The sequence below is a fragment of the Cupriavidus pinatubonensis genome (genome assembly GCF_019602855.1).
Taxonomy (GTDB): Bacteria; Pseudomonadota; Gammaproteobacteria; order Burkholderiales; family Burkholderiaceae; genus Cupriavidus; species Cupriavidus pinatubonensis.
Window position 1 is genome coordinate 2030615 of the sequence record NZ_CP080767.1, and the last position, 115343, is coordinate 2145957.

Here is a 115343-nt window from a genome sequence, read left to right on the forward strand (position 1 = left end):
AATGGTACGCGGCGGCATGTTCGCCACGACTACGTCGGTGTTCAACAGCAGCTTGCGGACCACCGCGCGCCCCTCCTCGCTGTCGAGATCGAGCGTGATCGAGCGCTTGTTCCGGTTGACCTGCAGGAAGAACGCGCCCTCGCCTTCACTGGTCACCGGCGCGACGAAGCGGTCCTCGCTGCCGCCGACGCGATCGATACGGATGACGTCCGCGCCGAAGTCGGCGAGCAGCGCCGCGCAGAACGGGCCGGCGATGAACCTGCCGAAATCCAGGACCCTGATGCCTTCGAGAACTTTCATTTTTCTGCCCGCCTCATGCCTGCGGGCCGGTGCCCGATGCCGCGCGGATCTCGTCGAGCGACGCGGGGTTGTCGAGCGACGAGAGGTCGCCCGGCGGCGTGTTGCAATACACGCTGCGAATCACGCGGCGCATGATTTTGGAACTGCGCGTCTTCGGCAACTGATTCACGACGTGCACCGCGCTCGGCCGGAATGGCCGTCCGAGGCGCTTGTCGACATGGCTGATCACGCGGGACGCGACAGCATCGGCGTCAGCAGCACCGCCAGTTTCGCCGACGACGAACACCACCAGCCGCTGCCCCTTGTCCTTGTCGTCCACGCCAATTGCTGCGGCTTCCGAGACTTCCGGCAGTTCCAGCACGACTTCCTCCACCTCCGCAGGCCCCAGCCGCTTGCCGGCCACCTTCAGCGTGTCGTCGGAACGCCCCATCATGAAGAACGTGCCGTCCCGCCGGCGCAACGCCAGATCGCCATGCACCCAGAGGCCGGGAATGGTGTGCCAGTAGGTATCGAGATAGCGCTCCGCGTCCTGCCAGAACGACTGCGTCATGCCCACGAAAGGCTGGCGAATCACCAGTTCACCCACCGTACCGGTCAATGGCGTGCCACCCGCGTCGACCACGTCCACATCCACCCCCGGCGAGGTCGTGTTGAAACCGCTCGGCGGGATGGGCCGTACGACGACGCTCGACAGCAGCGCGCCCGACACCTCGGTGCCGCCCGTGTAGTTGATCAGCGGCTGCGTGCCGCGCCCGAAGGTCCGCTGGAACCAGCAGAAATGCTCGGGATCGATGCCCTCGCCGGCTGTGATCAACAGGCGAACGGAGGACACGTCGCCTTGCAGCGCCACTTGCTCGTTGCTGGCGAGGCCCCGGATCAGCGTCGGCGCCGAGCCGAAATGGGTGACCTTGTGCCGCTCCACCAGTTGCGACATACGTGCCCAGCTCGGGTAATCGGGCGCGCCGTCGTAGCAGACCAGCGTCGCGCCGCGCAGCAGCGCGCAGCCCAGCACCAGCGTGCCGGCGATCCAGCCCATGTCGGCGGGCCAGCAGAAGACGTCGCCCGGCGCCACATCGAAGTGCACTACCGCATCATGGGCGATCTTGAGCGGGAAACTGCCATGTGTATGGACGACACCCTTTGGCTTGCCGGTCGTGCCCGAGGTGTAGATCACCATGAAGGGATCCTGCGGCCCCAGCGTGACAGGGTCGGCCAGTCTTCCGGCGCCCGACGCCATCACTGCCTGCCAGTCGAGATCCTGCGGTCCGGCCGCCGGCGCCGCGCCAGCCTGCTTCCAGACCACGCGCTTGAGCGCGGGCAGCCGTGCCCACGCTTCGCGCAGCGTCCCCTCCACGTCGATGCGCTTGCTGCGTCGGCTGAAGCCCGTGGAGGCAATCACCGAAGTGGCCTCGGCCGCCGACAGCCGCGCGACGATGGCGTCCACGCCGAAGCCGCTGAACAAAGGCACGACGATCGCCCCGATCGACGCGAGCGCCAGCAGCGATACCGTCGCCTCGATACCGTTCTCCATCAGCAGGCCCACGCGCTCGCCGCGCCCGATGCCGAGCGCCTGCAAGCCGCCCGCGAACTGGCGCACGCGCGTGCCGAGTTCCGCATAGCTGACTGTCTGGACCTCGCCGTCCTCCCGTTCCGCGACGACAGCCGCCTGATCGCGCGTGCGAGAGTCGTCGGTCCACGCCAGCACGGTATTGACCCAGTTCAGTCGCCCGCCCGGGAACCACTGGGGGAATTCGCGCGGCGATGCCGGATCGAGGTAGCTCGTCGGCGGCGTGTCCCACACGATCCCGCAGTGCTGCATGGCCACCTGCCAGTAGCGGTCGGGATGATTGCGCGAGAGATCGAGCAGGTCGTCATATCGCGTCAAGTCGAACGCGCGCATCAGTTGCGCAATGCCGGAGGCCTGCAACTCGCGCGGGCCCGGCTTCCAGGTGTTGGCTTCGGTATCCATCATGTCTCGCTTCAAAATCTCTCGGGGCGATGGCTCAAGATCGCCGCAATGTCGACTTAAGGCCGTGTCACTCAGCCAGGCAGCTTCGCGGACGGGAATTGCGGTGCGCGCTTGTTGCGCACGGCGTCGAGGCCTTCGCGCGCGTCTGCGCCGAGGAAGCCCAGCATCTCCGCGGCCAGCGAGGCGTCGAAGATCGGCCCGGCCATCCGCATCCAGTTGTTGATCGACATCTTGGTGGCGCGAATCGCCGTCTGGCTGCCGCGCGCGAGCGACTGGGCCACGGCCAGCGCGCGGTCCATCAGAGCCTGCTGTGGCACGCAGAACGTCACCAGCCCCAGGCGCTCAGCTTCCTTGCCGTCGATGAAGTCCGCGGTCATCAGGTAGTACTTCGCCTTGGCCACACCACAGAGCAGCGGCCAGATGATGGCGGCATGGTCGCCCGCCGCCACGCCGAGGCGGGCATGGCCATCCGTGAATCGCGCCGATTCGGCAATGATGCTGACGTCCGCCAGCAGCGCGACCGCAAGCCCCGCGCCGACGGCGGTGCCGTTGATCGCCGAAATGATCGGCTTCTCGCAGGCCAGCATGTTGTAGACGATCTCGGCGGCCTCCTTCTTTACGACCGCCACCGCATCGGGGTTACCCACCATCTCCTCGACCCACGCCAGATCGCCGCCCGCCGAGAACGCACGGTCGCCCGCGCCCGTCACCACCACCACCTTGACCGACGGATCTTCATTGACGACCCCCCACAGCTTCGTCAGTTCCCAGTGAAGCCGGGCGTTGGTCGCGTTCATCACCTCGGGCCGGTTCAGGGTGGCGAGCAGGACGCCATCCGGCTGCCGGTCGAACAGGATGAACTGGAAGTCTTCGTAACGCATGGTGGAATGTCCTGAAAATGATGGGGCAACGTGCCCCATTACACGCGGTTGGCTCGATGGCTCCAATAGCAGCCGGACCGATGTTCCGTACTCTGGAAGATCAGGCGCGGACGGGCGGTGCGATAGCAGATGCCCTTTCCTGCGAGGGCATCCCGTTTGGCGCCATGCATCGAAGCGTAGGGGCGCACGCCGCGCGCGCCAACTGGCCTTTTCCGAAGCGCCGGTTCACGCGCCGCGAAGCCGGCACACCGCCGGCTTCATCGCTGACGAATCGCTGTTTCGAGAATGGTCAATTGGTTCGGCACCGGCACGCCACTACCCTTCCGGTGGTCCCGGTCACCGCATCGCCCGCAGTCCATCCGTACCTTGCATTGGCCGGGACTCACAACAAGGACATCCAGGAGACAACGTGCATCAATCAACACTGCCGGCCCGCAGCAGCCTGTTCGTGGTCATATTGTGCTTTCTGACGATCGTGGCCGACGGCTACGACCTCATCGTCTACGGAGCCACTCTCCCGAAGCTGCTGGAAGAGCCGGGCTGGGGCCTGACGCCGGCGACGGCCGGCATGATCGGGAGCTGGACGCTCGCCGGGCTGATGGTCGGCATGGGCGCAGCCGGCCCGCTTTCCGACCGCGTGGGCAGGCGCAACCTCATCATGGCCGGCGTGCTGTGGTTCTCAGTCGGCTCCATCCTCTGCGCGCTCGCCGCTTCGCCGTTTTCACTGGGCGCCGCGCGCTTTTTTACCGGCATCGGACTGGGCGGCGTGGTGCCGTCCGCCGTGGCGCTGACGGTCGAATACGCGCCTGCGAACCGGCGCCAGTTGTACAACGCGCTGACCCTGACAGGCTATTCCGTGGGCGGCGTCATCTGCGCGCTGCTGGCGATGACACTGCTGCAGGAACACGGATGGCGCACGCTCTATGCGCTTGGCGCGCTCTACGCGCTGATCCTGCCCGTGATGTACAGGTGGCTCCCCGAGTCGGTTAGCTTCCTCGTCGAGCGCGGCCGCATGGAAGAGGCGCGCGTCCTGGCCGCCCGCCATTCGCTCGACTTGGAGCAAATGGCGCGGGAGCAACGGGCCCAGGCGGTGCACGCGGCCGCGACCGGTACGCGCGGGTACCGCCTCCTGGCAACCGATGCACTCCGCACCTCGGCGCTGTTGTTCGGGATGGTGAGTTTCTGCGTCCAGCTGATCGTCTATGGCCTGAACGCATGGCTTCCACAACTGATGCGCAAGGCCGGCTATCCGCTGGGGTCGTCGCTGCAGTTCCTGCTGGTGATGCAGTTCGGCGCCGTCGCGGGCATGATCGGCGGTGCGTGGCTGGCGGACCGGTTGGGCTCCAAACGGGTGATCATTCCGTTCTTCGCCATCGGCGGCCTGTCACTGCTCGCGCTGAGCCAGAAGCTGGCCTTCGGCTGGTTGATGCTCGCGGTGTTCGGCGCGGGCATTGGCTCCATCGGCACGACTACACTGATCTACGGCTACATCGCCACGTACTTCCCGGCTTCCTGCCGCGGCTCCGCGCTCGGGGCGTCACAGGCGTTCGGGCGCTTCGGCTCCATTCTCGGTCCGCTGATTGGCGGTTGGATCGTCGGCTCGAACCTCGCGCTGCACTGGAACTTCTACGCATTCGTCGTGCCTGCCGTCGTCGCCATCCTTCTCGTGCCCCTGATCCCGAAGCCGGCACAGGAACCCGACGCCGCGCCAAGCGCGGATTACCGTACTGCGGACTGAGTCCGCAACCCGCTACGCCACAGAGGTGAAATCATGAAAGCCGTCAGCATCAAGCATCAGTACTGGGATATCGCAGCAGACCTCCACTTCCCGCCGGACTTCGACGAGAACAAGAAGTACCCCGCTATCATCAGCGCCCATCCGATCGGCAGTTGCAAGGAGCAGACCTCGGGAAGCGTCTACGGCACCGCGCTCGCCGAAGCCGGCTTCGTCGTCATCGCGTTCGATGCCAGCTTCCAGGGCGCTAGCGGCGGCGAGCCCCGCTATATCGAGGATCCGACACTCCGCGTGGAAGACTTCCGCGTGGTCGCAGACTACCTTGTGACGCTGGCCTATGTGGACGAAGCGCGCATCGGCGTGCTCGGCGTCTGCGGCGGTGGCGGCTACTCGATCAATGCCGCCATGACAGAGCGCCGCATCCGCGCCGTGGGCACCATCACCGGCGTCAACTACGGCCGCCTGATGCGCGAGGGCTTCAGCGGCTACGATCCGATCGGCGCGCTGGAAGCCATGGCACAGCAGCGCACCGCAGAAGCACGCGGTACCGCGCTGCGCGTGGACGACCTGCTGCCGCCGTCGCCTGAGGAAGCCAAACAGCGCGGGCTGACAGAGATCGACCTCTACGAGGCCACGGAGTACTACCGCACGCCGCGCGGGCAGAAGCCACACGGCGCCAACCGCTCGCTCTTCTCCCACCAGGGCGCCGCAGCCGGATGGGATGCCTTCCACCTGGCCGAGGTCCTGCTGACGCAGCCGCTGATGGTGGTGGTCGGCGACAAGGTCGGTGCCTTCGGCGCCTACCGCGACGGCTGCGAGATCGTGGGCCGCGCACGCTCGGAAAAGAAGGAACTCGTCGTACTCGACGGCTGGTCGCACTACGACCTGTACGACAAGCCCGAGCCCGTGCGCAAGGCGCTCGACAAGCTGATCCCGTTCTACAAGGAGCATCTCGGATGCGCGGGATGATCTTCCGGGGCGCCCGCGAGGTCGAGCTGGCGCACTTCGACGATCCCACGCCCGGCCCCGGCGAGGCCGTGATCGAGATGAAGGCGTCGGGCATGTGCGGCACCGATCTGCACTACTACCGGCATGGCATGGCGGCATCGCTGGAGATGCTTGGCCTGAAGGACCGCATTACGTCCGACCGGATCATCGGCGGGCACGAGCCGTGCGGCGTGGTGGCTGCGCTCGGCCCGGGCGTGGACAGTAAAGCGTTCCGCGTGGGCGACCGCGTGATGGTCTTCCACTACGAGGGCTGCCGCCACTGCGACCATTGCCGCACCGGCTGGACGCAGCTCTGCGACCACGGCGCGCGCATCCACGGCGTGCTGGCGCATGGCGGCCATGCCGATTACATGAAGGTGCCGGTGTCATCGCTGGTGCACCTGCCGCAGGAGATGTCGTTCGCGGGCGGCGCCGCCGTGGCATGCGGCACCGGCACCGCGTACGGCGCCTTGCTGCGGCTCGACATCAGCGCCCGCGACACGCTGGCCGTCTACGGCCTTGGCCCGGTCGGCCTGTCGGTGGCCCAGCTTGCCGCCGCGATGGGCGTCGAGGTGTTCGGCGTCGACATCAGCGCAGCGCGCGTGACCCGCGCGAAAGACTTCGGCGTGACACACGCGATCGACGCCACGCAGTCCGACCCGGTCGCAGAGATACTGAAGCTGACCGGGGGCAAGGGCGCGTCGTGCGCGGTGGAGTGTGCCGGCGGCGAGCTGCCGCGCGCTCAGGCCGTGCGCAGCACTAAGGTATGGGGCCGCATCGCGCTGGTGGCCGTGGGCGGCAATCTGGTGCTCGATGCGATGAAGGATCTGATCGGCAAGCAGCGGCAGTTGCTTGGCTCCTTCACGTTCTCCGAAGTCGAGATGAAGGCTTGTGCCAACTTTATCGCCACACGCGGCATCGAGGTGGACCGGCTGTTCACCGACACCTGGCGGCTCGACCAGGCCGCGCAGGCCTATGCGCACTTCGACCAGCAGGCGGGCGGCAAGGGCGTGTTCCTGTTCTGAATCCTGCCCCCCTTTTTCACGGTTGCCGCCGGCCCCGGCGGGCAACGGAGATCCATTCCATGACGAACCGAACTATCGAACTCAAGCACCCGCGCCAGTTGTACATCGACGGCGTATGGGTCGAACCGTCCACCGGCGGCGTCTTCGACGTGCTGGACTGCTCCACCGAGCAGGTCGTGGCGACAGTCGCCCGCGCCGAGTCGGCCGACATGCAGCGCGCCGTCGCCGCCGCCCGCAAGGCATTCGACGACGGCCCCTGGCCGCGCATGACGCCGCTGGAGCGCGCCGGCTTCCTTGAGAAGATCGCCGTGCGGCTGGAAGCGCTGAACGATGAGTTCGCCCGCATCTGGTCGCTCGAAACCGGTATCGTCTACAAGGTCGCGCAGCCACGGATCGGGCTGTTCATCAGCGGCGCCTTCCGACAGTACGCGGCAATGGCATCGACCTTTCCCTTCACTCAGCCGTGCCAGTCTGTCACCGGGAACGACGCGTATCGGGTCTACGAGCCGGTGGGCGTGGTCGCCGAGATCATTCCCTGGAACGGGCCCGCCGGCCTGCTCGCGTACAAGACAGCGCCGGCACTGCTGGCGGGCTGCACGCTGGTCATCAAGTCGCCGCCCGAGGCGCCGTGCTCGGGCTACCTGTTCGCGCAGGTTTGCGAGGAAGTCGGCTTGCCCCCGGGCGTCGTCAACGTCATCCCCGCCGAACGCGACGTGTCCGAGGCACTGGTGCGCAGCCCGGAGGTCGACAAGATCACATTCACCGGCTCGACTGCGGCCGGCCGCCGTATCGCATCCATCGCCGGCGACCGCGTGGCGCGCGTGACGCTGGAACTCGGCGGCAAGTCGCCCGCCGTCATCCTCGACGACTACGACGTCGAAGCCGCTGCGGCAACGCTGGGCAACTCCTACTTCAGCTACAACACCGGGCAGATCTGCCATAGCCTCACCCGCATCATCGTGCCACGCGCAAAGCACGACGCGATGGTCGAGGCACTGTCCGCCATCGCGCGGGAGATCGTGCTAGGCGACCCGCTCGCGGCAACGACCACCTCGGGCCCCCTCGCCAATGCCCGCCAGCGCGATACCGTCGAGCGCTTCGTCGCCATGGGCGTGGCCGAAGGCGCCGTGCTGGCGACAGGCGGCAAGCGGCCGCCGCACCTGGCGCGCGGCTTCTTCTTCGAGCCGACGGTATTCGGCAACGTCGACAACCGCTCGAGCATCGCCCAGCAGGAAATCTTCGGTCCCGTGCTGAGCGTGATCCCTGCCGACGACGAGGCCAGTGCCATCCGCATGGCGAACGACACGCCGTTCGGCCTGAACGCCGCCGTCTTCACCAACGACCGCGACCGCGCGCTCGCCGTAGCGCGGCAAATCCGCGCGGGCACCGTAGGCCACAACGGCCCGCGCACCGATTTCTCCATCGGATTCGGCGGCTTCAAGCAGTCCGGCATCGGCCGCGAGGGCGGCGTCGAAGGACTGACCGCCTTCATGGAGTCAAAGACCATCGTGCTGAGCTGACGATGGCGGCCGTCCGAAGCGGGCGAATGTCCGCCGCCCGCTTCGGGTCGTCCTTCGGGTCTTCCGAATCGCAGCTTCGAAAATGGCAAGTTGGCCGCGCGGCCGGGGCGCTCTACCCTTGCATCAAACTCGTCCGGAAGATGCAAAGGAGACAACCTTGAACACCGAAACCGGCCGCGCCGCGGCGGCCACGCAGGAGCAACACCCCAACCCCGACCGCCCGCTCCAGGGCGTGCGCGTGCTGGCCGTGGAGAACTTCGTCGCCGGCCCGTTCGCGTCCATGTGGCTCGCCGACGCGGGCGCCGAGGTCATCAAGATCGAAGCCCCGGCCGGCGGCGACTTCGCGCGCAGCACCAGCCCCGTCAGGATGGCGAAGGACGGCAGCCCGCACGCGCTGTCGTTCCTGCGCACCAACCGCAACAAGAAGAGCCTGACGCTGGACCTCAAGCAGCCCGAGGGCAAGCGGCTGTTCCTCGAACTGGTCGCCAGCGCCGACATCGTGATCGAAAACTTGCGCCCGGGCGTCATGGACCGCCTCGGCGTCGGCTACGACACTTTGCGCGCGCGCAACCCGCGCCTGATCTACGTTGCCATTTCCGGCTTTGGCCACACCGATGTGAAGCCAAGCCCTTACACCGACCACCCGGCCCTCGACATCGTCGGCCAGGCGCTCAGCGGCCTGATGTACCGGCCCGAACGGCAGGACGACCGGCCGACCTATCTCGGCTTTTCGATGACCGACCTGCAGGGCGGCATCCTCGCTGCGCAAGGCGCGCTGCTGGCCCTGTACCAGCGCGAGCGTACCGGGCGGGGCAAGAAGGTCGACATTTCGCTGTACGACGCCTCGCTGGTCCAGAACGAGATCTCGGTCACCATGTACTCGGCCCTGCACCAGCCGCTGCCGCCGGGCGTACCCGCGGTGACAGCGCCGTTCGGGCCGTTCCGCGCCAGCGACGGCCATATCGTCATCGCGGTGCTCGGCGAGCACATCTGGCGCCGCTTCTGCGAGGTGATCGGCAAGCCGGACCTGGTGGACGATCCGCGCTTCGCCGATGGCATCGAGCGCCGCAAGCACAGTGCCGCGCTCGATCCGCATATCGACGCGTGGCTTGCCACGCGCACGCGCGCGCAAGCCGTGGACCTGCTGCGCGAGGGCGGCGTGCCAGCGTCGGTGGTCAACGATGTGGCCGACCTGTTCGACTGCCCGCATGTCGCCGCGCGCGAGATGCTGATGACGGTCCAGGACCCGGCGTGGGGCCCGGTGCAGGTGGTCGGCAACCCGATCAAGATGTCGGACGTGCCCGAGCCCGAGGCGAGGGTGCCGCCGCGGCTCGGGGAGCATACCGACGCGGTGCTGCGCGACTGGCTACACCTCGATGCGCGGCAGGTCGCCGCGCTGCGCGCCGACGGCATCGTCTGACCGGAAGACAGTGAAAGCACAGCAAGGAACCAGCAATGAAGAATCTTGAAGGCAAGGTGGCGATCGTCACCGGCGGCACCGGCGGGATCGGCCGGGGCGTGGCACTGCAGCTCGCGGCGCGCGGGGCGCTGGTGGTCATCAGCGGCAGGAGCGCGTCAAAGGCGGACGCGGTGCTCGCCGAACTGCGCGAGGCGGGCGGCCAGGGCGATTTCATCCCCGGCGACGTCCGCGTGAAGGCCGACATGGATGCGCTCGCCGCCGAGACCGCGCGCCGCCACGGCGGCATCGATATCGTGGTCGCCAATGCCGGCGGCAACGACGACGAGGCGCGCCGCCCGGAAGTGCGCGGGCCGTTTGGCGATATCGACGTCGCGCGCGTCTGCGCCGTGGTGGCGGAGAACACCGCCGCGAAGCTGCTGCCGGTGCAGTCGGCCCTGCCCTTCCTGCGCGAGCGCGGCGGCGGCGCGGTGGTCTTCGTGACCTCGGAAGGTGGGCGCGTGCCGACGCCGACGCAGACCGCGGTGGCCACCTTTGCCGGCGGCCTGATCAGCGCAAGCAAGGTGCTATCGAAGGAACTCGCGCGCGACCGCATCCGCGTGAATTGTGTATGCGTGACGGTGGTGCGCGACAGTCCCTCCTGGAAGGCCGCGTTCGAGCGCACCGATGGCGTGTCGGACCGGCACCGCAAGCAGTACGAGAAAATCATCGCCAGCAGCCCGCTCGGCGTGGCAAGCCCGGAGGATATCGGCCAGGTGGTGGCTTTCCTCGCCTCCGACGAGTCGCGCTACCTGACTGGGGCGACCATCAGCCCGACCGGCGGGCTGACGATTCACTGACGATCTGCTGAAGACCGGCTGCGCGGCCCGCCGCCTCACACAATGGCGCCGGCCGCGCGCAATGCCGCAATGTCAGGTGCGCTGAAGCCCCAGTCGCCTAGCACCACGTCGGTATGCTCGCCGGGGCGGGCTGGCGAATTCTGGATCGCGCCGGGCGTGCGGCTGAAGCGCGGGGCGGGCGCAGGCTGCACGACACCGTCCCGCTCGACGAACGTCCCGCGCGCCCGCAGATGCGGATGGCCGGGCGCCTCCGCCAGCGACATGACCGGCGCGAAGCAGACCTCCCGTCCTTCGGCCAGCGCACACCATTCGTCGCGCGTACGCGTGCGGAAGATTTCCGCGAATCTCGCCTGCACCTCCGGCCAGCGCGAACGGTCGTGCTGGTCCGGCATCTCCGCCTCGTCCAGCCCGAGCACTTCTAGCGTCTGGCGCCAGAAGCGCGCCTCGCTGGACCCCACGCTGATCCAGCGGCCGTCCTGCGTCTCGTAGACGTGGTCGAGTGCGGCGCTGCGCCGGCCGCGGTTGAGCAGGTTGAAGCGCGGATCGCCGGGCTGCCCGCCATCGTGGCCCGGTGGACGGTCGATGCGGATGATGTCCGCCCCAAGGTCCGCGAGCAGCATGCAGCAGAACGGCACAGGCCCTGTGCCGCCCAGTTCCACAATCCTGACGCCCGCGAGCGGGCCCTGGGTCTTGCGCATCGTATTGGTCTCCCCAAACGTTGAAACCCGGCTCGTCAAGGAGCCGGGTTCCGGTGGTGATGCTGGCGTGTTCTACTTCGCGATCTCCGGGTCAAGCACTGCCTCGCCGCCCGAAGGCTCCGCATCGCGCCAGCAGCGCCGCGATGCCATCAGCCTGTCAAGGTCCGCATTGTCCTGGCCCACGTCGCGCGCCGCCGACAGCGGCCCCGGCCGCTTGCCATTGAATGACAGCGGCAATCCGACCAGCGCGAGATCGTCCCCGGACGGCTTGCCGATGATGCCCAGCGCCCGTGTCTGCTCATGGTTGACCAGTTCGCTGGTGGTCTGCACCGGCGCGCACGGCAGGCCGGCTGCGCCCAGCACCTGCTGCCAGTGCGCACGCGGATGTTCGGCCAGCCGTCCGCCGATCAGGCCATCGATCTGCGCGCGGTGGCGCAACCGCCCGTCATTGGTGGCAAAGCGCGGGTCGGTGGCCCACTCCGGCCGGTCCAGCGCGGCACACAGGCGCGCGAAGAGCCGGTCGTTGGCGCAACTGACCACCAGATGGCCATCGGCCGTGTCGTAGGCGCGGTGCGGCACGATGAAGGCCACGCCCGAGCCATGCCGGCCGCCCGTATCACCGTCCGCGTTGTAGTTGGCAATCCCCACGGTCATCCAGGCAATGGCCGTCTCGAGCAGCGAGCTATGGACTGTTGCGCCCACGTGCTTGCGCTGCCGCCGGCACAGCGCGGCGAGGATGCCGATGACGGCCCACATGCCGGCGCCGAAGTCGACGATCGACACGCCGGCGCGCACTGGCGCCTGTCCGTCCTCACCCGTCACGCTCATGATGCCGGCGAAGGCTTGCATCAGCGGATCGTAGCCTGGCGCCTGGTTCAGCGGACCGGCGTGGCCGAACGCGCCCACCTCGCAGCAGACCAGTTCGGGCTTGGTCACGCGCAGGCTGTCTGGGTCCAGTCCGTATTGCGCGGCCGAGCCCGGACGCAGGTTGTGAAAGAACACGTCGGCATGCTCGGCAATGAGCCGATGCAGCGTGGCGAGGTCGTCCGGGTCCTTGATGTCGAGGCTGATGAAGCGCTTGCCCTGGTTGATCGCATGGAAGGCGGCACCGCTGCCCTTCCACTTGCTCGGTCCCCAGCCGCGCGCCGAATCGCCGGTGGGACGTTCGATCTTCCACACATCGGCGCCCAGCGCCGCAAGGATCTGGCCGGCGAACGGCGCCGAGGCGCTGTCGCTCAGTTCCACGACCACCACGCCATCGAGAGGAAGGTCACGCATGGCTGCTTACTCCGGCTTGTAGTTGAGTTCGGCGAAGAGGCCTTTCCATACCGCGACCTCTTCGTTCAGTTGTTGGGCAAACGCGCCCGGCGACGACGCCACCATGCTGCCGCTCAGGCGCGACTCCACCAGGCTCCTGAACTGCGTGTCCGCCGACAGCGTCCGGAGATCGCGCGCGATCCGGTCCACCAGGGCCGGCGGCGTGGACTTCGGCACGAACATGCCGGCCCACAGCAGCGGCAGGTAGCCCTTGTAACCCACGGCCTCCGACAGCGTCGGCACGTTGGGCAGGTCCGCATACCGCTCGGCGCTGATGGCGGCCATCGGCCGCAGCTTGCCCGCCTCCATCTGCGACTTCATCGAGCTTGGCGTGTTCACGAGGAACTGCGCATCGTCGCGCATCACCGCCATGTTCATCGCCGTCACGCTGTTGAAGTCGAGCGGTGCGTACTTCATGCCGAGCGACTTGTTCAGCAGCGCCATCGTCAGGTTGAAGATCGACGTGCGCCCGGTGCCCGCGAAGAACAGGCCATTCGGATCGCGCCGGCTCAGGTCGACCAGCCCACGCATGGTCTTCGCCTTGCCGGCAGTGCCGTCGTTGGCGGCGACCACAAGCTGGTAGTTGATGACCTTGTACACCGGGACCAGGTCGGTCGTCGGGTCGAACTTCAGGTTCTTGGTAGTGAACTTCGGCAGGATCGAGCTTTGCGTACCCAGCAGCAGCGTATGCCCGTCAGTGGCGTTCACCACGTATTCGGTACCAATCACACCGCCTGCGCCAGGCCGGTTCTCCACGATCACCGGCTGCTTCCACATGCCTTCGAGCCGTTGCGCCAGCAGGCGCGCGAGTAAGTCGCCGCTGGAGCCGGCGGCCAGCGGAATGACGATGCGCACGGGGCGCGTCGGCCACGGTTCGGCCGCCGCCAGTGCCAGCCCGGGCAGCAGCATCGCCGCACAGCCGGCCGCGCAGGCGGCGCCCGCCGTGCGTAGCCAGCGCCGCCGGCGATCCCGTTCACGGGGGTCGGTCATGGGTCTCCTCCTTATGTCTCTTTATACATGTCTTGCCGGATGGCCGGCGAAGCGTCAGGCTGCAGCGAAGACCGGCAGGCGCTGCCCCCCCCGCTCGATTAGCCGCGCCGTCATGCGCGCGCCGATGTGCAGCGTTTCGGGCACTCCCTCGATCTGCGCGAACAGGTGGTAGCCCTCGTCCATCTCCACGAAGCCCACCGTGTACGGGGCAATCGAAGCAAACGCCGGCGTGGGCCCGCGCATCACGGTGCTGAACGAGTACAGCGTGCCGGTGCCTTTTGCTTCCTGCCACACGAGCCCCTCGCCATCGTCCGCCTCGCAATGGGGGCAGAACGAATGTGCGGGCCATACGGCTTCGCCGCAGCTGGTACACCGCTGGTACTTCAACTGCCCCGCCGCGAGCCCTTCCCAGTAGGGTTGGGCGTCGAGCAGCGCGTAAGGCTGTGGCCAGCCGTCTTTGGTCTGGATCATCACGTGCTCCCGTTCAGGTTGTCGATGACAGCAGCACCACGCTGCCGGCCGCCAGCATGCCGCCCGCACCCTGCACGAGCACGGTCTTCGGCCTGCGCTGCGGCGCCGCGCCCAGCGGCTGGCCGCGCAACTGCCGCACGGCTTCGACGAGGCTGTCCATGTTGCAGGAGATGCCCGGCTGGCCGAACGACAGCCAGCCGCCATTGGTGTCGGTCGGCAGGTCGCCGCCGACACCGGTGCGGCCCTCGCGGTACAGGTCGATTCCCCGGCCCTTCTTTGCAAAGCCCAGGTCCTCCATGACGATGGGCCCCATGTGCGCGAAGTTCACGGAGATCTGCGCCATGTCGATATCCGTGCGCGACAGTCCCGACATGCCGAATGCCTGGTTCGCCGCCGCGGCCGTGGCCGTGTGGGTCAGGTTGGGCATGGGTCCGAGTTCGGGGAACCGGCACGCGCGCATGTTCATGCGGTCCGTCAGGTATTCGTGCGTCGTGGCAGACCCGTAGCCGAGCAGGTAGACCGGATCGGCGTGCATCGCCCGCGCCCGTTCCGGCGACGTGACCACCAGCGCACCGCCGGTGCCGCCGCCCCACGTCGAGCACATCCACCGCCGCAGCGGACTGGCGACGTAGGGCGACGCCAGCACCGTCTCGCGGTCCACTTCCCCGAAGCGCGCCTTGGCCGCGTGCGGATGGTGAATGCCCCAGCGCTGGTTCGACACCGCCACGTCGGCCAGATCGGCCTCGGTCAGGCCGTACTCGTGCAGATACCGGCAGGCGGCCTGCCCGTACAGCGCCGGGATGATGGGCCCGTACGGCACTTCGAACTGCGGATCGGCGTCGGCTTCGGCGCCCATGGCGACGGCGTCGACGAACAGCTCCGTCGCATCGCTCTGCAGGCACAGCACGTACTCGGCCTGCCCGGCCGCGATCATCTCCGCGGCCACCGCCAGCGTCGCCGTGAGGCCGGCCCCGTGCATCGTGATCTCGGTGGTGCGCTTCACTGGCATCTGCATGTGCGAGATGAAGATGTTGCTCCACTGCGAGCGCTTGTCGGCCCACGGCGAGCGGCCCGTGTAGACCGCGTCGACCTGCTCCTTGCGGATGCCCGCGTCACGCAGCGCGCGCCGCGTGGCTTCGGCCGCAAGCTGAAGGGGGTCCTTGCGATTCTGCCGGGAGGCGTAGGCGTCCCCCATCCCGACAATCGCGGCGACTGGCTTCGTCGACATCATGCCGCCCTCAGGCCGCCTTCAGTTCGGGCAGCGACGACGCGATCAGCGCGTCGAGGTCCTCGCGCTTGCGCAGCATCAGCAGGCTCCATTCGCCCTGCTGGAGCAGGTCGCCATTCTGGTTGATCGCGCTGATGCGGAACTTGATCACGCCGTACTTCTCGTCCTTCTCCTTCTTGCCGATGACCTCGCATACCGCGTAGATGGTGTCGTTGATGTACACCGGGTTGCGGAAACGCATGTTGTCGATGCCATAGTTGGCCTGGATGCCGAGGCCGAACTGGATCAGGCCGGTGACGATGGAGTACGTCAGCGAGCCCTGCACCAGCCGCTGGCCGAAGCGGGTCTTCGACGCATAGTGCGTGTTGGAGTGGATCTCGATCCAGTTGCCGGTCAGCGCGCAGTAGTTGACCACGTCGGCCTCGGTGACGGTGCGCCCGCCCGAGCGGAACACCTGGCCGATCTCCAGTTCGTCATACGTCTGGTCGATGCGGTTGTTGATGATGCGCTTGCTCGTGTCGCTCATGTCTTTCTCCTTCTATGTCGTCTGGTTCAGCCGATCCGCATCGACTTGGCGATGATGGTCTTCTGGATCTGCGAGGTGCCGCCGCCGATGGTCGACTGCACGCTTTCGCGCAGGTAGCGCTCCATGTCGGCTTCGGGCAGGTTGGCGTAGCCGCCGAGCACCTGCATGCCCGTCAGCGCGCACTGCTTCAGCGTTTCGGAGCCGTACAGCTTGGCCATCGACACCTCGCGGCTGCACGGCACGTCGGCCGCCGCCATCTGCGCAGCGCGGTAGCACAGCAGGCGCGCGGCATCCACTTCGGTCTGGCGGTCCGCCAGCATGTGCTTGAGCACCTGGAAGTCCCACAACTGCTTGCCGAACTGGATGCGCTCGTGGGCGTACTGCGTGGCCTTCGACACTGCCGTCTGCGCGTTGCCGACATAGGCAGCGGCCACCGCGCAGCGCTCCAGTTCAAGGTGCTTGGTAATGATTTCCCAGCCCTGGCCTTCCTCGCCCAGCAGGGCGTCGGCCGGCACGCGGACCTCGTCGAGGAAAATCTCGGTGGTGCCCGTGGCGTGGCGCGACAGCGTCGGCAGCTTGTTGATGACCAGCCCCGGCGTGGAGTTGGGAATCAGCAGCACGGAGAGGCCGCCGTGCTTGTTGTCGGCATCGGTGCGCACCAGCATGGCAATGACCGTGTCCTTCGCCGCCGCGCCGCTGCACCACAGCTTCTGGCCCGAGACGATCCAGTCGCCGTTCTCGTCGCGGCGCGCGCGGGTCTTGGTGTTCGAGGCGTCGGAGCCGGCGTCGGGCTCGGAGATCGACACCGAGAAGCGGATCTTGCCGTCGATAAACGGCTTGATGTACTTGTCCTTCTGCGCGGCGGTGCCGTACTTCCCGATGTTCATCGCCGTGAAGGTCGGCACCAGTACCGCGGCCGCGAAGTCGAAGCCGAACTTGCCAAGGCCCTCGGCCATCAGCGTGTAGTCGAAGATGTCGCCGCCCGCGCCGCCCTCTTCCTCGCTGAACAGCAGGCCCAGCCAGCCCTGCTTCGCGATCTTGTCGTAGGCCTCGTACGGATAGTCGCGGTTCTGGTCGCACTTGCGTACGTATTCGACCGTGACCTCGTTATCCATGAAGCGGTTCACGGTGTCGAGCCACAGGGCCTGGGATTCATTCAGGAAGTTCGGTTGCACTTCGTCTCTCCGTTGTTGGGTTGCGCCGGCCTGCATGTATGCGGCGCGTATTGGAAGAGTAGAGTCGTGCCACCGCGAGGCCAACTGGCCATTTTTGAAGCGGCGTTTCGGTGCGGGCGAAATGAAAAAGGCGGGCACGAATGCCCGCCTTGCTGGCGGTCCGGAAATCCGGGGTATCAGTGTCAGCTCAGTCCTGCGCTGGCGCGGGCGCCTGTTCGCCGGGACGTTCGAGCAGTTGCTTCATCAGCGCGGCGGCGGCCGGACTCAGCAAACGGCCGCGCGGCGTGGCGATATGGACGCTGCGCACGGCCCACGGTTCATCCAGCGGAATGCAGCTCACGTCATCGAACAGTTCATGGCTGACCAGGCACTCCGGCTGCACCGTCACGCCCAGCCCCGCTTGCACGAGACTGATCGCCGTGCCGGCGCTGCGCACGCTGAACAGCGGCTGGAACTCCTTCCCAAGCCGCTTTGCCGCGACGCGAAAAGCGCCGAGCATCGCGTCGACCGGAATCACGCGCTCGGGCAGCAGGTCGGCGAACGTGACGATCTCGCGCGCGCCCAGCGCGTGGGACCGCGGCACCACGGCCACCAGCCGGTCGCGTCGATACGGCGTGACATCCACGCCGCCGAGTTCCAGTTCGTGAGCCATGGCGAACACGCCTATGTCGGCATCGCTGCGGGACACCGCCTCCAGGATCTGGGCGTTCTCCACCTCGCGCACGGCCAGCTCCACCAGCGGAAAATCCCGCGCATAGTCGCCCAGTTCGCGGGCCAGGAACGGCGCAATGATCGAGCGCGCCGACGCGACCACGACCTTGCCGCGCATCCCTTCGGTGAAGGCCGATATCTCGGAGCGCATGTCCTCCACGTTCTCGAAGATGCGGCGTGCGTAGTGCACCAGCACCGCGCCGGCTGGACTGGGCACCACGCCTTTCGGGCCGCGTTCGAGCAGCTTGACGCCCGCGATGTCCTCAAGGTCCTGGATGCGTTTGGTCGCCGTCGAGGCGGCAATGTTTTCCCGCAGCGCAGCACGCTGGATCTGCTGCTCCTCAACGGCGGACAGAAAGAGGCGCAGCGTGAACAGGTCGATCTGCCGGATCAGGTGCAGGCGATTGAATGTGCCCATGGATGTGCCCAAGTGTCGGAGGTCGGGACAGGTGTGATGAGCAGGATATTACGCCTCGCCGCGGCACGGCGTTCATCAGCCCGGAGCGCTGCGCTGCCTGCTGGCGATGCAGGGGCGAAGCGTAGGGCGTGCGGCTCGGCAGGCCAACTGGCCTTTTTTGAAGTGGCCGTTCGGTGTAGTCGAAGCAGTCGCTGTGCGGCCGCACTTATCCAAATATCGTGCTGCTCACCAGCGCCTTCGCCACCAGCGTGCCGGCATCCGGCTCCTCCGCATACACTTCCACGTCGCTGACAACCTGGCGACGCCCCCGACGCACCACGGTCGCCACTGCACGCAGGCTGGTACCGTTGGCCGGGGCAAGGTACTGCACGGTCAGCGAGTTGGTCGCCCCGCCCTTCATGTGCTCCGGGTCCGCGCCGGATGCCGACGCGGCGGCACCCGCGATATCGATCAGCGTGGCGATGACGCCGCCGTGGACCATATTGCCAACGGTGATGTTCTCGTGACGGAAAGGCAACACCAGTTCGACGTGTTCCGGCTTCAGCACATCGAGCTGCACGCCGAGCGCTCGCGCCACGGGGGACCCGATCAGCACCTCTTTCACCATCTGGCGCATGCGCGAATGGGTCACGGCGGGGACAGGAACGGCCTGGGCTAGGGCTTCACGCATGTCTGGCTCCTTGGGTTCGGTGTGGTTGCTGGCAGCGTACCGGGCATGGCGTATCCGCTCAATGACTTCCGAGGTAATTGGCACGATTCGGCCCCTATCTGGCAGCCAATGCTGCCGCTCCGGGCGCATGCAAACCCGGGACGTCCTGGCTGGCCGTTTATAATGCCGGACTGCCAGTTCCTCCCGCTTCTGCATGTCGTCTTTCCCCCATGATTCCGCCCTGCCCGCCGTCCAGTCCGACGCCACGGGACTGGCTGACCGCCCTGACAGCCCCTGCATCGGCATCTGCTCGACGCTGTTCGACGAGATCTGCCAGGGCTGCGGACGCACGGCGGCCGAGGTCAGCAACTGGGTGTTCCTGAGCGAGGATGAAAAGCAGGTGGTCTGGGAACGCATCACCCGCGAGGGTACAGCCCGGCGCTTCCGCCAGGGCTGAGCGCGCAGGGAGCATCAGCCACCGGCCAGGCGCTTCTCCATATCCTCGACTTCATGCCGCGCCACCCGCTGGCGCGCGAGCTTGCGCCAGTTCTCGGCCAAGGGCGGCAATTCCGCCATCTCCGCCAGCGCCGTAAAGTCGAGGCGTTCCACGTACAGCACGCGCAGCAGGCGCGCCAGGCTCCAGTCCGGATACGGCCGGCTGACCAGTGTCAGCGCATCGCCAGCGCGCAGTTCACCCTCTTCGATCACGCGGTAGTACCAGCCCGTCCGCAGGCTCTCCTGCACGGCGCGGGACATGCCCGTGTGGCCAAAACGATGGTTCAGCTTCCAGCACGGCTGGCGCGCCTGTGACAGCTCCACCAATGCCGTGCCCAGACGGAAGCGGTCGCCAATGCAGACGTCCGCCTCAGTCAGCCCGCTGCTGCTCAGATTCTCGCCAAAAGCGCCTGGCGCCCACAGGACCGCGCCGGCCTGCGTCGAGATATCTGCAAGCTCGGCCCGCCACGCCGGATAGTGGTCGAATGCGTAGTGATGCAGCGCTTTTTCCGGGCCGCCGTGATGCTTCGGATCGCCCCGGCCATCGCCAGCGAGGCCTAGCGTAGTCACCGCTACAGCCTCCGTCAGCGGCCGCTTGTCGATGCCGCTCGGGATGCCCTTGGGGCCGAACGGGCGAACCGGGCCGATCAGCACCGTATCAATCGTGACCTGGGGTAGTTCCGCCAAGGTTGTCTGGCTCACAGGCCGGCCTCATCGAGCCAGCGCGCGAACATGCGCTGTCCTGCTGCCGCCACACGCTCGCCAACCTCGGCCGTGCGGGCGCGGATGGTGCGCGGATCGATGCCGGCCTTGGCCAGTTCCACGGTGTGGCCGATCAGCCAGGCTTCGATATCGCGTGGCATCACCTCGGGATGGAACTGCAGCGCCAGCACCTGCTTGCCGATGGCGTAGGCCTGGTTCATGACGGCCGCCGTCGATGCCAGCAGTTCGGCGCCTGCTGGCAGATCGAACGTATCGCCGTGCCAGTGCAGGACCTCCCAGTCGGCAGCCTCGAGTTCCGCCAGCGCGGAATCGCGGCCGCGTGCCGTCGGGACGATCGGCGCCCAGCCAATCTCGCGGGTTCCGGGATAGACGCGGGCGCCGGAGGCGGCGGCAATCAGCTGCGCACCAAGGCAAACCCCGATCACCTTGCCACCGGCTGCAAGGCGCGCGCGAATCAGCGCGATTTCCTGTTCCAGCCAGGGATAGGCAGCAGTCTCGTACACGCCGATCGGGCCGCCGAGCACGAGCAGCAGGTCCGGAGCATTATCTGCAATGGGTTGCAGGTCATCCACGCCCGCCTGGAACACCTGCAGGGCATGGCCGCGCGCGCGCAACGCTTCGGCGATCACGCCGCCGTGCTCGAAAGCGACGTGCTGGATGATGTAAGTGGTACGCGATGGGGTGGACGTTGCCATGCACGGCTCCTGCCGAAAGAATGGCCCGAAATAGTAACGCCATTCCGCTAGCGACGTCCGGCGCGCGGCTATTTGCCGCGTACAGCCCCTTCGCGTACCTTGGCGGGTTCAAGCACCAGCGTATCGAACGGCTCGCGCACCGGCTCCTGCTTTCCTGCCATGGTGATGTATTCAACGGCGGCCCACTTGCCGGTCCAGTCGCGGTAGTTCGGCGACACGGGATTCCCTGATTGCCCGGTCGAATCCATGAAACGCGAGGCATCCAGATCGGACAGGTCATAGAGCGCCCGCAAGCTGGCCGCATGCGTGCTCTCGAACGGCGCCTGCTCGTCGCGCAGGTTGTTGCGGCCGACGTTGACGGTGTACGTATCGCCGCCAGTGGGCACGCGCAGGTTGAAGAAGCCCGACAGGTACGGCTGCTTGCCGAACGGCTTGTGCTCGGAACGCGCTGCATGTGCCTTGCCCCAGCGCCACTTGCCGGCGTTATCGCCATAGCGCTGCGACAGGTCGGCGATGGCGAGCGTCCACGCATCCGCGACGGCAGCGGCGCATGACTCATGCTCGGTCGTACCCAGCTTGTCGCACCAGAAGCTGCCCAGCGATCCCGGACCCGCCGGATTGCGCAGGATATTCAGCATCGGCTGATGCACGTTGCGCTGTTCCCACATGCGCTGGAACAGGGCCTCACCGACCTTGTCCTCGAACAGCCGGCGCGACAGCTCGCGCAGCCACGCGGAAACGACCAGCGGTTCGGCCGATGTGGCATCCATGGTGCCGTCCCACTTTCGCAGGGCATCGAACAACTCGCGCTCGCGCCCGGGCCGCGATTTGTCGCTCGCTACCGGCGAGGCCAGCAGCAACGGCAGAATATCGCGCACGGCAAGCGACACCACATCCTTCTGGATCGCACCGAACGACTCGAAGGTATGGCGCGGCGTGGCATCGAGCAGCGACCGGATGCGCTGGTAGCGATACGGCACGGTCCATTCGCTCGTGATGAAGTACGGATAGTCCGTGCCCACGATGCGCTGGTTCGCCGTCACGATGATGCCGTTGGGCGGGTTGTAGGCACGCGGCAGGTGCTCGAACGGGATAAAGCCGTTCCAGTCATAGCGCTCGTCCCAGCCCGGCGCCGGCGCAAGTCCCTTGAGATCGTTGTCGGCACGGCGCAGCGGAATCCGACCCGGCGCGATAAAGCCGATATTGCCGTCCACATCGGCATAGACCATGTTCTGTTGCGGCGAATGGAAGTCCCGCAGCGCCTGCGTGAAGCTGGCCCAGTCCGTGGCGACATTCAGTTTCAGGCCGGCCTGAAACGTGCGATCGTCAGCGCGCAGTGCGGTCCACTGAAACGCGACGACATAGCGAGCGCCCAGCGGCGACGCGGCATTGGCGACCGGTTCCGACACATCGGAGATGACCGGGCCATGGCGCGTCTCGCGCACCGTCAGCGCAACATCGGCCGCGCCTTTGACATGGATGGTCTCGGCACGCGTCACGAACGCGGCCCAGCCATCCGGCGTCTGGTAGTTATCGGTGCTGCCCGGCTGCAGGCGCTCGAGGTACAGGTCTTGCACGTCCGGCGCGGTATTGGTGAAGCCCCACGCGATGCGCGCATTGTGGCCCAGCACCACCAGCGGCGCACCGGGCAACGTCGCGCCGGCCACGTCCAGCCCCGGCGCCTGCAGATGGGCGAAATACCACAGCGCTGGAGCCTGCAGGCCCAGGTGCGGATCATTGGCGAGCATCGGCTTGCCCGATTGCGTATGCGCACCCGAAACGACCCAGTTGTTCGACCCCATGCCCTCCACATAGCTGGGCGGCGCCATGTCGCCGACGCGGGCCAGTGCCGAGGCGAGCGGCGCCAGATGGCGGTACAGAGTGCCGTAGTCGAGCGTGCGCACGGGCCGCTCACCCGGGTAGGGTGCGAGCAGTTCGCTGATGCGCGCGGTCGGCAAGACTTGCGACAGCGCCATGCGCAGCGTTTCCTGGGTCCAGTTGCCGCCGAGATCCCAGGCCATCATGGTCTGCCAGCCCAGTGTATCGGCAGGCTCCCAGTGTTCGGGGCGCGTCTGCAGCAGAAGGAATTCGGGCGGCAGCGGTCCCTTGCGCTGGTCGATATAGGCATTCACGCCGGCCGCATACGCTTGCAAGGCCGCGCGCGTATCGGGTTCGAGTTGCGCGTAGATGGCATCAGCATTGCGGCGAACGCCGAGCGTGCGCAGGAACTTGTCCGTATCGAGCGCCTTCGGCCCGAGGATTTCAGCGAGCCGCCCGGCCACGATGCGCTTGTTCATCTGCATCTGCCACAACCGGTCCTGCGCGTGCACGAACCCCATCGCGTAGTAAGCGTCGAGGCGCGAGGCCGCGCGGATATGCGGTACGGCATTGCGATCGCGCACGATGGTGACGCGACCCTGCAGCCCCTGCAATGACAAGGTACCTGCAGTCTGCGGTTGCGATGCCTGCCGGTACCAGATATACCCGCCTGCCAGCGCTGCCGCCGAAACCAGCAACAGCACTATCACCAGCCAGGCCAGGCGTCGGAACCAGCGCATCTGTTGTCTCCCTTTGAGGACTCGTCCTTATTGTTTGGCCGCAATTATCGCCACGAATGCATCCAAATAAAAAGCCCCGCATGCTGCCATGCAGGGCTTTTGCACCAGAATGCCGGTCTCGCGATCAGGCCGGCTTCTTGAATTGCAGGGACTTGTACTCGAGGAATTCCTCGAGCCCGTACTTGCCGGCCTCGCGCCCGTTGCCGGACTGCTTGTAGCCGCCGAACGGCGCCGACATATTGAACGGGCCGCCGTTGATATCGACCTGCCCGGTCCGGATGCGGCGCGCCACGCGAATCGCGCGCGCCTCATCGCCCGCCCAGACGCCGCCACCGAGCCCATAGATGCTGTCGTTCGCGATACGCACGGCGTCTTCTTCCGTGTCGTAGCAGATGATCGACAGCACCGGCCCGAAGATCTCTTCCTGCGCCACGGTGGCACGCGGCTCCACATTGCCAAGCACCGTCGGCTTGACGAAGAAGCCCTTCTCCAGGCCAGCCGGTGCATCCGGGCCGCCCGCCACCAGCTCGGCGCCCTCTTCCAGACCGCGACGGATATAGCCCGTCACGCGGTCCTTCTGCACGGCGGAAATCAGCGGTCCAAGCCTGGTGGTTTCCTGCAGCGGATCGCCAACGGTGAAACCCTCGACCACCTTCGCGGCGATCGCCTTGACCTCGTCATAGCGGCTGCGCGGCACCAACATGCGGGTATGTGCAGAGCACGTCTGGCCAGAGTTCAGGAAGCACGCATTGATGGTGCCCTTTACCGCGGCAGGCAGGTCCGCGTCATCCAGGATCACCGAAGCCGACTTGCCACCAAGCTCCAACGCCACGCGCTTGACGGATTGCGAGGCCAGTTCGGACACGCGCTTGCCGGCGCGGGTCGAACCCGTGAACGACACCATGTCCACTTCGGGATGGCTGGCCAGCACTTCGCCAACCACCGGGCCATAGCCGGTCACCAGGTTGAACACACCAGGCGGCAGGCCCGCCTCCGCGATCACCTCTGCCAGCACGAAGGCATTCAGCGGCGCCACTTCCGACGGCTTCAGCACCACCGTGCAGCCGGCCGCCAGTGCTGGGGCCACCTTTAGCGTGATCTGATTGAGCGGGTAGTTCCACGGCGTGATGGCCGCGACCACACCCACCGGCTCTCGCACGACCAGAGAATTGCCGACCTCTTCCTCGAAATCGAAACCTTCGAGCAGTTTCGCTGCCTGGCCCCAGTTGTAGACGGGGCCACCGACCTGGATCGCGCGCGCCAGCTTGATCGGCATGCCGACCTCGCCCGCGATGAGCTGCGCCAGTTCCTCGGTGCGTGCCTTCAGGCCCTCCGCAATCTTGCGGATGTAGCCGACCCGCTCTGCCGGCGGCGTGGCAGCCCAGCCGTCGAACGCCGCGCGGGCCGCCTGGATCGCGTCTTCCGCGTCACGCGCGCTGCCTTCGGGGATGCGGCCCATGACCGCTTCGGTGGTGGAGTGAATGACGTCGATCAGCCCCGTGCCGTGCGGGCTGACCCATTTGCCGTTAATGAAGAGTTTGTCTCGTTGTTGCATGGCCACAGTTGTCAGATTGGTCAATCAGCGGTTGCAATTTTTGTTACTTTTATGGTGCACGCACATTGTAGAGCGGATTGCGCCGGGCGGTTTTTTGCGCCGCGAAGCCACGATACAACAGATGGCGATAATCGGCCGCGCCTCAGGGGAGCTCGCCCGCGCGGCCGATACATAACAAGGAGCGAGACATGGTCAATCCGATTTACCGCAAGACCGAAGCGGGTCTCGACGAGATCAAGACGCGCGCGCGCAAACTCGACCACAAGCTGCGCGCCCTGCTGCTGATCGTCAATGGCGAGCGGCGCGAACAGGAACTGCTGTCGCAGCTCGACGGCATGGGCGTGGGGCCTGAGTCGCTTGGTCAACTCGTGCAGATGTCGCTGGTCGAGCCGGTGACTGAGGCTCTTCCGGTATCGCCTTCTAAGGCACCAGCGCAAGCCTCTGCGCCAGCCACCGAAGACAGCAATCTCTTCTCGCTGTATGCGATGCGGCGCGTCGAAGCGCCCGCGGCCCAGGCACCGGTTGCGGCACTGTCGCCTGCCAGCGAAGACGCCGTGCATTCGCCGGCGGCCATCCAGGCCTACCAGCGGCTCTACCACTTCTATACGGACGTCATCAGCCAGCATCTCGGCCTGCGCGGCTATCTCATGCAGGTCAAGGTGGAAAAGGCTACCGACCTGCCATCGCTGATCGCCTTGCGCGATCCGCTGCATGCGGCGTTGCTCAAGGCCAAGGGCGATATCACCGCGCAAGCCATTACGGGGCAGTTGGACCAGATCGTCGAGGCGATCGAGGCGGACAAGGGGATCTAAGGAAACGCTGGCGCAACAAACGCAAAGGCCGCCCGGAGGCGGCCTTTGCGCTGTCAGGATGCCCGACGATCAGCCGTCGATACCCTGCGACTGCAGGTACTCGTCATACGTGCCGAGGTAATCGGTCAGCGTGCCATCGGTACGCACTTCGATCACGCGCGTGGCCAGGCCGCTCACGAACTCGCGGTCGTGCGAAACGAAGATCAGCGTGCCGGTAAACTTGTCCAGCGCGATCTGCATCGACTCGATCGATTCCATGTCCATGTGGTTAGTCGGCTCGTCCAGCGCCAGCACGTTATGGCGGCCCAGCATCAGCTTGCCCCAGATCATGCGGCCCTTCTCGCCACCGGATAGCACCTTGACGTTCTTCCTGATGTCATCGGCCGAGAACAGCAGGCGGCCCAGCGTGCCGCGCAGCGACGTTTCGTCATCGCCCGCCTGCGTCCACTGGCTCATCCAGTCCATCACGTCGCGGTCTTCGGGGAATTCCTCGTAGGTATCCTGCGGCATGTAGCCGACGTTGGCGTTCTCGGCCCACTTGACCGTGCCACGATCCACCTCGACACCGCGCTGCACGCCGGTCTGTACTGCACCGTTCAGCAGGCTGCGCAGCAGCGTGGTCTTGCCCGCGCCGTTCTCGCCGATGATTGCCACGCGCTCGCCGGCCTGGATCGCCAATGACAGGTTGTTGATGATCTTGCGGTCGTAGGTCTTGGTGACGCCTTCGACTTCCACGGCAAGATTGTGCAGCTTCTTCTCGAACTCGAAGCGGATGAACGGGTTCTGGCGCGACGACGGCTTGATGTCCTCGACCTTGATCTTCTCGATCTGCTTGGCACGCGAGGTCGCCTGGCGGGCCTTCGACTTGTTGGCCGAGAAGCGGCGCACGAAGTCCTGCAGTTCGCTGATGCGTTCCTTGGCGCGCGCGTTGGCGGCCATCTGGCGCTCGCGGGCCTGCATCGACGCTTCCATGTAGTCGTCGTAGTTGCCCGGGTAGACCTTCAACGTGCCGTAGTCCATGTCGGCCATGTGCGTGCACACCGAGTTCAGGAAGTGGCGATCGTGGGAAATGATGATCATGGTGGAGTTGCGCTCGTTGAGCACGGTCTCCAGCCAGCGGATCGTGTTGATGTCCAGGTTGTTGGTCGGTTCGTCGAGCAACAGCACGTCCGGGTTCGAGAACAGTGCCTGCGCCAGCAGCACGCGCAGCTTCCAGCCGGGGGCGACATCGCTCATCGGGCCCTGGTGCTGGCTGGTAGGAATGCCCACGCCCAGCAGCAGTTCACCGGCGCGCGCTTCGGCCGTGTAGCCGTCGTACTCGGCGTACTTGGCCTCGAGCTCCGCGGCCTTCATGTAGTCTTCGTCGGTCGCTTCCGGGTTGGCGTAGATCGCGTCGCGCTCCTGCGCGGCGGCCCACATCTCGGTGTGGCCCATCATGACGACGTCCAGCACGCGCATGTCTTCATACGCGAACTGGTCCTGGCGCAGTTTGCCCAGGCGGATGCCCGGTTCCAGCATGACGTTGCCTGCGGACGATTCGAGATCGCCGCCCAGGATCTTCATGAAGGTGGACTTGCCGCAGCCGTTCGCGCCGATCAGGCCGTAGCGGTTGCCCTCGCCGAACTTGACCGAGATATTCTCGAACAACGGCTTGGGGCCGAACTGCATGGTGATGTTTGCGGTAGAAAGCACGTCTGGAACCTTGTCTGGAAACGGGGTATGGCGCCTGTGCGCCTGGCTTGCCGGAACGGTGCGCCGTCGATGCGCCCCGGTTCATGGGAGAACCCGGCAGGAAATGGGGAAATAACCGATTATTTTACCATCCGCCTGCCTTTCCGGCGACCGGATGGCACGGCGGCACATGCTGTCAGGCCAGCGGCGGAAGCACCGGATAGCCTGACATGACCAGCGTGAAGCCTTCCGCACTTGCAGTGAGCTGCGCGTGCCCACCGACCGGCAGCGTCAGCTTGCGCGCGCAGTGACCGAACGGCAGGCCTGTCAGCACCGGCACGTGCAACTGGTCGCGCAGATAAGCAACGACGGCGTCCATGTCGTAGCCATTGTCGTAATCCGTCACGCGGTAGTTGGAGAAATCTCCAAGGATGATCGCGCGCTGCGTACCAAGCACGCCGGCCTGGAACAATTGCAGCAACATGCGCTCCACGCGGTAAGGCGGCTCGTTGATGTCTTCAAGGAACAAGATGCCGCCTTCCACCCGCGGCATGAACGGCGTGCCGAGCAGGCTGCACAGCATGGCCAGGTTGCTGCCCCACAGCGTGCCCGTGACCGTGCCCGAGAACGGCTGGCCGTCATCTTGCGGTGCCAGCACAGTCACCGTGTAGGCCGGGTCGCGCAGCACGCCCTCGAAGTGCTCCCACATGAACGGATCGACCGTGTCGGCGCCAAAGTCGGCGAGAAGCATCGGGCCGGCAAACGTCACGCCGCCAGTTGCGGCCAGATAGGCGAGCTGGAACGCCGTGAAGTCGCTGTGACCGACGATGGGCGTGGCGGTTGCGCGCGCCTGTTCGGCAATCTGCGCGAAATCCAGCCGGTCCAGCAGTCGCGCAATGCCGTAGCCGCCGCGTACGGCCAGCGTCAGTTCATGCGGCGCACCGGTGCCGATCGCATGCAGGTCCGAAAGCCGTTCCGCATCGGTACCGCCGAAGCGCAGGTAGCGCCGCGCCAGCACATCGGGGTTGGTCGTGTGATACCCGTGCGACTTGAGCCACGCACAGCCGCGCGCCGCAATGGCGACATCGTGCGGGTAGCCGGACGACGCGATCAGGCGAACTTCGGTATGCGGCTTGGGGCTCGGTGTGCTCATGCGGATTCGTGATCGTCCGGGGGATCAGGATTGTTCGGGATCGGACAGCGTCCGGGCAGCGAGTTGCGCCGCCTTCTGCGCGCGGCGCCGGGCACCGAAGAAGTCCTTCAGCATCTGCCCGCACTCGTCCGCGAGCACTCCGCCCGTAATGGTGGTCTGGTGGTTCAGTTGTGCCTGCTCGAACAGGTTCACTACGCTACCGGCGGCGCCGGTCTTCGGGTCCGACGCACCGAACACCACATGGCGCAGGCGCGCATGGAGGATCGCGCCGCTGCACATCGCGCAAGGTTCCAGCGTCACATACAGTTCGCACTCCGGCATGCGGTAGTTGCCGAGCACCTGGGCCGCGGCGCGCAGCGCCTGCATTTCGGCATGGGCTGACGGATCCATCGACTTGATCGGCAGGTTGTGGCCGCGCGCGATGATGGCGTCGTTCCACACCACCACCGCACCGACCGGCACCTCGCCCGCGGCCTCGGCCAGACGGGCCTCGTCCATGGCGGCGCGCAGGTAGCGCTCGTCGCGCGCGATCTCGTCCGCGGTGCGGGTATCCGTCATCGCCGGCTCAGTCCTGCGCCGGCAGCGCGACCGTGGCGGTGACTTCCGCCCAGCAATTCGGCGTTTCGAACAGGACCAGGCGGGTCAGCTGCAGATGATGGCCGAAGCAGTCCTTGAACACGGGCGCCAGCATGTCGAAGGCGATCTGCGCGAGGTTCTCGACGGTCGGAATGGCATCAAGCACCACAGTCTTGTGCCCTTCCATCGATTGCAGAAAGTTCAGCAGCGCGGTGTCGCCGCGATAGATCAGGAACGCATGGTCCCACTTCGACACCAGATGCTCCTGCGCCAGCGACTTGATATCGCCGAAGTCCAGAATCATGCCGTCGTCGGACGCGCCTTCACGGTGCAGCACTTCGCCCGACAGCGTCAGGTCCAGGCGATAGCGGTGGCCGTGGATATTGCGGCATTGGCCGCAGTGGTTCGGGATGCGGTGGCCGGAATCGAATTCCAGCCGGCGGGTAATGGAAACTTGTTTGCTCATGAGTACGGGCGCATGCTAGGCGGCCTGCGTTGAATGGGCTTCGTGCCGGGGTCCGCGGCGCTATTGTCGCCGAGGTGCGACCTGCGCGACAGCAATCAGCGGATGCCGAGCAGCTTGTGGGTCTGCAGCGACAGCCGCCAGCGCGGATGCCGCTGGCAAAACGCCACGGCGGCGGCGGTATTTTCGCGGGCCAGCGGGCCGTCCATGGCCTGCACCAGGAAATACTGGAAATCCAGCTGCTCATATGCGGCAAAGTCCTGGCCGACCTGGGGGATCACCACCTTCAGCTCGTCGCCCTTCCTTACCACCAATTCGGACCCCATCTTCGGGCTCACGCAGACCCAGTCGATGCCCGGCGGCACCTTGATGGTGCCGTTGGTTTCGATCGCGATCTCGAAGCCCTGCGCGTGCAGCGCGTCGATCAGCGGCGCATCGAGTTGCAGCAGCGGCTCGCCACCCGTGCATACCACCAGCGGCTTGCCGCCGGCGCCCTGCGGCCATTCGGAGGCGACTGCCGCAGCCAGCTCCTCAGCGGTACGGTACTTGCCGCCGCCCGTGCCATCGGTGCCCACGAAGTCCGTGTCACAGAACTGGCATACCGCCGTCGCCCGGTCCTCTTCGCGCCCGCTCCACAGGTTGCAGCCGGCAAAACGGCAGAACACCGCGGCACGGCCAGCGTTGGCGCCTTCGCCCTGCAGCGTATAGAAGATTTCCTTGACGGCGTAAGTCATGCTTTGCGCGCGCTCCGGTCAGGAACGCAATGGTTTCAGCGGCCGATGGCGGCCAGTCTTTCATGGGTCGGGAGAGCGAGGCCAGGACTCCGGATCAGAGATGGCATGAGGTAAAACGGCCACCGGCAGTCGATCGGGGCGATGCTCCGCGTAGCCTCTCGCAGGCTGTATCCGGCAGCGGCCAGACATCGCGCAAGTATACCAGACGTGTCAGGGTTTTCGCTGATGGGGCGACTGGCGCGCACGTCGGGCGAAGGCAGATGTCATCACACCCCGGCTTCCGTTGCTCAACGTTTGACCGGCCAGCCCGATCACACATTCTTGAATTCAATTCAAATATCTTCTGTCGATCACCACCTTAATCCGCAAAGATAATGCGGGCACACTGCCGCCATCCACTTTTCGGAGGCAGACATGCCCATTGCCCTGTTAGCGCTGACCATCAGCGCATTCGCTATCGGCACGACGGAATTCGTCATCGTCGGGCTGATTCCCACCATTGCCGCGGACCTGCACATCAGCCTGCCATCGGCGGGCCTGCTGGTCAGCCTGTATGCGCTCGGCGTGGCCGTTGGCGCACCCGTACTGACGGCGCTGACCGGCCGCTTGCCACGCAAGACGCTGCTGCTGTCACTGATGGCGCTGTTCACGCTCGGCAACCTGCTTGCATGGAAAGCGCCCAGCTATGAGTCGCTGGTCGTCGCACGGATCCTGACCGGTCTGGCGCATGGCGTATTCTTCTCGATCGGCTCGACCATCGCCACCGGCCTCGTGCCGAAGGAGAAGGCCGCCAGCGCGATTGCCATCATGTTCACCGGCCTGACCGTCGCACTGGTAACGGGTGTCCCGCTGGGCACGTTCATCGGCCAGCATTTCGGCTGGCGCGAGACATTCCTGGCCGTCTCCGGACTTGGCGCAATCGCCTTCGTGGGCAGCCTGCTGTTCGTGCCGTCGTCGATCCGGCATACGCAGCCGGCCTCATTGCTCCAGCAGGCGCGCGTGCTGGCCGAGCCGAGGTTGCTGCTCGTCTACGCGAAGACCGCGATCGGCTATGGCGGCTCGTTCATCCCGTTCACGTTCCTGGCGCCCATCCTGCAGGACGTCTCGGGGTTCAGCGCCAACGCAGTCGGGCTGGTGATGCTCGTGTACGGCGTGTCCGTGGCCGTGGGCAATATCTGGGGCGGCCGCCTTGCTGACCGCCATGGTCCGATCGCTGCGCTGCGCCTCGTGTTCCTGCTGCTGGCGGCGGTGCTGTTCGTGCTGACCTTCACCGCACCGCACCCGTGGCTCGTCGTGGCGACGGTACTGGCCTGGGGCGCCGTGGCCTTCGGCAATGTGCCGGGCCTGCAGGTCTACGTCGTCAAGCAGGCGGAGCGACACACACCGCATGCTGTCGACGTCGCATCCGGCCTGAACATCGCGGCCTTCAACCTTGGCATTGCCGGGGCAGCGTGGGCCGGTGGTCTCATCGTGACCCACCTGGGGCTGATGCATACGCCATGGATCGGCGCGCTCGTCGTGCTGGTTGCACTGGGCCTGACTGAGCTGAGCGGCCGGCTGGACCGCGCAGCCGGCTTCGATGCACGCGGCAGCCTGCCTGCAGGCGCCGCGATGCACTGAGCCCCGGCGCTGCCGGGACCGGCACGCTCAACGCGTGCCGAGATAGTCCATCTTGCCGATCTGCACGCCCTTGTGGCGCAGGATGTCGTAGGCAGTGGTGATGTGGAAATAGAAGTTCGGCAGCGCAAAGCCCAACAGATAGCTCTTGCCATCGAAGGTGATGGCGCCCTGCCGCAGCTTCAGCTCAATCGTCCGCGTCTCGCTGCCATCAAGCAGCTCGGGACGGACGGACTTCAGGAAGTCGATCGTCTTGATAATGCGCTGCTGCAGCTCCGGAAAGGTCGCTTCGGTATCGGCCATGGACGGATTGTCGATGCCGGCGAGCCGTGCCGCACAGCCCTTCGCCGCATCACTGGCGCGCTGCACCTGGGCCGCCAGCGTGTCCATGTCGGCAATCAGGCGCGTCTGGATCAGGTCGGCCGGATCCGTGCCCTGCGCCTGCGCATGCGCCGCCCCTTTTTCCAGGATCGCGGACAGGTTGGTCAATGCGCGAATGAACGCGGGGATGGATACGTCATACATCGAGAGGGCCATGTGGTCTCCTGGCATGGTCGCGTGTGGGGTTGGCTCTGTTCCTGGTGGCGAGACGGCGCTGCGCCGCCAGCGGCAGCATAAATCGAATCCGCATATCGTGCTGTCGGTCCATTGCCTCCGGCCCCGCGTCGTGATTTAAGATATCCCGCTACCGGCCCAGCACGGGCCCGACATGCCAGCCCCCGATGAACGCGCCCTTCCCCATCCGCACGGAGTGCCCACCCGGCGCCTGCACCTGCCGCAGGGAAGCGTTGCTTGCCGATCCCAACGCCGACATCCGCGTATTGCGCCTGACTCGCGAGGAAGAAAAACGCCTGGTGGCGCGCCTGGAAAGCGTGACGAGCCTGGCAGACCTGCGGCACGTGGGTGACCGGTTGCAGGCCCAGTTGGGCATCGTCCTGACCATCACGCCGAGTGCCAATGGCGTGCGCACGCTGCGGGGGATCAACATCCAGCTGGAAGACCAGCCGGGACTCTGCAGAAAGACGAAGCAGGCGATTCCCGCGGCGATCCGCAGGGCGATGGAGACGACGCCCGAGATTGCTTACGCGCTGCTGGATGAGCAGGATCTGCTGGGTGGCGCCTGAACTGGGGCCTGGCCCTTACCTGGCCCTTACCTGGCCGGCACGGGCCATACACGGCCGTCCCCGACTACGTAGTACTGCTCCCCCGGTTGTGCCCGGATGGTGGTGTGGCCTGTGAACGCGCCAAACGCCGGCAGGATTGCGCATTGTGCGCCGAACACGAAGCACGGCAGCCGCAACGTATCGCCGCCGGCACCACGCAGCACACAAGCCGGATGCAGATGCCCTGCCAGCACAAACCCTTGCGGCGAAGCGCCCGGCATGTGGCACAAGGCGAATGGCCCCGCGGCAAATGGCTCCGTGACGACCATGATTCCCAGTTCGGGAGGCGGATCGCCGGCATGTGCGTCGTGGTTCCCGCGTACCAGCGTGCAGCGCAAGCGCTGCGGCAGAGATCGACGCCAATCATGCAGCGCCACAAGCACTCCCGCAGTATGCGCGGCGCGGGCGTGCAGAAAGTCCCCGAGAAAGACCAGCTCATCCGCCGGATAGCGCAGCACCAGCGCGCGCAGCCGGGCCAGGTTGTCTGTCGTGGTCCCGTGGGGCACCGGCTGCCCCAGCGCACGGAACGCCGCGCCTTTGCCGATGTGGACATCCGCGACGAGCAGCATGCCGCCGGCGGGCCACCACACCGCATGCTCGGGCAGCAACCACAGCGTTTCGCCGGCCACGTGCACGACGTGGGCTCCCATCGCCACCGGGTTGATGTCTCGGATCCGAGTCATAGCAGCGGTAACGGCCGCGATGGCTTGCGCGCCCGTCGGGGCTTGCGCGGGCCTGCCGGTCCGGCGTGATCCGCCATGCCAAAGCGCGCTTGCGCCGCGACCCAAGCCGCGTCGGCCCCTGATTGCATGTCATGCATGGGCCCCGTGTAGTCAGGTGCGGGCCCCGCCGCCCGCTCCAGGTCGGCGAGCATCCGGGCGATGCGGTCGGCGAGCTTTTCGGTACTGAGCTTTTCGCGCAGGAACTCTACGATCAGCGGGAATGCCAGCGGCGATGGCCGCTCCAGCACGTGCAAGTCCAGCCGCATTGTCGCCAGCCGCGCCAGCGTGGTGGCCAGCCGGTGCGCATCCAGTTCCTGCATCAGCACCTCGCGTTCAGCCTGGCCGAGCAGAAGATTGCCGGGGTCGTACTTGCGAAAGACTTCATAGAACAGGCTCGACGAGGCCTGCAATTGCCGCGCACTCTTTGCCGCGCCGGGATAGCCCTGGAACACCAGCCCCGCAACGCGCGCGATCTCGCGGAAGCGGCGCAACGACAGTTCGCCTGCGTTCAGGCTGCCCAACACATCGGCGGCCAGATCGCGATGGCGTTCTTCCGCCAGCACCTGCGGCAACCACTGACTCCAGTCGAGGGGTGCGGACGCCAGCAATTCCAGACCGTAGTCGTTGACGGCGACCGAGAACGTGGCCGGCACCTTCTGCCCCAGCCGCCACGCCAGGAGGCTGCCCAGTCCGAGATGCACGGACCGTCCCGCAAATGGATAGAGAAAAAGATGCCACCCTTCGCGCGAATGCAGAGTTTCCGCGAGCAGCGTTTCGGGAGTGGGCAGCGCAGACCAGCGCATCTGAAGCTCCACCAGCGGCTGGATCAGCGGCAACTCCGGCGTGGTGGACGGATCCAGCCGGCCCGCCTGCACCGCGTCAAGCGTCGTGACAACGGCGTCGGCGAGTTCGGTGGAAAGGGGCATCTTGCCACCGTTCCACCGAGGTACCGCTGGCCGCTTGCCCGTGGCACGGCGTACGTAGGCGGTCATCTCCTGTGTGCGCACCAGTTCCAGCAGGCGCCCGCCGAACAGAAAGCAGTCGCCCGGCGCAAGTCGCGCAATAAAGCCTTCCTCGACTGTGCCCAGCGACGCCCCGCCGCTCCCCGCCCGGGTCCAGTAGCGCACCTGCATCGTCGTCTCACTGACAATCGTGCCCACGCTCATCCGGTGCCTGCGCGCAAGCCGGGCGTCGGGAACCCGCCAGACGCCGTCCTCGTCAGGCATTGCGCGACGATAGTCGGGATACGCCGACAACGTTCCGCCGCCATCGCGCACAAAAGCCAGGCACCACTGCCATTCCTCGTCGGTCAGCGCGCGGTAGGCCCATGTGGTGCGCACTTCCGCCAGCAGCTCGCTTGCACGGAAGCCTCCGCCGAGTGCCACCGTGACCAAGTGCTGGACGAGCACGTCGAGCGGCTTATCCGGCGAATCGCGCGCCTCGATCCGCCCAGCCAGCGCGGCTTGGCGCGCGGCAACCGCCTCCACGAGTTCCAGGCTGTGCGTGGGCACCACGGTCACGCGCGAGGCCCGGCCGGGAGCGTGTCCCGATCGCCCTGCGCGCTGCAGCAGCCGGGCTACGCCCTTGGGCGATCCGATCTGCAGCACGCGCTCCACGGGCAGGAAGTCCACACCGAGATCCAGGCTCGAAGTACACACCACGGCCCGCAGCGCGCCGTTCTTGAGGTTCTGTTCGACCCATTCGCGTACAGCTCGGTCCAGCGACCCATGATGCAACGCGATCAGTCCCGCCCACTCGGGCTTCGCATCGAGCAGTGCCTGGTACCACAACTCCGCCTGCGATCGCGTATTGAGAAAGACGAGCGTCGTGCCGCTGGCTTCCAGTTCCCGCACCACGTGAGGCAGCATCGACAGACCAAGGTGCCCCGCCCATGGAAAACGGCTGGCGGCGTCCGGCAGCAGCGTGTCGATGATCAGTGTCTTTGGCGTATGGCCATGCACCAGTACCCGCCGTTCCGGCGAGACACCGGCCAGCAGCACATCACGCGCATGGTCCAGGTTGCCAAGCGTCGCGGACAAGCCCCACACGCACAGATCTGGCTGCCATCGGTGCAGTCGTGCCAATGCCAGTTGCACCTGCACCCCGCGCTTGCTGCCAATCAGTTCGTGCCATTCGTCGACCACGACCAGCCGCACGCTTCTGAGCGTCTCACGCGCATCGGCACGCGTCAGGAGCAGCGACAGGCTTTCCGGGGTGGTCACTAATGCGGTCGGCAACCGGCGTGCCTGCGCTGCGCGCTCGCTGCTGCTGGTATCGCCGGTGCGAAGCCCGACGGCCCAGTCGAGGCCGAGTTCGCCAAGCGGTGCAATCAGCGCACGCGTGGTATCCGCGGCGAGCGCGCGCATCGGCGTCAGCCAGAGCACGGTCAGCGGAGGCGGCGGCGCGCCGGGGCGGGATGGCGCCCTGGCAAATGCCAGCAACGCACCCAGCCATGCGGCATAGGTCTTGCCTGTGCCGGTGGTGGCGTGCAACAGGCCGCTTTGGCCTCGGCCAATGGCCTCCCATACCGCGCGCTGGAAGTCAAACGGCTGCCAGTGACGGGCTGCAAACAGATCGGGCAGTTTGCGCGCCACCGGCGGAGCGGATGTGAGGGGAGCACCCGCCGTGGCTTTAGTGGAGCGACGTGCGCTCATGGAGCAACCTCGCGCGACGTGGTGGGAAGCTTGCCGGCCACCCGGTATTGTGGAGCGTAGTCGGCTCCTTCGCCTCCGTCAGTCGGAGACGTCCCGTTCGCTTGTCGGCGTATTCCGACACCTCCGCCCGCTCCAAGTCCATACAAAGCTCACTGCCAACCTCGAAACAACCATGAAGGTCGATAGCCAGAAAGACGAAACCCGCGATATTTCGCGGGTTTCTTGGCATTGCCGATAGTCAGCAATTGACTTCAGACGACGTCAACTCACTCCCACTCGATCGTCGCAGGCGGCTTCCCCGACACGTCATAAACGACCCGGTTCAGACCCCGGACTTCATTGATGATGCGGTTCGAGCATCGACCGAGCAACGAATACGGCAGATGCGCCCAGTGCGCCGTCATGAAGTCCGTAGTTTGCACCGCACGCAGCGCGACGACGTAGTCATAGGTCCGGCCATCGCCCATCACACCGACGGACTTCACCGGCAGGAATACGGCGAACGCCTGGCTGGTCAGGTCATACCAGCTCTTGCCCACCTGCTGCGGCTCGCACAGGCCGGCGGCTGCGTCCTGCTCGGTCGCGATGGTCTTGCGCAGTTCCTCGATGAAAATCGCATCGGCACGGCGCAGCAGATCGGCGTAGTCGCGCTTGACTTCGCCGAGGATACGCACGCCGAGGCCCGGGCCCGGGAACGGATGGCGGTACACCATTTCGGGCGGCAGGCCGAGCGCCACACCCAGTTCGCGGACTTCGTCCTTGAACAGGTCGCGCAGCGGCTCCAGCAGCTTCAGGCCCAGCGTCTCGGGCAGGCCACCAACGTTGTGGTGGCTCTTGATCGTGGTTGCCTTCTTGGTCTTGGTACCGCCCGACTCGACCACATCCGGATAGATCGTCCCTTGCGCCAGCCACTTGGCGTTGCTGAGCTTCTTGGCTTCTGCCTGGAAGACTTCAACGAATTCGCGACCGATGATCTTGCGCTTCTGCTCGGGGTCGGTCACGCCGGCCAGGTGGCCGAGGAACTGTTCCGATGCGTCGATGTGGACGACCTTCGCATGCAGGCGGCCGGCGAACATGTCCATCACCATCTTGCCTTCGTCCAGGCGCAGCAGGCCGTGGTCGACGAACACACAGGTGAGTTGGTCGCCGATCGCGCGGTGGATCAGCGCGGCGGCCACCGAGGAATCCACGCCACCGGACAGGCCGAGGATCACTTCCTCGTCACCGACCTGCTTGCGGATCAGCGCGACGGCTTCCTCGATGTGGTCCTTCATCACCCAGTCTGCCTTGGCGCGGCAGATGCCCAGCACGAAGCGCTCGATCATCTCGCGGCCCTTCGAAGTGTGCGTGACTTCCGGGTGGAACTGGACGGCGTAGTAGCCACGCGCCTCGTCGGCCATGCCGGCGATCGGGCAGCTCGGCGTGGATGCCATCAGCTTGAAGCCCGGCGGCAGCGCGGCGACCTTGTCGCCGTGGCTCATCCAGACCTTGAGCATGCCGTGGCCTTCGGCCGTGGAGAAATCCTCGATGTCCTTGAGCAGCGGGGTGTGGCCATGGGCGCGCACCTCGGCGTAGCCGAACTCGCGGTGGTCGCTCCATTCGACCTTGCCGCCAAGCTGCACGGCCATGGTCTGCATGCCGTAGCAGATGCCCAGCACGGGCACGCCCAGATCCCACACGGCCTGCGGTGCGCGCAGCTGATGGTCTTCGTACGTGCTCGCGTGGCTGCCCGACAGAATGATGCCCTTGGGCGCGTATTCGCGGACGAATTCGTCGCTCACATCATTCGGGTGGATCTCGCAGTAGACGTGCGCCTCGCGAACGCGGCGGGCGATCAGCTGCGTGACCTGCGAACCGAAATCAAGAATAAGGATTTTGTCGTGCATGATGGACGTGTGGCGTATCTTCCGGCTGGGGTTCGGTTGTCACTTCCGTGCCGGGGCCGTAGCCGGGCGGCGGCGTGATGACCGGCTCACGCCGGCTGTCGGGGAATTGCGTTGTTTGCGGTCGGCGCGCGGCGCCGGGTTGCTTGCGCGGGTCGTGGGCGTTGGTGGCCTGCTCCAGCTCACGTTCTGCCTCAAGTTGCCGCTCCCGGTTGCGTACGCGCTTGGCTGCCGGTATCTGGACCAGCGCAAAAAAGCCCAGCATGACCGCCAGCACGGGCAACCAGAGCTTGCCTGCGCCTTCGAGCGGCAACTCCAGGAAAATCATCCAGGAGAGGATCAGCAGTGCACTGGCCAGATTGACGTAGCCGACAGTCCGCGCGACCGTCACCGTCATCTGCCCGTTGAAGGCGGCGTGCCACAGCAACCAGGCCAGGCCAATCAGCGCCACGCCGAGCAACTGGCCGAACAGCGCCGGTTGCGGCTGCGGCAACTGCAATGCCGCATACAGCGTGGTGAACGGTGACATCAGCAGCAGCACACCGAGCAGCAGATCGAGCAAGGCATCGAAGAACAGCACGGCTCGCAGCAGTACCTTCATGAGCGCTCCTCAGCAGGCACGGCAAACATGCCTGCCGGGATGCCTGGCATCTGGCCCGGCATGCCTGCCGCGCGGGTCAGTCGATGTGGTAGTTCGGCGCTTCCTTGGTGATCTGCACGTCGTGCACGTGCGACTCACGCATGCCGGCTGCCGTGATCTGCACGAACTGGGCACTCTCGTGCCAGTCGGCGATCGACTTGCTGCCGCAGTAACCCATCGAGGCGCGCACGCCGCCGGTGAGCTGGTGGATGATCGCCATGACCGAGCCCTTGTAGGGCACGCGGCCTTCGATGCCTTCCGGAACCAGCTTGTCGACGTTGGCGGTGTTGTCTTCCTGGAAGTAGCGGTCGGCCGCGCCGTCCTTCATCGCACCCACCGAACCCATGCCGCGGTAGCTCTTGAACGAGCGGCCCTGGTACAGGAATACCTCGCCCGGCGCTTCCTCGGTACCCGAGAACATGCCGCCCATCATCACGGTGTGCGCGCCGGCTGCGAGCGCCTTGGCCACGTCGCCCGAATAACGGACGCCGCCATCGGCAATCAGCGGCACGCCGGTGCCCTTCAGGGCTTCGGCAACGTTCGACACGGCAGTGATCTGCGGCACGCCGACACCTGCCACGATACGCGTCGTGCAGATCGAGCCGGGGCCGATACCGACCTTGACGCCATCAGCGCCATGCTCGACCAGCGCGCGCGCGGCATCGCCGGTGGCGATGTTGCCGCCGACAACCTGCACTTGCGGGAAGTTCTGCTTGACCCAGCGAACGCGATCCAGCACGCCCTGGCTGTGGCCGTGCGCGGTATCGACGACGATCACGTCCACCCCGGCCTTGACCAGCAGTTCGACACGCTCGTCGTTCTCCGGACCCACGCCAACGGCCGCGCCAACGCGCAGCTGGCCGTGGTCGTCCTTGCTGGCCAGCGGATTCTCGACCGCCTTCTGGATATCCTTGACGGTGATCAGGCCGCGCAGCTCGAATGCCGCATTGACCACCAGCACGCGCTCAAGGCGGTGGCGGTTCATCAGGCGCTTGGCTTCTTCAAGCGGAGCGCCTTCGGCGACGGTCACGAGCTTCTCGCGCGGCGTCATCTTGGCGCGCACCGGTGCGTCGAGTTCTTCCTCGAAGCGCAGGTCGCGGTTGGTGATGATGCCGACAACGGTCTTGCCTTCCAGCACCGGGAAACCCGAGATACCGTGCTGCTGCGACAGCGCGATCACTTCCCGCACTTTCATGTCCGGCGAAATGGTGATTGGATCACGCAACACGCCCGATTCGTAGCGCTTGACGCGAGCCACTTCGCGGGCCTGGTCCGCCGGCTTGAAGTTCTTGTGGACGATGCCGATGCCGCCGGCCTGCGCCATGGCAATGGCAAGGCGAGCCTCCGTCACGGTATCCATGGCAGCGGACACGAGCGGAATGTTCAGGTCGATCGAACGGGTCAGGCGGGTACGAAGGGAGACATCCCGGGGCAGGACGGCCGAATAGGCCGGCACGAGCAGCACATCATCGAACGTGAGTGCTTTCTGGACAAGACGCATAGCAATTCCTCTAGGCGCAAAAGCGAATTATACAGGAATCCGCGCGCCCTGACGCGCCGCCAACGCCCGTGCACAATGGGCTCTGCTATGCTCGATGTCTTTTTCTTTCGAGCGTAGGGACAATGGGGATCGGCGTACTGTGCGGGCTGATGGCGGGGGCGTTCTGGGGCATGGTGTTCATCGCTCCCAAGCTGCTGCCGGCATTTTCCCCATGGGAACTCGCCATCGGCCGCTACCTGGCCTACGGGGTCGTCGCGCTTGTCGCCGCCCTGCCGCTGATGAAGCGGATTGCGCGCAAGCTCACGCGTGCCGACTGCGTCGCGCTGCTGCGCCAGGCCTTTACCGGCAACCTGCTCTACTACGTGCTGCTCGCCTTCGGCGTGCAACTGGCCGGCGTAGGCCCCACCTCGCTGATCATTGGCATCCTGCCGATTTCCGTGACCATCATGGGCCGCCGCGACCATGGCGCGGTGCCGCTGTCGCGGCTGATCTGGCCGCTGCTGGTGGTGGCGGCCGGCATTGCCTGCATCAATGTCGACCTGTTCGGCGGTGGCCAGAGCGCCCATGCCGCCGCCGCAGATGCCGTGGCGCGGCCTGTCTGGCAGAAGCTCGCCGGCGTAGCCTGCGCGGCCGGGGCGCTGGTCTGCTGGACGCTGTATGCCGTGGACAATGCGCGCTACCTGCAACGCAATCCGCACTACAGCGGCAACGAATGGTCGGCCCTGTACGGGCTGTCGACCGGGGCGGTATCTGCCGTGCTCGCGCTGGCAGGCTGGCTGCTGGACGGTGATGCACTCAGCGCCCCGGAGGCCGACCGTGGCTGGCAATGGTTCTGGATGGTCAACGCGGCGGTAGCACTCGGAGCGTCGCTGATTGGCAACAACCTTTGGAATATCGCGAGCCGCCGGTTGCCGCTGACGCTGTCCGGCCAGATGATCGTGTTCGAGACGCTTTTCGCGCTGGCATACGGGTTTGTGTTCGATCATCGCTGGCCGCGGCCGCTGGAAATTGCCGCCATCGTGCTGCTCATGGTCGGCGTTGCCTGGTCTGTCCGCTTGCACGCCAACGACAAGTCTGCGTAGACTGGTGTTCGATGCCGCCGGGGTCACATCCGTGGCATTTGACTGGGACAGCAACCGTTGCCGGCCACCAAAAAACGTCCAGCCACTACCGACTTTCTGCCATGATCCGTTCGTCTGCGCTGTCGCTTTCGCTGCTTGCCGCCGCCCTCGCCGCCGTGCCGGCAGCAGCATCCGCCCAGTGGCAATGGCGCGACGCCAACGGCCGCATGGTGTACAGCGACGTGCCCCCACCGCCTTCGGTCACGCGCATTGTCAAGGCGCCGGGACAACTCGCCGGAGAATACAGGTCCTCCGAGTCCGCCCCCGCCAGTGACGGCGCATCGGCGAAACCCGCCATCGCCAAGTCCGCCGCAGCACCCTCTCCCACCGCCGAAGAAGGCTTCCAGAAGCGCCGCGCCGAGCGGCTCGAGGCCGCCACCGAAGAAGCCCGGAAAGAGAAAGAGGCCAGCGAACGCGCCAGCCGCTGCGCCGAACTGCGCAACTACGCCAACGGCTTGCAGCAGGGCGTACGTGCCGCCGTGATGACCGGGGACGGCAGCGTCCAGCGTCTCGACGGCGAACAGCGCCAGGCCGAGATTGTGAAAACGAACGCCAACATCGAGAAAAACTGCGGCTGAACCCAGACTCAGCCGCGCCAGCAGTTCAGGCGCCGCCGCGCAACCATTTTTGCCCTTCGCGCGTGCCGCTCTCGCGTGTCTTCTGCACCCGACGACGACGCGCCAGCTTCGGGTCTGCGGTGAGGGCCCGATAGATTTCCACGCGGTCGCCGGTACGCACGACGGTATCGGGCGTCTTCAGCTTGCCGTATATGCCGACCCGCATGGTCGACGGATCGACCTCCGGACAGACTTGCTGCACGCCTGAACTCACAATGGCAGCGGCAATCGTCGTACCTTGCAGCACGTCGAACTCCTTGAGGAACACCGAGTCCGGCCTGGCGTAGCACACCGAAATGCGCACCATGTCAGCTTGCGCCATAGACCACCTCGGCGCGCTTGACGAAGGCATCCACGAAGGTATTCGCGATGATGCTGAATACAGGACCGATGATCTTTTCCAGCAGAAGGCTGGAAAACTCGTAGTGAAGGTGAAACTCGATCTTGCACGCGTCCTCGCGCAGCGGCGTGAAGCGCCAGGACCCATTGAAGGTCTTGAACGGTCCATCGGCGAAAGTCATGTCGATGCGTGTGGGCCGCTCCTGCGAATTGCGCGTGTGGAAGAACTGTTGGATACCCTTGAACTGGATGTGGATCTTTGCATCCAGCGTGGTATCGGTCTGCTCGAAGACCTCCACGCCGCCACACCACGGGAGGAACTTCGGATAGTCCTCCACGCGCGTGACCAGGTCGTACATCTGCGCAGCCGAATAGCCGAGCAGGACGGATTTATGGACGTCTGCCATGAATGGGGAAAATCAGGTTCCCGGCCATACTGCACCGCAATATCACGCGAGGTCGAATCTCGCGCGCGGCGGGCATGGACCGGTACCGGGGCTGGTTTGCTAAAATGGGGATTTTAGCCGACCCTGCCGCCCGAGGCACCCCCGCCTCAGAACGGGCCAATCACGGCCAGCCATTCCACTTACGCATCCCTGACCCGCACGCATGACCATCGCAGATAACAAGAAGGCCTTTTTCGACTACTTCATTGAAGAGCGATTCGAGGCCGGCATCGTGCTGGAAGGCTGGGAAGTCAAGGCGATCCGCGCCGGACGCGTGCAGATCAAGGAAGGTTACGTGGTCGTGCGCGACGCCGAAATGTTCCTGATCGGCGCCCACATCAGCCCGCTGCAGAGCGCCTCCACCCACGTGAATCCGGACCCGGTGCGCACGCGCAAGCTGCTGCTCAAGGCCGACGAGATCAAGAAGCTGATCGGGAAGGTCGAGCAGCGTGGCTATACGCTGGTGCCGCTGAACCTGCACTACACGCGCGGCCGCGTGAAATGCGAGATCGGCCTCGGCAAGGGCAAGAAACTGTTCGACAAGCGCGAAACCGAGAAGCAACGCGACTGGCAGCGCGAGAAGTCACGCATCATGAAGGGCGGCAGCAAGGAGTAACGCGCTCGGGCCCCGCAGTTTCGCTACGTTCTCAGACGGCCTTCTGGCCTTTCACAATCTGCAGCGCCGAGGCAATCATGCTGCTCATCTCGCCGAGGTCGCCCGGCACGATCAGCGTGTTGCCCTGTTTGGCGAGATTACCGAACGCCGTGACGTATTCCTCGGCCACCTTGAGGTTCACGGCTTCCATGCCGCCATCCACGCGAATGGCCTGACCGATCTTCTGGATCGCCTGCGCGTTGGCCTCCGCCACCGCCAGGATGGCCGCGGCCTCGCCCTGCGCCTTGTTGATAGCGGCCTGCTTCTCACCTTCCGATTTCTGAATGGCCGCTTCACGCGCGCCCGACGCCAGGTTGATCTGCTCCTGGCGCTTGCCTTCCGATGCTGCGATCAGCGCGCGCTTTTCGCGCTCCGCGGTGATCTGGGCCTGCATCGCGTGCAGGATTTCCTTCGGCGGCGTCAGATCCTTGATCTCATAGCGCAGTACCTTCACGCCCCAGTTCGAAGCCGCCTCGTCGAGCGCGTTGACCACGCTGTGATTGATGAACTCCCGCTCCTCGAACGTCTTGTCGAGCTCCAGCTTGCCGATGACCGAGCGCAGCGTGGTTTGCGACAGCTGGGTGATGGCCACGACAAAGTTGCTCGACCCATACGAGGCCTTCATCGGATCCGTGACCTGGAAGTACAGCACACCATCGACCTGCAGCTGCGTATTGTCCTTCGTGATGCAGACCTGGCTGGGCACGTCGAGCGGGATTTCCTTCAGGATGTGCTTGTAGGCGACGCGATCGATGAACGGCACCACGATCGACAGCCCCGGAGTCAGCGTCGCGTGATAGCGCCCCAGACGCTCGAGCACCCAAGCGTGCTGCTGCGGCACGATCTTGATGCCCTTCGCAATCAGCACGATCGCGGCAATCAGGATAATCAGCGGCAACAGGCCAAGCTGAAAGACTTCCATGTAAGACCCTCCGGACAGTTGACCAAAACGGACGACAACGGACAACAATGCCGCGCAACGGCGCGCAGCAACAATGGCAATCAGCGCGGCAGGACAATCAGTGTCGAGCCGCGGATCTCGACAATGCGAAAGCGGCCCGGTGCAGCGTCGGCACCGGGTGCGAGTTCGACGGTCCAGTCGGCACCACGGTATGGCACCCGCGCCCGTCGATAGGTGTCCCATGCCGGCACTTCGAGCTCCTGGCCGATATCGAGATTGACACCAGGATCGGACGCCGCGCTGCCCCGGCGTAGACGGCCGAAGCGCGAGCGACGCAGCAGGACAATGCCGACGACAGCCACCAGCGCGGCCACCAGCGTCTGCGCGGACGGCTCCAGCCCCGCGAGCGCCGCAAAGCCACCTGCGGCAAGCCCAACCGCCACCATCAGCAGATAGAACGTTCCGGTAGCCAGCTCCGCGATCACTAGCACGACCACGGCGACGAACCACAGGTAGTGCAAAGCCATCTGTCCCCTTCCCCGGCCCGACCGGGCGACCGTCATCAAATGCGGCAGGCAAAGAAAAACCCCCGCAACGCCAGCGGCGCCTGCGGGGGCCCTTGTTCACACCTGCCGCAGGGCCGGTGCTACCCGGCGCATCGCGGCGCCGGCAGTTATCGTTATTGTGACGTCAAAAACATCAGGACGCCAGTTGCTGCCACGTGTCGACCACCGAATCCGGGTTCAGCGAGATCGACTTGATGCCTTCCTTGACCAGCCAGGCGGCGAAGTCCGGATGATCCGAAGGACCCTGGCCGCAGATGCCAACATACTTGTTCTGGCTGATGCAGGCCTGGATCGCGCGCGACAGCATGAAGCGCACGGCGGGGTCGCGCTCGTCGAAGTCCTTGGCCAGCAGCTCCATGCCGGAGTCGCGGTCCAGGCCCAGGGTCAGCTGAGTCAGGTCATTCGAACCAATCGAGAAGCCATCGAAGTACTGCAGGAACTGCTCGGCCAGGATGGCATTCGACGGCACTTCGCACATCATGATGACGCGCAGGCCGTTCTCGCCGCGCTTCAGGCCATGCTTGGCGAGCAGGTCGATAACCTTCTCGGCCTGGCCCAGCGTGCGCACGAACGGCACCATGATCTCGACGTTGGTCAAGCCCATTTCGTCGCGCACACGCTTCATGGCCTTGCACTCCATCTCGAAAGCTTCAGCGAAGTCTTCGGCGATGTAGCGCGACGCGCCACGGAAGCCCAGCATCGGGTTCTCTTCATCCGGCTCGTAACGCGAGCCGCCGATCAGCTTCTTGTACTCGTTCGACTTGAAGTCCGACAGGCGCACGATGACCGGCTTTGGATAGAACGCGGCACCAATGGTGGCGATACCTTCCGCCAGCTTGTCAACATAGAACGCACGCGGGCTGGCATGGCCGCGGGCTACGCTTTCCACGGCCTTCTTCAGGTCGGCATCGACTTGCGGATAGTCGAGGATGGCCTTCGGGTGCACGCCGATGTTGTTGTTGATGATGAACTCGAGGCGGGCCAGGCCCACGCCGGAATTCGGGATCTGCGCGAAGTCGAAGGCCAGTTGCGGGTTGCCCACATTCATCGTCAGCTTAACGGCGATTTCCGGCATTTCGCCGCGCTGGACTTCGGTCACTTCCGTTTCCAGCAGGCCGTCATAGATGCGGCCTTCGTCGCCTTCGGCGCACGACACCGTCACCAGCGTGCCGTCCTTCAGGATGTCGGTCGCGTCGCCGCAGCCAACCACGGCCGGCACGCCCAGTTCACGGGCGATGATGGCCGCGTGGCAGGTACGGCCGCCACGGTTCGTGACGATGGCCGAGGCGCGCTTCATCACCGGCTCCCAGTTCGGGTCGGTCATGTCGGCCACCAGCACGTCGCCGGGCTGCACGCGTTCCATCTCGGACGGGTCGTTGATGACGCGCACTGGACCCGTACCGATCTTCTGGCCGATCGCACGGCCGCTGGTCAGCACCGGAGCGGTACCCTTGAGTTTGAAGCGCTGCTCGGCCTTGCCGGCCGACTGGCTCTTCACGGTTTCCGGGCGAGCCTGCAGGATGTAGATCTTGCCGTCCTTGCCGTCCTTGCCCCACTCGATGTCCATCGGGCGACCGTAGTGCTTCTCGATGATCATGGCGTACTTGGCCAGTTCCGCCACGTCAGCGTCAGTGATCGAGTAGCGGTTGCGCAGTTCGGCCGGGACATCGACGGTCTTCACGCGGCCAGCTTCGCCCGGCTTGGTGAACTCCATCTTGATCAGCTTGGAGCCGATCGAGCGGCGGATGATCGGGTACTTGCCGGCTTGCAGCGTCGGCTTGAAGACGTAGAACTCGTCCGGGTTAACGGCGCCCTGCACCACCGTTTCGCCCAGGCCATAGCTGGAGGTGATGAAGACCACGTCCGGGAAGCCCGACTCGGTGTCGATCGTGAACATCACGCCCGAAGCGGCCAGGTCCGAACGGACCATGCGCTGCACGCCGGCCGACAGAGCGACCACGTCGTGGGCAAAGCCCTTGTGCACGCGGTAGGAAATGGCACGGTCGTTGTACAGCGACGCGAACACATGCTTGATCTTGTCCAGCACGTCGTCGATGCCGCTGACGTTCAGGTACGACTCCTGCTGGCCGGCGAACGATGCATCGGGCAGGTCTTCCGCGGTCGCGGACGAACGCACGGCGAACGATGCCTCGGCGCCTTCGCGCTCGGCGGCGCGTGCATAGAACTCACGGACTTCCTGTTCCAGGCGCGGCTGGAACGGTGCCTCCACGACCCAGCGGCGGATCTCTGCACCGGCTTCGGCCAGGGCCTTGACGTCATCGACGTCCAGGGCCTTCAGGCGATCCGAAATACGGGCGGTCAGGTCGTTGTGAGCGAGGAAGTCGCGGAATGCCAGCGCGGTGGTGGCAAAACCACCGGGAACACGGACGCCGGCCTCGGCCAGCTGCGAGATCATCTCGCCCAGCGACGAATTCTTGCCGCCGACCGTTTCCACATCCTGCATGCGCAACTGCTCGAACGGCTGCACGTAGGCGCCGTTATTTGCCTGGTTAGTCATGAAAGCCTCAAAACAAAGTAAGAAAACTGACGCGGGTATCCGGTATGTTCTTGTTGTTCTGTCCCCGGACCGATCGCTTGGCTAAACAACCCCGCAGTGCTGAGGGGAATTTCGTTTTGTGGCTCTCGTCTCGCAGCGCACATTGTCGACAATTCCAGGCAGGAAGGCCGCCCAGGCAAAGGCCCTGCAGAATTGCTTAGCGAAAAGATCGCCGCTATTCTACCGTGCTGCGCCGCACTTTTCTGCGGAACGTTGAATCTATTTATTCTTCTGCCAGCCCATGTCTGAGCCTGTCGCGCCGGACGGCGCCCAGCCGGCCCCTGCCGGTGCAACGCCCCAGCCTCTCCAGCCCATTGCGGGCGATCGCCCCGCCACCCGCACGGTTTTTATCGTCTCGGACGGTACCGGCATTACCGCCGAAACCTTCAGCCATTCGATCCTTGCGCAGTTCGAAATGCGCTTCCGCAAGGTACGCATGCCGTTCGTCGATACGCCTGAAAAGGCACATATCGCCGTCGGGAAGATCAATGAGGCTTTCCACACCGAAGGCGTGCCTCCCATCGTCTTCACCACGCTCGTCAACCAGGAAGCGAACAAGGCACTGCGCCGCGCCAAGGCGATGATCCTGGATATGTTCCAGACCTTCATCGAACCGCTGGAAAAGGAACTTGGGCTCAAGTCGACGCATGCGATCGGCCGCTTCCACCAGAACGCGGACACCGAGGCGTACAAGAACCGCATCGAGGCCATCAATTTCTCGCTCGCGCATGATGACGGCCAGTCACACAAGAACCTCCAGGAAGCCGATGTGATCCTCGTTGGCGTCTCGCGCAGCGGCAAGACGCCGACCAGCCTCTACCTGGCCATGCAGTACGGCCTGAAAGCGGCGAACTATCCGCTGATCCCCGATGATTTCGAGCGCGGCAAGCTGCCAAAGGCGCTCTACGACTACAAGCCGAAGATTTTTGGCCTGTCGATCGACCCGCAGCGCCTCACGGAAATCCGCAACGAGCGCCGCCCGGGCAGCAAATACGCCGCGATCGAGAACTGCCGCTACGAGGTCAACGAGGCCGAGGCCATGATGCGACGGGAAGGCATCAAGTGGCTGTCCTCGACGCATAAGTCCATCGAGGAAATCGCGACGACGATCCTTCAGGAAATCAAGGTCGACCGCGACAACTACTGAGCCGTACTGCCGTTACTGGGTGCCGCGGCGCTGCCGCACTGCCTCGAACAGGCAGATCGCGGTGGCGGCGCCCACATTCAGCGACTCCAGGCCGCCCGGCTGAGGAATGCCGACGGTGCGCGCAACGTGCTCCATCCATGCGTCACTGACGCCGGCGCCTTCGTTTCCGACGATCCAGGCCACGGGGCCTCGCAGGTCGGTGTCGAACACTGCGGCATCCGCATGCGACGACGTCGCCAGCAACGGCACCGCAAGCCGCGGCGCGAGCATGTCGATCGTGCAGTGCTCGACAATATTCAGGTGGAAGTTGGCGCCCATGCCTGCGCGCAGGGTCTTGACCGACCACGCGAACGCGCAACCGGTACCGAGGAATGCGTGGCGGATGCCGGCTGCTGCGGCGCTGCGCAGGATGGATCCGACATTCCCTGCATCCTGCAGCCCATCGAGGATAATGCAGTCTTCTTCTATGCGTGCCGGCAAGTGCCCAGACGGCGTCTCGATCACGAGCATCAGATCGATGCCGTTGACCACGCCGCTGACCTGCGTGAACAAAACATCGGCCAGGACCACGACCCGCTGGCTGTCGACCGCTGCCAGCAGCGGTGCCACCTCGGCATGATCGTAGTGCCGCTCCGACACCACGCAACTCACCGGCTGACCGAGCGCCGCGACATAGGCCTGGGCAAGATGCACGCCATCGAGCAGCGACTGCCCTGCCTTGCGGCGCTGGTGTGTCGACGTGGCCAGAGCCTTAAGATGTTTGAACAGCGCGTTGTCGCGCGATGTGACGTGCTTCACAGGAGTGGATCTCGGTTCGCCCGGCTCAGAAGGCCACCAGGCCTCGGGCAATGGCCTCGCGCACGGGCGCAAACGAGCGCCGGTGGTGCGGCGTGGCGCCGAATTGCGCCAGTGCGGCAAGATGCTGCGGTGTCGGATAGCCGGAATGTGCGTCGAAGCCATACTGCGGATAGACCTCGTGCAGCGTCAGCAGCTCACGGTCGCGCGCCACCTTGGCCAGGATGGACGCCGCCGAGATCGCCTTGACCAGCGAATCGCCTTTAATGATCGCCTCGACCGGAAACGGCACCTGCGGGCAGCGGTTGCCATCCACCTGGACCAGATCCGGCGTGACGCCCTTCTCCGCCAGCCCCTGCACCGCGCGTTGCATCGCAAGCATCGAGGCATGGAGGATGTTCAGCGTATCGATTTCCTCGACCGTGGCGAAGGCGATATGCCAGCCGAGCGCGCGCTCGCATATCTTGTCGTAAAGCGCTTCACGCTTGTTGGCGGTGAGGACCTTGGAATCCGCCAGCCCACGGAGCATTGGCTTCGCTGGGTCGAACACCACGGCGGCGGCATACACCGGGCCGGCCAACGGCCCGCGGCCAGCCTCGTCCACGCCGCACAGGAATCGGACGCTTGCTGCCAGCGGCGCAAGGTCAAGCCCCATTTGCGCCGACGAAAGTTTGCCGCGCGCCATCAGACCAGCCCCCGCGAGCGCATCAGGTCGACGACCACATCCGCGGCGAGCTGCGCCGTATTGCACTTGAGCGTTTCGTGCATGCGCGTGAAGTGTTCGTACAGGAAGGCGATATTGCCCTGGTCATTGAGCTGCAGCAGCGTCTCGCGCGCGAGCGCTTCCGGCGTAGCATCGTCCTGCAGCAGTTCGGGCACCACAAAGCGCCCCGACAGGATGTTCGGCAAGCCCACATACGGCAGGTAACCCTGCCGCTTCATGATCTGCGCAGTAAGCCAGGGCACCTTGTAGGAGATCACCATCGGCTTCTTGTACAACGCCGCTTCGAGCGTCGCGGTGCCACTGGCCAGCAGCACCACGTCGGCCGCTTCCATCGCCTGATGCGAGTTACCGTCGACGATCGTCAAGCGAAGCTCGGGGTACTGCTGATGCAACTCCTCAACGATGGCGCGCAACGGGGCGCTCGCCGCAGGCAGCACGAACGCCAGGTTCGGGTCCATGTGGTGCATCCGCGCCATGGCAGCGAAGAATGTCGCACCGAGGTTCCGCACTTCGGACTGCCGACTGCCCGGCAATACGGCAACCACGCGACAGCCAGCGGGCAGGTCCAATGCCGCACGCGCGCCTGCGACATCGGGCACCATCGGAATCACGTCGGCCAGCGGGTGGCCCACATAGGTCGCCGGAATGCCAGCCTTGGCGTAGATCTCGGGCTCAAACGGGAACAGGCAGAGGATGTGGTCGACCGCACGCGCAATGGTGCGGATCCGACCTCCCCGCCAGGCCCAGATCGACGGGCTGACGAAATGGACCACCGGAATTCCGGCGCGCCGCAGCGGCACCTCCAGACCAAAATTGAAGTCCGGCGCATCCACGCCGATGAAGCACAGCGGCGGATTCGCGAGCAGCGAATCACGGATGGCACGGCGCGTGGCCAGAATCTCGCGCAGCGAGCCAAGCACCTCGACGTAGCCATTGACCGACAGCGTCTCCATCGGCCAGTGCGATACAAAACCCTCGGTCATCATGCGCTTGCCGCCAATGCCGGCATAGCTGACCGTATCGCCGAGGCGGGCCTTGAGCCCGCCCAGCATCAGCGATGCCAGCAGGTCGCCTGAAGCTTCGCCGGCGACCATGGCAATCGTGCCACGCTGGCTGGCGTTGGTCCCGGTACCGGCAGGCAATGTGCCCCGAATCGCAGCGTCGACCATGTCCGGGCCAGTCTCAGCGCACGATGCCGCGCTGGGTGGCGGCGATGAAGTCGAGGAACGCGCGCAGCGGTTCTGCCGCGCTTGCATCGGCCTGGGCCAGCAGCGCAGCGATCTCGTTGCGCGCCTCGTCGAAACTGAGATCCGACTTGTACAGCAGCTTGTAGGCTTGGCGCAGGCCGGCAATCTGACCCGCGTCGAAGCCACGGCGACGCAAGCCTTCGACGTTGATGCCGTGCGGTGTGGCCTTGTTGCCGTTCTTGTCGCTCGCGGCGATCACGAACGGGGGCACGTCCTGCACCAGGGCCGACGCACCGCCCAGCATCGCATGCGCGCCGATGCGCACGAACTGGTGCACGCCGCTCATGCCGCCGAGGATGGCCCAGTCGCCCACTTCCACGTGGCCGGCGATCTGCGCATTGCTCGAGAACACCGTGTGGTTGCCCACCGTGCAGTCGTGCGCGATGTGCACGTACGCCATGATCCAGTTGTCGCTGCCGATCGTGGTCACGCCACGATCCTGCACCGTTCCCGTATGGATCGTGGTGAACTCGCGGATGGTATTGCGATCGCCGATGTCGAGCCGCGTCGGCTCGTTACGGTACTTCATGTCCTGCGGCACGCCACCCACGGAAGCGTAAGGGCCGATGTTGTTGCCCTGGCCGATGGTGGTGTGTCCTTCCACCGTGGAATGTGCGCCGATATTCGTGCCGCTGCCGATCCGCACGTTCGGGCCGACAATGGAAAACGGGCCGACGGTCACGTCAGCCGCAAGTTCTGCTTTCGGATCGACCAGTGCGGTGGGATGGATTTGCGTCATACGTCCTGTCCTGTTGGTCTGGTGTCTGGGGGCCTGGGGGCTGGGCCGCCCGGCCCAGGAATGGCGGCATGTGGTGGCCTTTCAGGGCCTACCGCCGCCTTGCCCGCGGCGCGCCGCGGGCGCGGGACTCAGGCGTCAGCCTGCTTGACAGTGCACATCAGTTCCGCTTCACACGCGACCTTCTCGTCCACTGTGGCAAACGCCTTGAACTTCCAGATGCCGCGGATATAGCGCTCCACGGTCACGTTCATGTGCAGTTGGTCCCCCGGATAGACGACCTGCTTGAAGCGCGCGCCGTCGATGCCGACGAAGTAATACAGCGCGCCTTCCTTGCGCTCCATGTCGGCGCCGAAGGTCAGCAGGCCGGCGGACTGGGCCAGCGCTTCCAGGATCATCACGCCAGGCATCACCGGCTGGCCGGGAAAATGTCCCTGGAAGAACGGCTCGTTGATCGTGACGTTCTTCAGCGTCTTGATTCGCTTCTGCGGTTCGAATTCGAGCACACGGTCCACCAGCAGCATCGGATAGCGATGCGGCAGCAGTTTCAGAATCTGGCGGATGTCGATCTCGGCGGCGGTCATGATGTTTCTCTTAGTCTTGTGAGGTTTGGGTCCCGGCGGACTGGCCGCGCAGGCGGCGCTCCAGTTGCATGACGCGTTCACGCAGCTTGGTCAGGCCACGCACGATCGCGGCATTGCGCTCCCATTCGCCGTGTGGCAGGAACGGAAACACGCTGGTGAAGTGGCCACCGGGCTTTGTAATGGATTTGGTGATCGAAGTCCCGCCGGACACCGTGGTGCGGTCGGCAATCTTCAGGTGCCCCGAGAAATTCGCGGCACCGCCGATCACGCAGAACCGGCCGATATGCGTACTGCCCGAGACTGCGGCGCAGCCGGCAATCACGGTATGCGCGCCGACGCGCACGTTGTGCGCGATCTGGACCTGGTTGTCGATCTTGCAGCCGTCTTCGATCACGGTGTCGGCCATCGCGCCACGGTCGATGGCGGTATTGGCGCCCACTTCGACATCGTTGCCGAGCACGGCGCGGCCGGTCTGCGGAATCTTCACGTATTCAACGCCGGTGGGACCGATGTCGGGCGCAAAGCCGAACCCGTCCGCACCGATCACGACCCCGCTGTGCAGGATCGCGCGCGCGCCGACCACACAATGGTGGTAGACCGACACATTGGCGTACAGCAGCGAGTCGTCGCCGATCTCGGCATGCGCGCCGACGAAGCTGTTCGCGACGATGCGCACGCGCTCGCCGATACGCGCACCGGACTCGATCACCACGTTCGGGCCGATAAAGCACGAAGCGGGAACCGTGACATCCGCAGCAACGCTGGCGCGCGGATCGATACCCGTACGCGCGTCCTGGTTGGCCTTGTCGAAGCGCTGCGCAATCCGCGCGAAGCACACATACGGATTGCGCGCCACAAGCCAGTTGCGCCCGTCGGCCTGCCCTTCGGCGCGGATGCGCTCCAGGTCCGCCGCGGACACGATCACCGCGCCAGCCGCGGACGACAACGCCTGGGCAAGGTACAGCGGATTGGAGAGGAACGAGAGTTCGCCGGAACCGGCCTGATCCAGCGGAGCCAGGCCGATGATCGCGAGGTCGGGATCACCCACAACCTGCGCGCCGTTTTCGGTGGCGAGCTGCCCCAGTGTGGGTGTCTGCATGGCGGTACTTCCTGAAAAAAGAACGGCCAGCGGCTTACTTGCCGCCAGCGTTCAGCGCCTTCATCACATCGTCCGTGATGTCGATGCGCGGGTTCACGTACACCGCTTCCTGCACGATCAGATCGTACTTGCGCTGCTCGGCCAGCGAGCGGATCACTCGGTTGGCGCGTTCGAGCACCTGCGCCAGTTCCTCATTGCGGCGCTGGTTCAGGTCTTCACGGAATTCACGTTGCTTGCGCTGGAATTCGCGGTCCAGGTCGGCGACTTCGCGCTGGCGACGCTGACGGTCCGAATCGGCCAGCACGGCTGTATCCTTGTCCAGCTTGTCGGCCATGCCCTTGATCTTCTGGGCCATGTCCTGCAGTTCGCGGTCGCGCTTGGAGAATTCCTGCTCGAGCTTGACCTGAGCCGCCTTCGCTGGCTGCGAATCGCGCAGGATCCGCTCGGAATTCACGGCGGCAATGCGGGCTTCCTGAGCCATTGCCGGAGCCGCGGCACACAGCGCTGCAGCTGCCACAGCGGCGGCGCTCAGGGATTTGACCAGTTTGGATTTTGTATTCATGAAACAGATCCTTTTACAGAATCAGAACGCAGTGCCGATCTGGAACTGGAAGCGCTGAACCTTGTCGGTATTGTCCTTCTTCAGCGGGAAGCCCATGCTGATCTTCAGCGGACCGATCGGCGACAACCACGACATACCGAAACCGGTGGAATACTTCAGCTCGCTGAACGACAGCGGTGCACCTTCCTGATACACGTTACCGAAGTCGAAGAACGTGAAGAGACGCAGCGTACGATCCACACCCGAACCCGGCAGCGGGAAGATGAATTCGACGTTACCGATCATCTTGGACGCGCCACCGACAGGGTTGCCGTTCTGGTCCTTCGGACCCAGCGTGCTGGTCTGGTAGCCGCGCACCGAGCCGATACCACCGGCATAGAAGTACTTGTACACCGGGAACGGCGTGTTGCCGTAGCCATGGCCGTAGGCGACTTCACCGTTAAGGGCCAGCGTGAAGGCCTTCGAAATCGGATAGAAGTACTGCTGCTGAACGCTGGCACGGTAGTACTGCACGTCGCCGCCCGGGATGCCGACTTCCAGGTTGGCCTGCGTGTAGGGGCCCTTGGTCGGCACGAGCGCCGAGTCACGGCGGTCACGCGCCCAGCCGATCGTGAACGGAAAGTTGTTGATCGGCGAAGCCGTGCCGGTCGTCTGGCCTGCCGGCATCTTGCCGATGTCGTGCAGGAACTTCACGTACTGGCTCGGCGTGTTCGGCGACACCGAGATACGGGTCCATTCGTAGCCGATGCCGAAGAAAACGGTATCGACTTCCGAGAACGGCACACCGAACTTGAAGCCGCCGCCGGCCGTTTCGATCTTGTAGTCCTGGTCGCCCGTGTAGTACAGCGGGCGGGACGTACGGTAGTAGACGTCAGTCGAGCGGCTGATGCCGTCCACCGTGAAATACGGGTCGTACTGCGTCAGCGCGATGGTACGGAACGACTTGGCGGTGTTCACGTCCAGACCGAGACTGGTACCGGAACCGAACACGTTGTCCTGGCGCAGGCCAGCCTGCAGCACCAGCTTGTCCGTGGACGAGAAGCCCACGCCGAGGCTGATCTGGCCGGTCGGCTTCTCGGTCACGTTGACGTTCACATCGACCTGGTCGGGCGCGCCCGGCACGTCTTCAGTGGTGATGTTGGTGTCGGTGAAGTAGCCCGTGCGGTTGATACGCGCCTGCGACTGCGTCAGCTTCTCGCTGTCGAACCAGGAGCTTTCCATCTGCCGCATTTCACGGCGCACCACTTCGTCGCGGGTCTTGCTGTTGCCGACCACGTTGACGCGGCGCACATACACGCGGCGGCCCGGGTCGACCATCAGCGTCAGCGCGACTTCACGCTTTTCCTGGTCGATCTGCGGCTGCGGGTTGATCGTGGTGAACGCATAGCCATAGGTGCCGAGCAGGTCGGTAATGGACTTGGTGCTTGCCGTCAGCTTCTCGGACGAGAAAATGTCGCCCTTCTTCAGCTGCAGCAGCTTTTCCATTTCCTCCTGCTTGCCCAGCAGTTCGCCGGCGAGACGGATATCGGACACCTTGTACTGTTCGCCTTCCTTGATGTTCAGCGTCAGGTAGATGTCCTTCTTGTCCGGCGTGATCGACACCTGCGTCGACTCGATGGCGAATTCCAGGTAGCCGCGGTTCAGGTAGTACGAACGCAGTGCTTCCAGGTCAGCCGTGAGCTTCTGCTTGGAATAGAGGTCGTTCTTGGTGTACCAGGACAGCCAGTTCGGCGTCGACAACTGCATCTCGTCGCGCAGCGTGCTTTCCTTGAAAGCCTTGTTGCCGACGATATTGATCTGCTTGATCTTGGCGACCGGGCCTTCTTCCACGTTGAACACCACCGACACGCGGTTGCGGTCCACCGGCGTCACCGTGGTCTGCACGTCGGCCGCGTAGTAGCCGCGGGCCACGTACTGGCGCTTGAGTTCCTGCTCGGCCTTGTCGATCAGGGCCTTGTCGTAGTAACGCGCTTCAGCAACGCCCACGGCACGCAGCGAGCGGCGCAGCGTGTCCTTGTCGAATTCCTTGATGCCGACGAACTCAAGCTGCGAAATGGCGGGACGTTCTTCGACCTGCACGACCAGCACACCCTCTTCGGCGCGGATCTGCACGTCCTTGAAGAAACCGGTGTTATACAGCGCGCGGATGGCGTCGGCGCCCTTGTCGTCGGTGAACGTTTCGCCGACGCGGACCGGAAGGTAGCCGAAGACCGTACCAGGTTCCACGCGTTGCAGGCCCTCAACACGGATGTCCTTGACGACAAACGGATCGGCGGCCCAGCCCGCCGGGCTCCAGGCTGCAATAACGGCACTCGCGAGCAAGCCCAGCGAGACGCGCTTATGTCTGATCAATCTTGATCCCCTCTTTGATTCCATCCAGGATTGCGCTCCGATGCTTCGTGGGACTGCGCCTGTCAATAGCATCCCGGGCGACGGTGTCGGCAACACGATCGCCCTGTTTGCCAGTACTGCTCCTAGCCATTGGCCAGGAACATCCGGCTGACGTCATTGAACAAAGCGAGCGAAGTCAGGAGCAAGATGCAGGCGATGCCTACCTTCTGCAGCATTGCCTGCCAGTGGTCTGGGACGGCCCTGCCAGTCAAAAATTCCACGCAATAATACAGCAAATGCCCCCCGTCCAGAACCGGAATAGGTAACAAATTCAGCACGCCGAGGCTGACGCTGACCAGCGCCAGGAAGCTGACGAAGGCCTGCAGCCCGAGGTGGGCGGCACGTCCGGCGTAGTCCGCCACGGTCAGCGGGCCGCTCAGGTTCTGCAGCGAAGCCTGGCCGATCAGCATCTTGCCGAGCAGCTTTAGCGACAGCGCGCTGGTGTTCCAGACCTGCCCGACGGCACGGTCCAGAGCCTGAACCGGGGCGTAGCGGACGGTCTCCATCTCCACCGCCTGGGTAAGCGCCGCACCCAGCTTGCCGGCCGGCGCCGCCCCAGACGCCTCGCCGTCCCGAGGCGGTGCAGTATCAAGCGTGACGGGAATATCCAGCCGTTGGCCATTGCGTTCGATGCCGAGCGCCACGCGCTGGCCCGGCTGCGCCCGCACCGCCTTGATCAGTTCCGAGGCCTGCGTCAGCGGCTTGCCCTGCCAAGCCACCACCCGGTCGCCGGCCTTCAGGCCGGCTCGCTCCGCGGCCGAACCCGCCATGACCTCGGTGATCGTCACGGGGCCGCCCTTGAGCGACAGGCCTAGCGTGGCCAATGGATCCTGTTCCGGATTGCTGCCGGTGCTGGGCAGACGTGCCAGTGTCAGGTCGCGCTCGCTGCCATCGGATCCGCGTACACGCAGCACCGCGCGGGCATCGCCGAACCCTTCGGCAAATACCGCCATACGCAGTTCGTTCCAGGAGCGCACGGCCTCTTCCCTGCCGTTGGCCTGCAATGACAGCACCCGGTCGCCCTCACGCACACCAGCCTCGGCGGCCATGGTGCCGGCTGCGGGCGTTGCCAGGATCGGCGCGGGCTCGCGCATGCCGCCTGTAAAAAGGCCGAAATACAGCACGATCGCCAGCGCAAAGTTGGCTAGCGGTCCGGCGGCGACAATGATGAAGCGCTTCCCGACGGGCTGCCGGTTGAACGCGCGCGGCAGTTCCGCCGGGTCGATCGGCGCGTCGTGCTGCGGGTCACGTTCACGCTCATCGAGCATCTTGACGTAGCCGCCAAGCGGAATGGCCGCGACGGTCCATTCGGTGCGGTCCCGCCCCTTGGAGATCCAGCGAAGCAGCGGCCGGCCGAAGCCGATCGAAAACCGCAGCACCTTGACTCCGCAAGCGCGCGCAGCAAGGTAGTGGCCCATCTCGTGGACGAAGATCAGCACACAGAGGGCGACGACAAAAGCGATTACGGTTTGCATGGCAGGTCGTCAGGAAAGTTGGCAGGGCCGGGGGGCAGGTCGCGATGGCATAGGCGCCGGTCGCGGCGGCAATACCATTGTCGCAGATGCCACCGGCCCCGCCGTCAGCGGACGGCGCTTGTTGTCACGTCCTGCAGACATGCACGCGCGGACTGTCGCGCCAACTGGTCGGCCTCGAGCACGCATTCGAGCGAGTCAGCCGCACCATGGGGTGCTTTTTCCAGCACGTTGCCGACGATCCTGGCGATGTCGGTGAAGCGGATGCCGCCCTGCAGGAATGCTTCGACAGCCACCTCATTGGCGGCATTGAGTACGGCCGGCGCCACACCGCCGGCACGAAGCGCGTCGAAGGCAAGCGCCAGGCAAGGAAATCGCACCAGATCCGGTTTCTCGAAATTCAGGGCTCCGGCCAGCGTCAGGTCAAGCGGAGAAACCCCTGCATCGATCCGCTCCGGATAAGCCAGCCCATAGGCGATCGGAGTGCGCATGTCGGGATTGCCGAGTTGGGCAAGCACCGATCCGTCGCGGTAGGCAACCATCGAATGCACGATGCTTTGCGGATGAATCAGCACTTCGATGTGCTCGGCCGGCGCCCCGAACAGCCAATGGGCCTCGATGACTTCCAGGCCCTTGTTCATCATGGTCGCCGAGTCCACCGAGATCTTGCGACCCATCACCCAGTTCGGATGGGCGCAGGCCTGGTCCGGGGTAATGTCGTGGAGCGTCGCCGGATCGCGCGTACGGAATGGGCCGCCCGAAGCGGTCAACACGACCTTGGCAACGCCTGCCCGATAACGCTGATCGTTCGCCGGCAGGCACTGGAAGATGGCATTGTGTTCGCTGTCGATCGGCAGCAGCGTGGCGCCGTGTTCGCGGACCGCATCCATGAAGATGCGCCCGGACATGACCAGCGCTTCTTTGTTGGCCAGCAGCACGCGCTTGCCGGCGCGCGCCGCTGCCAGCGTCGGACGCAGCCCCGCTGCACCGACGATCGCAGCCATGACCGAATCGGTCTGCGCGTCGCTGGCCACCGATTCCAGCGCGGCTTCGCCGTGGCTGACTTCGGTCTTGACACCGGCCATGCGCAGCAGCGCTTCCAGTTCGGCTGCGGCTTCCGACGTCCCCACCACAGCGCGGGCGGGGCGAAACTCGATGCAACTCGCCGCGAGCTTCTGCACCTGCCGATGTGCGGTGAGGGCATGCACCGCATACCGGTCGGCGTGGCGCCGTACGACGTCGAGCGTGCTTTCGCCGATCGAGCCAGTAGCGCCCAGGATGGTAATTCGATGCATATCAGAACAGAGCAGCTTCAGAAATAGGTCACCATCAGCGCGGCCAGCGGGAACACCGGCACCAGCGCGTCAATGCGGTCCAGCACGCCGCCGTGGCCAGGCAACAGCCGGCTGCTGTCCTTCATGCCGACCTGCCGCTTGAGCAGCGACTCGAACAGGTCACCGACGATGCTCGCCGCAACCAGCAGCGTGGTCAAGAGGGCGACGAGCGCAAGGCCACCGCGGTCGGCCATCACGGAGAACCAGGTCGGAGCAAAGGCATGGGTGGCGGCCAGACCCAGGCCGATCAGCATGGCGAGCAGCCAGCCGCCGATCGCGCCCTCCCACGACTTGCCTGGGCTGATGGAAGGGGCGAGCTTGCGCCGCCCGATGGCCTTGCCGACAAAATAGGCGCCGATATCCGCCGCCCACACCAGCACGGCCGCTGTCAGCAATACGCCAATGCCGGCGCTGCGCAGGATCATGATGGCGTGCCCGAATGCGGGAAGCATGATGAGGCCGAGGATGGCGCCCAGCACCGTGAAACCCGGCGTCGCAGTCCGCACGCCGCGCGCGAGCAGTACAAGCGCCACGCCCCAGCAGACCACGGCGGCCTCCAGCAGCCTGGTCAGGCCATGGCGGTCCGGCAGGTCATGCCAGCCAATCAAGGCGAGCAGGCAGGCCACGGCGTACACGTACGGCCAGGCGCCGCGCAGCCCGATGAGCCGCCCGAACTCCCAGCCGCCAAGCAGCACGATCACGGCGACCAGCCCGGCCAGCGCCGAGGGCGGTGCCAGGAACAGGATCGGCAGGATCAGCAGCAACAGGCACAGGGCGGTGATGACGCGGGTGAGAAGCATGCGCTGCTAGTCCCGTGGAAAGTTGAATGACCTGCCGCTCAGGCAGTGCCGGACAGCCCCGGCGCCACCAGCTGCGCGCTGGTGCGGCCAAAGCGGCGTTCGCGCTGGCGGTACGAGGCAAAGGCCTTGTCCAGCTCGGCCGCGTCGAAGTCCGGCCAGAAGACATCGGTGAAGTACAGCTCGGAATAGGCGAGCTGCCACAACAGGAAATTGCTGATGCGCTGTTCGCCGCCGGTGCGGATGAACAGGTCTGGCTCCGGCGCGTAGGACATCGCCAGGTGCGGCGCCAGCACCGATTCGTCGATCGATTCGGGATCGAGCATCGGCGAGCGGGCCAGCATCTTGCGCATGGCCTGCAGCAGGTCCCATCGGCCGCCGTAGTTGGCGGCAATGGTCACCGTCATGCCGGTGTTGCCGGCGGTGCGCGCCTCGGCATCCTTGATCAGCTGCTGGATGCGGGGACTGAACCTGCTCAGATCTCCCACCACGCGCAAGCGGATGCTGTTCGCATGCATCTTGACCACCTCGCGGCGCAAGGCAGTCATGAACAGGCGCATCAGGAACGATACCTCGTCGGCAGGACGACGCCAGTTCTCGGAGCTGAACGCGAACAGCGTCAGGAACTGCACGCCGCGCGCGGCGCTGGCCTCGACCACCGCCCGAACGGCATCCAGCCCGCGGCTGTGACCGGCCACGCGTGGCAGATGGCGCTGCGTCGCCCAGCGGCCGTTGCCATCCATGATGATGGCAACGTGGCGGGGCACATAGGTACTGTCGGGGACGGCGAGCGTAGAACTGATGTGCTGCATGATGGCAGACGACACTGAAGGTCCCGGCGGCATAGCGCCGGGAAACCGTCAGACCGTCATGATCTCCTTCTCTTTCTCGGCGACCATCTTGTCGATTTCCGCCACATACTTGTCGGTCAGCTTCTGCACGTCGTCCTGGCCGCGGCGCTCGTCGTCCTCGGAGATCGCCTTGTCCTTGACCAGCTTCTTGAACTGCTCGTTGGCGTCGCGGCGCAGGTTGCGCACAGCGATCTTGGCGCCTTCGGCTTCGCCCTTGACGACCTTGGTCAGCTCCTTGCGGCGCTCTTCCGTCAGCGGCGGCATCGGCACGCGGATGACTTCGCCCATCGTCGCCGGGTTCAGGCCGAGGTCGCAGTCGCGAATTGCCTTCTCGACCGCGCCGACCATCTTCTTTTCCCACGGCTGCACGGTAATGGTGCGGGCATCGCCAAGGCCGATATTGGCCACCTGGCTGATCGGCACCATCGAACCGTAGTAGTCCACCTGTACGTGGTCGAGCAGGCCGACGTGGGCACGGCCGGTGCGGACTTTAGCCAGATCGGCCTTGAAGGCCTCGATCGACTTCTGCATCTTCTGCTCGACGCTCTTCTTGGTTTCGGCGACGCTCATGATTACCTCCGGAAATCAGCTACCAGGATCCCGAAATACCGGGATCGAAAATGAATCATTCTACTCTTTGCCGGCCCGCGCAACAGATTCCGCGGCCGGCACCCGTCCTCAGACGTGGACCAGCGTACCTTCGTCCTCGCCCAGCACCACGCGCTTGAGCGCGCCCGGCTTCACGATCGAGAACACCTTGATCGGCAGCTTCTGGTCGCGGCACAGCGCGAACGCCGTGGCGTCCATGACCTGCAGATTGCGCGAGATGGCCTCGTCGAACGTAATCGTGGTGTAGCGCGTGGCGCTCGGATCCTTCTTCGGGTCGGCCGTGTACACGCCATCGACCTTGGTCGCCTTGAGCACGATCTCGGCGCCGATCTCCGCGCCACGCAGTGCCGCAGCGGTGTCGGTAGTGAAGAACGGGTTGCCGGTACCGGCGGCAAAGATCACCACCTTGCCCTCTTCAAGCTGGCGAATCGCGCGCGGGCGGATATAGGGCTCGACCACCTGGTCCATGCGCAGCGCGGACTGGACACGGCCCTCGATATTGGCGTGGCGCATGGCGTCTTGCAGGGCCAGCGCGTTCATCATGGTGGCCAGCATGCCCATGTAGTCGGCCGTGGCGCGGTCCATGCCGGCAGCACCGCCCGCGACGCCGCGGAAGATATTGCCGCCGCCGATGACCACCGCCACCTGGACGCCGAGCTTCACGATCTCGGCAATGTCGTTGACCATCCCTTCGATGGTGGCGCGGTTGATGCCGAAAGCATCATCGCCCATGAGGGCTTCACCGGAGAGTTTCAGTAGGACGCGCTTGTAGGCTGGCATATTCACCCTCGGACAGGAGCAAGCTGCTCGATTTGAGACGTATTGTTTTGATACACCCATGCGGTAAGGCCGCGCGGATGCCGGAGATAACCGGTTTTCGGCGGCACCCGCGGCAGGCGGATGGCGCCGGAAACTGGCTGGTGCAGCGCACGCAGCCGGGGCTGCGTGTTGCTGCTTCGGTCCCACTTACACAGAGGGGCACCTTGCGGCGCCCCTTCGGCATTATAGGCGGCGTGCCAACCCTGACGGGAGGCACCGGCCGCCCCGGACATCAGCCCTTCTGGGCAGCGGCCACCTGCGCGGCCACTTCGGCAGCGAAGTCGTCCTGCTTCTTCTCGATGCCTTCGCCCACGACATACAGCGTGAAGCCCTTCACGGTCGTGTTGGCAGCCTTGAGCATCTGCTCGACGGTCTGCTTGTCGTTCTTCACGAACGGCTGGTTGAACAGCGACACTTCCTTCAGGTACTTCTGGACCGAACCTTCCACCATCTTGGCGGCGATTTCAGCCGGCTTGCCCGACTCGGCAGCCTTTTGCTCGGCGATGCTGCGCTCCTTGGCGATCAGGTCCGCGGGAACCTGCTCAGCCGACAGCGACACCGGCTTCATGGCGGCCACGTGCATGGCGACGTCCTTGGCGGCGGCTTCGTCGCCGTCGAACTCGACCATCACGCCGATACGGGTGCCGTGCAGGTACGAAACCAGCTTGCCACCGTTGGCATAGCGCACGAAGCGGCGGATCGTCAGGTTCTCGCCGATCTTGCCGATCAGGGCGGTACGGGTGGCTTCAACACTCACGCCGTCGAGTTCCAGCGCCGACAGCGCAGCCACGTCGGCCGGGTTCTGCTTGGCGATCAGTTCGGCGACCTTGGCCGAGAACGCCAGGAAGTCGTCGTTCTTGGAGACGAAATCGGTCTCGCAGTTCAATTCGACCAGGACACCGGTGGTGCCGTCGATGAACGAAGCGACCACGCCCTCAGCGGTCACGCGCGATGCAGCCTTGCTGGCCTTATTGCCCAGCTTGACGCGCAGCAGCTCTTCAGCCTTGTTCAGATCGCCGTCGGCCTCGGTCAGGGCCTTCTTGCATTCCATCATCGGCGCGTCGGTCTTCGCGCGCAGTTCTGCCACCATGCTTGCGGTAATTGCCGCCATTTGTCACTCCTTGAATGGTTCGCGCCGGGTGCGCCAGTTTCCTGGCTCGCAACCGGCCGGGGGTGTACAGCTTCACCCGCGGCAGAGCTTGCCTGCGGCGGATGACAATCATTCGGATACTGCAAATTCAAAAAAAGGGGGCGCCGGATGTGCCCCCTTTTTTTCTTTCAACTTGCCGAGGCCGGCTTTGGCCAGCTCCGCTGCAACGCCCCGCACCTTTTGTCAGGTCCGGTGGCCGATGCCTTGTGATCGTTCCGTGGCGATGCGCGTGATCGGGGTCCTCTCGGCGGCCGGCAATCAGCCTTCTTGCACTTCGACGAAATCGTCACCGCCGCGGGCGGCTTCAACGACTTCCTGCACGGCGTTCGCACGGCCTTCCAGGATCGCGTCAGCCACGCCGCGCACGTACAGGGCCACAGCCTTGGACGAGTCGTCGTTGCCCGGGATCACGTAATCGATGCCTTCCGGCGAGTGGTTGGTATCAACCACACCGATTACGGGGATGCCCAGCTTGTTGGCTTCGGTCACGGCGATCTTGTGGTAGCCGACGTCCACCACGAAGATGGCGTCAGGAATGCCGCCCATTTCCTTGATGCCGCCGATCGACTTTTCCAGCTTGATCATCTCGCGCTCGAACATCAGCGCTTCCTTCTTGCTCATGGTGTCCAGCGCGCCGGCTTCCTTGGCGGCTTCCATGTCCTTCAGGCGCTTGATCGAGGTCTTGACCGTCTTGAAGTTGGTCAGCATGCCACCGAGCCAGCGGGCGTCGACGTAGGGCATGCCTGCGCGGCCGGCTTCTTCAGCCAGGATTTCGCGCGACTGGCGCTTGGTACCCACGAACATGATGGTGCCGCGATTGGCTGCCAGCTGACGCACGTACTTCAGTGCGTCCTGGAACATCGGCAACGTCTTTTCGAGGTTGATGATGTGGATCTTGTTGCGATGGCCGAAGATGAAGGGGGCCATCTTCGGGTTCCAGAAGCGGGTCTGGTGGCCGAAGTGGCAACCGGCTTCCAGCATTTCGCGCATGGTAACGGACATGTGATTCTCCAATAGGGTTCGGTCTGAAGTCCGCCCCGACATTCCTGAAAAGGAACACCCCGGATGGGCGGACTAGCGATTTCGTTCAGAATATTGACCCGCCGCGGCAAATGCTGCACCGCAAACAAGTCAGCCCGCTATTCTAGCAATAAATGGGCGCAGCACTCAAGCGGACATCAAGTGTGCTGTCCGGCGACGGGTGGGCCGGGCAGCGCGTTTCATCTGACCCCGATTGCACGGCGGATCGCTGCGATCAGGCGCCGATGGTGCGATAATCCCACATTACCCTATCGATTCCGGCGCGGCCTGTGGCCTCGCCATCACTTATTCTGGCGAAGCAGCATGAGCATCCACCTGAATACCGCCGAAGACGTCGCCCAAATGCGCGTGGCTTGCCGCCTTGCCTCGGAAGTCCTCGACTACATCACGCCGTTCGTGAAGCCTGGTGTGACGACCGGCGAACTCGACCGGCTGTGCCACGCCTACATGCGTGACGTACAGGGCACCGTACCGGCCCCGCTAAATTATGCGCCTCCGGGCTACCCGCCTTTCCCCGGCGCGATCTGCACTTCGGTCAATGACGTGATCTGCCACGGCATTCCTGGTGACCGCGTGCTCAAGGCCGGCGATGCCATCAACCTGGATATCACCGTCATCACCAAGGAAGGCTACTACGGCGACACCAGCCGCATGTTCATCGTTGGCGAGGGCTCGATCCTCGCCAAGCGCCTGGCCCAGGTGACTTACGAGTGCATGTGGAAGGGCATCGCGCAAGTCCGCCATGGCGCGCGCCTCGGCGACATCGGCCACGCCATCCAGGTGCATGCCGAAGCGGCCGGCTACAGCGTGGTGCGCGAGTACTGCGGCCACGGCATCGGCAAGAACTTCCATGAAGATCCACAGATCCTGCACTACGGCCGCGCGGGTACGGGCGCCGAGATCAAGGCAGGCATGATCTTCACGGTCGAGCCGATGATCAACGCCGGCAAGCGCGACATCCGCACCATGCCTGACCAGTGGACGGTCAAGACCCGCGACCGCAGCCTGTCCGCGCAGTGGGAACATACCGTGCTCGTGACCGAAACCGGCTACGAGGTGCTGACGGTCTCCGCCGGCACGCCGGCGCCGCCCGCATTCATTACGGAATCGGTCGCGGCCTGAGCCGCAACATCGTTGGGGGGCGCCTGACAGGCGCCTTTCTTTTTCCAGCCGTGCCCACGAACCTTCCTGCCCTGCCCATGGACACCACGCCGGAACTCCTGCTCGCCGCGCGCGTTCGCGACCAGTTGAAAGCCGACAAGCAGGCCCTGTTTGCCGACTTTGACTTGTCGTCCCACGTCGGCACGCTGGTTACGCGTCTTCGCCGCGCCGTGGATGCCGCGCTCGCCGAGGCCTGGCGCGGGCTCGACATGCCTGCCGATGCAGCGCTGGTGGCGGTGGGCGGCTACGGCCGCGGAGAGCTGTTCCCGTACTCCGATGTGGACGTGCTGCTGTTGCTTCGGGCCGAGCCCGATGCCGACACCGTGAGCCGGCTCGAACGGTTCATCGGCATGTGCTGGGACCTGGGGCTGGAGATCGGCTCGTCAGTGCGCACCGTGGAAGATTGCATCCGCGAGGCGCGCGCCGATATCACGATCCAGACCTCGCTGCTCGAAGCGCGGCTGCTGACCGGCAACCGCAAGCTGTTCGAGGCGCTGCGCACGCAGCACCAGGCCGATCTCGACCCGGCCGCGTTCTTCCAGGCCAAGCTGCTGGAAATGCGCCAGCGCCACGCCAAGTACCAGGACACGCCTTACGCGCTCGAGCCGAATTGCAAGGAAAGCCCGGGCGGCCTGCGCGATCTGCAGGTGATCCTGTGGATGACCAAGGCTGCCGGCCTCGGCGACAGCTGGAAAGAATTGTTCGAGCGGGGCCTGCTGACGCAGCGCGAAGCGCAGGAGCTTTCGCGCAACGAACGCCTGCTGAAGACCATCCGCGCGCGACTGCATCTGGTGGCCGGGCGTCGGCAGGACGTGCTGGTATTCGACCTGCAGACCGCACTGGCGGAATCATTCGGCTATCGGCAGAACGCCAACAAGCGCGCCAGCGAGCAGCTCATGCGCCGGTACTTCTGGGCCGCCAAGGCGGTGACCCAGCTCAACAGTGTGCTGCTGCTCAATATCGAGGCGCTGCTGTTCCCGAGCGAATCGCAGGTGACACGCGTGATCAACGAGCGCTTTGTCGAGCGCCAGGGCATGCTGGAGATCACGAGCGACAGTCTGTATGAAGACGACCCGCACGCGATCCTCGAGACTTTCCTGCTCTATGAGCGCACGCCGGGCATCAAGGGTCTGTCGCCGCGCACGCTGCGGGGCCTCTACAACGCGCGTACCGTGATGGATGCGCGCTGGCGCAGCGACCCGGAAAACCGCCGCCTGTTCCTGGCCATCCTGCAGGAACCACAGGGCATCACCCATGCGCTGCGCCTGATGAACCAGACCAGCGTGCTGGGGCGTTACCTGATCAACTTCCGGCGCATCGTCGGCCAGATGCAGCACGATCTCTTCCACGTCTACACCGTGGACCAGCACATCCTGATGGTGGTGCGCAATATGCGCCGCTTCGCGATCGTCGAGCACACGCACGAATTCCCGTTCTGCAGCCAGCTCATGGCGAGCTTCGACAAGCCTTGGGTACTGTCAGTGGCGGCGCTGTTCCACGACATCGCCAAAGGCCGCGGCGGCGACCACTCGAAGCTGGGCACCGTGGATGCGCGCCGCTTCTGCAAGCAACACGGCATCGGGCGCGAGGACGCCGACCTGATCTGCTGGCTGGTGGAGCACCACCTGACGATGAGTCACGTGGCGCAGAAGCAGGACCTGACCGATCCTGACGTCGTTCACGCGTTCGCGCGCGTGGTCGGCGACGAGCGGCACCTTACGGCGCTGTACCTGCTGACCGTGGCCGATGTCCGCGGCACCAGCCCCAAGGTCTGGAATGCCTGGAAGGGCAAGCTGCTCGAAGACCTGTACCGCATCACGCTGCGCGTGCTGGGCGGCGCCAGGGTCGATCCGCATTCGATCTGGGCGCAGCGCCAGGAAGAAACCATCTCGCAGCTGCGCCTGAAGGCGTTCGACCCCGAACTGGGCAAGCCGCTGTGGGCACAACTCGACGTGGCCTTCTTCCTGCGACACGATTCGCGCGACATCGCCTGGCTGACCCGTCACCTGTTCAACAAGGTTGACAGCCCGGTGCCGGTGGTCAAGGCACGCATCTCGCCGGCTGGCGAAGGCCTGCAGGTAGCCGTCTACGTCAAGGACCAGCCCGACCTTTTCGCGCGCATTTGCGGCTACTTCGAGCGCAAGGCGTTCTCGATCCAGGATGCCAAGATCCACACGACGCGCCATGGCTACGCGCTGGACACGTTCCAGGTCACCGACCCTGGGCTGGCCGACGACGGCGGCAACTATCGCGATATCCTGGCGCTGGTCGAGCATGAACTCGGCGACCGCCTGCAGCAACAGGCTGCGCTGCCCGAACCGAGCCAGGGCCGCCTGTCGCGCCAGTCGCGCAGCTTCCCGATCAAGCCGCGCGTGGACCTGCGGCCCGACGAGCGCGGCCAGTATTACCTGCTGTCGCTGTCGGCCAACGACCGCACCGGCCTGCTTTACGCGATCACGCGCGTGCTGGCAAAACATCGCGTGTCCGTGCATACGGCGCGCATCAACACCCTCGGGGAACGCGTCGAAGACGTGTTCCTGGTCGACGGCAGCCGTCTTGCCGCCGACAACCGATTGCAGATTCAGCTTGAACAGGACTTGCTCGCCGCGCTGGAAATCTGATCCGGCCGCGCAGCATTGATGATATGACCGACAGCAATTCGCCGAAGCGCAAGACGCTCGGCATCAAGCCGCCCGACGGCACCGCCACCCGCAAGCCGGCGGGCAACCGGCCCGTGCGCGTCTCCGACCTGAACCGCAAGCGCGTGCAGGCCGTGGCCGAAGGGATCCGGCGCGCCCAGGGCGGCGCTGGCGCCAAGTCCGGTAAGGGCGGGATGCCTCCGGCCGACCCGGCAGCCGGCCGCGCTCCGCGGCCTGCGCGCGGCGACAGCGATCGCCCGCCTCGTCAAGGCCGCCCCGCCGATGGTGAGCGCCAGGCGCGTCCGCGCCGCTTTGATGACGACCAGTCGCGCCCTCGCCGTTTCGGCGACGATGACAACCGCCCCCGTCGATTCGGCAATGACGACCGCGCTCCGCGCAGGTTCGGCGATGATGAAGCAAGGCCGCGCCGCTTCAGCGACGACAACCGCCCGCAGCGCCCGCGACGTCCCGAAGGTGGCGAACAGCCGCAGCGCCGCTTCCGCGATGACGAGTCGCGTCCGCGCCGTTTCGGCGACGATGAGGCACGCCCCCGCCGCTTCAGCGACGACAACCGTCCGCAGCGCCCGCGACGCCCCGAAGGTGGCGAACAACCGCAGCGCCGCTTCCGCGATGACGAGTCGCGTCCGCGCCGTTTCGGCGACGATGAGGCACGCCCCCGCCGCTTCAGCGACGACAACCGTCCGCAGCGCCCGCGACGCCCCGAAGGTGGCGAACAACCGCAGCGCCGCTTCCGCGATGACGAGTCGCGTCCGCGCCGTTTCGGCGACGATGAGGCACGCCCCCGCCGCTTCAGCGACGACAACCGTCCGCAGCGCCCGCGACGCCCCGAAGGTGGCGAACAGCCGCAGCGCCGCTTCCGCGATGACGAGTCGCGTCCGCGCCGTTTCGGCGACGATGAGGCACGCCCCCGCCGCTTCAGCGACGACAACCGTCCGCAGCGCCCGCGACGCCCCGAAGGTGGCGAACAACCGCAGCGCCGCTTCCGCGATGACGAGTCGCGTCCGCGCCGTTTCGGCGATGACGACCGCCAGCGCCGCGCACCGGACGCCGGTGACCGCCGGGGCGATGCACCGGCCCGACGCTTCAGCGACACCGCCGACCGCGCGCGCCCGGTCCGTGCCCAAAGGCAACCAGCCCATTCCAGCGGCGACGCCCCTGAGACCAGCCACGACGATGGCCTGGTCCGCCTGTCCAAGCGCATGTCCGAACTGGGCCTGTGCTCGCGTCGCGAAGCCGATGAATGGATTCCGCGCGGCTGGGTAATCGTCGACGGCAAGCCCGTGACCGAACTCGGCTCGCGCGTGCGTGCCGATGCGAATATCGAGATCCACCAGGCCGCGCGTTCCGAACAAGGCGAGCGTGTCACGGTACTGCTGCACAAGCCCATGGGCTATGTCTCCGGCCAGGCCGAAGACGGCTACGAGCCCGCGGCCGTGCTGTTCACGGCGGAGAACCAGTGGTCGGAAGACCCCACGCGCAAGCGCTTCGCGCCGTGGCAGCGCAAGAGCCTGGCGCCTGCCGGCCGTCTCGATATCGACTCCACCGGCCTGCTTGTGCTGACGCAGGATGGCCGCGTGGCGCGCGCCCTGATCGGCGAAGACTCCAACGTCGAGAAGGAATACCTGGTGCGCGTGCAGTGGCACTCGCCGGACGGCGTGGTCGAGCGTAATGTCAGCGAGGTCTTCCCTGCTGACAAGCTCGAACTGCTGCGCCATGGCCTATCGCTCGACGGCGTGGTCCTGAAGCCGGCCAAGGTGAGCTGGCAGAACGAGGAGCAACTACGGTTCGTGCTGCGCGAAGGCCGCAAGCGCCAGATCCGCCGCATGTGCGAACAGGTTGGCCTGGAGGTGGTTGGCCTCAAGCGCGTGCGCATGGGCCGCATCGTGCTGGGTGACCTGCCGCCGGGGCAGTGGCGCTTCCTGGGTCCGTTCGAGAAGTTCTGAGAATCGGCATCGCATCGCCGGCGCACGTCGCCGGCGAGGTCGCAAAAGAAACGGGGCGCCAGTTGGCGCCCCGTTTCTTTTGTGTCCATGCCGCGCTTCAGTCGTCGCTGTTCGGCGGCAATTCCGGAAACAATACATCGGTAAAACCGAAGCGCGTAAAGTCGCGCACCCGCATGGGATACAGGATGCCTTGCAGGTGGTCGCACTCATGCTGCACCACGCGCGCATGGAAGCCTTCGGCGACGCGGTCGATGCTGCCGCCCATCAGGTCGTAGCCGCTGTATCTCAGGCGCGTATGGCGCGGCACCACGCCGCGCAGGCCGGGCACCGACAGGCAGCCTTCCCAACCATCCTCCAGATCGTCGGACAGCATTTCGAGCATCGGGTTGATCAGCACCGTCTTTGGCACCTTCGGCGCATCGGGATAGCGCGGGTTCCGGTCGAAGCCGAAGATCACCACCTGCAGGTCCACACCGATCTGCGGCGCCGCCAGCCCCGCGCCGTTGGCGTGGTCCATGGTGTCGAACATGTCTTCGATCAGCGTGCGCAGTTCAGGCGTATTGAAGCGCTCCACCGGCCGCGCCTGCTGCAGCAGGCGCGCGTCGCCCATCTTGAGAATCTCGCGGATCATGACTGTTCCCCCGGTTGGCCCGCGCCGACCGATTCCAGCAGCGCCAGCATTCCTGCCTCGTCGAGCACCGGTACACCCAGCGCCTCGGCCTTGTCGAGCTTACTCCCAGCCTCGGCGCCGGCCACGACGTAGTCTGTCTTCTTCGATACAGAGCCTGCGACCTTGGCGCCCGCGGCCTCCAGCATTTCCTTGGCTGCCTCGCGCGACAGGCTCGGCAGCGTGCCTGTCAGTACGAAGGTCTTGCCCGCGAGTGGTGCCGGCGCGCGCGCGACGGGCTCGCTTTCCGGCCAGTGTACGCCTGCCGCGCGCAACTGCTCGATGACCTCGACGTTGTGCGGCTCGCCGAAGAAATTGACGATCGACTGCGCCACCACAGGGCCCACGTCGTTGACTTCAAGCAGCGCGGCCTCGTCGGCCACCATCAGTCCGTCGAGCTTGCCGAAATGGCGGGCCAGGTCCTTGGCCGTAGCCTCGCCCACGTGTCGAATTCCAAGCGAGAAGATGAACCGGTTGAACGTGGTGCTGCGCGAGGCTTCAATGGCAGCCACGAGGTTGCCCGCCGACTTGTCCGCCATGCGGTCCAATGCGGCAAGCTTGGCCACACCCAGTTTGTAGAGATCCGCCGGCGTGCGCACGATGCCCTGGTCGACCAGCTGCTCGACGACCTTGTCGCCAAGGCCTTCGATATCCATGGCGCGACGCTGCGCGAAATGCAGCAGCGCCTGCTTGCGCTGCGCCGCACAGATCAGGCCGCCCGTGCAGCGCGCGATGGCCTCGTCTTCCAGGCGCTCGATGTGCGAGCCGCATACCGGGCAGGCAGTCGGCATCACGAACGCGCGCGCATCGTCGGGGCGGCGCTCCAGCACCACGGCGACGACCTCCGGAATCACATCGCCGGCGCGGCGTACGATCACGGTGTCGCCGATATGCACGTCCTTGCGGCGCACCTCGTCCTCGTTGTGCAGGGTGGCATTGGTCACCGTCACACCACCGACGAACACCGGCTGCAGGCGCGCGACAGGCGTAATGGCACCGGTGCGGCCGACCTGCACTTCGATGTCCTCGACGATGGTGGTCATCTCCTGCGCCGGGAACTTGTGCGCGAGCGCGAAGCGCGGCGCGCGCGACACGAAGCCAAGCTGTTCCTGCTCGGCCAGCGCGTTGACCTTGTAGACCACGCCATCGATGTCATACGGCAACTGGTCGCGCTTCTCGCCCACCTTGCGGTAGAAATCGAGCAGGCCTTGTGCGCCTTTCACCACCGCGCGCTCGTTGCAGACGGGCAGGCCCATGGTCGCAAAGCCATCGAGCATCGCGCTGTGAGTAGCCGGACGTTCGATGCCCTGCAACTCACCGAGGCCATATGCGAAGAACGAAAGCGGACGCTTCGCGGTAATGCGCGGATCCAGCTGCCGCAGGCTGCCGGCCGCGGCATTGCGCGGATTGACGAACGTCTTATCGCCGGCCTCGGCCTGGCGCGCATTGAGCTTGTCGAAATCCCGGCGGTACATGAAGACTTCGCCGCGCACCTCGAGCACCGCAGGCGCCGCGCCGCGCAGCTTCAGCGGAATCGCCTTGATGGTGCGCACATTGACGGTCACGTCTTCACCGGTTTCACCGTCGCCGCGCGTGGCCGCCTGCACCAGGCGACCGTCTTCGTAGCGCAGCGACATGGCCAGGCCGTCGAATTTCAGCTCGCATGCGTATTCCACCCCTTCCGCGGCGCTGAACAAGTCCTGCTCGCCGCCTGCTGCGGCGCTGCGCCCGAGTCCTTGCGCGCAGCGTCGGTCAAAACCGGTGACGTCCTCGTCGGAGAAGCCGTTGTTCAGCGACAGCATCGGCACGCGGTGGCGTACCGTATCAAATGCCGACACCGGCGCGCCGCCCACGCGTTGCGTCGGCGAATCGGGCGTCAGCAGCTCGGGATGCTCGGCTTCGAGTGCCTGCAGTTCGGTGAATAGCGCGTCGTACTCGGCATCCGGAATGGTCGGTGCGTCGAGCACGTAATACTGGTAGTTGTGGCGGTCCAGCTCGTCGCGCAGCCATTGCACGCGTTCCGCGGCAGTTGCGGGCGGCAAGCCGCCAGCCGGCGCGGAGGCATCGGCCTGCGCACCGCGATGGGTTGCGTTCATGACAGGCTCCCGCTAGACGCTGAACAACCGTGCCGCCACCGGCGAACCGGCCGGCATCCCGCGCGTTTCCAGCTTCTGGTAGAGGGCCTCGAGCTGGTTGAAGATCGCCACGAACGACGCCTCGGTCAAAGGCCGCATATTGTCGTCGACTAGCTGCGCGCCCATGCGCTGGGCCAGCGAGTTGCCGTATTCGCAGACGGTCTTGAACGGCTTGCCGGCCTGGTCCGCCTGCGGCACGTCCAGCAGCAGCGTGATCTGGCCACCGCCCTTGACGGTCAGGTCATCGCGCAGGAAGTTGGTGTCGCCGAACTGCAGCGCGAACAGCGGGCGCTGCACCCCTTCTGCATTGGCGTGGTAGCGGATGAAACGCGTCCCGTCGCGCGACAGCACCAGCCCGTCCTGCGTCGCCACGCTCTGCACGTAGGCGGCCGACCACGGCGCACCATCGGAGATCACGTTGACGCCAAGCTGCACGTCGCTACTGGCCGCGAACGCGTCGAGTTCACGCGCGTTGGCCACCGTCTCGCCCATGTCCGGCAGTTCGGCCGAAGCATCGAGCGATTCCGCCAGCGCTTCGACGGCGTTCACGAATTCCGAGAACTCCAGCGCATTGAGGGGGCCGCTGCGGTTGGCGAGCTGCACCGCCACCTGCAGGTCTTCGTACTGATGGCCGGCCGTCACGGGTTCCCACGCATTGGCTTCCATGCGCAGGCCTTCGATATGGATCTGTTTGGTGCCAGCGCGGCGCAGCCGGCCGGTCAGCGGCAGGATACGGTCGCCGGACGCCTTGCGCTCCAGGTGCAGCGGCACGATGCAGTCGATCAGCGGATCGATCGTGGCCGGCATCGGCTGGCCTTCGGGAACCACCGGCTCGGGCTGAGGCTTCTTGATGGGCTGCACCACGGCTTCTGCCTTGGTTTCGGTCTCCACTTCGCCTTCGACTTCCGCTTCGAGTTCCGCCTCCGCAACGGCTGTTTCCGACGGCACTCCCGCCAGCGCGACCTCTTCGGCCACGACATCATCAGCGTCCGCCGAGCCGGCAGCGGCCGAGGCGGCAGCCGCAGCGAAGTCATGCTGCGCCGGGCGTGCAGCCGGCGTCAGCGTCGGCTCACGCCGCTCGACGTGCTCCTGAGCAGGCGGCTCATGCAGCTTGGCAGCCACTTCAGGCGTGGTGGACTGGCCAACCACGGGCTCGCGCATCGGCGGCAGGTCGTCTTCGGGACGCAGTTCGCGCGGGCGGCGCGCCTTGCGGATCTGCCACTGGTTGTAGCCAAACAGCAGCGCAAGGAAAACGAGACCCGCAACGATCAGCGCGGTCTGTAGGTCCATGTTGAAGCTCATGCTGCCTCCGCCATCGAGACTGCCGCATCCATATCCACCGCCACGATGCGCGACACGCCCTGCTCCTGCATGGTCACGCCGATCAGCTGGTGCGCCATTTCCATGGCGATCTTGTTGTGCGAAATGAAGACGAACTGCGTCTTGTCCGACATGCGGGCCACCATATTGGCGTAGCGCTCCGTATTGGCGTCATCGAGCGGGGCGTCCACCTCGTCCAGCAGGCAGAACGGGGCCGGATTGAGCTGGAACATTGCGAACACCAGCGCAATCGCGGTCAGCGCCTTTTCGCCGCCCGACAACAAATGAATGGTTGAGTTTTTCTTGCCCGGCGGCTGCGCCATGACCTGCACGCCGGCATCGAGGATTTCCTCGCCGGTCATGATCAGGCGCGCCTGGCCGCCACCGAACAGCTGCGGGAACAGCTCGCCGAAATGGTGGTTGACCTGATCGAACGTGCCTTGCAGCAGCGCGCGGGTTTCCTGGTCGATCTTGGCGATGGCGTCTTCCAGCGTGGTGATCGCATCGTTCAGGTCGGCCGATTGCGCGTCGAGGAAGGTCTTGCGTTCGCGCGCCGCCGCCAGCTCGTCGAGTGCGGCCATGTTGACCGGGCCGAGCGCGTTGATGGCGTTGTTGATGCGCGTGACTTCGCCCTGCAGGTACGACGGCTTCAGGTCCCCCGTCAGCTTCTCGGCCAGCGCGGCTTCGTCGACTTGCGCGGTCGTCAACTGCTCGCTGAACTGCTCCTGGTTCAGGCGCGCGGCCTGTTCCTTGAGCTGGCTCTCCGTGATGCGGTCTCGCAGCGGCTGCAGGCTGCGTTCGGCTGCCAGGCGCTGCTCGTCATGCTGTCGCAATTGCGCGGACAGCGCGTCGAGTTCGATACGCGCGGCGCCGAGCTTCTCTTCCTTTTCGGCACGGCGTTCGAGCGCATCCTGGAGGCCGGTGTGAGCCGTCTGCTCGTTGATCGTTTCCAGTTCCGCGCGCGCGTTCTCGAGCGATTCGACGATACGCTCGGCCTGGTCGCTCGCCACCTGAATATTGCGATGCAGTTCGTCGATGCGGCTGGCCAGGTTGCGCTCCGCAAATACCGCTTCCTGCGCCGCGCGTTCGAGGTCGCGCAACTGGTGGCGCGCCGACGACAGCTTGCTGTCGAGCGCCTCGAATGCCATCTGCTGGTCTTCGTGCGTAGCCTGCATCTCGGCCAGCGCCGAGTCATGCTGCTCGAAGCTCGCTTCGGATTCGGCGCGGATTGCGCGCTGTTCCTCGATCTGCGCGTTGATCTCCTCGAGTTCCTCGCGAATCTGGCCGCTGCGCGCGGCGTAGCGCTCCATCGCCTGCGACAGCTTCAGTACATCCATCTGCAAGGCATGCACGCGGCGCGTAGCCTGCTCGGCGCGCGTACGCGCGTCGGCCAGCGACTGGCTCGCCTGCGTATAGGCGGCTTCGGCACGTACGGCCTGGCTCTTGGCCTCGTCCGACAGCAGCATCTGCGCGCGCGCCTGCTTCTGCAGGTTCTCGATTTCCTGCTCGCGGGCCAGCATGCCGGCTTGCTCGGAATCGGCGGCGTAGATCTGGATTGCGTTGCGGCCGATCAGATGGCCTTCGGCCACGACGAACGATGCGCCTTCGGGCAGCGTGTTGCGTGCCCCCAGCGCCTGCGTCATGTCCGTAGCGGTGTAGATATCGGCCAGCCAGTCCTGCATCACCGCGCGGATGCCCGGCTCGGTGATCTGCACGAGCGACATCAGCGGGCGCAGGCCAGCCGGTGCCTCGACGGGCCTTGCCGCAGGCGGCGGCGTATAGAACGCCAGCTTCGCCGGTGGTGCATCCGACAGGAACGCCTTGACCCAGTCCAGGTTTGATACTTCCAGCGCGGCGAGCTTCTCGCGCAGCACCGATTCCAGCGCGTTTTCCCAGCCCGGCTCGATATGGACCTTCTTCCACAGGCGGGGCAGCTCGGCCAGCCCGTGCTTGGCCAGCCATGGCTGCACCTTGCCGTCGGTCTGCACGTTTTCCTGCAGCTGCTTCAGCGCGGCCAGGCGCGCCTCCAGTGCGGCAATCGCGGCGGCTTCGCTCTGTACGCGCTCCTGCGCGGCACGGCGCTCGCCATCGAGGCGCGGCACGCTGTCTTCGGCATCGGCCAACGTTGCCTGCGCCTCTTCCAGCACGGCTTCCTGCTCGGCCAGTTCCGCACGAGCCTGCTCGAGGCGCGTCTCGTCTGGTCGATCCAGGCCCTTTTCCTCGCCCGAAAGGCGTTCGCGGCGCTGTTCCAGTTGCTGGAGCATCTGGTCTGCGCTGCGCTGCTGCGCGGCTTCGAGCTTGAGTGCCTGCTCCGCCTGCATGATGCCGGCACGCTGCTCGTTGAGCAGTTGCTGGGCGTCACGCCACTGCGCCTCGAGCGTCGGCAGCTCGTCATTCTTCTGGGCCACCGCTTCCTGCGCTTCCACAGTGCGCCCTTCGGACACAGCGAGGTTTTCCTCGGCCTGCGCCAGTTCGTCGCTGGCCTGTTCCGATTTGCCCTGCCACTGCTCGCGCTGCGCCGTCAGTGCGGCAATCTGCGCCTGCACGCGGTTGCGCGATTCGACCACGTAGCGGATCTCGGCTTCCAGCTTGCTGACTTCGGCGTTGGCCTCATACAGCGCGCCTTGCGCGGCGTGCATGCCGTCGGACGCCGCGTAGTGCGCCACGCGCATGGTTTCGAGTTCTGCCTCGACATGGCGCAGTTGCGCGGTCTGGGCTTCCAGGTCGATCTGGGCCTGCTCGATGGCACGCTGGTGCCGCTCCTGCTCGATCTGGGCCTCGCGCTTGCGCAGCAACCACAGCAGGTGCTGCTTCTCTTCGCCGTCGGCCTGCAGCGTCTTGAAACGCTGCGCGACTTCTGCCTGGCCCTCAAGCTTTTCGAGGTTCGCGCCGAGCTCGCGCAGGATGTCTTCCACGCGGGTCAGGTTCTCGCGCGTATCGGACAGCCGGTTTTCGGTCTCGCGGCGGCGCTCCTTGTACTTGGAAACGCCGGCTGCTTCTTCCAGGAAGATCCGCATGTCATCGGGCTTGGCCTCGATGATGCGCGAGATCATGCCCTGGCCGATGATGGCGTAGGCGCGCGGACCCAGACCGGTACCCAGAAAAATGTCCTGGATATCTCGGCGCCGTACAGGCTGGTTGTTGATGTAATAGGACGAGGTGCCGTCGCGGGTCAGTACGCGCTTGACGGCCACTTCGGCATATTGGCTCCACTGCCCGGCGGCACGGCCTTCGGCATTGTCGAACACCAGTTCGACACTGGCCCGCCCCGCTTGCTTGCGGGCCGTGGAACCGTTGAAGATGACGTCCTGCATGGATTCGCCACGCAGCTCGGACGCACGTGACTCGCCCAGCACCCAACGGACTGCATCGATGATGTTGGATTTACCGCAGCCGTTGGGACCTACGATGCCCACGAGTTGACCGGGCACCTGGAAATTGGTCGGATCGACGAATGATTTGAAGCCCGCCAGCTTGATCGAAGATAGTCGCACGGTTGTCGTGTGGTATCGGCGCTGATGGCAGCGCGCGCAGCATTAGAGCGTTCAGGAATGAGCGGCGCACGCGGACGGCCGGACGCGGCGTGCCGCCAGCGTCCCTTCTCGCCCCCCGTGCCCGAGAATTGGCGGTAATCATACCATCGCCGAAGGCCCTTCCGGCCGCTCCCGCTGTGGGTTCCACGGCATTTTTCCGCCCCGGTTTCCCTTTGGCGGCAGCCATTTACGTGCGTTTCCGCAAGCACTTTTGCAATGTGCGCGCGACCGCGTTCCCAAGCGGTTATTTCACGACTGGGAAACTAACTAGGGTAAATGCTAGTCTCTCAGACATGCCAGCGTGACGCCGAATGCTCCCCCAGGGCACCCGTCCCTCGTGGCATACGGCCTTTCTTGCGGAGGATCGAGCATGACCCAGTCGTCAGCGGCAGCTCTGCCGTGGTCTGTCAGCGAAATTGATTTCCGGGCAATCGAGTCCGAACGCGTGCGGGATAACCGCGACCTGTTCTACCTGCTGGTTTCGGCGTCGTTCATCGAGAGCGGATCCGATACCTACGCAGGCAACCTCGCTTCCTATTACGCCAGGGTGCCCGAGGCCGCCGGATGGCTAGCCGACCATTGGGAGGCTGAGGAACTGCAGCATGGGCTGGCACTGCGACGCTATGTCGAGCATGTCTGGCCAGAATTCGACTGGGAACGCGGCTACGAACGATTCTTCCAGGAATACAGCGCCACCTGCTCGATCGACCAGTTCGAACCGACCGAGGCGCTCGAAATGGCCGCCCGCTGCGTGGTGGAAACCGGTACGGCGGCCTACTACCGGGCCCTTGAGCTTGCCAGCGACGAACCGGTGCTGCGCGGCCTGACGCGGCGCATCGCCGACGACGAGGTCCGGCACTACAAGCACTTTTTCCGCTTTTTCAACCGCTTCGCGGAGTCCGAGCAGGTCGGGCGCGCCCGGGTGCTGGGCGCCCTGGCGCGGCGGCTTCTCGAGATCAAGAACGAGGATGCCGCCATCGCGCTGCGCAATGTACTGCGCATGGAGCGCGGGCAGGAAGATATCCCCGAACACGAAGTCAAGGCACTCAACTCACGCGTCAGCGCCGTGGTCCGCCGTCACCTGCCCGTCGATATGACCGTGAAGATGCTGCTGCGCCCGCTCCACCTGCACAGCACCGTGGAGCGCGCCGTGCGCAAGCCGCTGGTGGCGGTGGTATCGCGGGTCATGCTGCACTGACCCTCGCCGGCTCAGGCGACCGCTTCGGCGCCGCCTGCCGCGGCTTCCGGTTTGACGCGACTGCGATGGACCAGGCCCGACAGGGCGCCGGCAGCAACAATGCAAAGGCCGCCCGCGGCCTCCTTCCAGCTCAGCGTTTCGGTCGCCAGCCACCACGAAGACACAGCGGCCACGACGATCTCGAAGAGCATCAGCAGCGACACGCGGTTGGCTGGCAGGCGCTGCAGGCCATACTGGACCACCGAATTGCTCAGTACGAGCACGGCTGCGAGCGCCGCCACCAGCGCCGCCACGGCCGCGCCCGCCCCGGGGACGATCGCCGCCGATTGGGCATCGAGCAGCAGCGCGCAAGGCACGCCCACCACCGTGCAGCCGAGGTAGACCACCACCGTGCGAAGTCGCGCATCCATATCGGGAAACTGCTGTCCGGCGCGCCGCGACAGCACGTTGTTAACGGCAAAGCCCATACCGCCGACCAGCCCGGACCATTCCGCTGCGTTGCCCGGGAGCGGCACGCCGACCTCGGGCGTCCAGAGCATCAGTCCGGCACCCGACAGCGCCAGCGCAACCAGCCCCAGGCCAGCCGCCGACAGCCGCTCGCCGAGGAACAGCCGCGCAAACAGCGCAGTCCAGACCGGGGTCAGATAGAACAGCAGCAGCACGCGCATGACATGCCCGTTCACGCTGCCCCAGACAAAGCCCGCATTCGTGACGCCGGCCGCCAGGCCGATGGCCACGAACAGCCAGGACGCACGCATGCCCCGCAGGTGCTTGCGGAACGCCAGCAACGAAATGACGGCTGCAGCACAACTCACTAGCGCGGCCGCACTCATGCCGCCCAGGCCCCAGCCGGCGAGCACCCGGTACGGAAACCATGCGATGCCCCAAACCGAGGCACCGATCAAAATGGAAAGCGATGACTTGACCGAATGGCGGTCGGCGGCGCCATATTTCGCCGCAATATTATTCTTGGTCATTTGGAAACAATTACACGTAGGACGCAGGCCCGGGAAATCGCACGCATCCGCCGCGGGCATCACATACCAGTGATGCCCGGCATCCGCACACCAGATGCGCCGCGCGGGCCGCGCCAATGCGCGGGATACCGTGCCGTTCCTTTATAATGCTGGGTTTCAACCGGCCCCATCCAGAACGTGAATCCGCGCCTCGACCTGCTCCAGCCCTACCCCTTCGAGAAACTGCGCGTGCTGTTCGCGGAGGTGAAACCGGCCGACAAGCCGGCAATCAGTTTCGGCATCGGCGAACCCAAGCACCCCACGCCTGAATTCATCAAGAAGGCGCTGGCCGAGTCGCTGGCGGGGCTGGCGAATTATCCCACAACGGCTGGTTCCGATGCACTACGACAGTGCATCGCCACCTGGCTGGAGCGCCGCTACGGCCTGCCGAAGGTCAATGCGGCGACCGAAGTGCTGCCAGTGACGGGCTCGCGCGAAGCGCTGTTCGCCTTCGCGCAGACCGTGGTCGATGGCACGCGCTCCGGCGCGCTGGTGCTGTGTCCGAACCCGTTCTATCAAATTTATGAAGGTGCCGCGCTGCTGGCGGGTGCCACGCCAGTGTTCGCGAACAGCGACCCGGCGCGCAACTTCGCCCCGGCGTTCGACCGCATTGCCGACGATGTCTGGAAAAATGTCCAGCTCCTCTTCGTCTGCTCGCCGGGCAACCCAACCGGCGCTGTGCTGTCGCTGGAAGACTGGAAGCAACTGTTCGCGCTCTCGGACAAGTACGGCTTCGTAATCGCCTCAGACGAGTGCTACTCCGAGATCTACTTCGATGAGAGCCGCGCGCCGCTCGGTGCGCTGGAGGCCGCCCACAAGCTCGGCCGCGGCTTCGAGCGGCTGGTGATGTTCTCGAGCCTGTCCAAGCGCTCCAACGTCCCGGGCCTGCGCTCCGGCTTCGTCGCCGGCGATGCCGCGCTGCTCAAGAAATTCCTGCTATACCGTACCTACCACGGCGGCGCGATGAACCCGGCCGTGCAGACGGCCAGCATTGCGGCCTGGAACGACGAAGCCCACGTGCGCGAGAACCGCGCCGCCTACGTGCGCAAGTTCAGCGAAGTGACGCCGATGCTGGCCGAGGTGCTGGACGTGGCGCTGCCCGATGCCGGTTTCTACCTGTGGGCCGATGTTTCGCGCACGGGCCTGAATGATGTCGAGTTCGCCGCGCAGCTGCTGGCGGCGCAGAACGTCACCGTGCTGCCGGGCAGCTACCTGGCGCGCGAAGCCGATGGCATCAACCCGGGCGCCAACCGTGTGCGCATGGCACTGGTCGCCACGCCGGAGGAATGCCTGGAAGGCGCGCGGCGCATTGTGGAATTCTGCAAGTCGCTGGGCTGATCCATCGGATCGAACGAACTCCCGTGGCGCGGCCCGACCGCCGCGCCTTCTCCAAACAACCACTGAAGAAACGCAAATGACGCAAGCTCTGCAAGCCCTGATCGACCAGGCCTGGGAAGACCGCACCAGCCTGTCGCCGAAGTCCGCCCCCGCCGATATCCGCGAGGCTGTCGCCAACGTCATCGGCCAGCTCGACGCCGGCACGCTGCGCGTGGCCGAAAAGCAAGGCAAGGACTGGATCGTCAACCAGTGGGTCAAGAAGGCCGTGCTGCTGTCGTTCCGCCTGGAAGACAACGCGCCCATGAGCGCAGGCGGCTTCGCCCAGTTCTACGACAAGGTGCCGACCAAGTTCGCCAACTGGAGCGGCGACGACTTCGCCAAGGCCGGCTTCCGCGTGGTGCCGCCCGCTGTGGCACGCCGCGGTTCGTTCATCGCCAAGAACGCCGTGCTGATGCCGTCGTACGTGAACATCGGCGCCTACGTCGATGAAGGCACCATGGTCGACACCTGGGCCACCGTCGGTTCGTGCGCGCAGATCGGCAAGAACGTCCACCTGTCGGGCGGCGTGGGCATCGGCGGCGTGCTGGAGCCGCTGCAGGCCAACCCGGTCATCATCGAAGACAACTGCTTCATCGGCGCACGTTCGGAAGTCGTGGAAGGCGTGATCGTCGAAGAGAACTCGGTCATCTCGATGGGCGTGTACCTGGGCCAGTCGACCAAGATCTACGACCGCGAAACCGGCGAGATCCACTATGGCCGCGTGCCGGCCGGCTCGGTTGTGGTCGCGGGCAACCTGCCGTCCAAGGATGGCAAGTACAGCCTGTACTGCGCCGTGATCGTCAAGAAGGTCGACGCGCAGACCCGCACCAAGACCAGCCTGAACGACCTGCTGCGCGGCGACTGATCGCCCGCGGCCGGCCCGGCCTGACGCTCTGCCAAGCGTGGAGCGCAGCCGGGCCACCCTCTGCATCACCCCGCCACACCGCCCGCGACGTGCCCTCCCTCCGCAAGCGACTCATGGCCCTGGACCCCACCACCGTCAGCACTGTCCTCTCCCTCCTGCCCACGATCCTCGAACAGGCCAACAAGACCATCGACAAGATCAAGAAAGGCCGGCGCAGGGACGATGCCGTGGAAGGCGGCCCCGCGCCGGAACCGCGCGACCCGGCTGTGCGCATTGCGGAACTGGAAGCCGCCGCCGTGCAGCAGGCCGAAGCGGTCAAGCTGCTCGCCGAACAGCACGCTATTACCATCGATGCGCTGCGCAAGGAAGCCGCGCGGCTGGATCGCCGCCTGCGCCTGATGACGGCCGTGGCGATGGCAGGCGTGGCACTGGGCCTCGGCGGCCTGGTGATCGCACTGAATCTGCTTTTCCGCTGAACCGCAGCACAACATACAACAAGCCATGAACGTCCTGCTCTACGGCATCCCGAACTGCGACACCGTCAAGAAGGCGCGCACCTGGCTGGACGCCAACGGCGTTGCCTACACCTTCCACGATTTCAAGAAGCAAGGCGTCGATGAAGCGATGCTGCGCGGCTGGCTCAAGCACGTGCCGCTGTCGACGCTGCTCAACCGCAAGGGCACCACGTGGCGCGCACTGTCCGACGCCGACAAGGCCCGTGCCGAGCAGGAAGCCGGCGCCATCGCGCTGATGCAGCAGAGCCCGTCGCTGATCAAGCGCCCGGTGCTCGCGCACAACGGCAAGGTCTCCGTAGGTTTCTCCGCCGACCAGTACGCCAGCCAGTTCTGAATTTTTTGTCCTCCCATGACCGCCACCCTTGCCCTCACCGAAGACCTGATCCGCCGCCGCTCCGTCACGCCCGCGGACGAAGGCTGCCAGGCCGTGCTGGAAACGCGCCTGAAGGCGCTCGGCTTCACGTGCGAAGCCATTGTCAGCGGCCCCGACGATTTCCGCGTGACCAACCTGTGGGCCGTGAAGCGCGGCACGCAAGGCACGGACGGCAAGCTGCTGGCCTTTGCCGGTCACACCGACGTGGTGCCGACCGGCCCGCTCGAACAATGGAACTCGGACCCGTTCGAGCCGACGCACCGTGACGGTCGCCTGTATGGCCGTGGCGCAGCGGACATGAAGACGTCGATCGCCGGCTTTGTCGTGGCGGTCGAGGAATTCGTCAAGGCGCATCCGGCCCATGCGGGCTCGATCGCGTTCCTGATCACCAGCGACGAGGAAGGCCCGGCGCACGACGGTACCATCAAGGTCGTCGAAGCGCTGAAGGCGCGCGGCGAACGCCTGGACTACTGCGTGATCGGCGAACCCACGTCGGTCGACACGCTCGGCGACATGGTCAAGAACGGCCGCCGTGGCTCGCTGTCGGGCAAGCTCGTCGTCAAGGGCGTGCAGTGCCATATCGCCTACCCGCACCTGGGCCGCAACCCGATCCACGAAGCCGCGCCCGCGCTGGCCGAGCTGGCTGCCGAGGTATGGGACCAGGGCAACGAGTACTTCCCGCCGACGAGCTGGCAGATGTCGAACATCCACGGCGGCACCGGCGCGACCAACGTCATCCCGGGCCACGTCACGATCGACTTCAACTTCCGCTTCTCGACCGCAAGCACGCCCGAAGGCCTCAAGTCCCGCGTGCATGCGATCCTGGACAAGCACAAGCTCGAATACACGCTGGACTGGACGCTCGGCGGCGAGCCGTTCCTGACCCCGCGCGGCGACCTGTCCGATGCGCTGTCGGCCGCCATCGAGGCCGAGACCGGCGTCAAGACCGAACTGTCGACCACGGGCGGCACATCCGATGGCCGCTTCATCGCCAAGATCTGCCCGCAAGTGATCGAGTTCGGGCCGCCCAACGCGACCATCCACAAGATCGACGAGAACGTCGAAGTCCGCTTTATCGATCCGCTCAAGAACGTCTATCGCGGCGTGCTCGAACGGCTCATTGCCTGATCGCCTGCCGATCGCTCCCCCCATCGACCACAGGACTCCACGACCATGGCAACCCCCTCCCCGCTGCGCACCGTGCGCGACCTGCTGCGCCTGGCGGTGTCGCGCTTCACCGCCGCGCGCCTCTCGTTCGGCCACGGCAGCGCCAATGCCTATGACGAAGCCGCCTACCTGGTGCTGCATACGCTGAACCTGCCGCTCGATACGCTCGACCCGTTCCTCGACGCGCGCCTGTTGCCCGAGGAAATTGACGCGGTGATGCGCGTCATCGACCGCCGCGTCAACGAACGCGTGCCGGCCGCCTACATCACGCACGAGGCCTATATGCACGGCCTGCGCTTCTACGTCGATTCGCGCGTGATCGTGCCGCGCAGCTTCATCGGCGAACTGCTGCAGGAAGGGCTGGAGCCGTGGATCGGCGAAACCAGCCAGGTCGGGCCGGTGCTGGAGCTTTGCACGGGTTCCGGCTGCCTGCCGATCATTGCGGCCCATGTCTGGCCCAATGCGCAGATCGACGCCGTCGACATCTCGCCCGACGCGCTCGCCGTGGCCCGCCGCAACGTGGCCGACTACAAGATGCAGGACCGCATCCACCTGTTCGAGGGCGACCTGTACGCGCCGCTGCCGGCAGGGGCCACGTACGACGTGATTCTGACCAACCCGCCGTACGTCAACGAATCGTCGATGCAGGCGCTGCCGCCCGAATACCTGGCCGAGCCGCGCGTTGCGCTGGCCGGCGGTGACGACGGCATGGACGTGGTGCGCCGGATCATCGCCGGCGCCAAGGCGCGGCTGAACCCGGGCGGCGTACTGGTCGTGGAGATCGGCAACGAGCACGCCAATGTGGAAGCGGCGTTCCCGAACCTCGAAATCGTCTGGCTGCCCGTGAGCGCGGGCGACGAGCAGGTGTTCCTGCTGACTTACGATGCCCTGTCCGGCTAATCGGCCATCCGTAGTACGGGGCGCGGCCGGCTGCTGCGCCCCGGGTTCCTGAAGTCCTGAATCTGCAGCACCCATAACAAGAACAATGACCGGAGACGACCTCCAGGCCCTGCCTCACGGCGGCGCCGCTTCCTCCCGGGATGCCGCGACACGCGGCATTGCCATCCTGACCTTTGCGTTTGCGCTAAGCCAGTTCTTCCGCTCCTGCCTGGCCGTCATGGCGCCGGAACTGCAGCACGATTTTGGTCTGTCTCCGGCCGGTTTCGGCGCGCTGTCCTCCTCCTTCTTTCTCGCGTTTGCCGTGGCCCAGATTCCTGTCGGGATTGCGTTCGACCGCTATGGCGTAGGCAAGCCCACGGCATGGCTGCTGGCGGTCGGTGCAGTCTCGTCGATCGGGTTCGTCGCAGCGCCCAACGGTGCAATCGCCACGCTCGCGCAGGTTGGCCTGGGCCTGGCCTGCGCGCCGGTATTCATGGGACTGCTGCATTTCGCATCCGAACAGCTCTCCGAGCGCGACTACACGCGCGTAGTCAGCAAATCGAACGCCATGGGGATGATCGGCGCGCTGTGCGCGACCGCGCCGCTCGGCTGGGCGACCGAACTGGTTGGCTGGCGCATGTCGATGTCCGTTTCTGCGCTCGGCATGGTCGCCGCGGCATGGGGCGTCTCGCGCTTCGTGCGTGACACCGGCCATGCCGAGGCACGCAGCGCCTCGTGGCCGTCGATGCTCACGCAAAGCGTTCGTCTGCTGGGCCTGGCGCCGCTGTGGACGCTGATCCCGCTTTGCGTCGCCATGGCTGCCGGCACGGCATTCCGCAACGCGTGGAGTGGCCCGTATCTGGCCGATGTCTATGGACTCAGTTCAGGTTCCCGCGGCGTGGCGCTCACACTGCTGAGCGTGGCCGGCTTCGTCACGGCATTTCTGCTGCCTGTACTGGTGCGGCGCAGTACGCTCAAGACTGCCATCCTCGCGTGGTCGTGCGTGTCGATGTCCGGTGCCGTGATGCTGACGGCGTGGCCCGATTCTGGCGTGGCAAGCGGCGTTGCGATGATGGCGCTGCTGTCGACCATCGGCATGCTGCATCCGCTGGTCATGGCTCAGGGGCGTAGCCTGATTCCGCCGTCGAAGCGCGGGCGTGGGCTTGGGCTGCTCAATACGTTCGTGTTTCTTGGCTCCGCGCTGACCTCGTGGGGGTACGGGTTGATTGCCAATATGGGGCATGTGCAGCGCTGGGGAGAGCCCGCCACGTATGCAGCGATTTTCCTGTCGGCAGCGATGTTGGTGGCTGCGGCGTTGGTGCCTTATTTCTTTAGTCCGGCACAGGGCAACCATTGAATCTGGTGCGGTAACACATTCGCTCTGACAAAGCAGCAGTGCAGACGGCGCGCATGACGCCACCCCGCAGCGTCGCGACGCACTTCATTCAGACATCGCTCAGTCCTCCAGACCTGTCATGAGAGCAAAGCAGCAGGCGCGCGTTAGGTAACCGGCTTTGCAGACGGCACCTCAAGGACGAACCACGCAGACTTCACCGGAAGGAACGACTTCCCCCTTGCACGATGACGATCTCGATGATCGCAATATCTTGGCGAAGGCAAAGCGCCTCCCCGTCTAATGATGGGCGAACAACGCGATCAGGATGATGAGCGGAATGGGTACGCCAAGCATGTAGAGCAGGATCGAACGCATGATTGTGTCCTGTCGAAAATTGAACTTAGAAGTCGCGTTGCCGCCCGCCAATCGTGGCGGTCAGGCTCGCAGCGAATGCGCCCATCAACAGCGAGACGAAAAGCCAAAGTGAAACGTGGATGCCAGCTTTTCGGGCTTTGTCGGCCGCATCCTTTGCGGCGGCTTTGAGGTCAGCAAATCGTTGCTGAAGCTGCGAATAGGTGGCAGTGACACGTGTCTGTGCGGCGTCAAGCGAAGACCCTGTTCGCTGCGAAACCAGCCGTGCGGCATAGCGGGCGTCACTGGACGACAGCGGGGCACCCGAAGCAAGACTGTTCAGGAATATGCGGACGACTTCCTTCTTGTCTGCCGCAGTCGCGTCGGGGGTGGCATTAGAGTTTGCTGCTGCAGAGTCGGACTGACGAAACAGACCATCGACAAGATAGCCCATTGGCCACGCATCCAGCGCGGCAGACGCGTTGCCACGATCCTTCAATGTGCCCATTGCTCCACCAGTCGCACTGACCGACGCTACCTGCGCAGTCACGTGAAAGAGTCCTGAGGCTGCAGAAGTGACGAAAATCGCCGTCACGAGCGTCGCAGATGCCCAACTCAGGAAGCCGTGCGCGGTATCCCGGAAATAGGTCTCGTCCCCGTGGACCGCCACCCAGCGTTTCCTCAGCCGTCCGGCCAAATAGCCGCCCAGGCCGGAAGCGAAGATCTGTGTCACACAAATCCAGACGATAGCCGCGACGCCGAAGCGGGCGGCGCTTTCGCCCGCGGGCGCCCAAGGGGAAATGGCCGCCAGCCCGAGCCCCGACCCCAGCATCAATAGGATGAGAGAAAACGCCGCGGCAGCGACCCCGCCCGCGAGAATCGCTCCCCACGATACCGCGCTGGCAAACGCCTCAACCGACGGCGGGTCTTCGACGATCGCGTGGCGCCGAGTGTCTTCGAACTCGCCCATGTGGACCTCCTTGTCCCATGTTTGTAAGGGACTGATCTCCAGTGCCCTACGGACGGGAAGGAAGAAAGCACTACCTGTGCCTGCTATGTCAGAGCCACGTTTCCATCCCTTTCTCAAATTGAGAGCTTCAACATTGCGCTACAAGACGTTCAGATTCGCTGTGCCAGCCAGGCAACTCATGAAAGTAAGACTGGCTTCGCACCGGTAAATTTTGCGTGCAGTGTCATTCGCACCATGGCGAAAGGCTGGCCGATAACTCGACGCCCAGGTCGCCGAATAGCCGTTATCCCAAAAAGCCGAGCCCGTGGTCGCGCCCGGTTGAAGGGCGGTAACGGGTCGGTCAGAGACGGCCGCGGCATCTGGGCGCAAAGGCGCCCCGGCGCGATTTATCCTGCCAAGCCCTTGTTCGGGTTGATCAGGTACTTCTCCCCCGTCGCTCGCTTGTTGTAGACGGCGATCATGTCCAGATCCAGTACCTCGGCCAGCGAGATCTCTTTTGAGTAGTGGCTCGCAAAGGTGGTCTTCAGCTCCGCGACCACGCGTTGCTTCAGCGCGTTGGCCCGCTCGCGCCCGATCTTCTGCAGGAACGGGAACAGCAGCCAGCCACCCATGCCCCACGCCATGCCGAAGTTGCGATTGAACTCGGTGGGGCTTGTGTCCAGGCCACCGTAGAGGTAGACCTGCTTGTGGGTGGTCGAGCCATAGCGGCTGTATTCGCGGGCCGATTTGTTCAAGGCCGCTTCCATGCAGGTGAGGATCTGCCCGCCGAGTTTGCCGCCACCCGTGGCGTCGAACGCGATCGTTGCGCCAGTGGAGACGAGTGCCTCGGTGAGGTCCTGCATGAACGTGGGCGACGCGGCGTTGCAGACGTGGACCGCACCTTGTGCCTTGAGCAAGTCCGCCTGCTCTTGCTTGCGCACGATGTTCACCAGCTTGATGCCATCCTTGAGACAGATCTGATTGAGCATCTGGCCCAGGTTGGAAGCCGCCGCGGTGTGCACCAGGGCGCTATGTCCTTCGAGGCGCATGGTTTCGACCATGCCGAGTGCCGTGAGCGGGTTGACGAATGACGACGCGCCGTCAGCAGGTGTGGCGCCTTCGGGAAGGACCAGGCACTGGTCCGCAGGAATGCAGCGGTACTGCGAGTACATCGCGCCGCCGATGGCAGCCACAGTCTTGCCCATCAAGGCTTGCGCTGCCGGGGACGAGCCTGCCTCGACGACCACTCCCGCGCCCTCGTTGCCAACCGGCATGGACGCATCCAGGCGGCCCGCCATGCTGCGCATCGCGCCTTCCGGAACGCGCGCGGTGACTATCGGGCGCTCGGCCGTGCCGCTGGCCTTGGCCGTGCTCATGTCCGCAGCACCGAACAGCAGGCCGAGATCGGACGGGTTGAGAGGAGAGGCTTCAATGCGGATGAGCACTTCATCCGGACCAGGGTGCGGCGTGTCGATGCTGTCTAGCGACAGCTCGAGCTCACCGCTGCTCTTGATTCGCGAACGAAGTTGAAGTGCACTGTGCATTCGATATCTCCTTGGTCTGTCGGTTTGCGGTGAGCGGGGCAGCAGCGTGGGGCTGTTTTCGCCAGCAGCCAGCAATGTAGCAAGTTCCTGCGGATCCCGTACTGGGCGGGCGACTCAGGTCATGCGTGGGCCGACAGGCCATCATGCATCGCAGTGATAGTGGTTGATAGCGGGCAATCTCCTGGCGGATTTTCAGACGTGGCCACAGGGAAGCCTACGCAGAAGGACCTAACGCTCGGACAGCTCGGCGCCGCCTCTTGCTTCTCGCCTCACCGCCTGCGGCGGCACCCCGAATCCTCGCAAAAACGCCTCGCGCAAATGCCGTCGGTCACGGAAGCCCGTCTCACGCGCCACCACCTCCAGCGGATGCCGACTCTGCTCGATCATCAGCCGCGCCGCCTCGAGCCGTAGTCCCTCCACTGCCTTGGCCGGCGACTGCCCGGTCTCCTGCATGAACGCCCTGCTGAACTGGCGCGGGCTGAGGTTGGCGGACTGCGCGAGTGCGTCGACGGTCAGCGGCTCGCTCAGATGCTGGCGGGCGTAGTTCAAGGCATGCTGTATGCGGTCCGACTTCGGCGAGAGGTCAAGCATTTCGGAGTGCTGCGACTGCCCGCCAGAGCGCCGCTGATGCATGACGAGCTTGTGTGCGACGGAACGCGCCACGGCCGCACCGAGATCGCGCTCGACCATCGCAAGGGCGAGATCGAACGCGGCCGTCATGCCTGCCGACGTCCAGACCGCGCCATCAACGATAAAGATGCGATCCTCCTCCACCTCGATGTCCGGATGCCGCTGACGCATATCACGCGCAAAGGCCCAGTGGGTCGTCGCCCGCCGTCCGGCCAGCAAGCCGGCCTCTGCGAGCACGAAGCCGCCCGTACAGAGTCCGGCGATGCGGCGCGCGCGGGGCGCTGTGTCACGCAGGAGAGCGAGCTCCTCCGGCGCCGGACGAGAGGCAACCGGATCGGTCACGCCGATCACCATCCAGGTGTCGATGAGATCGCGCGGGCCCGGCCGCCTTGTGCCCAGGGTCATGCCGAGCGACGACGTCACCTGCCCGCCCGCAGTCGAAAAGTTCTCCACCGAGTAGAAGGGTTCGATTACCGTCGCGTTGGCGACCTCGAACACAGCCTGGGTGCCGAGCGCCATGATCTGGAAGCCGTCGGCCAGCAGGTAACCAATGCGATGCATGTTTTGCTCCGAAAAACGTAACGACCTGAATCATGACTATATACGTCATTTACGCCATGCGCAGGGACACCTACGATTCAGGCACAGAAAACCCCACAGGAGCAACGACATGAACCCGACCACCCACGCTGGCACCGCGCTCGTTACCGGCGCCTCCTCTGGCATCGGCGCTATTTACGCCGACCGCCTGGCGCGCCGCGGTTACGACCTGATCCTTGTCGCCCGCAGTCGCGACCGCCTCTCCGCTCTCGCCGACCGTCTCACGACTGAAACGCGCCGCAACGTCGAAGTGATCGGCGCGGACCTGAACGACAGGGACGAACTCGCAGTTGTGGAAAACCGCCTGAGAGAAGACGAGAGCATCGCGCTGCTGGTCAACAACGCTGGCATCGGCACGCACACCCCGCTGCTGGACAGTGATGTCGATCGGATGACTCGACTGATCGAACTGAACGTCACGGCCCTCACCAGGCTGACCTACGCTGCTGCGCCGCGCTTCGTCGCACGCGGCAAGGGCGCGATCATCAACATTGCATCGATCGTAGCCATCGCGCCGGAGATCCTGAATGGCGTGTACGGAGCCAGCAAGGCGTTTGTGCTGGGGCTCAGCCAGTCGTTGCACCATGAACTGTCTGGCAAGGGCGTGCGTGTGCAGGCCGTGCTGCCGGGCGCAACTGCCACGGACTTCTGGGCCACGGGAGGCCAGCCAGTCGAGAATTTGGACCCGAGTATCGTGATGTCTGCTACGGCGCTGGTCGATGCGGCGCTGGTCGGATTCGACCGCGGCGAGTTCGTCACGATCCCGTCCTTGCATGATGTGGCGAAATGGGAAGCCTACGCAGCAGCACGCATGGCGATGATGGGCGAGCTGTCAACCAGCACGCCTGCGCCGCGCTACCTTGGCGTGTGAAAACGCCTTCAGCCTATCCGAAACGGCAGGTTCATCCGGAATGCCATCAACCCGTTGCTAAAAAGAGCGGCATCGGTACCAGAATTGAACTCCCACTATCCCGCTTGATTTCCTGCCAGGCGACCTTTGCCAAGACCTAGCTCATGGATCAGTTCGACCAAAGCGCGTAGCCGCGCTGTCACGAACCTGTGGCCGGAGTAGTAAAGCCTGAGGCCGCCAAACGGCTGGCACCAGGGAACGAGCACGGGGACCAGGGCGCCGGACTTCAGTTCTTCGTCAATGAACCACTCCGAGATGAAGCCGATGCCGAGTCCGAGCAGCACCGCCTGCTTGATGGCCGGCATCTCGCTGAGGGCCATGCGCACGGGCAGTTCCATCTGCAGCTTCTCGCTCTTGTGCTTCAATTCCCATTGATAGATGCCGCCGTGGGACATGCGCATGCCGATGCTCTGGTGCTTGAGCAGATCGCGCGGATGCCTGGGCGTACCGTTGCGCTTCAGGTAGTCGGGCGTTGCCACGACGAGCATGCGGAGGTCGCGGGAAAGCGGCACGGCGATCATGTCCTGCGGCACGGATTCGGCAAGACGGATGCCTGCATCGAAGCCTTCCGCGACGACATCGATCAGACGCGACTCGCTCACGATGTCGATGAATACCTGCGGATAGCGCTGCGCGTACTGATGGAAAAGCGGCTCCAGCAGCAAGAGCGCTACCCCCTGCGGTGCGTTGATGCGCAAGGTGCCGCTGGGCGCAGCGGACTCCATTGCCGCCTCTTCGTTGGCCCGTTGGATTTCGGCAAGCGCCGGCGCTATGCGCTCCACGTAGCGCCGACCCGCATCGGTCATGGCCACGCTGCGCGTCGAGCGGTTGAACAGGCGCACTTTCAACCGCGCCTCCAGGCCGGCCACGGCGCTGCTCACCGCCGTGGCCGACATGCCAAGCTCCAGCGCCGCGCCACGAAAACTGCTGCGGCGCGCGACGGCCAGTACCACTTCCAGCTCGGTCATTCCTGTGCGGTGCATAGATTGTCCTGATTTTCGGGATACGTCATCTGCCATAGGACGGCTTATCAAAACAATAACGTATTCCTAGACTTCTATGCACGCGGACGCAATGTGGAGTTCCACCCCACCTCCCGCACCTGGCAGTCATACCAAAGGAAACGATATGCAACGCATTGATCATATGTACATAAATGGCGAGTTCGTGACGCCGCTCGGCCGGGAATGGTTCGATCTGCACAACCCGAGCACGGAAGAGATCATTGGCCAGGTTCGACTTGGCGACGAGAAGGACGCGCAACGCGCTATCGCTGCGGCGCAGGCAGCATTCCCCGCCTGGTCACGCACCACGCGCGAGGAACGCATTGCAGCGCTGCGGCGCATACACCGGGCCGTCGCTGCGCGCGAGGAGGAACTGCTGGAGGCCATCGTGACCGAATATGGTGCGCCGTCCGTACGCTCGCGCTGGATGGCGGAGTATCCGGCCCAGACCGTTGCGCAAGCCATCGACGCGCTGGAATCGTTTGAGTTCGAGGAGCGCGCTGGCGCCGCACGTGTCGTGATGACGCCTGTTGGCGTCGCGGGCCTGATCACGCCTTGGAACAGCAACGCCGGGTTTATCTGCAACAAGCTGGCAACGGCGCTTGCCGCTGGATGCACAGCCGTCATCAAGCCCAGCGAGATGAGCGCAATGCAGACGCAGATCGTGGCCGAGGCGCTGCACGAGGCCGGCCTGCCGCCAGGCGTGTTCAACATCGTCAATGGCCGCGGCGACGTGGTTGGCGAAGAGATCGTGCGCAACCCCGGCATCGCCAAGATCTCGTTCACCGGCTCTTCCGCCGTCGGCAAGCGGCTGGCGAGCGCGGGGGCTGCCACCATGAAGCGTGTCACGCTGGAGCTGGGCGGCAAGTCGCCCACGGTGGTGCTCGATGACGCTGACTTCGCCGACATCATGCCGCTCGTGCTCCAGGCGGGCTTCCTCAACAGCGGCCAGGCCTGCATTGCCGGCACCCGCATTCTGGTGCCGCGCCATCGGCTTGCGGAGTTCGAGCAGATCGCAAGGGGAGCGGTTTCGCACGTCAAATCCGGCGATCCGCGCAACGCCGACACCGACATCGGCCCGATGGTGAGCGCCAGGCAATGGGAACGGGTGCAGAACTACATCCGCATCGGCATGGAAGAAGGCGCAGCGTTGCTGGCCGGCGGCGCAGGACGACCCGACGGCTTTCACAAGGGCTGGTTCGTCAAGCCCACCCTCTTCACGAACGCGAGCAACCAGATGCGCATTGCGCGCGAGGAGATCTTCGGGCCTGTACTCACCATCATCCCTTACACCGACGATGCCGACGCTGTTGCCATCGCCAATGACACTACCTACGGCCTGAGCGCGATGGTGCTCGGCAAGGACATCGAGCGCTGCGAACGCATCGCCCGGCAGATCGACGCGGGTCGCGTGCTCGTCAACACGCTCGCCCATGAGCCGCGCGCGCCGTTTGGTGGCTTCAAGCATTCCGGACTTGGACGCGAGATGGGGAAATGGGGCATCAGTGCGTACCTGGAGCCCAAGACCTTGATGATGGCGTCGGCGCAGGCTTGACAGCAAGACCGAAAAGCCCCGTCGCTTCCCCAGCCATCATCTCCCGCTGAACCGAGCCGGACGGCGTTCGATGAAATGCGCCACGCCTTCGGTAAAGTCCTCGCTCTGGATGCTGTCGAACATTTCCGCATTGGCCATCTGGGTGGCTTCTGCCAGCGTCTGGAACGGCTGCGCCCAGAGCTGGCGCTTCATCACGCCGATGGAACGCGGAGAGACGTTTTCGGCCAGGTCGTCGGCATAGGCCAGCGTATGCGCCATCAGGTCATCGGCCTCGCACACGCGATCCACCAGCCCCATGCGCAAGGCTTCATCCGCCGGTACCTTGCGCGCGGAGTACAGCAGGTCTGCCGCATGCCCCGGCCCCACCACACGCGGCAGCAGCCAGGAGATCCCATGCTCGGCAATCAGGCCGCGCCGTGCAAAGGCGGTGCTGAAGGCCGCCTTGTCGCTGGCGAAGCGCATATCGCTGTATAGCGCGAACACCATTCCAAGGCCGGCAGCCGCGCCGTTGATAGCAGCAATCACTGGCTTGCGCATCGCCGGAAAGTAGCCGTAGCGGGTCTGGTAGTCGGCGCGGCGGTTCATGTCGTACGGCCGCATCCACTGGGCAGCACGGATGTCGCCAGGGGGCAGGACCTCAAGTTCGTTGATGTCCATGCCGGCACAGAAGCCCTTGCCGGCACCGGTCAGCACCACGACGCGGATGGTGTCGTCGCGGTCCGCGGCCTCCATGGCTTCGCGCAGTTCGGCCTCCATGACCTTGGTCAGCGCATTGAGTTTGTCCGGCCGGTTCATGGTCACGATGGCGACGTGCTCGTTCCGGCCCGAGCGGGTCACTGAAATCTGCTGATACATGCTGGATATCCTGAAGTTTGACTTAGCGGGGAAACTGGATGGCGCGCGGTTCCAGGAACTCTTCGAGCCCATAGACACCGCCTTCGCGGCCAACGCCGGACATGCCGAAGCCGCCGAACGGCGCCGCCGCATTGAATCGTGCGCCGTTGATATCGACCTGCCCGGCGCGCAGCGCATTGGCCACGGCCTCGCCACTGGCTTCGTCGACCGCCCAGACCGAAGCAGCCAGGCCATAGCGTGTGCCGTTGGCCAGCGCTATGGCGCCCTCGACGGACTCATAGCAAAGCACCGCCAGGACCGGCCCGAAGACCTCCTCGTTGGCAAGCCGGCTGTCCGGCGCCACGTTCCCGTAGATGGTGGGCGCAACGAAGTAGCCGTGCGCCGGCACCGGCGCATCGGGACCCCCTGCAATGCGGTCGAAACCGCCCTGCTCGGCTTCGGCAATATGCGCCAGCACGCGTTCGCGCTGCAGTGCCGACAGCAACGGGCCGATGCGCGTGGACGCGTCGGACGGATCGCCCATTGGCATGCCCGCCACAGCCTCCGCCAGCAATGCGCGGCAGGCCGGATAGTCTTCCCGCGGCACGATCAGGCGCGTGATAGCGCTGCATGTCTGTCCCGAGTTGAGAAAGCACGAGGCAACAGTGGCCTTGACGGCGCGTGCGAGGTCCGCGCCGGGCAGCACCATTGCTGCCGACTTCCCGCCCAGCTCCATCGACAACCGCTTCATGTCGCCAGCCGCCAGCGCCGCCACCTTTCGGCCCACGGCCGTCGAACCGGTGAACGACACCATGTGGACATCAGGGTGCGTGACCAGCGCGTGACCCACCTCGGCATCGCCCAGCACGATGTTGAGCACCCCCGGCGGCAGGCCGGCCCGTTCGCAGGCGGCCATCAGACCGGTCGAAGCGGCGGGCGCCAGTTCCGACGGCTTCAATACCACGGTGCAACCGGCCAGCAATGCCGGTGCAAGCTTGCCTGTGATCTGGTGCAGCGGGTAGTTCCACGGCGTGATCGCCGCCACCACGCCCACCGGCACCTGCGTGACACGCGAGTTGCCCACCTCGCTGACGAAGGAGAAGGTATCGGCCAGCGCGGCCGTCGCGCGCCACGCCGCAATCGGGGCCTCTACCTGGATACGTTGCGACAGTTTCAGCGGCATGCCGACTTCGCGCGAGATGCCGTGCGCCAGGTCCTGCCCCATGCTTTCCAGCGCGTCCGCCACCGCGCGCAGCAGCGCCGCGCGTGCGTCCACCCCCATCTGTTGCCAGCCCGGCAGCGCCAACCGTGCCGCCTCGACGGCCTCATCGACATCTCCGGCATTGCCGAGATGGACGTCACCGAGCGGTGCTTCGGTGGCGGCATCGTGAATGCGAACGGTGCGCCCTTCGCGCACGGCTCGTCGCGCGCCGTTGATGAGATGCTCGTTCCACTGGATCATTGCGACTTCCTTGCATTCCGTTTGCCGAGAAATTCGGCCATCACGCGTTGCGGCTCGCCGTCCGCATAGCATTCGAGCTGCGCGCGGATGCCCGCTACGCATGCGTCGTCGAACCCGGGCTGCGTCATTGCCCGCAGCCGTTGTTTCGACAGCCTGACCGATGTTGGCGGCAAGGCGGCCAGCGACCGGGCACGCGCCAGCGCGGCGCCCATCAGTTCCGCCTCGCCATGCAAGGCGGTTACCAGCCCGATCTCGTAGGCCCGCTGCCCTGATACCAGTTCGCCCGACAGCGACATCTGCACGTTGTGGGTATGCCCAACGTGCAGCGTCATCAGGTATGAGCCGACGATGCTCGCCAGGCCGGCCTTGACCTCCGGCTGGCCCCAGCGGCTGTCCGCCGTCGTCAGGCGCCAGTCCGCGCACAGCGCAAGCTGGAATCCCGCACCGGCGGCCACGCCCCGCACCGCTGCCACGCAGGGCTTGTCCAGATCGCGCACGGATTGGTACATGGCCCGCTGACGGTTCAGCCACGGCACGATCTGCTGCCACGTCACCGCAGCTGCTTCATCAAGATCCTGTCCGGCACAGAAGGCGCGCTCGCCGGCCCCTGCAAGTACCAGGGCGCGCACGGCCGGATCGGCGTTGAGCCGGGCCAGCGCATCAATCAGCCCGCCGCGCAGCGCATCGTTGACGGCGTTCATGCGCGCGGGACGATTCAGCGTGACGATGGCCACGTCGCCATCGCGTTCCACAATTACGGGTTCCATGTCAGGCTCCTTGCAGTTCCACCACGGCGTCCACGGCCACCACGCCGTCGCCGGCGGCCATCACCATCAGCGGATTGATGTCCACCGACTTCAGCGTGCCGCGATGGCGCAGCGCCCAGTTGCCGAGCGCCACGGCCGACGCGGCAAGCGCATCGAGATCAAGTACAGGGATGTCCCGGTAGCCGTTGAACAGCGGCGCCAGCCTCAGCCGGGCACAGGCTGCCTTCACGTCGGCCATGGTGAACGGCGCCAGCAGCGTGACGACGTCCTTGCGCAGTTCCAGCAGCGTGCCGCCCTCGCCAATCATCACGAGCGGCCCGAACAGGGAATCGACCGATACGCCCAGCGCGAACTCATGGCGCCCCCTGACCATCGCCGCCACCACCACACGAGGGCTCGCGACACCAAGGCTGCGCAGCGCGGCCAGGCAGTCCTCCGCAGCCTGCGCCACGGCCGGCGCATCGGCCAGCCGCAAATGCACCAGTCCATGCTCGCTCTTGTGCGGCACCTCCGCCGCGCAGCCCTTGACCACCACCGCGCCGCCGCCGAGGGCGGCAAATGCCGCCACAGCTTCATCGGCATTCGCGCAGCAGCGGTACGGCACCACGGGCACGCCTGCCTCGCCCAGCAGCGTCAGGCTGCGCGCTTCGTCCTGCAAGCCGGTACCGTCCAGCGGTTGCAGTGCCGGCCACCCCGCTTGGGGCTCGACTTCGGGCTCTGCCGCCACTCCTGCCAGCCGCGCGTGGCCGGCGTACTGGGCCAGCGCCGCGACCGCATCCGCTTCGGTCACGAACGTCGGAACGCCGTGGCGCACGAATGCATCGCGCACGTTCTGCTGCGGCGCGCTGGCCACCAGCGGCTTGCCGAACCGGCTGCTGAACGCGGCGGCATCGCGCGCCAGCGCTTCGACATCGTAGCCAGGGCCGGCCACCGGTATGCCGACCATAAGCATGTCGGCCTGCGGGTCTGCGCCCAGTGTGTCGAGCACGCGCGGGAACATGTCGCCCTTGCCCATCAGCGCAGCGGTCATGTCGAGCGGATTGCCCGCGGTGCCGAACTCGGGAAGGATCGCACCGAGCCGGTCGAGCGTGGATGACTGCAGCGCCGCGAGCGGCAGGCCATGGCGTTCGGCCAGGTCGGCGGACATCACCCCGACGGCGCCGCTATGGCTCATCACCACAGTGCGGCCCTGTCCCGGCGCACGGCCTTGCAGGTAGAGCGGCACGGCACGCACCAGTTCGCCGATATCGCGCGCACGCCAGATGCCATGGCGGGCCAGGAAAGCGTCGATGGCTGCATCATTGCCCACCAGCGCACCCGTATGCGACGCCGCTGCGCGCGCGCCGTGCTGGCTGCTCCCCGCCTTGACGGCCACGATGCTCGCCCCGCGGCTGCGGGCCAGCGCGGCGGCCCGCGCCAGCGCCGCCGGGTCCGTGATCGATTCGAGGTACACCAGGATCAGCCGGATTTCCGGGTCGGCGGCCACGGCGGCGGTCATCGCGCAGGCATCCAGATCGGCGTCATTGCCGGTGGCCACCAGATAGCGCACGCCCAACCCGGCCTGGCGCAGCAACGCATACGGCATCACGCTGGCCGCGCCGCTCTGGCTGATGATGGCGATCGGCCCGTCCTGGGGCGTCACCTCCATGAACATCGTCGAGAAATTCAGCACCGCGCCGCTGGCGAAGTTGGCCGTGCCCTGCGCGTTCGGCCCCACCAGCCGCATGCCACCAGCATTTGCCGCGTCCACGAGTTGCTGCTGGCGCCGCCGCCCGGCCTCGCCGGTTTCCGCAAACCCGGACGCCATGATCACGGCCGCCTTCACGCCGGCATCGGCGCACAAGCGCACCTGTTCCAGCGTGGCGTCGCCTGATACCGCGATGACCGCGGCTTCGGGCGTTCTGCCGATGTCATGGAGTGTCGGATAGGCGCGATATCCCTGGATCGTCGTGCGGCCCGGGTTCACGGGGAACACCTCGCCCGCATAGCCGAAGTGGCGCATGTAATGGATCGGGCGGCCGCCGACCTTGTTGGGATTGTCCGACGCGCCAATCACGGCCACCGAGGCCGGCGCGAACAGCGCATGGAAGATCTCAGTCAAGGGTAGCTCCCGAAGCCTTCACCACAGGCGCCCACTTGCCGGCATCGTGCTGAATGAGTCTGGCGAAATCGGCGGACGTGCCGGGCATCGGACTGGCGCCCAGCGCGGAAAGCTGCTTCTGCACGTCGGCCTGGGCCAGCACCTTCTGCAGTTCGCCGTTGAGCCGCTGCACCGCATCGGGCGGAGTGCCCTTCGGCGCCGACAGGCCGAACCAGATCGTGACGTCAAACCCCGGCAGCCCGGATTCCGCGATGGTCGGCACCTTCGGCAGCGCATCGGAGCGCGCGGGGCCGGTCACGCCAAGCGCTTTCACCTTGCCCGAGCCGATGTACTGCACCTGGCTCGACACGGTGTCGAACATCATCGAGATGCGCCCGCCCAGCAGATCGGTAAATGCCGCCGCCGAGCCCTTGTACGGTACGTGGACGATGTCGACGCCTGCCATCGACTTGAACAGTTCGCCCGACAGATGATTCGAGCTGCCGTTGCCGGCCGATCCGAACGTCAGCGAACCGGGCTTCTGCTTCGCCAGCGCCACCAGTTCCCTCACGTTGCTGACCGGCAGGCTGTTCGGCACGACCAGCACGTTGGTCGTTGACGCCACCGAGCCCACGGCATCGAACCCCTTGACGGGATCAACCTTCAGCGAGCGATAGAGCGACGGATTGATCGCCATCGTGCCCGTGGTGGAAAACAACAGCGTATAGCCGTCGGGCGCCGAGGCGGCGACTGCCTCGGTGGCAATCGTGCCGCCGGCACCGCCCCGGTTATCCACTACCACGGGCTGGCCGAGCTGTTGCGACAGGTGCTGACCGATCAACCGAGCCATGGCATCCGTGGGCCCGCCGGCCGGAAACGGAACGATCAGGCGGATCGGCTTGATGGGATAGCTGGTGGCGGTGGCAGCACCGGCGACACCGCAAAGCATGAGCGGCGCAACGGCCATCAGCAGGGTGCGCAGCGACTGGCGCATGGAGCGCCCTATCGTCGAAAAACTTCGCATGTTGTCTCCATATCGTTTGAGCAACCCTTCTCTGCAGCGAAGGATGCACCCAGTGTATGGAGACTTCAGTTAGCGCAAAAGTGTATATTCTGCTATACCAGCTATCCACTTTATGGATAGATGACCATCAACCAGGCAAAGTGAACCTCAAGCAACTGGAAACCGTGGCCCTGGTGGCTGAACTGGGCTCGCTGTCGCGGGCGGCGCGCGCGCTGGGCACGGCGCAGTCGCTGGTCAGCCGCGCCATCGCGCAGATCGAAGCGGAATGGGGTGACCGGCTGTTCGAGCGCACGGGACGCGGCGTAGTCCTGTCCGAATTCGGCACGCGGATCTTTCCGGAGATCGAACTGCTGCTGGCCCAGTCGGCGCGCCTGCACGACGAAGTGCGCAACGCGGCGGGCGTGCCGGTCGGGATGGTGCGGATCGGCGTACTGCCGTCCATGACGCGCCGCCTGATTCCCGCTCTGTTCGCCGACCTGCGCGATACCGCGCCGGGGGTCCGGCTGCGTGTCGCGGAAGGCTTCAGCGGCCAGCTCGACGAACAGCTCGATTCCGGCCACCTCGACCTTGCGGTCATCAACCGCTATGGTCCAAGCCCGCGCCAGAACGAGGATGTACTCGCCACCGTGGCGAATTATCTGGTCAGCGCGCCGGGTCATCCGCTCACGGCAGGGCCTGCCGTCGATTTCCGACGGCTAGACGGGGTGCCACTGGTATTGCCGCCTGCGCCCAACGGGTTGCGCCTGATCCTGGACCAGCACGCACGGCAACAGGGCGTAGCGCTGGACGTTGCGCTGGAGGTCGAATCCCTGAACGCGATGAAGGAGGTTGCATTGTCAGGGCACGCCCTGACCATACTGCCGCAACTGGCCGTGGATGATGAAGTTGGCGCCGGGCGCCTCGCGGCCGCGGAAATCGTCAAGCCGCAACTGCCACGAGCCATCAGCCTGGGGGTCACGCAGCATCACCCGCTGTCTCGTGCGGCCAGGGTGGTACTGTCACGCCTGCATGACCTGGTCCCGCACGTAACGGCCCGCAACTGGTCAGGCAAGGCGAAGTAACGCTCGCCGCAAGGCCCGCATACGCGGGAAGCCCATGGCCATTGCAGCGGAGCCTGCACCGGCGAAGTTCGAATTCGACCGCAACGAGAGGAGACAAATGGTTTCAGGACACGTCTTTATTGCTACCAGCCTCGATGGCTATATTGCCCGCGCCGATGGCGACATCGGTTGGTTGCTCGAGCGGGACGATCCGGCCGAAGATCATGGCTACGCCGAGTTCATCGCCGACAAGGACATGATCGTGATGGGAAGGGGTAGCTTTGAAAAGGTCCTCACGATGGGCCCGTGGGCCTACGACAGGCCCGTGCTGGTTCTCTCGCGCCAATTGGCCGGGAAACCCGTGCCGGAACCGCTGCAGGGAAAGGTGCGGTTCTCTGATTGCGCCCCCAGGGACGCAATGGCGGAACTCGCTGCGGAAGGCGCGCATCGCGTGTATGTCGATGGCGGCCAGGTGGTCCAGTCATTTCTGCGCGAGGGATTGATCACCGATCTTGTCGTCACCACAGTGCCCGTGCTGATCGGCACCGGCAGGCCATTGTTCGGCGCCTTGCCGCGCGACGTGGATCTGGCGCTCGAGTCGAGCCGGCACTTTCCGTCAGGTTTGGTGCAATCGAAGTACAGGGTGCTGGGCTGATGGCGAAAGCCTTCATCTCGACATCATCTTCACCATGTCAGCAATGACGGTAAAACGAATCACACGCAAGCAGGCCAGTTCCCAGATCCGTTCCGGTGCATATTCGAATGACCAGATGTCCCGCTCGTCGCGCAACGTGCCCACCGGTGCGCCATTGATGCTGTTCGCGATCAATCATGCCCGTCCTTTGCTGACCGCTCCGATGCAATCTGTGCCGAGGTCTGACGTCGCTTGCCGCGCGCCCGCCGCTGTTGCAGCTTGTCGCGTTCGATAGAAACCAGCGGCGTGGCTGCCTCAGGCACATCTACCAAGACACGTACGCCAAGCCCGCTCAAGACTTGGAACAGCTTGCCCCACTGGATGCCCTCGGCGCCGTTTTCGACACGAACCATGAAGTTCTCGCTGACGCCTATCGCCCCCGCAGTGTCGTCCTGGCGAAGACCACCCGCCTTGCGCGCGGGCCCTCACAGGGGCGCCGATGTCGGAGGCGTCGTTGACTTGTATCTGCACAAAAATCTCCCTGATCGCAAAGATTCGAGCTTACACGGGCATCCAAAACGCAAAATCTCCCTGAACGCCACGATTTTGCTGAGGCCACACCCCGGCCAAACCCTCCCTTAGCCATTCCCGAATTCCCCTCCTCGCGCGCGCGATTTAAGGTTTCCGACACAAGTGCCCCACGCTCCACGCGCGGAGGCGCCCCGGCCTTCGGCCGGCACAAGAACACTGAAGGAGACAGCGATGAACACGCTTTCACGCACCGCTCAGCAGCGCCGTGCCTGGCTGCTGGCATCTGGCCTGGCATTCGCCGCGGCCGCCACGCTCGGCCATGTTGGACTGGCCAGGGCCGAGACCTGGCCTTCCCGCCCGATCCAGTTGCTGATCCCCTATCCGCCTGGCGGCAGCGCCGATCTGCTGGCGCGCCCCGTGGCGGCGAAGCTGCAGGAGCGCCTGGGCCAGCCGGTGGTGCTGGACTACCGCCCTGGCGCCGGCGGCACCATTGCCACCCAGATGCTCGCGCGCGCCAAACCCGACGGCAACACGCTGATCATGGTGCTGGCCGCGCATGCGATCAATGCGAGCCTGTATCCGAAGCTGCCGTATGACACGCGGAAGGACTTCGCGCCGGTCTCGCTGGTGGCGAACCTGCCGATGATCCTGGCGGGCAGCAGTTCGCTGCGCGCCAACACGGTGCCGGAGCTGATTGCCCAGGCCAAGGCGTCGCCCGGCAAGCTCACGTTCGCATCGGCCGGCAACGGCAACACGGGCCATCTCGCGGGCGAGTTGTTCGATTCGGTCGCGGGCATCAAGATGACGCACGTGCCGTACAAGGGCAGCGCGCAGGTCGTGACAGCGATGCTGTCGGGCGAGGTCCAGCTGACGTTTGACAGCATCTCGACCACGCTGCCGCATGTACGCAGCGGCAAGGTGCGTGCGCTGGCGGTGACCGGCACCAAGCGTGCCGCCATCGCCCCCGACGTGCCGACGCTGGCAGAGGTCGGCGTGCCCGGCATCAACATCACGGGCTGGTATGCCGTGCTCGCGCCGGCCGGCACGCCCGCGCCGGTCGTCGACCGGCTCAGCCGCGAGATTGCGACTGTGCTGAAGGAACCGGAACTGAAGGCCAATCTGGCATCCAATGGCTATGAGCCCGTGGGCTCCACGCCGGATGCACTGCGTTCGCATATCGATGCCGAGATCACGCGCTGGAGCAAGGTCGTCAAGGACTCCGGCGCACAGGTACAGTAAGCCCTTCTTGCTTTGAATTTCCCATCGCTGGCGGAACGAAGCTCCGCCGGCCTGCATGCCATGACCGACACCTCCATCATGCAACGCCCCTTCACCAGCATGTCCGCGCTTGTGCGCGGCCACGCTGCGAGCCAGCCCGCCCATGCCGCCCTCGTGCATGGCGAGCGATCGATGTCCTATGGCGAACTCGATGCCATCATGACCCGCATCGGCGCCGCGCTTCAGCGCGATGGCGTTCAGGCCGGCGGCACGATCGCAATCTGTGCGACGTCGTCCATCGAATACGCAGCGGTGTACCTTGGCGCGATCCGCGCTGGCGTGGTCGTCGCCCCGCTAGCGCCGTCGTCGACCGCCCAGAGCCTGGCCGGCATGGTGGCCGATGCAGGCGCAAGCATTTTCTTCGTCGATGCGGCGGTCGCTGAAGCGCTCCAGTCCGTGCTGCCGCAGCTCGGGGCCACGCGCCTTGTGACGCTCGACAACAGCGCCGCGGGGCAGACCTTCCAGTCGTGGCTGGCGCCGGCCAGCGCACCGTTTGACGAACCGGAAGTGCGGCCGGAACTGCCGCTCAACATCATCTACTCATCCGGCACGACCGGCGTGCCCAAGGGCATTGTGCAATCGCACGGCATGCGCTGGGCGCACGTGTCGCGCGGCGCGATGACGGGTTACGGCACCGATGCCGTCACGCTGCTCTCCACCCCGCTCTATTCGAACACCACGCTCGCGAGTTTCTTTCCGACGATCGGGCTCGGCGGCACGGCCGTGCTGATGTCGAAGTTCGATGCCGGCAAGTACCTGGAGCTCGCCCAGCGCTACCGCGTCACGCACACGATGCTGGTGCCCGTGCAATACCAGCGCCTGATGGCCCACCCGGATTTCGACAATTACGACCTGTCGAGCTACAAGCGCAAGTTCTGCACGAGCGCACCGTTCAGCGCGGCCCTCAAGGCAGAAGTGGTGCGCCGCTGGCCCGGCAAACTGACCGAGTTGTATGGCATGACCGAAGGCGGCGGTGGCTGCCTGCTGCACGCGGACGAGTTCCCTGACAAGCTGCATACGGTCGGCCGCCCGGCGCCGGGCGCGGACGTGCGCATCATCGACGAGAACGGCAAGGAACTGCCACCCGGCAGCACCGGCGAAGTGGTCGGACGTTCAGGCGCGATGATGAACGGCTACCACAACTTGCCGGACAAGTCGGCTGAAATCGAATGGCACGATGCCGAAGGCAACCGCTTTATCCGCACGGGCGACATCGGCCGCTTCGACGAGGATGGCTTCCTCGTGCTGATGGACCGCATGAAGGACGTGATCATCTCCGGCGGCTTCAACATCTATCCGAGCGATATCGAGGCCGTGGTGCGTACGCATGAGGCTGTGGCGGATGTTTCCGTAGTCGGCGTTCCGTCGGAAAGCTGGGGGGAGACGCCGGTCGGCTTTATCGCACTGCGCGATGGGCATGATGTCACCGCGCAGGCCGTGCTCGCCTGGGCCAACGAGCGTCTTGGCAAGACGCAGCGGCTGAGCGCATTGCACGTGGTCGACAGCCTGCCGCGCAGCGCGATCGGCAAGGTGCTCAAGCGCGAACTGCGGGACCGCATTACCACCTGAGCGAAAAACTTTTCCAAAACACTTGCACAGCCGCAAAGGCATCCCTATAATCTGCGGCTTCGCTAGGCTCGTAGCTCAGCTGGTTAGAGCACCACCTTGACATGGTGGGGGTCGTTGGTTCGAGTCCAATCGAGCCTACCAACGCACAAAGCAGACACGGACGGTCGCCACTTCGGCACCGTCCGTTTTTGTTTTTGGTGCCGTCTTTTGCGACTCAGGCCTTCCAGACCGATGCATCGGGCACGACCGTCGCAAAGCGGTCGTGCAGCGCGGCCAGCGTGACGCGCTGCAATTCCGCTGCGCTCAGCGGTGCGCCACCCAGCGGATCAGGCAGGTCGCGCGTGGCGCACGCGTTGGCCACGAGCGTGACCCGATAGCCGTGATCCAGTGCAGAGCGCACCGTCGCGCTGATGCACATATGCGTCTGGAAGCCGGCCACGATCAGCTCCTTGCGGCCCAGCGCCGCCAGCTTCGCGGCCAGGTCTGTGCCGGCAAAGCTGTTGGGCAGGTGCTTGGCCACGGTCTGCTCGCCGGCCTGCGGCGTCAGCCCCTCGATGAACGCCACATACGGACCTTCCGGGTCAAAGGCGCCGCCCTTCCCTTTGCCGTGATGCATTACGTGGATCACCGGCGTTCCATGCTGCCGCGCCAGCGCAAGCAGATCGGCACAAGCGGCCACGGCTTCGGGCATGCCGACGAGCGGCAGCACGCCATCAATGTATTCGCGCTGATGATCGACCAGAACCAGCACCGAATCCTCCCAAGGGGAGGGCTTGCGGCTGGCGCCAACGGCATCGAGCAGGGTCACGGGCGTAGCGGTAGTCATGTCGGAACTCCGGGTGAACAAGTTGTGCAGGCATCGTAGAGCACGCTATGCTGTGCGCCAATTACCCACTCACACACAGCCGCTGTGCAAAAACGTACAGTCTCGTGGGACGACCTGCTGACCCTGTCCACGCTGATTCGCGCCGGCAGCTATTCGGCCTGCGCGCGCGAACTCGATATCACCCACGCCACCGCGATCCGGCGCATTCGCCGTCTCGAAGAGGCACTCGGCAAGCCCGTTGCCACGCGTTCTGAAGGCGCTTTCGAACTGACCTCGGCAGGCCGCAGCGCACTCACCGCAGCGCGGCAGATGGAGCAATCGGCCGGCCGGTTGCTGCGCGAGATCGAAGGCGCGGGCAGCGGCGTGTCGGGCGTGGTGCGTATTGCCGCGACTGCCGCGCTCGGCAGCCACTTCCTGACACCGCGCTTGCCGGACCTGTATGCCGCGCATCCCGATATCGTGGTCCGACTCGAACTCGATGACCGCGTGGCAAGCCTTGCGCGGCGCCACGCGCATCTGGCCATACGGCTCGCGCGCCCCAAGGAAGACGATGTTGTGGCCCAGCGCGTCGGCACCGTGCGTTTTGGGCTCTATGGGTCTGCCAGCGTGCCCATGGACGACAGCACGCCGTTGTGCGCCTTGCTCGACGAAGGCTATGACATTCCCGAGGCCACCTGGCCGCTGCATGCGAAGCGACGCATTGCCTTCCACGCCAACAATATGCTCGCCATCTGCGAAGGCGTGCGCGCCGGCCTTGGCACTGCCCTGCTGCCCCACTATGTGGCCCGCGAGGATGCGGGACTGCGATTACTTCACGAAGTGCCCGAGGTCATGCGCGAAATCTGGCTGGCCTATCCGACAGAGTTCCGCGGCGCATCGCGCTTCCGGCCGGTGATCGAGTGGCTGGCCGATACGCTGTCCCAGTGTTGAGGACGCTCGGCCAGCCGGTGTGCCACTAGGCGTCGGCAACGCCAAATTCGGCAAGCACCGATGCCGTGTGTTCGCCGAGCAAAGGTGCCGTCCCATGCGGATGGACGGTTCCGGCGAACCCCGGCAAATTCGCCCACGGCAGCTCGCCAAGGCCGGCCTGTGAAACGTTGCCGAATACGCCAGCCTGCGTGCATTGCTCGCTCACCCGCAACTCGCGTGGCCGGCTTACGCGTGCGAAAAGCACATCATGCTCCGTAAAGATCGACTCCCAGTACGCCAGCGGCTTCTGCGCCAGCGCGGCGCCCAACCGTTGGCATAGCTCGGCCGTACGCGGCAGGCGGCCCGCGCTCGTGCGCAGATCCGGATCGGCCAGCCAGTCATCAAACCCGAGAACGGAGGCCAGACGCGTGAACATCGCGTCATTGAGCATGCTGACGTAGAGCGGGCCATCCGCAGCCTGGAACATGCCCGTCGGCGCATTCGCGGCGGCAAACTCTGCGTCGGGAAACATCGCATCGTCCACCAGCAGATACGACTGCAACGCCGCGCTCGCCTCCAGCAGCGACATCTGCACGTGCCGCCCCTTGCCGCTGCGTGCCGCGCGGAACAGCGCAGCCGATGCATGCTGTGCCGCGTACAGGCCCGTGCTCAGGTCCACCAGGAAGAAGCCGATGCGGCGCGGTTGGCCGGTGGCGTCGCGGTTCACATGCATCAGGCCGCTGAAGGCCTGGATGGTCGTATCGACCGCAGGCAAGCCCGCGAGCGGGCCATCCTGACCGTAGCCCGTGATCGAGACATAGACCAGCGCAGGGTTGCGCGCCGACAGCGCTTCATAGCCGACACCCATGCGCTCGGCCACGCCGGGGCGATAGTTTTGAATGACCACGTCGGCCTGCTCCGCGAGCTTGCGCAGCGCGGCCTTGCCTGATTCGGTGCGCGTATCGAGCACCACGCTCTCCTTGCCGGCGTTGTAGGCAATGGCGATCGCAGTCTGCCCTTCACGCACGCGGCCCATCTGGCGGCCCCAGTCGCCAGCGGGCGGTTCCACCTTGATCACGCGCGCGCCCTGCTGGCGCAGGATCAGCCCGCAATACGGACCGGCAATGCCCTGACTCAGGTCCAGCACGGTCAGGCCGGCCAGCATGGCTTCATCGTCGGCCACAGGTGTCTTGTTCAAGTCTGTCTCCCGTTGTTCTTTGATGCCCCTGCCGCCCCGTCAGGGCATGTCGAGCATGACCTTGCCGATCGCGCGGCGCGACATGGTGGTGTCGACGGCCTCGAGCCACTGGTGCAGGCCGAAATGCTGCAGGACCGGCTTCGGCATCTCGCGGTTCGCCACGGCATGCATGATCTTGCCGACCACGTCCTGCACCTGCGGCGCGAACCGGCTGCGCTCGTCGGTCAGCCCCCAGCCGATGTAGTAGCCGTAGTTGAAGCCGATCACCGACAGGTTCTTCACGAGCAGCAGGTTGGCCGGCACCTCGGGAATGCGTCCGCCGGCATAGCCGATCGACAGCAGGCGGCCACCCGGCGCCGCACAGCGCAGCGAGGCATCGAACAGATCGCCGCCGACGGGATCGAATACGACGTCCACGCCGCCGGCAGGGCACAGCGCCTTCACTTCGGCCGCCAGCGATTGCGGATCAGACGACAACGCATGCGCAGCGCCGTTGTGCAACGCTGCCTCGCGCTTGGCTTCCGTGCTGGCCGTCGCAATCACGCGCGCCCCCATCAGCCGTCCTACCTGCACGGCCGCCGTCCCCAGCGAACCGCTTGCGCCGTGAACAAGCATGGTCTCGCCCGGCTGCAGCACCGCGCGCCACGCCAGCGCGGCCCAGACGGTGCCGTAGGTGACTGGCAACGCCGCGGCACTCGCCAGGTCCAGCGCATCGGGCACCGGGTACACGGTATCGGCGGTGGTCACGACTTCCTGCGCAAACCCGCCCCAGTCCAATGCGGCGGCTACGCGCTGTCCGGGCCGAAGACGCGTCACATCGGGCGCCACCTCAATGATCTCCCCTGCCGCCTCCGTGCCCGGCGTGAACGGCAGCGGTGGCTTGCGCTGGTACTTGCCTGACACGAACAGGCTCAGCGCAAAGCCCACGCCCGCATGCCGCACACGGATGCGCACCTGCCCCGGCGCCAACGGACGCCGTGCGATACGCTGCAGTTCCAGTTCGCTCCAGTGACACCAGCGCGAGCACACCAGCCCAAGGTAATCGCCCATACCGCGCTCAAGCCTCCTTCATTCCATCGCGATGCCGACATCGCGGATGATGCGGCTCCATTTGTCCTGGTCGCTCTTCAAGACTGCCGCGAACGCCTCGGGCGAATTGCCGACGGGCTCGAGATTCAGGTCCTTCATCTTCTTTGCGATCTCGGGCATGCGCACGATGCGAGCAACCTCGCGCGACAGCGCATCGACGCGCGCCTTGGGCACGCCAGCCGGGAACATCAGGCCCATCCACGCATCGGGCTCGAAGCCCTTGTAGCCGGCTTCGCGGAAAGTCGGGACGTTCGGCAGCAATGCTGAACGTTCGGCGCCGGCCAGCGCGACGGGGATGATCTTCCCGCTTTGCAGCAGCGACATGGCCGTACCGACCGGCACCAGGCCGATCTTCACGTGGCCGGCTGCCAAATCCGTGACGAGCGGCGCGCCGCCTTTGTAAGCGACGTGCGTCATGTCGAGCCCGGCTTCCCGCTTGAACAGTTCGCCGAGGATATGGCCCGTGGTGCCGGCGCCATACGACCCATACGGATACTTGCCTGGATTGGCCTTGACCAGCGCGACCACGTCCTTGAGCGTGCGCGCCGGGAAATCCGAGGACACCGCGAGCACGGTGTAAGAGATGGCCACCTCGCTGACCGGCGCGAAGTCCGCGATCGGGTCATAGCCGATGCGCTGGTATAGCGACGGGTTCTGGACGTGAGCGGTGAACGTGAGCAGCACGGTGTAGCCGTCCTTCTCCGCACGCGCCACGTATTTGGTACCCGTGGTCGTGCCGGCGCCCGGCTTGTTCTCGACGATCACGGGCTGGTTCCACGTCCTCGTGAGCTCCTGCCCGATCAGCCGCGCCGCGGCGTCGTTGACGTTGCCGGCCACGGACGGCACCACGATGGTCAGCGGCCGAGACGGATAGGGCTCCGTCTCGGCTGCCATCGCGGCGGTCCCGGTCACGGCGCTCAGCACGATGCCCAGCAAGGCGGCACGCAGCCGCACGCCGCATGTGGCGAATTGGTTCTGCATTGGCTTGTCTCCTGTGTGTGGCGCCTGTTTGCGGCATGCATGGCCTGTCAGCGCCTTGGCCGCAGTCTAGGGCAGCCGCCCGCGCTCCGTGATTCCCGCGAGTACCGGCGCGATTCCCGGCAGGAATGGACAACCAATGGCAGCTACAATGCCCCGACCCCATTCTTGCGCTCACTCGTCGACGCGATGCGATTCGAGGACATCGAAGCTTTCCTGGTCGTGACCCAGCACGCCAACCTGCATCGCGCCGCCGCCGCGCTGGGCGTGACGCAGTCCGCCCTGTCCAAGACGCTGGCGCGGCTCGAGGCAGAAGCCGGCATGCCGCTGTTCGAGCGCACGCCGCGCGGGCTGGTACTGACCAGCGTCGGCAAGACACTGCATGCCCATGCACGCAAGATCTCGCTGGCCGCGAGCGACATGCGGCAGGAGCTGGCCGAGCAGCGCGTCGCCAAGGCGGGCACGGTGCGGCTCGGGGCGATTCCCTATCTGGTGCCGTCGCTGCTCTCACCGCTGCTGGCGCAATTTTTCGTAAGCCGCCCGCTGGCCGTGTTTTCAATCGAAACCCACCTCAGCGCGCGCCTGATGGCTGTACTGCAGAACGGCGACGTCGACCTGATCCTTGCCGCGCGACCTACCAGCGTGCCCGAGGACGTGAGCGGCCTGCCGCTAGGCCCGCTGACGATGCAGATCGTCGCGCGCAGCGAGCATCCGCGCCGCGCGCGCTTCCGTTCGCTGGCGGACCTGACCGAAGAACGCTGGGCAGTGCCCGCGAGCTCGCTGTATCTGCGGCAATGGCTTGAGGAACGCTTCACGGCAGTGGGGCTCCCACCGCCGCGCGTGGCCGTGGAAAGCACGGCGTCACCCGTGGCATTCGGCGAACTGCTGCGTCATTCGGACCTGCTCGGCATCATGCCGCCGCGCATCCTGAAGCAGGCGGAGGGACAGGGACTCGAAGCCATCGAAGGCCCGGACATGGCCTGGCAGCATGATCTGGCCATCTTCTGGCGCGCCGATGGATACCTGTCGCCGATCTGCCAGGACTTTCGCGATGCGGTGGTGAGCTGGTGCGAGCAGGCGGATATCTGAGCCGCCTCAAATGCCGCCATGACAAGGTCTGCCTACGGTGCCCGGCATATTCCGACCAGATCCATTGCCGAGATGCGCTGCATCCGGCACACCGCCATCTGCCCGTTATCGCGCGCGCATGGCCTTGCGGACGGCTTCGGTCACCTGCTCCACCACGCCCGCGCGCCAGTCGTCGGCATCGCCATAGAACGCGCGCCACATAGCCTGCCGGACCAGCGTGCGCTGGTTTTCATCGGCTTCAGGATGCAGGTACAGCCAGTGATCGCCACGCAGCGCGTCGAGGACTTCCGCAACCGGCAGCGTGCCAAATTCCAGCGCTATTCCTGCATAGTCGACGTCCGGCAGCGTGCCAGGGACAGCCTCCCAGGCAAGGCCAGTCAGTCGGGCCGAACTTGACGAGCCGTCATAGATCGAAGTTACCTCGCCGCCCCAGATTGCGCGGGTACGCTTGAGTTGGCCATCGTCATCGGGCCCCATGCAGATCGGCTCGCCATACCCCCAGGGGCCGAGGCCCGTGTGGATGTCGATCCAGCGCAGACTGCCGCGCCCGCTGCCGAAGCGCGCGAGCACACGCCGCAGCGTGTAGTTGCTCCAGGTCTCCTTGTTGCCGCCATAGAAGAGGCCTTTCGGATCCTGGTACTGGCCGCTGCTGACCGCGGTCTGGTACCAGTCCATGCCTTTCTCCGCGACGGCCTTCATGAACTGGGCCTGCTCTTCACCAGAGGGCGGCCAGTGTGCGGGCAACAGCATCGGCGCAATTTCCGCGTAGGGCGCGTTATCCGGCAGTGGCTGCGCGAAATCCATGAAATTGCGGTTCAGATCGACGTTGTCTTCGTTGACCCGGCGCAAATGCGAAAAGCCGTAGGGATTGACTGCGTGCACGACCAGCAAGCCCAGGCGTGCTTCGGCGCAGTCGGCCAGCAGTATCGCGTCGGACAGCAGCGCCACCTGCGCGCCGGAGCCGCAGAAACCCTCCACGCCATGCACACCGGAGCTGATCATCAGCACGCGCCGGGCGTCGGCAGGCCCTACCCAGGCGACATCCATGGCAAGGTCCTCGCCGGCACTGCCGCGCCGGGTCGGATGGGGAAATTCGGCAAGTGTCGCGCCCGCACCGCGCGCCGCGGCCAGGAACTTCTGCCGCGCCTCGGCATAACTGGTGGCAAAACATCCCGAAACCTGGCCCATGGCAACTGCCCCTTGCGGACGGAGATGCTGGCATTAGACGCCAATTCGTCCCGGCTTGCCAACGTGCAGTGCGTCAGAAGAGTTGCCCGCTGTCCCCGGCTCGTGCCTCGTCCGGCCCCCAGATGCCGGGCGAGCTGAATGCCTGTGGATGCATCTCGATGCCCGCTGCGGCAAGCTGGGCGGCTGACAACACCAGTTGGCGCGCGAGCCAGTCATGCAGGCCGCGCAGGAACCGGATGTTGTCGAGCCGGTTCGAGGCCGCAATCAACCGCTCGAGCTTGACATGCGCGGTATAGACATCGAGCAGATTGGTCGCCCTGAGCCGCGGCGGCGTGGTCGGGCTGCGCTCGATGGCAAGGATGCGGCTCACCTGGGCCCGGCTCAGGTCACCGGTGCGCTGGAAGTATTCGTAGACGTCCTGCAGTGGCGCAAAGCGCACCGTGGGCTGCACGCGCGGCACGGTCAGAAGTTTTTCCATGCGCAGCACAAGGTAGCGGATCGCCGCCAGGCGCTGCGCGGTGTCCCGCTCGGCGCCGGTGGGCCGGCGGCGTGAAGCACTGGCGATCACGGCATCCAGCGCTTCCGATTGCCGTACCACGTCGCGCTCGGTGTAATCCGGTACTTGGGCAAGCAGGCCGGGATGAACCACCGCGGCCCGGGCACAGGCTTCTCCAAACGGATATTCGTGGCCTTGCGCATCACGCAGGATATAGGCCCTGCCGTCGGGAAAACCGTGATGACGCCCCGTGGCGCCGCGCGCGTGGCAGCGCGTGTCGAGGTCGACGAAGTCCTTGCGTACGGGAATCCACCCCCCGTGCTGTGCCTGGGTCATGAGTCTGCGTTAATGCGGTATTTCGGGTAAAGACAGCGAGGCCGGCCAACAGACCAGCCCGCGCCCAACCCGTTATTGTCGCCGATCGCGCCGCGACCCGGCCAATGCCGCTATTTCAGCATGAACGACATCGCCGACAGGCAGTTCAGCATGCGCACGGCCGACTGCACGGAATCGGCTGAGAACGACAACGTGACGCCATCGACGCGCTCCAGCGTCGGCCACTGGCAGAACAGGTCCGCGTGGGCGGCTGTCTGGGTCTGGAGCCGGCAGGTCACGGGGCCGTCGATTCGGAATGGCGTTGCATCGGCCCGGTCGCGTACAGCTTGCGACGCCGCTTTCCGAACAGCATCGCGCGCCGCCGCCGGCGCGAGCGTGCTGCCGCTGCCGAAGCCGCCCGCCGACTTGGTCTGCACATAGCGCACCCACGGCATCAGCGGGCGGGTCTCGCCGATAAAGACATCGTCGCCACTGGCCATCAGCACCGGCACACCGAACTCACCGGCCAGCGCGGCGTACAGGCCGGCTTCGCCCAGTTCCTGCTCGTTCAACCACACGCGCGCAAACGCGCTGCTGTTGATCGTGTGTGCCAGCACCCCGCGACTTTGCGCGCGGCAGTGATAGCCAATCAGGAACACGCCGTCACAGCCTGTTTCCACGCCGGCCATCATGCCCAGATAGCGGGGCTTGCCGAGTACGAGCTGCGCACGTGAATCGATCTGGTCCGGCAGCAGATTGCGGAAACCGCCGTGCGAGTCGTTGACCAGCACCGCGGTCGCGCCGGCGTCGAAGGCGCCCTGCACGGCCGCATTGGCTTCGCCGGTCATCCATGCACGGGCTCGCTCATATTCGCCATTGCCCGGACGCGTCTGCTCGGCGTGAAAAACGCCGGCAATACCTTCGATATCGGTGGAGATCAGCAGCTTCATATTGGAGTGCGTAGTTCGGGCATGACATCGAGCAACGCCTGACGGCGGTGTCCGCTACGGCCATGGACGGGCACCGCCTGCCAGAGTGCGTGAAGGATGGCCTGTTCCACGCTGTCAGCCGCGGCGCGGAACAACGGGTCGAGTCGGCTTTCGTGCAGCAGCGGCACGGAAGGCATCGGCTCCGCAGCATGGTGCGGCACGGTGTACGCCGTGGAAAACGCGAACACGATATCGCCCGAGCCATGCCCGTACACCGACCCCGTACGGGCCAGGCCGGCTCCCGCGCGAAGTGCCAGCCGGCGCAGCTGGCGCGCGTCGAGCGGCGCATCCGTGGCCAGGATCATGATGATCGATCCTTTCTCCGGCT

The 115343-nt window shown here is 65.3% G+C and carries 104 protein-coding genes, 1 tRNA gene and 1 pseudogene (2 of these 106 running past the window's edge); 34 read left to right on the forward strand and 72 right to left on the reverse strand.

What is annotated here, in order from left to right; translation table 11 throughout:
* The 3 genes from K2O51_RS21860 to K2O51_RS21870 all read right to left on the reverse strand — a co-directional run.
* Positions 1-300, reverse strand: the start of a protein-coding gene (locus tag K2O51_RS21860; protein ID WP_220630713.1) for a CaiB/BaiF CoA transferase family protein. Its footprint begins 882 nt before the window's first position; the window shows 300 of its 1182 coding nt (coding positions 1-300); its start codon is at positions 298-300; the stop codon falls past the left edge of the window.
* A 13-nt stretch (positions 301-313) separates the two neighbouring features.
* Complete coding sequence (locus K2O51_RS21865) at positions 314-2272, reverse strand: AMP-binding protein (protein ID WP_220630714.1); 1959 nt, start codon at positions 2270-2272, stop codon at positions 314-316.
* Between the two features lie 68 nt (positions 2273-2340).
* A complete protein-coding gene (locus tag K2O51_RS21870; RefSeq protein WP_011297985.1) occupies positions 2341-3150 on the reverse strand; it encodes an enoyl-CoA hydratase/isomerase family protein in 810 nt (269 codons plus the stop codon).
* A gap of 409 nt (positions 3151-3559) precedes the next feature.
* Between K2O51_RS21870 and K2O51_RS21875 the strand changes: the two genes are divergently transcribed.
* From K2O51_RS21875 to K2O51_RS21900, 6 genes are all read left to right on the forward strand, one after another.
* The gene (locus tag K2O51_RS21875; RefSeq protein WP_011297986.1) at positions 3560-4888 is read left to right on the forward strand and encodes an MFS transporter; all 1329 of its coding nucleotides are present in this window, start codon (positions 3560-3562) and stop codon (positions 4886-4888) included.
* 33 nt (positions 4889-4921) lie between these two features.
* Complete coding sequence (locus tag K2O51_RS21880; protein ID WP_220630715.1) at positions 4922-5854, forward strand: alpha/beta hydrolase; 933 nt, start codon at positions 4922-4924, stop codon at positions 5852-5854.
* A complete protein-coding gene (locus K2O51_RS21885; RefSeq protein ID WP_140949537.1) occupies positions 5842-6897 on the forward strand; it encodes a zinc-dependent alcohol dehydrogenase family protein in 1056 nt (351 codons plus the stop codon). Before K2O51_RS21880 ends, K2O51_RS21885 begins: the two co-directional genes overlap by 13 nt.
* Positions 6898-6956: 59 nt before the next feature.
* On the forward strand, positions 6957-8417 hold the full coding sequence (locus K2O51_RS21890) for an aldehyde dehydrogenase (RefSeq protein ID WP_220630716.1): 1461 nt from the start codon (positions 6957-6959) through the stop codon (positions 8415-8417).
* Positions 8418-8574: 157 nt separating this feature from the next.
* Positions 8575-9837: a CaiB/BaiF CoA transferase family protein gene (locus K2O51_RS21895; protein ID WP_245001865.1), complete on the forward strand. Its 1263-nt coding sequence runs from the start codon at positions 8575-8577 to the stop codon at positions 9835-9837.
* A 35-nt stretch (positions 9838-9872) separates the two neighbouring features.
* Positions 9873-10673 carry an SDR family NAD(P)-dependent oxidoreductase gene (locus K2O51_RS21900; protein WP_011297991.1) on the forward strand — a complete coding sequence of 267 codons (801 nt, stop codon included), beginning with the start codon at positions 9873-9875 and terminating at the stop codon, positions 10671-10673.
* Between the two features lie 35 nt (positions 10674-10708).
* Here K2O51_RS21900 and K2O51_RS21905 read toward each other — a convergent pair whose 3' ends face one another.
* The 9 genes from K2O51_RS21905 to K2O51_RS21945 all read right to left on the reverse strand — a co-directional run bounded on the left by K2O51_RS21905 (position 10709) and on the right by K2O51_RS21945 (position 18877).
* The gene (locus tag K2O51_RS21905) at positions 10709-11371 is read right to left on the reverse strand and encodes a CoA transferase (RefSeq protein WP_220630718.1); all 663 of its coding nucleotides are present in this window, start codon (positions 11369-11371) and stop codon (positions 10709-10711) included.
* Between the two features lie 72 nt (positions 11372-11443).
* Positions 11444-12649 carry a CaiB/BaiF CoA transferase family protein gene (locus K2O51_RS21910; protein ID WP_220630719.1) on the reverse strand — a complete coding sequence of 402 codons (1206 nt, stop codon included), beginning with the start codon at positions 12647-12649 and terminating at the stop codon, positions 11444-11446.
* 6 nt (positions 12650-12655) lie between these two features.
* Positions 12656-13678: a Bug family tripartite tricarboxylate transporter substrate binding protein gene (locus K2O51_RS21915; protein ID WP_011297994.1), complete on the reverse strand. Its 1023-nt coding sequence runs from the start codon at positions 13676-13678 to the stop codon at positions 12656-12658.
* Between the two features lie 54 nt (positions 13679-13732).
* Complete coding sequence (locus tag K2O51_RS21920) at positions 13733-14149, reverse strand: Zn-ribbon domain-containing OB-fold protein (protein WP_140949543.1); 417 nt, start codon at positions 14147-14149, stop codon at positions 13733-13735.
* A gap of 13 nt (positions 14150-14162) precedes the next feature.
* Positions 14163-15377, reverse strand: coding sequence for a thiolase family protein (locus K2O51_RS21925; RefSeq protein WP_181184391.1), 1215 nt, complete (start codon positions 15375-15377; stop codon positions 14163-14165).
* Positions 15378-15387: 10 nt separating this feature from the next.
* Positions 15388-15903: a MaoC family dehydratase gene (locus tag K2O51_RS21930; protein WP_011297997.1), complete on the reverse strand. Its 516-nt coding sequence runs from the start codon at positions 15901-15903 to the stop codon at positions 15388-15390.
* 26 nt (positions 15904-15929) lie between these two features.
* Positions 15930-17078, reverse strand: a complete 1149-nt coding sequence (locus K2O51_RS21935; RefSeq protein WP_041679618.1) for an acyl-CoA dehydrogenase family protein — start codon at positions 17076-17078, stop codon at positions 15930-15932.
* 187 nt (positions 17079-17265) lie between these two features.
* Positions 17266-18207 (reverse strand): LysR family transcriptional regulator, encoded by a 942-nt coding sequence (locus tag K2O51_RS21940; protein ID WP_011297999.1) that lies wholly within the window; start codon positions 18205-18207, stop codon positions 17266-17268.
* 205 nt (positions 18208-18412) lie between these two features.
* Complete coding sequence (locus tag K2O51_RS21945) at positions 18413-18877, reverse strand: PaaI family thioesterase (protein WP_140949546.1); 465 nt, start codon at positions 18875-18877, stop codon at positions 18413-18415.
* Positions 18878-19070: 193 nt separating this feature from the next.
* Here K2O51_RS21945 and K2O51_RS21950 point away from each other — a divergent pair, with 193 nt between their 5' ends.
* Complete coding sequence (locus K2O51_RS21950; protein ID WP_011298001.1) at positions 19071-19313, forward strand: DUF1289 domain-containing protein; 243 nt, start codon at positions 19071-19073, stop codon at positions 19311-19313.
* Between the two features lie 14 nt (positions 19314-19327).
* Here the strand turns inward: K2O51_RS21950 and K2O51_RS21955 are convergent, their stop codons facing one another.
* The 4 genes from K2O51_RS21955 to K2O51_RS21970 all read right to left on the reverse strand — a co-directional run bounded on the left by K2O51_RS21955 (position 19328) and on the right by K2O51_RS21970 (position 24882).
* Entirely contained in the window at positions 19328-20053 is a 726-nt protein-coding gene (locus K2O51_RS21955; protein WP_220630720.1) for an MOSC domain-containing protein, read from the reverse strand.
* Positions 20050-20769 (reverse strand): glutamine amidotransferase, encoded by a 720-nt coding sequence (locus K2O51_RS21960; protein WP_140949549.1) that lies wholly within the window; start codon positions 20767-20769, stop codon positions 20050-20052. The genes K2O51_RS21955 and K2O51_RS21960 overlap by 4 nt, the downstream gene beginning before the upstream one ends.
* 68 nt (positions 20770-20837) lie before the next feature.
* On the reverse strand, positions 20838-23327 hold the full coding sequence (locus tag K2O51_RS21965) for a penicillin acylase family protein (RefSeq protein ID WP_220630721.1): 2490 nt from the start codon (positions 23325-23327) through the stop codon (positions 20838-20840).
* A 124-nt stretch (positions 23328-23451) separates the two neighbouring features.
* Positions 23452-24882 carry an aldehyde dehydrogenase family protein gene (locus K2O51_RS21970; protein ID WP_140949551.1) on the reverse strand — a complete coding sequence of 477 codons (1431 nt, stop codon included), beginning with the start codon at positions 24880-24882 and terminating at the stop codon, positions 23452-23454.
* Between the two features lie 188 nt (positions 24883-25070).
* Between K2O51_RS21970 and K2O51_RS21975 the strand changes: the two genes are divergently transcribed.
* Entirely contained in the window at positions 25071-25694 is a 624-nt protein-coding gene (locus tag K2O51_RS21975; RefSeq protein ID WP_140949552.1) for a hypothetical protein, read from the forward strand.
* A 69-nt stretch (positions 25695-25763) separates the two neighbouring features.
* Here the strand turns inward: K2O51_RS21975 and K2O51_RS21980 are convergent, their stop codons facing one another.
* From K2O51_RS21980 to queE, 5 genes are all read right to left on the reverse strand, one after another.
* Complete coding sequence (locus K2O51_RS21980) at positions 25764-27386, reverse strand: ABC-F family ATPase (RefSeq protein ID WP_011298007.1); 1623 nt, start codon at positions 27384-27386, stop codon at positions 25764-25766.
* Positions 27387-27561: 175 nt separating this feature from the next.
* Positions 27562-28518, reverse strand: a complete 957-nt coding sequence (gene ldcA / locus K2O51_RS21985) for a muramoyltetrapeptide carboxypeptidase (RefSeq protein ID WP_220630722.1) — start codon at positions 28516-28518, stop codon at positions 27562-27564.
* 24 nt (positions 28519-28542) lie between these two features.
* Positions 28543-29076 (reverse strand): tRNA adenosine(34) deaminase TadA, encoded by a 534-nt coding sequence (gene tadA, locus K2O51_RS21990; protein WP_011298009.1) that lies wholly within the window; start codon positions 29074-29076, stop codon positions 28543-28545.
* Positions 29077-29083: 7 nt separating this feature from the next.
* Positions 29084-29560 (reverse strand): 6-pyruvoyl trahydropterin synthase family protein, encoded by a 477-nt coding sequence (locus tag K2O51_RS21995; protein WP_011298010.1) that lies wholly within the window; start codon positions 29558-29560, stop codon positions 29084-29086.
* A 95-nt stretch (positions 29561-29655) separates the two neighbouring features.
* Positions 29656-30291 carry a 7-carboxy-7-deazaguanine synthase gene (queE, locus tag K2O51_RS22000; RefSeq protein ID WP_220630723.1) on the reverse strand — a complete coding sequence of 212 codons (636 nt, stop codon included), beginning with the start codon at positions 30289-30291 and terminating at the stop codon, positions 29656-29658.
* Positions 30292-30705: 414 nt separating this feature from the next.
* On the opposite strand from queE, the gene K2O51_RS22005 reads away from it, so the two are divergent.
* Complete coding sequence (locus K2O51_RS22005) at positions 30706-31911, forward strand: MFS transporter (protein ID WP_011298012.1); 1206 nt, start codon at positions 30706-30708, stop codon at positions 31909-31911.
* A gap of 27 nt (positions 31912-31938) precedes the next feature.
* Here K2O51_RS22005 and K2O51_RS22010 read toward each other — a convergent pair whose 3' ends face one another.
* The gene (locus K2O51_RS22010) at positions 31939-32445 is read right to left on the reverse strand and encodes a DUF1993 domain-containing protein (protein ID WP_140949554.1); all 507 of its coding nucleotides are present in this window, start codon (positions 32443-32445) and stop codon (positions 31939-31941) included.
* Between the two features lie 185 nt (positions 32446-32630).
* Here K2O51_RS22010 and K2O51_RS22015 point away from each other — a divergent pair, with 185 nt between their 5' ends.
* Positions 32631-33032 carry a hypothetical protein gene (locus K2O51_RS22015; protein WP_041679619.1) on the forward strand — a complete coding sequence of 134 codons (402 nt, stop codon included), beginning with the start codon at positions 32631-32633 and terminating at the stop codon, positions 33030-33032.
* Positions 33033-33058: 26 nt separating this feature from the next.
* Here the strand turns inward: K2O51_RS22015 and pdeM are convergent, their stop codons facing one another.
* The 5 genes from pdeM to guaB all read right to left on the reverse strand — a co-directional run bounded on the left by pdeM (position 33059) and on the right by guaB (position 40471).
* On the reverse strand, positions 33059-33754 hold the full coding sequence (gene pdeM, locus K2O51_RS22020) for a ligase-associated DNA damage response endonuclease PdeM (RefSeq protein WP_140949556.1): 696 nt from the start codon (positions 33752-33754) through the stop codon (positions 33059-33061).
* Complete coding sequence (locus tag K2O51_RS22025) at positions 33751-36447, reverse strand: ligase-associated DNA damage response DEXH box helicase (RefSeq protein ID WP_220630724.1); 2697 nt, start codon at positions 36445-36447, stop codon at positions 33751-33753. The genes pdeM and K2O51_RS22025 overlap by 4 nt, the downstream gene beginning before the upstream one ends.
* A 266-nt stretch (positions 36448-36713) precedes the next feature.
* Entirely contained in the window at positions 36714-38333 is a 1620-nt protein-coding gene (gene guaA, locus K2O51_RS22030; RefSeq protein WP_140949557.1) for a glutamine-hydrolyzing GMP synthase, read from the reverse strand.
* Entirely contained in the window at positions 38308-38931 is a 624-nt protein-coding gene (locus tag K2O51_RS22035; protein WP_011298018.1) for a hypothetical protein, read from the reverse strand. Before K2O51_RS22035 ends, guaA begins: the two co-directional genes overlap by 26 nt.
* A gap of 76 nt (positions 38932-39007) precedes the next feature.
* Complete coding sequence (gene guaB, locus K2O51_RS22040; protein WP_140949558.1) at positions 39008-40471, reverse strand: IMP dehydrogenase; 1464 nt, start codon at positions 40469-40471, stop codon at positions 39008-39010.
* 122 nt (positions 40472-40593) lie between these two features.
* On the opposite strand from guaB, the gene K2O51_RS22045 reads away from it, so the two are divergent.
* Together K2O51_RS22045 and K2O51_RS22050 are read left to right on the forward strand one after the other, a co-directional pair.
* Positions 40594-41553, forward strand: a complete 960-nt coding sequence (locus K2O51_RS22045) for a DMT family transporter (RefSeq protein ID WP_140949559.1) — start codon at positions 40594-40596, stop codon at positions 41551-41553.
* A 101-nt stretch (positions 41554-41654) separates the two neighbouring features.
* Complete coding sequence (locus K2O51_RS22050; RefSeq protein WP_181184389.1) at positions 41655-42170, forward strand: DUF4124 domain-containing protein; 516 nt, start codon at positions 41655-41657, stop codon at positions 42168-42170.
* A gap of 25 nt (positions 42171-42195) precedes the next feature.
* Here K2O51_RS22050 and K2O51_RS22055 read toward each other — a convergent pair whose 3' ends face one another.
* On the reverse strand, positions 42196-42531 hold the full coding sequence (locus tag K2O51_RS22055) for an RnfH family protein (RefSeq protein WP_140949561.1): 336 nt from the start codon (positions 42529-42531) through the stop codon (positions 42196-42198).
* A complete protein-coding gene (locus K2O51_RS22060; protein WP_011298023.1) occupies positions 42518-42955 on the reverse strand; it encodes a type II toxin-antitoxin system RatA family toxin in 438 nt (145 codons plus the stop codon). Before K2O51_RS22060 ends, K2O51_RS22055 begins: the two co-directional genes overlap by 14 nt.
* A gap of 202 nt (positions 42956-43157) precedes the next feature.
* On the opposite strand from K2O51_RS22060, the gene smpB reads away from it, so the two are divergent.
* Positions 43158-43610 (forward strand): SsrA-binding protein SmpB, encoded by a 453-nt coding sequence (gene smpB / locus K2O51_RS22065; protein WP_011298024.1) that lies wholly within the window; start codon positions 43158-43160, stop codon positions 43608-43610.
* Between the two features lie 31 nt (positions 43611-43641).
* On the opposite strand, the gene K2O51_RS22070 is transcribed toward smpB, so the two are convergent.
* The 3 genes from K2O51_RS22070 to ppsA form a co-directional block, all read right to left on the reverse strand.
* The gene (locus K2O51_RS22070; protein WP_011298025.1) at positions 43642-44571 is read right to left on the reverse strand and encodes an SPFH domain-containing protein; all 930 of its coding nucleotides are present in this window, start codon (positions 44569-44571) and stop codon (positions 43642-43644) included.
* A gap of 80 nt (positions 44572-44651) precedes the next feature.
* Positions 44652-45077: an NfeD family protein gene (locus tag K2O51_RS22075; RefSeq protein WP_011298026.1), complete on the reverse strand. Its 426-nt coding sequence runs from the start codon at positions 45075-45077 to the stop codon at positions 44652-44654.
* Positions 45078-45249: 172 nt separating this feature from the next.
* Positions 45250-47634 (reverse strand): phosphoenolpyruvate synthase, encoded by a 2385-nt coding sequence (ppsA, locus tag K2O51_RS22080; protein WP_011298027.1) that lies wholly within the window; start codon positions 47632-47634, stop codon positions 45250-45252.
* Positions 47635-47914: 280 nt separating this feature from the next.
* On the opposite strand from ppsA, the gene ppsR reads away from it, so the two are divergent.
* Positions 47915-48820: a posphoenolpyruvate synthetase regulatory kinase/phosphorylase PpsR gene (gene ppsR / locus K2O51_RS22085; protein WP_011298028.1), complete on the forward strand. Its 906-nt coding sequence runs from the start codon at positions 47915-47917 to the stop codon at positions 48818-48820.
* A 12-nt stretch (positions 48821-48832) separates the two neighbouring features.
* On the opposite strand, the gene K2O51_RS22090 is transcribed toward ppsR, so the two are convergent.
* The 16 genes from K2O51_RS22090 to rpsB all read right to left on the reverse strand — a co-directional run bounded on the left by K2O51_RS22090 (position 48833) and on the right by rpsB (position 64992).
* Positions 48833-49618, reverse strand: coding sequence for a TrmH family RNA methyltransferase (locus K2O51_RS22090; protein WP_011298029.1), 786 nt, complete (start codon positions 49616-49618; stop codon positions 48833-48835).
* A 25-nt stretch (positions 49619-49643) separates the two neighbouring features.
* Positions 49644-50300 (reverse strand): ribonuclease HII, encoded by a 657-nt coding sequence (rnhB, locus tag K2O51_RS22095; RefSeq protein ID WP_140949562.1) that lies wholly within the window; start codon positions 50298-50300, stop codon positions 49644-49646.
* Positions 50300-51433, reverse strand: a complete 1134-nt coding sequence (lpxB, locus tag K2O51_RS22100) for a lipid-A-disaccharide synthase (protein ID WP_373460845.1) — start codon at positions 51431-51433, stop codon at positions 50300-50302. The genes rnhB and lpxB overlap by 1 nt, the downstream gene beginning before the upstream one ends.
* An 88-nt stretch (positions 51434-51521) precedes the next feature.
* Entirely contained in the window at positions 51522-52325 is an 804-nt protein-coding gene (gene lpxA / locus K2O51_RS22105) for an acyl-ACP--UDP-N-acetylglucosamine O-acyltransferase (RefSeq protein ID WP_140949564.1), read from the reverse strand.
* Positions 52326-52453: 128 nt separating this feature from the next.
* A complete protein-coding gene (gene fabZ, locus K2O51_RS22110; RefSeq protein WP_011298033.1) occupies positions 52454-52906 on the reverse strand; it encodes a 3-hydroxyacyl-ACP dehydratase FabZ in 453 nt (150 codons plus the stop codon).
* Positions 52907-52916: 10 nt separating this feature from the next.
* Positions 52917-54005, reverse strand: coding sequence for a UDP-3-O-(3-hydroxymyristoyl)glucosamine N-acyltransferase (lpxD, locus tag K2O51_RS22115; RefSeq protein ID WP_011298034.1), 1089 nt, complete (start codon positions 54003-54005; stop codon positions 52917-52919).
* A gap of 34 nt (positions 54006-54039) precedes the next feature.
* Positions 54040-54567, reverse strand: coding sequence for an OmpH/Skp family outer membrane protein (locus K2O51_RS22120; protein WP_011298035.1), 528 nt, complete (start codon positions 54565-54567; stop codon positions 54040-54042).
* Positions 54568-54588: 21 nt separating this feature from the next.
* Complete coding sequence (gene bamA / locus K2O51_RS22125) at positions 54589-56943, reverse strand: outer membrane protein assembly factor BamA (protein ID WP_011298036.1); 2355 nt, start codon at positions 56941-56943, stop codon at positions 54589-54591.
* Between the two features lie 98 nt (positions 56944-57041).
* The gene (gene rseP, locus K2O51_RS22130; protein ID WP_220630725.1) at positions 57042-58433 is read right to left on the reverse strand and encodes an RIP metalloprotease RseP; all 1392 of its coding nucleotides are present in this window, start codon (positions 58431-58433) and stop codon (positions 57042-57044) included.
* A 104-nt stretch (positions 58434-58537) separates the two neighbouring features.
* Positions 58538-59725, reverse strand: a complete 1188-nt coding sequence (gene ispC, locus K2O51_RS22135; protein ID WP_011298038.1) for a 1-deoxy-D-xylulose-5-phosphate reductoisomerase — start codon at positions 59723-59725, stop codon at positions 58538-58540.
* 17 nt (positions 59726-59742) lie between these two features.
* Positions 59743-60564 carry a phosphatidate cytidylyltransferase gene (locus K2O51_RS22140; RefSeq protein ID WP_011298039.1) on the reverse strand — a complete coding sequence of 274 codons (822 nt, stop codon included), beginning with the start codon at positions 60562-60564 and terminating at the stop codon, positions 59743-59745.
* A gap of 38 nt (positions 60565-60602) precedes the next feature.
* Entirely contained in the window at positions 60603-61373 is a 771-nt protein-coding gene (gene uppS, locus K2O51_RS22145) for a polyprenyl diphosphate synthase (protein ID WP_140953192.1), read from the reverse strand.
* A 48-nt stretch (positions 61374-61421) separates the two neighbouring features.
* The gene (frr, locus tag K2O51_RS22150; RefSeq protein ID WP_011298041.1) at positions 61422-61982 is read right to left on the reverse strand and encodes a ribosome recycling factor; all 561 of its coding nucleotides are present in this window, start codon (positions 61980-61982) and stop codon (positions 61422-61424) included.
* Between the two features lie 108 nt (positions 61983-62090).
* Complete coding sequence (gene pyrH / locus K2O51_RS22155) at positions 62091-62801, reverse strand: UMP kinase (RefSeq protein ID WP_011298042.1); 711 nt, start codon at positions 62799-62801, stop codon at positions 62091-62093.
* A gap of 271 nt (positions 62802-63072) precedes the next feature.
* On the reverse strand, positions 63073-63951 hold the full coding sequence (gene tsf / locus K2O51_RS22160) for a translation elongation factor Ts (protein WP_011298043.1): 879 nt from the start codon (positions 63949-63951) through the stop codon (positions 63073-63075).
* Positions 63952-64248: 297 nt separating this feature from the next.
* On the reverse strand, positions 64249-64992 hold the full coding sequence (gene rpsB, locus K2O51_RS22165; RefSeq protein WP_011298044.1) for a 30S ribosomal protein S2: 744 nt from the start codon (positions 64990-64992) through the stop codon (positions 64249-64251).
* A gap of 342 nt (positions 64993-65334) precedes the next feature.
* Between rpsB and map the strand changes: the two genes are divergently transcribed.
* From map to K2O51_RS22180, 3 genes are all read left to right on the forward strand, one after another.
* Positions 65335-66153 (forward strand): type I methionyl aminopeptidase, encoded by an 819-nt coding sequence (gene map / locus K2O51_RS22170; protein WP_011298045.1) that lies wholly within the window; start codon positions 65335-65337, stop codon positions 66151-66153.
* A gap of 77 nt (positions 66154-66230) precedes the next feature.
* Positions 66231-68813 (forward strand): [protein-PII] uridylyltransferase, encoded by a 2583-nt coding sequence (locus K2O51_RS22175; RefSeq protein ID WP_041679625.1) that lies wholly within the window; start codon positions 66231-66233, stop codon positions 68811-68813.
* Positions 68814-68836: 23 nt separating this feature from the next.
* Complete coding sequence (locus tag K2O51_RS22180; protein ID WP_220630726.1) at positions 68837-70795, forward strand: pseudouridine synthase; 1959 nt, start codon at positions 68837-68839, stop codon at positions 70793-70795.
* Positions 70796-70892: 97 nt separating this feature from the next.
* Here K2O51_RS22180 and def read toward each other — a convergent pair whose 3' ends face one another.
* Genes def through smc form a run of 4 tightly spaced genes read right to left on the reverse strand, consistent with a single transcriptional unit; the run spans position 70893 to position 78411 of the window.
* Complete coding sequence (gene def / locus K2O51_RS22185) at positions 70893-71426, reverse strand: peptide deformylase (protein WP_140949512.1); 534 nt, start codon at positions 71424-71426, stop codon at positions 70893-70895.
* The gene (gene ligA / locus K2O51_RS22190) at positions 71423-73558 is read right to left on the reverse strand and encodes an NAD-dependent DNA ligase LigA (protein ID WP_220630727.1); all 2136 of its coding nucleotides are present in this window, start codon (positions 73556-73558) and stop codon (positions 71423-71425) included. The genes def and ligA overlap by 4 nt, the downstream gene beginning before the upstream one ends.
* Positions 73559-73570: 12 nt before the next feature.
* Positions 73571-74899 carry a cell division protein ZipA C-terminal FtsZ-binding domain-containing protein gene (locus tag K2O51_RS22195; RefSeq protein ID WP_140949514.1) on the reverse strand — a complete coding sequence of 443 codons (1329 nt, stop codon included), beginning with the start codon at positions 74897-74899 and terminating at the stop codon, positions 73571-73573.
* Positions 74896-78411: a chromosome segregation protein SMC gene (gene smc / locus K2O51_RS22200; RefSeq protein ID WP_140949515.1), complete on the reverse strand. Its 3516-nt coding sequence runs from the start codon at positions 78409-78411 to the stop codon at positions 74896-74898. Before smc ends, K2O51_RS22195 begins: the two co-directional genes overlap by 4 nt.
* A gap of 409 nt (positions 78412-78820) precedes the next feature.
* Here smc and K2O51_RS22205 point away from each other — a divergent pair, with 409 nt between their 5' ends.
* Entirely contained in the window at positions 78821-79648 is an 828-nt protein-coding gene (locus tag K2O51_RS22205; protein ID WP_011298052.1) for a ferritin-like domain-containing protein, read from the forward strand.
* 11 nt (positions 79649-79659) lie between these two features.
* Here K2O51_RS22205 and K2O51_RS22210 read toward each other — a convergent pair whose 3' ends face one another.
* Positions 79660-80625 (reverse strand): DMT family transporter, encoded by a 966-nt coding sequence (locus tag K2O51_RS22210; RefSeq protein ID WP_140949516.1) that lies wholly within the window; start codon positions 80623-80625, stop codon positions 79660-79662.
* Positions 80626-80802: 177 nt separating this feature from the next.
* Between K2O51_RS22210 and dapC the strand changes: the two genes are divergently transcribed.
* The 7 genes from dapC to K2O51_RS22245 all read left to right on the forward strand — a co-directional run bounded on the left by dapC (position 80803) and on the right by K2O51_RS22245 (position 87197).
* Positions 80803-82002: a succinyldiaminopimelate transaminase gene (dapC, locus tag K2O51_RS22215; RefSeq protein WP_011298054.1), complete on the forward strand. Its 1200-nt coding sequence runs from the start codon at positions 80803-80805 to the stop codon at positions 82000-82002.
* 76 nt (positions 82003-82078) lie between these two features.
* Complete coding sequence (gene dapD / locus K2O51_RS22220; RefSeq protein ID WP_220630728.1) at positions 82079-82906, forward strand: 2,3,4,5-tetrahydropyridine-2,6-dicarboxylate N-succinyltransferase; 828 nt, start codon at positions 82079-82081, stop codon at positions 82904-82906.
* A gap of 113 nt (positions 82907-83019) precedes the next feature.
* Positions 83020-83382 carry a hypothetical protein gene (locus tag K2O51_RS22225; protein WP_011298056.1) on the forward strand — a complete coding sequence of 121 codons (363 nt, stop codon included), beginning with the start codon at positions 83020-83022 and terminating at the stop codon, positions 83380-83382.
* A gap of 25 nt (positions 83383-83407) precedes the next feature.
* A complete protein-coding gene (locus K2O51_RS22230; protein ID WP_220630729.1) occupies positions 83408-83755 on the forward strand; it encodes an ArsC family reductase in 348 nt (115 codons plus the stop codon).
* A gap of 15 nt (positions 83756-83770) precedes the next feature.
* A complete protein-coding gene (gene dapE, locus K2O51_RS22235) occupies positions 83771-84922 on the forward strand; it encodes a succinyl-diaminopimelate desuccinylase (protein WP_011298058.1) in 1152 nt (383 codons plus the stop codon).
* 45 nt (positions 84923-84967) lie between these two features.
* Positions 84968-85861, forward strand: coding sequence for a 50S ribosomal protein L3 N(5)-glutamine methyltransferase (prmB, locus tag K2O51_RS22240; RefSeq protein ID WP_011298059.1), 894 nt, complete (start codon positions 84968-84970; stop codon positions 85859-85861).
* An 85-nt stretch (positions 85862-85946) separates the two neighbouring features.
* On the forward strand, positions 85947-87197 hold the full coding sequence (locus K2O51_RS22245; RefSeq protein WP_011298060.1) for an MFS transporter: 1251 nt from the start codon (positions 85947-85949) through the stop codon (positions 87195-87197).
* 379 nt (positions 87198-87576) lie between these two features.
* Here the strand turns inward: K2O51_RS22245 and K2O51_RS22250 are convergent, their stop codons facing one another.
* From K2O51_RS22250 to K2O51_RS22260, 3 genes are all read right to left on the reverse strand, one after another.
* On the reverse strand, positions 87577-88497 hold the full coding sequence (locus tag K2O51_RS22250; protein ID WP_011298061.1) for a hypothetical protein: 921 nt from the start codon (positions 88495-88497) through the stop codon (positions 87577-87579).
* 386 nt (positions 88498-88883) lie between these two features.
* Positions 88884-90020: a zinc-binding dehydrogenase gene (locus K2O51_RS22255; RefSeq protein ID WP_011298062.1), complete on the reverse strand. Its 1137-nt coding sequence runs from the start codon at positions 90018-90020 to the stop codon at positions 88884-88886.
* Between the two features lie 228 nt (positions 90021-90248).
* On the reverse strand, positions 90249-91211 hold the full coding sequence (locus K2O51_RS22260) for a GlxA family transcriptional regulator (RefSeq protein WP_011298063.1): 963 nt from the start codon (positions 91209-91211) through the stop codon (positions 90249-90251).
* Between the two features lie 109 nt (positions 91212-91320).
* On the opposite strand from K2O51_RS22260, the gene K2O51_RS22265 reads away from it, so the two are divergent.
* Positions 91321-92121, forward strand: a complete 801-nt coding sequence (locus tag K2O51_RS22265) for an SDR family NAD(P)-dependent oxidoreductase (protein WP_011298064.1) — start codon at positions 91321-91323, stop codon at positions 92119-92121.
* Between the two features lie 95 nt (positions 92122-92216).
* Here K2O51_RS22265 and K2O51_RS22270 read toward each other — a convergent pair whose 3' ends face one another.
* Positions 92217-93143, reverse strand: a complete 927-nt coding sequence (locus K2O51_RS22270) for a LysR family transcriptional regulator (RefSeq protein ID WP_011298065.1) — start codon at positions 93141-93143, stop codon at positions 92217-92219.
* A gap of 145 nt (positions 93144-93288) precedes the next feature.
* Between K2O51_RS22270 and K2O51_RS22275 the strand changes: the two genes are divergently transcribed.
* Entirely contained in the window at positions 93289-94719 is a 1431-nt protein-coding gene (locus tag K2O51_RS22275) for an aldehyde dehydrogenase family protein (protein ID WP_220630730.1), read from the forward strand.
* A gap of 36 nt (positions 94720-94755) precedes the next feature.
* Here the strand turns inward: K2O51_RS22275 and K2O51_RS22280 are convergent, their stop codons facing one another.
* Genes K2O51_RS22280 through K2O51_RS22300 form a run of 5 tightly spaced genes read right to left on the reverse strand, consistent with a single transcriptional unit; the run spans position 94756 to position 100886 of the window.
* Entirely contained in the window at positions 94756-95574 is an 819-nt protein-coding gene (locus tag K2O51_RS22280) for an enoyl-CoA hydratase (protein WP_011298067.1), read from the reverse strand.
* Positions 95575-95596: 22 nt separating this feature from the next.
* On the reverse strand, positions 95597-97015 hold the full coding sequence (locus K2O51_RS22285; protein ID WP_140952510.1) for an aldehyde dehydrogenase family protein: 1419 nt from the start codon (positions 97013-97015) through the stop codon (positions 95597-95599).
* Complete coding sequence (locus K2O51_RS22290) at positions 97012-97782, reverse strand: enoyl-CoA hydratase/isomerase family protein (protein WP_220630731.1); 771 nt, start codon at positions 97780-97782, stop codon at positions 97012-97014. The genes K2O51_RS22285 and K2O51_RS22290 overlap by 4 nt, the downstream gene beginning before the upstream one ends.
* Before the next feature lies 1 nt (position 97783).
* Positions 97784-99883 carry an acetate--CoA ligase family protein gene (locus K2O51_RS22295; RefSeq protein ID WP_011298070.1) on the reverse strand — a complete coding sequence of 700 codons (2100 nt, stop codon included), beginning with the start codon at positions 99881-99883 and terminating at the stop codon, positions 97784-97786.
* Positions 99876-100886: a Bug family tripartite tricarboxylate transporter substrate binding protein gene (locus K2O51_RS22300; RefSeq protein WP_011298071.1), complete on the reverse strand. Its 1011-nt coding sequence runs from the start codon at positions 100884-100886 to the stop codon at positions 99876-99878. Before K2O51_RS22300 ends, K2O51_RS22295 begins: the two co-directional genes overlap by 8 nt.
* A gap of 140 nt (positions 100887-101026) precedes the next feature.
* Between K2O51_RS22300 and K2O51_RS22305 the strand changes: the two genes are divergently transcribed.
* Positions 101027-101947 carry a LysR family transcriptional regulator gene (locus K2O51_RS22305; protein WP_041679628.1) on the forward strand — a complete coding sequence of 307 codons (921 nt, stop codon included), beginning with the start codon at positions 101027-101029 and terminating at the stop codon, positions 101945-101947.
* Positions 101948-102044: 97 nt separating this feature from the next.
* A complete protein-coding gene (locus K2O51_RS22310) occupies positions 102045-102581 on the forward strand; it encodes a dihydrofolate reductase family protein (protein ID WP_041679972.1) in 537 nt (178 codons plus the stop codon).
* A gap of 12 nt (positions 102582-102593) precedes the next feature.
* Here the strand turns inward: K2O51_RS22310 and K2O51_RS22315 are convergent, their stop codons facing one another.
* Positions 102594-102755 carry a hypothetical protein gene (locus K2O51_RS22315; protein WP_166487001.1) on the reverse strand — a complete coding sequence of 54 codons (162 nt, stop codon included), beginning with the start codon at positions 102753-102755 and terminating at the stop codon, positions 102594-102596.
* Positions 102752-103091 (reverse strand): annotated as a pseudogene (locus tag K2O51_RS22320) (helix-turn-helix domain-containing protein). Before K2O51_RS22320 ends, K2O51_RS22315 begins: the two are co-directional and overlap by 4 nt.
* Before the next feature lie 231 nt (positions 103092-103322).
* Here K2O51_RS22320 and K2O51_RS22325 point away from each other — a divergent pair.
* The 3 genes from K2O51_RS22325 (at position 103323) to K2O51_RS22335 (ending at position 106079) form a co-directional block, all read left to right on the forward strand.
* Complete coding sequence (locus K2O51_RS22325; RefSeq protein ID WP_011298075.1) at positions 103323-104330, forward strand: tripartite tricarboxylate transporter substrate binding protein; 1008 nt, start codon at positions 103323-103325, stop codon at positions 104328-104330.
* A gap of 60 nt (positions 104331-104390) precedes the next feature.
* Positions 104391-105938 carry a class I adenylate-forming enzyme family protein gene (locus K2O51_RS22330; RefSeq protein ID WP_011298076.1) on the forward strand — a complete coding sequence of 516 codons (1548 nt, stop codon included), beginning with the start codon at positions 104391-104393 and terminating at the stop codon, positions 105936-105938.
* 64 nt (positions 105939-106002) lie between these two features.
* Positions 106003-106079: transfer RNA gene (locus K2O51_RS22335), tRNA-Val, on the forward strand.
* Between the two features lie 73 nt (positions 106080-106152).
* Here the strand turns inward: K2O51_RS22335 and K2O51_RS22340 are convergent.
* A complete protein-coding gene (locus K2O51_RS22340; RefSeq protein WP_220630732.1) occupies positions 106153-106764 on the reverse strand; it encodes a cysteine hydrolase family protein in 612 nt (203 codons plus the stop codon).
* A gap of 84 nt (positions 106765-106848) precedes the next feature.
* On the opposite strand from K2O51_RS22340, the gene K2O51_RS22345 reads away from it, so the two are divergent.
* Entirely contained in the window at positions 106849-107694 is an 846-nt protein-coding gene (locus tag K2O51_RS22345) for a LysR family transcriptional regulator (RefSeq protein WP_220630733.1), read from the forward strand.
* A 25-nt stretch (positions 107695-107719) separates the two neighbouring features.
* Here K2O51_RS22345 and K2O51_RS22350 read toward each other — a convergent pair whose 3' ends face one another.
* The 3 genes from K2O51_RS22350 to K2O51_RS22360 form a co-directional block, all read right to left on the reverse strand.
* A complete protein-coding gene (locus K2O51_RS22350) occupies positions 107720-108838 on the reverse strand; it encodes a CaiB/BaiF CoA transferase family protein (RefSeq protein WP_049796463.1) in 1119 nt (372 codons plus the stop codon).
* 72 nt (positions 108839-108910) lie between these two features.
* Complete coding sequence (locus K2O51_RS22355; RefSeq protein WP_220630734.1) at positions 108911-109921, reverse strand: NADPH:quinone oxidoreductase family protein; 1011 nt, start codon at positions 109919-109921, stop codon at positions 108911-108913.
* 18 nt (positions 109922-109939) lie between these two features.
* Positions 109940-110941, reverse strand: a complete 1002-nt coding sequence (locus K2O51_RS22360) for a Bug family tripartite tricarboxylate transporter substrate binding protein (RefSeq protein WP_011298081.1) — start codon at positions 110939-110941, stop codon at positions 109940-109942.
* A gap of 186 nt (positions 110942-111127) precedes the next feature.
* Between K2O51_RS22360 and K2O51_RS22365 the strand changes: the two genes are divergently transcribed.
* A complete protein-coding gene (locus K2O51_RS22365; protein WP_140950852.1) occupies positions 111128-112027 on the forward strand; it encodes a LysR family transcriptional regulator in 900 nt (299 codons plus the stop codon).
* A 105-nt stretch (positions 112028-112132) separates the two neighbouring features.
* On the opposite strand, the gene K2O51_RS22370 is transcribed toward K2O51_RS22365, so the two are convergent.
* The 4 genes from K2O51_RS22370 to K2O51_RS22385 all read right to left on the reverse strand — a co-directional run.
* The gene (locus K2O51_RS22370) at positions 112133-113215 is read right to left on the reverse strand and encodes a M14 family metallopeptidase (protein ID WP_140950850.1); all 1083 of its coding nucleotides are present in this window, start codon (positions 113213-113215) and stop codon (positions 112133-112135) included.
* A 73-nt stretch (positions 113216-113288) separates the two neighbouring features.
* The gene (locus K2O51_RS22375; RefSeq protein WP_011298084.1) at positions 113289-114047 is read right to left on the reverse strand and encodes a hypothetical protein; all 759 of its coding nucleotides are present in this window, start codon (positions 114045-114047) and stop codon (positions 113289-113291) included.
* A gap of 110 nt (positions 114048-114157) precedes the next feature.
* Positions 114158-114976, reverse strand: a complete 819-nt coding sequence (locus K2O51_RS22380; RefSeq protein WP_140950849.1) for a M55 family metallopeptidase — start codon at positions 114974-114976, stop codon at positions 114158-114160.
* On the reverse strand, positions 114973-115343 hold the final stretch of the coding sequence (locus K2O51_RS22385; RefSeq protein WP_140950848.1) for a DmpA family aminopeptidase. The gene runs 670 nt beyond the window's last position; 371 of the gene's 1041 nt are visible here — the last part of the coding sequence; its start codon lies off the right edge, out of view; its stop codon occupies positions 114973-114975. Before K2O51_RS22385 ends, K2O51_RS22380 begins: the two co-directional genes overlap by 4 nt.

Bases quoted from the DNA above. Each gene is read 5' to 3' on its own strand.
- lpxD (WP_011298034.1), bottom strand. From the start codon at position 54,005: ATGCAGACACCCACACTGGGGCAGCTCGCCACCGAAAACGGCGCGCAG.
- tsf (WP_011298043.1), bottom strand. From the start codon at position 63,951: ATGGCGGCAATTACCGCAAGCATGGTGGCAGAACTGCGCGCGAAGACC.
- map (WP_011298045.1), top strand. From the start codon at position 65,335: ATGAGCATCCACCTGAATACCGCCGAAGACGTCGCCCAAATGCGCGTG.
- rnhB (WP_140949562.1), bottom strand. From the start codon at position 50,300: ATGGCGCGCGGCAAACTTTCGTCGGCGCAAATGGGGCTTGACCTTGCG.
- uppS (WP_140953192.1), bottom strand. From the start codon at position 61,373: ATGCAGCACATCAGTTCTACGCTCGCCGTCCCCGACAGTACCTATGTG.
- K2O51_RS22120 (WP_011298035.1), bottom strand. From the start codon at position 54,567: ATGAATACAAAATCCAAACTGGTCAAATCCCTGAGCGCCGCCGCTGTG.
- K2O51_RS21865 (WP_220630714.1), bottom strand. From the start codon at position 2,272: ATGATGGATACCGAAGCCAACACCTGGAAGCCGGGCCCGCGCGAGTTG.
- K2O51_RS21915 (WP_011297994.1), bottom strand. From the start codon at position 13,678: ATGACCGACCCCCGTGAACGGGATCGCCGGCGGCGCTGGCTACGCACG.
- K2O51_RS22370 (WP_140950850.1), bottom strand. From the start codon at position 113,215: ATGGGCCAGGTTTCGGGATGTTTTGCCACCAGTTATGCCGAGGCGCGG.
- K2O51_RS21925 (WP_181184391.1), bottom strand. From the start codon at position 15,377: ATGTCGACGAAGCCAGTCGCCGCGATTGTCGGGATGGGGGACGCCTAC.
- pyrH (WP_011298042.1), bottom strand. From the start codon at position 62,801: ATGCCAGCCTACAAGCGCGTCCTACTGAAACTCTCCGGTGAAGCCCTC.
- ppsA (WP_011298027.1), bottom strand. From the start codon at position 47,634: ATGACTAACCAGGCAAATAACGGCGCCTACGTGCAGCCGTTCGAGCAG.
- K2O51_RS22365 (WP_140950852.1), top strand. From the start codon at position 111,128: ATGCGATTCGAGGACATCGAAGCTTTCCTGGTCGTGACCCAGCACGCC.
- K2O51_RS21920 (WP_140949543.1), bottom strand. From the start codon at position 14,149: ATGATCCAGACCAAAGACGGCTGGCCACAGCCTTACGCGCTGCTCGAC.
- rpsB (WP_011298044.1), bottom strand. From the start codon at position 64,992: ATGTCCGTTACCATGCGCGAAATGCTGGAAGCCGGTTGCCACTTCGGC.
- K2O51_RS22045 (WP_140949559.1), top strand. From the start codon at position 40,594: ATGGGGATCGGCGTACTGTGCGGGCTGATGGCGGGGGCGTTCTGGGGC.
- K2O51_RS21900 (WP_011297991.1), top strand. From the start codon at position 9,873: ATGAAGAATCTTGAAGGCAAGGTGGCGATCGTCACCGGCGGCACCGGC.
- K2O51_RS22175 (WP_041679625.1), top strand. From the start codon at position 66,231: ATGGACACCACGCCGGAACTCCTGCTCGCCGCGCGCGTTCGCGACCAG.
- K2O51_RS22050 (WP_181184389.1), top strand. From the start codon at position 41,655: ATGATCCGTTCGTCTGCGCTGTCGCTTTCGCTGCTTGCCGCCGCCCTC.
- queE (WP_220630723.1), bottom strand. From the start codon at position 30,291: ATGACTTACGCCGTCAAGGAAATCTTCTATACGCTGCAGGGCGAAGGC.
- rseP (WP_220630725.1), bottom strand. From the start codon at position 58,433: ATGCAAACCGTAATCGCTTTTGTCGTCGCCCTCTGTGTGCTGATCTTC.
- K2O51_RS21930 (WP_011297997.1), bottom strand. From the start codon at position 15,903: ATGAGCGACACGAGCAAGCGCATCATCAACAACCGCATCGACCAGACG.
- K2O51_RS21905 (WP_220630718.1), bottom strand. From the start codon at position 11,371: ATGCGCAAGACCCAGGGCCCGCTCGCGGGCGTCAGGATTGTGGAACTG.
- K2O51_RS22250 (WP_011298061.1), bottom strand. From the start codon at position 88,497: ATGGGCGAGTTCGAAGACACTCGGCGCCACGCGATCGTCGAAGACCCG.
- K2O51_RS22285 (WP_140952510.1), bottom strand. From the start codon at position 97,015: ATGATCCAGTGGAACGAGCATCTCATCAACGGCGCGCGACGAGCCGTG.
- fabZ (WP_011298033.1), bottom strand. From the start codon at position 52,906: ATGACCGCCGCCGAGATCGACATCCGCCAGATTCTGAAACTGCTGCCG.
- guaB (WP_140949558.1), bottom strand. From the start codon at position 40,471: ATGCGTCTTGTCCAGAAAGCACTCACGTTCGATGATGTGCTGCTCGTG.
- bamA (WP_011298036.1), bottom strand. From the start codon at position 56,943: ATGGAATCAAAGAGGGGATCAAGATTGATCAGACATAAGCGCGTCTCG.
- K2O51_RS21960 (WP_140949549.1), bottom strand. From the start codon at position 20,769: ATGGCAACGTCCACCCCATCGCGTACCACTTACATCATCCAGCACGTC.
- K2O51_RS22360 (WP_011298081.1), bottom strand. From the start codon at position 110,941: ATGCAGAACCAATTCGCCACATGCGGCGTGCGGCTGCGTGCCGCCTTG.
- K2O51_RS22035 (WP_011298018.1), bottom strand. From the start codon at position 38,931: ATGAAGGTACTGCTGCGAGCCGTGCTGTTCTTCGATGCCTTGCTCGAT.
- K2O51_RS22310 (WP_041679972.1), top strand. From the start codon at position 102,045: ATGGTTTCAGGACACGTCTTTATTGCTACCAGCCTCGATGGCTATATT.
- frr (WP_011298041.1), bottom strand. From the start codon at position 61,982: ATGAGCGTCGCCGAAACCAAGAAGAGCGTCGAGCAGAAGATGCAGAAG.
- K2O51_RS22380 (WP_140950849.1), bottom strand. From the start codon at position 114,976: ATGAAGCTGCTGATCTCCACCGATATCGAAGGTATTGCCGGCGTTTTT.
- ldcA (WP_220630722.1), bottom strand. From the start codon at position 28,518: ATGAGCACACCGAGCCCCAAGCCGCATACCGAAGTTCGCCTGATCGCG.
- K2O51_RS22180 (WP_220630726.1), top strand. From the start codon at position 68,837: ATGACCGACAGCAATTCGCCGAAGCGCAAGACGCTCGGCATCAAGCCG.
- K2O51_RS22025 (WP_220630724.1), bottom strand. From the start codon at position 36,447: ATGAGCGCACGTCGCTCCACTAAAGCCACGGCGGGTGCTCCCCTCACA.
- ispC (WP_011298038.1), bottom strand. From the start codon at position 59,725: ATGCATCGAATTACCATCCTGGGCGCTACTGGCTCGATCGGCGAAAGC.
- K2O51_RS21870 (WP_011297985.1), bottom strand. From the start codon at position 3,150: ATGCGTTACGAAGACTTCCAGTTCATCCTGTTCGACCGGCAGCCGGAT.
- K2O51_RS21965 (WP_220630721.1), bottom strand. From the start codon at position 23,327: ATGCGCTGGTTCCGACGCCTGGCCTGGCTGGTGATAGTGCTGTTGCTG.
- K2O51_RS22055 (WP_140949561.1), bottom strand. From the start codon at position 42,531: ATGGCGCAAGCTGACATGGTGCGCATTTCGGTGTGCTACGCCAGGCCG.
- K2O51_RS22210 (WP_140949516.1), bottom strand. From the start codon at position 80,625: ATGACCAAGAATAATATTGCGGCGAAATATGGCGCCGCCGACCGCCAT.
- K2O51_RS22275 (WP_220630730.1), top strand. From the start codon at position 93,289: ATGCAACGCATTGATCATATGTACATAAATGGCGAGTTCGTGACGCCG.
- K2O51_RS21940 (WP_011297999.1), bottom strand. From the start codon at position 18,207: ATGGGCACATTCAATCGCCTGCACCTGATCCGGCAGATCGACCTGTTC.
- K2O51_RS22255 (WP_011298062.1), bottom strand. From the start codon at position 90,020: ATGCACAGTGCACTTCAACTTCGTTCGCGAATCAAGAGCAGCGGTGAG.
- K2O51_RS22270 (WP_011298065.1), bottom strand. From the start codon at position 93,143: ATGCACCGCACAGGAATGACCGAGCTGGAAGTGGTACTGGCCGTCGCG.
- K2O51_RS22005 (WP_011298012.1), top strand. From the start codon at position 30,706: ATGCCCATTGCCCTGTTAGCGCTGACCATCAGCGCATTCGCTATCGGC.
- prmB (WP_011298059.1), top strand. From the start codon at position 84,968: ATGGCAACCCCCTCCCCGCTGCGCACCGTGCGCGACCTGCTGCGCCTG.
- lpxA (WP_140949564.1), bottom strand. From the start codon at position 52,325: ATGACGCAAATCCATCCCACCGCACTGGTCGATCCGAAAGCAGAACTT.
- K2O51_RS22015 (WP_041679619.1), top strand. From the start codon at position 32,631: ATGAACGCGCCCTTCCCCATCCGCACGGAGTGCCCACCCGGCGCCTGC.
- K2O51_RS22300 (WP_011298071.1), bottom strand. From the start codon at position 100,886: ATGCGAAGTTTTTCGACGATAGGGCGCTCCATGCGCCAGTCGCTGCGC.
- K2O51_RS21945 (WP_140949546.1), bottom strand. From the start codon at position 18,877: ATGCGTGAAGCCCTAGCCCAGGCCGTTCCTGTCCCCGCCGTGACCCAT.
- K2O51_RS21975 (WP_140949552.1), top strand. From the start codon at position 25,071: ATGGTCAATCCGATTTACCGCAAGACCGAAGCGGGTCTCGACGAGATC.
- ppsR (WP_011298028.1), top strand. From the start codon at position 47,915: ATGTCTGAGCCTGTCGCGCCGGACGGCGCCCAGCCGGCCCCTGCCGGT.
- K2O51_RS22260 (WP_011298063.1), bottom strand. From the start codon at position 91,211: ATGCATCGCATTGGTTACCTGCTGGCCGACGGCTTCCAGATCATGGCG.
- K2O51_RS22230 (WP_220630729.1), top strand. From the start codon at position 83,408: ATGAACGTCCTGCTCTACGGCATCCCGAACTGCGACACCGTCAAGAAG.
- K2O51_RS22280 (WP_011298067.1), bottom strand. From the start codon at position 95,574: ATGTATCAGCAGATTTCAGTGACCCGCTCGGGCCGGAACGAGCACGTC.
- K2O51_RS22075 (WP_011298026.1), bottom strand. From the start codon at position 45,077: ATGGCTTTGCACTACCTGTGGTTCGTCGCCGTGGTCGTGCTAGTGATC.
- K2O51_RS21910 (WP_220630719.1), bottom strand. From the start codon at position 12,649: ATGCGTGACCTTCCTCTCGATGGCGTGGTGGTCGTGGAACTGAGCGAC.
- K2O51_RS22010 (WP_140949554.1), bottom strand. From the start codon at position 32,445: ATGGCCCTCTCGATGTATGACGTATCCATCCCCGCGTTCATTCGCGCA.
- dapE (WP_011298058.1), top strand. From the start codon at position 83,771: ATGACCGCCACCCTTGCCCTCACCGAAGACCTGATCCGCCGCCGCTCC.
- K2O51_RS22355 (WP_220630734.1), bottom strand. From the start codon at position 109,921: ATGGGCGATTACCTTGGGCTGGTGTGCTCGCGCTGGTGTCACTGGAGC.
- K2O51_RS21950 (WP_011298001.1), top strand. From the start codon at position 19,071: ATGTCGTCTTTCCCCCATGATTCCGCCCTGCCCGCCGTCCAGTCCGAC.
- tadA (WP_011298009.1), bottom strand. From the start codon at position 29,076: ATGACGGATACCCGCACCGCGGACGAGATCGCGCGCGACGAGCGCTAC.
- K2O51_RS22330 (WP_011298076.1), top strand. From the start codon at position 104,391: ATGACCGACACCTCCATCATGCAACGCCCCTTCACCAGCATGTCCGCG.
- K2O51_RS21885 (WP_140949537.1), top strand. From the start codon at position 5,842: ATGCGCGGGATGATCTTCCGGGGCGCCCGCGAGGTCGAGCTGGCGCAC.
- K2O51_RS22070 (WP_011298025.1), bottom strand. From the start codon at position 44,571: ATGGAAGTCTTTCAGCTTGGCCTGTTGCCGCTGATTATCCTGATTGCC.
- K2O51_RS22225 (WP_011298056.1), top strand. From the start codon at position 83,020: ATGGCCCTGGACCCCACCACCGTCAGCACTGTCCTCTCCCTCCTGCCC.
- K2O51_RS22290 (WP_220630731.1), bottom strand. From the start codon at position 97,782: ATGGAACCCGTAATTGTGGAACGCGATGGCGACGTGGCCATCGTCACG.
- K2O51_RS22350 (WP_049796463.1), bottom strand. From the start codon at position 108,838: ATGCTGGCCGGCCTGACCGTGCTGGACCTGAGTCAGGGCATTGCCGGT.
- smpB (WP_011298024.1), top strand. From the start codon at position 43,158: ATGACCATCGCAGATAACAAGAAGGCCTTTTTCGACTACTTCATTGAA.
- K2O51_RS22245 (WP_011298060.1), top strand. From the start codon at position 85,947: ATGACCGGAGACGACCTCCAGGCCCTGCCTCACGGCGGCGCCGCTTCC.
- dapD (WP_220630728.1), top strand. From the start codon at position 82,079: ATGACGCAAGCTCTGCAAGCCCTGATCGACCAGGCCTGGGAAGACCGC.
- K2O51_RS21880 (WP_220630715.1), top strand. From the start codon at position 4,922: ATGAAAGCCGTCAGCATCAAGCATCAGTACTGGGATATCGCAGCAGAC.
- K2O51_RS22340 (WP_220630732.1), bottom strand. From the start codon at position 106,764: ATGACTACCGCTACGCCCGTGACCCTGCTCGATGCCGTTGGCGCCAGC.
- pdeM (WP_140949556.1), bottom strand. From the start codon at position 33,754: ATGACTCGGATCCGAGACATCAACCCGGTGGCGATGGGAGCCCACGTC.
- ligA (WP_220630727.1), bottom strand. From the start codon at position 73,558: ATGAACGCAACCCATCGCGGTGCGCAGGCCGATGCCTCCGCGCCGGCT.
- K2O51_RS22060 (WP_011298023.1), bottom strand. From the start codon at position 42,955: ATGGCAGACGTCCATAAATCCGTCCTGCTCGGCTATTCGGCTGCGCAG.
- K2O51_RS22325 (WP_011298075.1), top strand. From the start codon at position 103,323: ATGAACACGCTTTCACGCACCGCTCAGCAGCGCCGTGCCTGGCTGCTG.
- lpxB (WP_373460845.1), bottom strand. From the start codon at position 51,433: ATGGTCGCCGGCGAAGCTTCAGGCGACCTGCTGGCATCGCTGATGCTG.
- K2O51_RS21970 (WP_140949551.1), bottom strand. From the start codon at position 24,882: ATGCAACAACGAGACAAACTCTTCATTAACGGCAAATGGGTCAGCCCG.
- K2O51_RS22205 (WP_011298052.1), top strand. From the start codon at position 78,821: ATGACCCAGTCGTCAGCGGCAGCTCTGCCGTGGTCTGTCAGCGAAATT.
- K2O51_RS21890 (WP_220630716.1), top strand. From the start codon at position 6,957: ATGACGAACCGAACTATCGAACTCAAGCACCCGCGCCAGTTGTACATC.
- guaA (WP_140949557.1), bottom strand. From the start codon at position 38,333: ATGCACGACAAAATCCTTATTCTTGATTTCGGTTCGCAGGTCACGCAG.
- K2O51_RS21995 (WP_011298010.1), bottom strand. From the start codon at position 29,560: ATGAGCAAACAAGTTTCCATTACCCGCCGGCTGGAATTCGATTCCGGC.
- def (WP_140949512.1), bottom strand. From the start codon at position 71,426: ATGATCCGCGAGATTCTCAAGATGGGCGACGCGCGCCTGCTGCAGCAG.
- K2O51_RS22195 (WP_140949514.1), bottom strand. From the start codon at position 74,899: ATGAGCTTCAACATGGACCTACAGACCGCGCTGATCGTTGCGGGTCTC.
- K2O51_RS22265 (WP_011298064.1), top strand. From the start codon at position 91,321: ATGAACCCGACCACCCACGCTGGCACCGCGCTCGTTACCGGCGCCTCC.
- K2O51_RS22375 (WP_011298084.1), bottom strand. From the start codon at position 114,047: ATGACCCAGGCACAGCACGGGGGGTGGATTCCCGTACGCAAGGACTTC.
- K2O51_RS22140 (WP_011298039.1), bottom strand. From the start codon at position 60,564: ATGCTTCTCACCCGCGTCATCACCGCCCTGTGCCTGTTGCTGCTGATC.